This is a genomic window from Azospirillum sp. UENF 112521, assembly GCF_058780665.1.
Genome location: NZ_JBSNCI010000005.1, coordinates 486,241 through 600,335 on the forward strand (window position 1 = coordinate 486,241; position 114,095 = coordinate 600,335).

General features: G+C 69.1%; 98 protein-coding genes and 1 pseudogene (2 of these 99 only partly in view). 42 read left to right on the forward strand and 57 right to left on the reverse strand.

Features of this window, described 5'->3' with window-relative positions; genetic code table 11:
- From dxs to ACWPN8_RS27150, 5 genes are all read right to left on the reverse strand, one after another.
- Positions 1-1,565, reverse strand: the 5' portion of a protein-coding gene (dxs, locus tag ACWPN8_RS27130; protein ID WP_109448695.1) for a 1-deoxy-D-xylulose-5-phosphate synthase. The gene continues 349 nt to the left of window position 1, outside the view; only the first 1,565 of its 1,914 coding nucleotides appear in the window; the start codon lies at positions 1,563-1,565; the stop codon falls past the left edge of the window.
- Positions 1,566-1,590: 25 nt separating this feature from the next.
- The gene (locus ACWPN8_RS27135) at positions 1,591-2,457 is read right to left on the reverse strand and encodes a polyprenyl synthetase family protein (RefSeq protein ID WP_109452966.1); all 867 of its coding nucleotides are present in this window, start codon (positions 2,455-2,457) and stop codon (positions 1,591-1,593) included.
- A 37-nt stretch (positions 2,458-2,494) separates the two neighbouring features.
- Positions 2,495-2,773: an exodeoxyribonuclease VII small subunit gene (locus ACWPN8_RS27140; RefSeq protein ID WP_109448697.1), complete on the reverse strand. Its 279-nt coding sequence runs from the start codon at positions 2,771-2,773 to the stop codon at positions 2,495-2,497.
- A gap of 174 nt (positions 2,774-2,947) precedes the next feature.
- The gene (locus ACWPN8_RS27145; protein ID WP_085086121.1) at positions 2,948-3,877 is read right to left on the reverse strand and encodes a histone deacetylase family protein; all 930 of its coding nucleotides are present in this window, start codon (positions 3,875-3,877) and stop codon (positions 2,948-2,950) included.
- A gap of 205 nt (positions 3,878-4,082) precedes the next feature.
- Positions 4,083-4,310, reverse strand: coding sequence for a sulfurtransferase TusA family protein (locus ACWPN8_RS27150; RefSeq protein ID WP_109448699.1), 228 nt, complete (start codon positions 4,308-4,310; stop codon positions 4,083-4,085).
- Positions 4,311-4,646: 336 nt separating this feature from the next.
- On the opposite strand from ACWPN8_RS27150, the gene ACWPN8_RS27155 reads away from it, so the two are divergent.
- Positions 4,647-5,036 carry an ArsR/SmtB family transcription factor gene (locus tag ACWPN8_RS27155; RefSeq protein ID WP_109448701.1) on the forward strand — a complete coding sequence of 130 codons (390 nt, stop codon included), beginning with the start codon at positions 4,647-4,649 and terminating at the stop codon, positions 5,034-5,036.
- A 70-nt stretch (positions 5,037-5,106) separates the two neighbouring features.
- Here the strand turns inward: ACWPN8_RS27155 and ACWPN8_RS27160 are convergent, their stop codons facing one another.
- A complete protein-coding gene (locus tag ACWPN8_RS27160; RefSeq protein ID WP_109448703.1) occupies positions 5,107-5,514 on the reverse strand; it encodes a DUF423 domain-containing protein in 408 nt (135 codons plus the stop codon).
- 108 nt (positions 5,515-5,622) lie between these two features.
- On the opposite strand from ACWPN8_RS27160, the gene ACWPN8_RS27165 reads away from it, so the two are divergent.
- Positions 5,623-6,390, forward strand: coding sequence for a glycosyltransferase family 2 protein (locus tag ACWPN8_RS27165; protein WP_492243012.1), 768 nt, complete (start codon positions 5,623-5,625; stop codon positions 6,388-6,390).
- Here ACWPN8_RS27165 and ACWPN8_RS27170 read toward each other — a convergent pair.
- A complete protein-coding gene (locus ACWPN8_RS27170; protein WP_109448707.1) occupies positions 6,381-6,608 on the reverse strand; it encodes a hypothetical protein in 228 nt (75 codons plus the stop codon). The genes ACWPN8_RS27165 and ACWPN8_RS27170 overlap by 10 nt on opposite strands.
- Before the next feature lie 186 nt (positions 6,609-6,794).
- Here ACWPN8_RS27170 and ACWPN8_RS27175 point away from each other — a divergent pair, with 186 nt between their 5' ends.
- The 8 genes from ACWPN8_RS27175 to ACWPN8_RS27210 all read left to right on the forward strand — a co-directional run bounded on the left by ACWPN8_RS27175 (position 6,795) and on the right by ACWPN8_RS27210 (position 15,809).
- A complete protein-coding gene (locus ACWPN8_RS27175) occupies positions 6,795-7,160 on the forward strand; it encodes a hypothetical protein (protein ID WP_492243013.1) in 366 nt (121 codons plus the stop codon).
- A gap of 122 nt (positions 7,161-7,282) precedes the next feature.
- Positions 7,283-7,750, forward strand: a complete 468-nt coding sequence (locus ACWPN8_RS27180; protein WP_247872736.1) for a hypothetical protein — start codon at positions 7,283-7,285, stop codon at positions 7,748-7,750.
- A 154-nt stretch (positions 7,751-7,904) separates the two neighbouring features.
- A complete protein-coding gene (locus tag ACWPN8_RS27185; protein ID WP_492243014.1) occupies positions 7,905-9,092 on the forward strand; it encodes a phosphoserine transaminase in 1,188 nt (395 codons plus the stop codon).
- 498 nt (positions 9,093-9,590) lie between these two features.
- Positions 9,591-10,535 (forward strand): SDR family NAD(P)-dependent oxidoreductase, encoded by a 945-nt coding sequence (locus ACWPN8_RS27190; protein WP_492243015.1) that lies wholly within the window; start codon positions 9,591-9,593, stop codon positions 10,533-10,535.
- Positions 10,536-10,623: 88 nt separating this feature from the next.
- A complete protein-coding gene (locus ACWPN8_RS27195) occupies positions 10,624-11,397 on the forward strand; it encodes an HNH endonuclease family protein (RefSeq protein WP_109095630.1) in 774 nt (257 codons plus the stop codon).
- A gap of 94 nt (positions 11,398-11,491) precedes the next feature.
- Positions 11,492-12,889: an amidase gene (locus tag ACWPN8_RS27200; protein WP_109095631.1), complete on the forward strand. Its 1,398-nt coding sequence runs from the start codon at positions 11,492-11,494 to the stop codon at positions 12,887-12,889.
- 73 nt (positions 12,890-12,962) lie between these two features.
- Positions 12,963-13,937 carry an aromatic amino acid exporter YddG gene (gene yddG, locus ACWPN8_RS27205; RefSeq protein ID WP_492243016.1) on the forward strand — a complete coding sequence of 325 codons (975 nt, stop codon included), beginning with the start codon at positions 12,963-12,965 and terminating at the stop codon, positions 13,935-13,937.
- 78 nt (positions 13,938-14,015) lie between these two features.
- The gene (locus tag ACWPN8_RS27210; protein WP_492243017.1) at positions 14,016-15,809 is read left to right on the forward strand and encodes an ABC transporter ATP-binding protein/permease; all 1,794 of its coding nucleotides are present in this window, start codon (positions 14,016-14,018) and stop codon (positions 15,807-15,809) included.
- A 1-nt stretch (position 15,810) separates the two neighbouring features.
- Here the strand turns inward: ACWPN8_RS27210 and gcvA are convergent, their stop codons facing one another.
- On the reverse strand, positions 15,811-16,716 hold the full coding sequence (gcvA, locus tag ACWPN8_RS27215; RefSeq protein ID WP_109095633.1) for a transcriptional regulator GcvA: 906 nt from the start codon (positions 16,714-16,716) through the stop codon (positions 15,811-15,813).
- A gap of 127 nt (positions 16,717-16,843) precedes the next feature.
- Here gcvA and ACWPN8_RS27220 point away from each other — a divergent pair, with 127 nt between their 5' ends.
- Entirely contained in the window at positions 16,844-18,502 is a 1,659-nt protein-coding gene (locus ACWPN8_RS27220) for a thiamine pyrophosphate-binding protein (protein WP_492243018.1), read from the forward strand.
- Between the two features lie 78 nt (positions 18,503-18,580).
- On the forward strand, positions 18,581-20,074 hold the full coding sequence (gene amaB / locus ACWPN8_RS27225) for an L-piperidine-6-carboxylate dehydrogenase (protein WP_492243019.1): 1,494 nt from the start codon (positions 18,581-18,583) through the stop codon (positions 20,072-20,074).
- Between the two features lie 77 nt (positions 20,075-20,151).
- Here the strand turns inward: amaB and ACWPN8_RS27230 are convergent, their stop codons facing one another.
- The 3 genes from ACWPN8_RS27230 to ACWPN8_RS27240 all read right to left on the reverse strand — a co-directional run bounded on the left by ACWPN8_RS27230 (position 20,152) and on the right by ACWPN8_RS27240 (position 22,221).
- Complete coding sequence (locus ACWPN8_RS27230; protein ID WP_492243020.1) at positions 20,152-20,985, reverse strand: anti-sigma factor family protein; 834 nt, start codon at positions 20,983-20,985, stop codon at positions 20,152-20,154.
- Positions 20,982-21,455 carry an RNA polymerase sigma factor gene (locus tag ACWPN8_RS27235; protein WP_492243021.1) on the reverse strand — a complete coding sequence of 158 codons (474 nt, stop codon included), beginning with the start codon at positions 21,453-21,455 and terminating at the stop codon, positions 20,982-20,984. Before ACWPN8_RS27235 ends, ACWPN8_RS27230 begins: the two co-directional genes overlap by 4 nt.
- 208 nt (positions 21,456-21,663) lie before the next feature.
- Entirely contained in the window at positions 21,664-22,221 is a 558-nt protein-coding gene (locus ACWPN8_RS27240; RefSeq protein WP_492243022.1) for a tetratricopeptide repeat protein, read from the reverse strand.
- Between the two features lie 202 nt (positions 22,222-22,423).
- Here ACWPN8_RS27240 and ACWPN8_RS27245 point away from each other — a divergent pair, with 202 nt between their 5' ends.
- From ACWPN8_RS27245 to ACWPN8_RS27295, 11 genes are all read left to right on the forward strand, one after another.
- Complete coding sequence (locus tag ACWPN8_RS27245; protein ID WP_492243023.1) at positions 22,424-23,482, forward strand: type III polyketide synthase; 1,059 nt, start codon at positions 22,424-22,426, stop codon at positions 23,480-23,482.
- Positions 23,479-24,021 carry an isoprenylcysteine carboxyl methyltransferase family protein gene (locus tag ACWPN8_RS27250; protein WP_492243024.1) on the forward strand — a complete coding sequence of 181 codons (543 nt, stop codon included), beginning with the start codon at positions 23,479-23,481 and terminating at the stop codon, positions 24,019-24,021. Before ACWPN8_RS27245 ends, ACWPN8_RS27250 begins: the two co-directional genes overlap by 4 nt.
- 238 nt (positions 24,022-24,259) lie before the next feature.
- Positions 24,260-25,723, forward strand: a complete 1,464-nt coding sequence (gene atpD, locus ACWPN8_RS27255) for a F0F1 ATP synthase subunit beta (protein ID WP_492243025.1) — start codon at positions 24,260-24,262, stop codon at positions 25,721-25,723.
- A complete protein-coding gene (locus ACWPN8_RS27260; protein ID WP_492243026.1) occupies positions 25,720-26,178 on the forward strand; it encodes a F0F1 ATP synthase subunit epsilon in 459 nt (152 codons plus the stop codon). Before atpD ends, ACWPN8_RS27260 begins: the two co-directional genes overlap by 4 nt.
- Positions 26,175-26,453, forward strand: a complete 279-nt coding sequence (locus ACWPN8_RS27265; protein WP_492243027.1) for an AtpZ/AtpI family protein — start codon at positions 26,175-26,177, stop codon at positions 26,451-26,453. Before ACWPN8_RS27260 ends, ACWPN8_RS27265 begins: the two co-directional genes overlap by 4 nt.
- Position 26,454: 1 nt before the next feature.
- A complete protein-coding gene (locus ACWPN8_RS27270) occupies positions 26,455-26,769 on the forward strand; it encodes an N-ATPase subunit AtpR (protein WP_492243028.1) in 315 nt (104 codons plus the stop codon).
- Positions 26,766-27,440: a F0F1 ATP synthase subunit A gene (locus ACWPN8_RS27275; protein WP_492243029.1), complete on the forward strand. Its 675-nt coding sequence runs from the start codon at positions 26,766-26,768 to the stop codon at positions 27,438-27,440. The genes ACWPN8_RS27270 and ACWPN8_RS27275 overlap by 4 nt, the downstream gene beginning before the upstream one ends.
- Positions 27,441-27,445: 5 nt before the next feature.
- Positions 27,446-27,685 carry a F0F1 ATP synthase subunit C gene (locus ACWPN8_RS27280; RefSeq protein ID WP_012977203.1) on the forward strand — a complete coding sequence of 80 codons (240 nt, stop codon included), beginning with the start codon at positions 27,446-27,448 and terminating at the stop codon, positions 27,683-27,685.
- A gap of 23 nt (positions 27,686-27,708) precedes the next feature.
- Positions 27,709-28,497 (forward strand): F0F1 ATP synthase subunit B family protein, encoded by a 789-nt coding sequence (locus ACWPN8_RS27285; protein WP_492243030.1) that lies wholly within the window; start codon positions 27,709-27,711, stop codon positions 28,495-28,497.
- The gene (locus tag ACWPN8_RS27290; protein WP_492243031.1) at positions 28,445-30,001 is read left to right on the forward strand and encodes a F0F1 ATP synthase subunit alpha; all 1,557 of its coding nucleotides are present in this window, start codon (positions 28,445-28,447) and stop codon (positions 29,999-30,001) included. The genes ACWPN8_RS27285 and ACWPN8_RS27290 overlap by 53 nt, the downstream gene beginning before the upstream one ends.
- Entirely contained in the window at positions 29,998-30,840 is an 843-nt protein-coding gene (locus ACWPN8_RS27295; RefSeq protein ID WP_492243032.1) for a F0F1 ATP synthase subunit gamma, read from the forward strand. Before ACWPN8_RS27290 ends, ACWPN8_RS27295 begins: the two co-directional genes overlap by 4 nt.
- On the opposite strand, the gene xdhC is transcribed toward ACWPN8_RS27295, so the two are convergent.
- From xdhC to ACWPN8_RS27370, 15 genes are all read right to left on the reverse strand, one after another.
- Complete coding sequence (gene xdhC / locus ACWPN8_RS27300) at positions 30,791-31,660, reverse strand: xanthine dehydrogenase accessory protein XdhC (protein WP_492243033.1); 870 nt, start codon at positions 31,658-31,660, stop codon at positions 30,791-30,793. The two genes, ACWPN8_RS27295 and xdhC, sit on opposite strands and share 50 nt — an antisense overlap.
- On the reverse strand, positions 31,657-34,041 hold the full coding sequence (gene xdhB, locus ACWPN8_RS27305; protein WP_492243034.1) for a xanthine dehydrogenase molybdopterin binding subunit: 2,385 nt from the start codon (positions 34,039-34,041) through the stop codon (positions 31,657-31,659). The genes xdhC and xdhB overlap by 4 nt, the downstream gene beginning before the upstream one ends.
- A complete protein-coding gene (gene xdhA / locus ACWPN8_RS27310) occupies positions 34,034-35,506 on the reverse strand; it encodes a xanthine dehydrogenase small subunit (RefSeq protein WP_492243035.1) in 1,473 nt (490 codons plus the stop codon). Before xdhA ends, xdhB begins: the two co-directional genes overlap by 8 nt.
- A 231-nt stretch (positions 35,507-35,737) precedes the next feature.
- Entirely contained in the window at positions 35,738-36,424 is a 687-nt protein-coding gene (locus tag ACWPN8_RS27315; RefSeq protein WP_492243036.1) for a hypothetical protein, read from the reverse strand.
- Positions 36,425-36,528: 104 nt separating this feature from the next.
- The gene (locus tag ACWPN8_RS27320) at positions 36,529-37,230 is read right to left on the reverse strand and encodes a hypothetical protein (protein ID WP_492243037.1); all 702 of its coding nucleotides are present in this window, start codon (positions 37,228-37,230) and stop codon (positions 36,529-36,531) included.
- Between the two features lie 57 nt (positions 37,231-37,287).
- A complete protein-coding gene (cydB, locus tag ACWPN8_RS27325; protein ID WP_109095652.1) occupies positions 37,288-38,307 on the reverse strand; it encodes a cytochrome d ubiquinol oxidase subunit II in 1,020 nt (339 codons plus the stop codon).
- Positions 38,308-38,312: 5 nt separating this feature from the next.
- A complete protein-coding gene (locus ACWPN8_RS27330) occupies positions 38,313-39,710 on the reverse strand; it encodes a cytochrome ubiquinol oxidase subunit I (RefSeq protein WP_492243038.1) in 1,398 nt (465 codons plus the stop codon).
- Positions 39,711-39,922: 212 nt separating this feature from the next.
- Complete coding sequence (locus ACWPN8_RS27335; RefSeq protein ID WP_246306991.1) at positions 39,923-40,549, reverse strand: MarC family protein; 627 nt, start codon at positions 40,547-40,549, stop codon at positions 39,923-39,925.
- Between the two features lie 67 nt (positions 40,550-40,616).
- Entirely contained in the window at positions 40,617-41,309 is a 693-nt protein-coding gene (locus tag ACWPN8_RS27340; RefSeq protein ID WP_492243039.1) for a DUF2161 domain-containing phosphodiesterase, read from the reverse strand.
- Entirely contained in the window at positions 41,306-41,626 is a 321-nt protein-coding gene (locus ACWPN8_RS27345; RefSeq protein ID WP_492243040.1) for a CcdB family protein, read from the reverse strand. Before ACWPN8_RS27345 ends, ACWPN8_RS27340 begins: the two co-directional genes overlap by 4 nt.
- Positions 41,623-41,814 carry a type II toxin-antitoxin system CcdA family antitoxin gene (locus ACWPN8_RS27350; RefSeq protein ID WP_492243041.1) on the reverse strand — a complete coding sequence of 64 codons (192 nt, stop codon included), beginning with the start codon at positions 41,812-41,814 and terminating at the stop codon, positions 41,623-41,625. Before ACWPN8_RS27350 ends, ACWPN8_RS27345 begins: the two co-directional genes overlap by 4 nt.
- 119 nt (positions 41,815-41,933) lie before the next feature.
- A complete protein-coding gene (gene scpA, locus ACWPN8_RS27355; RefSeq protein ID WP_492243042.1) occupies positions 41,934-44,087 on the reverse strand; it encodes a methylmalonyl-CoA mutase in 2,154 nt (717 codons plus the stop codon).
- A 251-nt stretch (positions 44,088-44,338) separates the two neighbouring features.
- Positions 44,339-44,938, reverse strand: coding sequence for a biotin transporter BioY (locus ACWPN8_RS27360; protein WP_492243043.1), 600 nt, complete (start codon positions 44,936-44,938; stop codon positions 44,339-44,341).
- 34 nt (positions 44,939-44,972) lie between these two features.
- A complete protein-coding gene (locus ACWPN8_RS27365) occupies positions 44,973-46,973 on the reverse strand; it encodes an acetyl-CoA carboxylase biotin carboxylase subunit (RefSeq protein ID WP_492243044.1) in 2,001 nt (666 codons plus the stop codon).
- An 11-nt stretch (positions 46,974-46,984) separates the two neighbouring features.
- The gene (locus ACWPN8_RS27370; protein WP_109095660.1) at positions 46,985-48,517 is read right to left on the reverse strand and encodes an acyl-CoA carboxylase subunit beta; all 1,533 of its coding nucleotides are present in this window, start codon (positions 48,515-48,517) and stop codon (positions 46,985-46,987) included.
- Positions 48,518-48,747: 230 nt separating this feature from the next.
- Here ACWPN8_RS27370 and ACWPN8_RS27375 point away from each other — a divergent pair, with 230 nt between their 5' ends.
- A complete protein-coding gene (locus tag ACWPN8_RS27375; protein ID WP_109095661.1) occupies positions 48,748-50,196 on the forward strand; it encodes a helix-turn-helix domain-containing protein in 1,449 nt (482 codons plus the stop codon).
- Here the strand turns inward: ACWPN8_RS27375 and ACWPN8_RS27380 are convergent.
- Complete coding sequence (locus ACWPN8_RS27380; protein WP_492243045.1) at positions 50,168-51,616, reverse strand: diguanylate cyclase; 1,449 nt, start codon at positions 51,614-51,616, stop codon at positions 50,168-50,170. The two genes, ACWPN8_RS27375 and ACWPN8_RS27380, sit on opposite strands and share 29 nt — an antisense overlap.
- A 216-nt stretch (positions 51,617-51,832) precedes the next feature.
- On the opposite strand from ACWPN8_RS27380, the gene ACWPN8_RS27385 reads away from it, so the two are divergent.
- On the forward strand, positions 51,833-52,711 hold the full coding sequence (locus tag ACWPN8_RS27385) for a response regulator (RefSeq protein ID WP_109095663.1): 879 nt from the start codon (positions 51,833-51,835) through the stop codon (positions 52,709-52,711).
- 27 nt (positions 52,712-52,738) lie between these two features.
- Here the strand turns inward: ACWPN8_RS27385 and ACWPN8_RS27390 are convergent, their stop codons facing one another.
- The 4 genes from ACWPN8_RS27390 to petA form a co-directional block, all read right to left on the reverse strand.
- A complete protein-coding gene (locus tag ACWPN8_RS27390; protein WP_492243046.1) occupies positions 52,739-53,290 on the reverse strand; it encodes a DUF924 family protein in 552 nt (183 codons plus the stop codon).
- A gap of 112 nt (positions 53,291-53,402) precedes the next feature.
- On the reverse strand, positions 53,403-54,164 hold the full coding sequence (locus ACWPN8_RS27395; protein WP_109095665.1) for a cytochrome c1: 762 nt from the start codon (positions 54,162-54,164) through the stop codon (positions 53,403-53,405).
- The gene (locus tag ACWPN8_RS27400) at positions 54,164-55,432 is read right to left on the reverse strand and encodes a cytochrome b (protein WP_109095666.1); all 1,269 of its coding nucleotides are present in this window, start codon (positions 55,430-55,432) and stop codon (positions 54,164-54,166) included. The genes ACWPN8_RS27395 and ACWPN8_RS27400 overlap by 1 nt, the downstream gene beginning before the upstream one ends.
- 30 nt (positions 55,433-55,462) lie before the next feature.
- Positions 55,463-56,032 carry a ubiquinol-cytochrome c reductase iron-sulfur subunit gene (gene petA / locus ACWPN8_RS27405; RefSeq protein ID WP_098738145.1) on the reverse strand — a complete coding sequence of 190 codons (570 nt, stop codon included), beginning with the start codon at positions 56,030-56,032 and terminating at the stop codon, positions 55,463-55,465.
- Positions 56,033-56,303: 271 nt separating this feature from the next.
- Here petA and ACWPN8_RS27410 point away from each other — a divergent pair, with 271 nt between their 5' ends.
- The gene (locus ACWPN8_RS27410) at positions 56,304-56,789 is read left to right on the forward strand and encodes a tRNA (cytidine(34)-2'-O)-methyltransferase (RefSeq protein WP_492243193.1); all 486 of its coding nucleotides are present in this window, start codon (positions 56,304-56,306) and stop codon (positions 56,787-56,789) included.
- Complete coding sequence (hemF, locus tag ACWPN8_RS27415; protein WP_492243047.1) at positions 56,786-57,661, forward strand: oxygen-dependent coproporphyrinogen oxidase; 876 nt, start codon at positions 56,786-56,788, stop codon at positions 57,659-57,661. The genes ACWPN8_RS27410 and hemF overlap by 4 nt, the downstream gene beginning before the upstream one ends.
- Before the next feature lie 19 nt (positions 57,662-57,680).
- On the opposite strand, the gene ACWPN8_RS27420 is transcribed toward hemF, so the two are convergent.
- A complete protein-coding gene (locus ACWPN8_RS27420) occupies positions 57,681-58,592 on the reverse strand; it encodes an AraC family transcriptional regulator (protein ID WP_492243048.1) in 912 nt (303 codons plus the stop codon).
- Positions 58,593-58,707: 115 nt separating this feature from the next.
- Here ACWPN8_RS27420 and ACWPN8_RS27425 point away from each other — a divergent pair, with 115 nt between their 5' ends.
- On the forward strand, positions 58,708-59,640 hold the full coding sequence (locus ACWPN8_RS27425; RefSeq protein WP_492243049.1) for an NmrA family NAD(P)-binding protein: 933 nt from the start codon (positions 58,708-58,710) through the stop codon (positions 59,638-59,640).
- A 12-nt stretch (positions 59,641-59,652) separates the two neighbouring features.
- Here the strand turns inward: ACWPN8_RS27425 and ACWPN8_RS27430 are convergent, their stop codons facing one another.
- The gene (locus ACWPN8_RS27430; RefSeq protein WP_492243050.1) at positions 59,653-59,862 is read right to left on the reverse strand and encodes a hypothetical protein; all 210 of its coding nucleotides are present in this window, start codon (positions 59,860-59,862) and stop codon (positions 59,653-59,655) included.
- Between the two features lie 312 nt (positions 59,863-60,174).
- Between ACWPN8_RS27430 and ACWPN8_RS27435 the strand changes: the two genes are divergently transcribed.
- On the forward strand, positions 60,175-61,323 hold the full coding sequence (locus ACWPN8_RS27435; protein ID WP_492243051.1) for a DNA topoisomerase IB: 1,149 nt from the start codon (positions 60,175-60,177) through the stop codon (positions 61,321-61,323).
- 53 nt (positions 61,324-61,376) lie between these two features.
- Here the strand turns inward: ACWPN8_RS27435 and ACWPN8_RS27440 are convergent, their stop codons facing one another.
- Complete coding sequence (locus ACWPN8_RS27440; protein ID WP_492243052.1) at positions 61,377-63,365, reverse strand: PP2C family protein-serine/threonine phosphatase; 1,989 nt, start codon at positions 63,363-63,365, stop codon at positions 61,377-61,379.
- 271 nt (positions 63,366-63,636) lie between these two features.
- Here ACWPN8_RS27440 and ACWPN8_RS27445 point away from each other — a divergent pair, with 271 nt between their 5' ends.
- Positions 63,637-64,011 (forward strand): hypothetical protein, encoded by a 375-nt coding sequence (locus ACWPN8_RS27445; protein ID WP_109095674.1) that lies wholly within the window; start codon positions 63,637-63,639, stop codon positions 64,009-64,011.
- A gap of 13 nt (positions 64,012-64,024) precedes the next feature.
- On the opposite strand, the gene ACWPN8_RS27450 is transcribed toward ACWPN8_RS27445, so the two are convergent.
- From ACWPN8_RS27450 to wrbA, 3 genes and pseudogenes are all read right to left on the reverse strand, one after another.
- A complete protein-coding gene (locus ACWPN8_RS27450) occupies positions 64,025-64,393 on the reverse strand; it encodes a hypothetical protein (RefSeq protein ID WP_492243053.1) in 369 nt (122 codons plus the stop codon).
- A gap of 67 nt (positions 64,394-64,460) precedes the next feature.
- Complete coding sequence (locus ACWPN8_RS27455; RefSeq protein WP_492243054.1) at positions 64,461-65,420, reverse strand: glutathione S-transferase family protein; 960 nt, start codon at positions 65,418-65,420, stop codon at positions 64,461-64,463.
- A 33-nt stretch (positions 65,421-65,453) separates the two neighbouring features.
- Positions 65,454-66,057, reverse strand: a pseudogene (gene wrbA / locus ACWPN8_RS27460) (NAD(P)H:quinone oxidoreductase).
- Positions 66,058-66,216: 159 nt separating this feature from the next.
- Here wrbA and ACWPN8_RS27465 point away from each other — a divergent pair.
- The gene (locus ACWPN8_RS27465) at positions 66,217-67,161 is read left to right on the forward strand and encodes a LysR family transcriptional regulator (protein WP_109452254.1); all 945 of its coding nucleotides are present in this window, start codon (positions 66,217-66,219) and stop codon (positions 67,159-67,161) included.
- Between the two features lie 28 nt (positions 67,162-67,189).
- Here ACWPN8_RS27465 and ACWPN8_RS27470 read toward each other — a convergent pair whose 3' ends face one another.
- From ACWPN8_RS27470 to ACWPN8_RS27485, 4 genes are all read right to left on the reverse strand, one after another.
- Entirely contained in the window at positions 67,190-67,582 is a 393-nt protein-coding gene (locus tag ACWPN8_RS27470) for a hypothetical protein (RefSeq protein WP_098738133.1), read from the reverse strand.
- Positions 67,583-67,730: 148 nt separating this feature from the next.
- Positions 67,731-68,576 carry a DUF4384 domain-containing protein gene (locus ACWPN8_RS27475; protein WP_492243055.1) on the reverse strand — a complete coding sequence of 282 codons (846 nt, stop codon included), beginning with the start codon at positions 68,574-68,576 and terminating at the stop codon, positions 67,731-67,733.
- Positions 68,577-68,629: 53 nt separating this feature from the next.
- A complete protein-coding gene (locus tag ACWPN8_RS27480; protein ID WP_492243056.1) occupies positions 68,630-72,031 on the reverse strand; it encodes a caspase family protein in 3,402 nt (1,133 codons plus the stop codon).
- A gap of 104 nt (positions 72,032-72,135) precedes the next feature.
- A complete protein-coding gene (locus ACWPN8_RS27485) occupies positions 72,136-72,951 on the reverse strand; it encodes a YMGG-like glycine zipper-containing protein (protein ID WP_109095680.1) in 816 nt (271 codons plus the stop codon).
- Positions 72,952-73,207: 256 nt separating this feature from the next.
- Here ACWPN8_RS27485 and ACWPN8_RS27490 point away from each other — a divergent pair, with 256 nt between their 5' ends.
- Entirely contained in the window at positions 73,208-74,797 is a 1,590-nt protein-coding gene (locus ACWPN8_RS27490) for a caspase family protein (RefSeq protein ID WP_492243057.1), read from the forward strand.
- Between the two features lie 18 nt (positions 74,798-74,815).
- On the opposite strand, the gene ACWPN8_RS27495 is transcribed toward ACWPN8_RS27490, so the two are convergent.
- The 5 genes from ACWPN8_RS27495 to clpB form a co-directional block, all read right to left on the reverse strand.
- Positions 74,816-75,271 (reverse strand): hypothetical protein, encoded by a 456-nt coding sequence (locus ACWPN8_RS27495; RefSeq protein WP_492243058.1) that lies wholly within the window; start codon positions 75,269-75,271, stop codon positions 74,816-74,818.
- Between the two features lie 25 nt (positions 75,272-75,296).
- Positions 75,297-76,103, reverse strand: coding sequence for an aminotransferase class IV (locus ACWPN8_RS27500; protein WP_492243059.1), 807 nt, complete (start codon positions 76,101-76,103; stop codon positions 75,297-75,299).
- On the reverse strand, positions 76,100-77,467 hold the full coding sequence (pabB, locus tag ACWPN8_RS27505; RefSeq protein WP_492243060.1) for an aminodeoxychorismate synthase component I: 1,368 nt from the start codon (positions 77,465-77,467) through the stop codon (positions 76,100-76,102). Before pabB ends, ACWPN8_RS27500 begins: the two co-directional genes overlap by 4 nt.
- A 23-nt stretch (positions 77,468-77,490) precedes the next feature.
- On the reverse strand, positions 77,491-78,285 hold the full coding sequence (locus tag ACWPN8_RS27510; RefSeq protein ID WP_109095685.1) for an SDR family oxidoreductase: 795 nt from the start codon (positions 78,283-78,285) through the stop codon (positions 77,491-77,493).
- 126 nt (positions 78,286-78,411) lie between these two features.
- Complete coding sequence (gene clpB / locus ACWPN8_RS27515; protein WP_492243061.1) at positions 78,412-81,096, reverse strand: ATP-dependent chaperone ClpB; 2,685 nt, start codon at positions 81,094-81,096, stop codon at positions 78,412-78,414.
- 322 nt (positions 81,097-81,418) lie between these two features.
- Here clpB and ACWPN8_RS27520 point away from each other — a divergent pair, with 322 nt between their 5' ends.
- The 5 genes from ACWPN8_RS27520 to ACWPN8_RS27540 all read left to right on the forward strand — a co-directional run bounded on the left by ACWPN8_RS27520 (position 81,419) and on the right by ACWPN8_RS27540 (position 86,957).
- Positions 81,419-81,688 (forward strand): hypothetical protein, encoded by a 270-nt coding sequence (locus ACWPN8_RS27520; protein ID WP_492243062.1) that lies wholly within the window; start codon positions 81,419-81,421, stop codon positions 81,686-81,688.
- Between the two features lie 9 nt (positions 81,689-81,697).
- Complete coding sequence (locus ACWPN8_RS27525) at positions 81,698-82,321, forward strand: hypothetical protein (RefSeq protein ID WP_109095687.1); 624 nt, start codon at positions 81,698-81,700, stop codon at positions 82,319-82,321.
- Positions 82,322-82,458: 137 nt separating this feature from the next.
- Positions 82,459-83,373 carry a LysR family transcriptional regulator gene (locus tag ACWPN8_RS27530; RefSeq protein WP_492243063.1) on the forward strand — a complete coding sequence of 305 codons (915 nt, stop codon included), beginning with the start codon at positions 82,459-82,461 and terminating at the stop codon, positions 83,371-83,373.
- A gap of 96 nt (positions 83,374-83,469) precedes the next feature.
- A complete protein-coding gene (locus tag ACWPN8_RS27535) occupies positions 83,470-86,049 on the forward strand; it encodes a cation:proton antiporter (protein WP_492243064.1) in 2,580 nt (859 codons plus the stop codon).
- A gap of 26 nt (positions 86,050-86,075) precedes the next feature.
- Complete coding sequence (locus ACWPN8_RS27540; RefSeq protein WP_492243065.1) at positions 86,076-86,957, forward strand: DMT family transporter; 882 nt, start codon at positions 86,076-86,078, stop codon at positions 86,955-86,957.
- A 14-nt stretch (positions 86,958-86,971) separates the two neighbouring features.
- Here the strand turns inward: ACWPN8_RS27540 and ACWPN8_RS27545 are convergent, their stop codons facing one another.
- On the reverse strand, positions 86,972-87,628 hold the full coding sequence (locus tag ACWPN8_RS27545; protein WP_492243066.1) for a DsbA family protein: 657 nt from the start codon (positions 87,626-87,628) through the stop codon (positions 86,972-86,974).
- A 122-nt stretch (positions 87,629-87,750) separates the two neighbouring features.
- Between ACWPN8_RS27545 and ACWPN8_RS27550 the strand changes: the two genes are divergently transcribed.
- The 3 genes from ACWPN8_RS27550 (at position 87,751) to ACWPN8_RS27560 (ending at position 94,108) form a co-directional block, all read left to right on the forward strand.
- Positions 87,751-88,659 carry a LysR family transcriptional regulator gene (locus ACWPN8_RS27550; protein WP_492243067.1) on the forward strand — a complete coding sequence of 303 codons (909 nt, stop codon included), beginning with the start codon at positions 87,751-87,753 and terminating at the stop codon, positions 88,657-88,659.
- Between the two features lie 151 nt (positions 88,660-88,810).
- The gene (locus ACWPN8_RS27555) at positions 88,811-90,448 is read left to right on the forward strand and encodes a GMC family oxidoreductase (protein WP_492243194.1); all 1,638 of its coding nucleotides are present in this window, start codon (positions 88,811-88,813) and stop codon (positions 90,446-90,448) included.
- Positions 90,449-90,610: 162 nt separating this feature from the next.
- Positions 90,611-94,108 carry an indolepyruvate ferredoxin oxidoreductase family protein gene (locus tag ACWPN8_RS27560; RefSeq protein WP_492243068.1) on the forward strand — a complete coding sequence of 1,166 codons (3,498 nt, stop codon included), beginning with the start codon at positions 90,611-90,613 and terminating at the stop codon, positions 94,106-94,108.
- Between the two features lie 7 nt (positions 94,109-94,115).
- On the opposite strand, the gene ACWPN8_RS27565 is transcribed toward ACWPN8_RS27560, so the two are convergent.
- The 6 genes from ACWPN8_RS27565 to ACWPN8_RS27590 form a co-directional block, all read right to left on the reverse strand.
- Positions 94,116-95,789, reverse strand: coding sequence for a tetratricopeptide repeat protein (locus ACWPN8_RS27565; protein ID WP_492243069.1), 1,674 nt, complete (start codon positions 95,787-95,789; stop codon positions 94,116-94,118).
- 13 nt (positions 95,790-95,802) lie between these two features.
- Positions 95,803-96,486, reverse strand: a complete 684-nt coding sequence (gene bcsN, locus ACWPN8_RS27570) for a cellulose biosynthesis protein BcsN (RefSeq protein ID WP_492243070.1) — start codon at positions 96,484-96,486, stop codon at positions 95,803-95,805.
- Positions 96,487-96,511: 25 nt separating this feature from the next.
- Entirely contained in the window at positions 96,512-98,338 is a 1,827-nt protein-coding gene (locus tag ACWPN8_RS27575) for a hypothetical protein (protein WP_492243071.1), read from the reverse strand.
- Positions 98,335-99,408, reverse strand: coding sequence for a family 8 glycosyl hydrolase (locus ACWPN8_RS27580; protein WP_492243072.1), 1,074 nt, complete (start codon positions 99,406-99,408; stop codon positions 98,335-98,337). The genes ACWPN8_RS27575 and ACWPN8_RS27580 overlap by 4 nt, the downstream gene beginning before the upstream one ends.
- Positions 99,405-104,141 (reverse strand): UDP-forming cellulose synthase catalytic subunit, encoded by a 4,737-nt coding sequence (gene bcsA, locus ACWPN8_RS27585; protein WP_492243073.1) that lies wholly within the window; start codon positions 104,139-104,141, stop codon positions 99,405-99,407. The genes ACWPN8_RS27580 and bcsA overlap by 4 nt, the downstream gene beginning before the upstream one ends.
- Before the next feature lie 389 nt (positions 104,142-104,530).
- Positions 104,531-105,079: an AidA/PixA family protein gene (locus tag ACWPN8_RS27590; protein WP_492243074.1), complete on the reverse strand. Its 549-nt coding sequence runs from the start codon at positions 105,077-105,079 to the stop codon at positions 104,531-104,533.
- A gap of 379 nt (positions 105,080-105,458) precedes the next feature.
- Here ACWPN8_RS27590 and ACWPN8_RS27595 point away from each other — a divergent pair, with 379 nt between their 5' ends.
- Complete coding sequence (locus tag ACWPN8_RS27595; RefSeq protein WP_247872743.1) at positions 105,459-106,409, forward strand: AEC family transporter; 951 nt, start codon at positions 105,459-105,461, stop codon at positions 106,407-106,409.
- A gap of 15 nt (positions 106,410-106,424) precedes the next feature.
- Complete coding sequence (locus ACWPN8_RS27600; RefSeq protein WP_492243075.1) at positions 106,425-107,624, forward strand: nitroreductase family protein; 1,200 nt, start codon at positions 106,425-106,427, stop codon at positions 107,622-107,624.
- Positions 107,625-107,796: 172 nt separating this feature from the next.
- On the opposite strand, the gene ACWPN8_RS27605 is transcribed toward ACWPN8_RS27600, so the two are convergent.
- The 4 genes from ACWPN8_RS27605 to ACWPN8_RS27620 form a co-directional block, all read right to left on the reverse strand.
- Positions 107,797-108,195 (reverse strand): response regulator, encoded by a 399-nt coding sequence (locus ACWPN8_RS27605; RefSeq protein WP_109095702.1) that lies wholly within the window; start codon positions 108,193-108,195, stop codon positions 107,797-107,799.
- A 37-nt stretch (positions 108,196-108,232) separates the two neighbouring features.
- Positions 108,233-109,555 carry a sensor histidine kinase gene (locus tag ACWPN8_RS27610; protein ID WP_492243076.1) on the reverse strand — a complete coding sequence of 441 codons (1,323 nt, stop codon included), beginning with the start codon at positions 109,553-109,555 and terminating at the stop codon, positions 108,233-108,235.
- A gap of 148 nt (positions 109,556-109,703) precedes the next feature.
- Complete coding sequence (locus ACWPN8_RS27615; RefSeq protein WP_492243077.1) at positions 109,704-112,343, reverse strand: hybrid sensor histidine kinase/response regulator; 2,640 nt, start codon at positions 112,341-112,343, stop codon at positions 109,704-109,706.
- Positions 112,340-114,095: the 3' portion of a chemotaxis protein CheB gene (locus tag ACWPN8_RS27620; RefSeq protein ID WP_492243078.1), read on the reverse strand. Its footprint extends 1,274 nt past the window's final position; 1,756 of the gene's 3,030 nt are visible here — the last part of the coding sequence; its start codon lies beyond the right edge, outside the window; its stop codon occupies positions 112,340-112,342. Before ACWPN8_RS27620 ends, ACWPN8_RS27615 begins: the two co-directional genes overlap by 4 nt.

Here is a 114,095-nt window from a genome sequence, read left to right on the forward strand (position 1 = left end):
CGCCGGGCTTCGCCCAACCGGGTGCCGTAGCTGAGGATGGCGATCTTGGTGCCTTCCTGAAGAATGCGGCCCTTGCCGATTGGCAGGATGCTGCCGCGGTCAGGCAGTTCCAGCCCCACACCCTCGCCGCGCGGATAGCGCAGGGCCGAGGCGCGGTCGTCGATGGCGGCCTGGGTCGCCACCATGTGCATCAACTCCAGCTCGTCCGCCGCCGCCATCAGGACGATGTCGGGCAGGCAGCCGAGATAGGCGGTGTCGAACGACCCGGCATGGGTCGCCCCGTCGGCGCCCACCAGACCGGCGCGGTCCAGCGCGAAGCGCACCGGGAGATGCTGCAGCACGACGTCATGGATGACCTGATCGTAAGCGCGCTGGAGGAAGGTGGAATAGATGGCGCAGAAGGGCTTGAACCCCTCCGTCGCCATGCCGGCGGCGAAGGTCACTGCATGCTGTTCGGCAATGCCGACGTCGAAGCAGCGGTCGGGGAAGCGCTCCCCGAACAGGTCCAGCCCGGTGCCCGACGGCATGGCGGCGGTGATGCCGACGATGCTCGGATCGACGGCTGCCTCGGCGATCAGGCTCTGGGCGAAGACGCGGGTGTAGGTCGGGGCGTTCGACTTCGGCTTGGACTGGGCGCCGGTCACCACGTCGAACTTGGCGACGGCGTGCAGCTTGTCGGCTGACTCCTCCGCCGGGCCGTATCCCTTGCCCTTCTTGGTGACGACATGGATCAGCACCGGCTTGTCGTCGTCGGCATCGCGGACGTTCTGAAGCACCGGCAGCAGATGGTCCAGATTGTGCCCGTCGATGGGACCGATGTAGTAGAAGCCCAGTTCCTCGAACAGGGTGCCGCCGGTGACCATGCCGCGGGCATATTCCTCCGCCCGGCGGGCGGCGTTGCGCAGCGGGCGCGGCAACTGGTCGGCGATCTCCTTCGCCAGATGGCGCAGGGACAGGTAGGGCTTGGACGAGATCAGCCGCGACAGATAGGCGCTCATCGCACCGACTGGCGGGGCGATGGACATGTCGTTGTCGTTGAGGATGACGATCAGACGCGACTTGGTCGAGGCGGCGTTGTTCATCGCCTCGTACGCCATGCCGGCGCTCATCGAGCCGTCGCCGATGACGGCGATGACGTTGCGTCGCTCGCCCTTGATCTTGCTGGCGACCGCCATGCCGAGGCCGGCGGAGATGGAGGTGGAGCTGTGACCGGCGCCGAACGGATCGTATTCGCTCTCCGACCGCTTGGTGAAGCCGCTGAGGCCCCCGCCCATGCGGAGCGTGCGGATGCGGTCGCGCCGACCGGTCAGGATCTTGTGCGGATAACACTGGTGCCCGACGTCCCAGATGAGCCGGTCGTAGGGCGTGTCGAACACGTAATGCAGCGCCGCCGTCAGCTCGACCACCCCCAGCCCGGCGCCGAGATGCCCGCCGGTCACCGAAACGGCGTCCACCGTCTCGGTGCGCAACTCGTCTGCGAACTGGCGGAGCTGCTCGGGCTTGAGAGCCCGCAGCTTGGCTGGCGTCGGACAAAGGTCGAGCAGCGGGGTCTTGGTGGCGGTCACGTCGTGATGGTCCTCAAAGCTCTGGTCAGGCGCGGCGCGCGACGACGAAGTCGGCGACGGCCTTCAACATATCGGCACGCCCATCGAAAATGTCCAAGTGCTGCGAAGCCTGATTGGCAAGCATTTCCGCCTGGGCACGGGCGCGGTCGCGGCCGAGGATCGACACGAAGGTCGCCTTGCCCGCCTGGGCGTCGCGGCCGACGGTCTTGCCGGTCTCCTCCGCCGTGCCTTCCACATCGAGCAGATCGTCGACGATCTGGAAGGCGAGGCCGAGATCGTGGGCATAGGCACGCAGGGCGGTGCGCTGCGGCGGGTTCGCCTTGCCCAGGATGCCGCCGGCCTCGCAGGAGAAGGCGATCATCTCGCCGGTCTTCATGCGTTGCAGCCGGGTGGTGGTCCCCAGGTCGAACGTCTCATGCTCCGCGATCAGGTCCAGCATCTGGCCGCCGACCATGCCGTGGCCGCCGGCCGCCTTGGCCAGCGCCGTCACCAGCTGGCAGCGGATGTTGGGGTCTTCGTGCGTCGCCGGATCGGCCAACACCTCGAAGGCGAGCGTCAGCAGCCCGTCGCCGGCCAGGATGGCGGTCGCCTCGTCGAACTGGCGGTGGCAGGTCGGCCGGCCGCGCCGCAACTCGCCATCGTCCATCGCCGGCAGGTCGTCGTGGACCAGCGAATAGCTGTGGACCATCTCCACCGCCGCCGCGGCGCGGATGGCGCAGTCCGGGTTCACCCCGAACAGGGCGGAGGACTGCATCACCAGGAAGGGGCGCAGCCGCTTGCCGCCATTCAGGCAGCCATAGCGCATGGCGTCGAACACACGCGCCTCAGCCAGATCGGTGGTCGGCAGCAGGGCGCCGATCTTCATCTCGACGGCCTGGGCGATCTCCGCCATGGCGGACTTCAAATCGGATTGGGGAATGGTCTGCACGTCAGTCGATCCGGGCGGGTTCGGTGCCGATGGAGCCGTCGGCGCTTACGGTGATGCGGTCGATCTTGGCCTGCGCCTCGCGCAGTTTCATCTCGCAATGACGCTTCAGCGCCGTGCCCCGCTCGTAGGAGGAGATGGCATCGTCCAGCTTGCCGCGACCTTCCTCAAGCTGGCGAACGATCCGCTCCAGTTCGGCGAGCGCATCCTCGAAACTGAGGGCGGCGATGTCGGGCGGAATGGGAACAGAAGCGGCGGAAGGGGGCATGTCGGGCAGAACCATCGATGGAACCTCAAGCCCGCGAAGGTATGCCCCGCCCTCGTCGGGCGCAAGGCCCGAGGCACTCCCGTACCCCGGCCCTTGCGGACTATGTTCGGCCGCTGGGCAGCCTATGCGTTCGGGCAGAGCTACCCCTTTCGGGAGACAAAGCCTGCCGTCCCATGGGGAACGCTCCGGTCAGCAGTACATCAGTTCCCGCACATGGGCCGCACTCGCCGAGGCCAGGGCGCGAAGGTTGTAGCCCCCCTCCAGCACCGAGACGATGCGTGCGCCGCAATGGGTGCGGGCCAGTTCGCCCAGCTTGCGCGTGGCCCAGACGAAATCGTCGTCGATCAGGTGCAGGCCGGCCAGCGGATCGCGCGAATGGGCGTCGAACCCGGCCGAAATGATCAGCAGGTCGGGCTTGAAATGGTCGATGGCCGGCAGGATGACGTGCGTCATCGCGTGGCGGAACTCGGGCGATCCCGCCATGGCAGGCAGCGGCGCGTTGACGCAGTTGCCGTACTCGCCCTTCTCGCCGGCATCGCCGGTGCCGGGATAGAGCGGCGACTGGTGGGTCGAGCAATAGAGCATGTCGGGATCGAACTGCAGGATGTCCTGCGTGCCGTTGCCGTGATGGACGTCGAAGTCCATCACCGCCACGCGCTGCAACCCATGGACGGCGCGGGCATGGAAGGCGCCGACGGCGGCGTTGTTGAACAGGCAGAATCCCATCGCCTTCTCCCGCTCCGCATGGTGGCCGGGCGGGCGGACGGCGCAGAAGGCGTTGCGCGACTGGCCGGTCGCCACCGCATCGACCGCGGCGCAGACGGCGCCGGCCGCGCGCAGCGCCGCCTCCCCCGATCCGGGCGAGACGACCGTGTCGGCATCGACGCCCGCATGCTCCACATCGGGGATCAGGGACAGCACGCGGTCGATGTGCGACTGCGGATGCGCCCGCAGAAGCTGTTCAACCGTGGCGCGCGGCGCCTCCTGCCGTTCCAGCATGTGGAACTCCTCCGTCTCCAGTGCGGCGAGCACGGCGCGCAGGCGGTCGGAGCATTCGGGATGACCGAGACCCGTGTCGTGCTCCAGGCACGCCGGGTGGGTGAACAGGGTGGTGAACATCGATTTTTCGGTCGTTATCGTTGGTTTTCGGGCGGTAAAGGCGGCGTTTCCGAAAACCATTCTTCCCGCATCGCTAATGAAAGTACAGGCTGAATCCAGGACGATTCGTCACAGCCCACTTTCGGGAGCGGAGGCAATCCGTGACACGGCAAGATTGGGGTACGAACGGATGCGATGCCAGCGGCGCCGCGGCCGGCCGTTCGGGTCAGGCCGCGCGCTCGATGACGAAACGCAGGATGCCGTCCTCCTCCACGACCGACAGCAGGCGGTTGCCTGTCGCCTCGCAAAAGGCGGGAAAATCCTTGCGGGCACCGGGATCGGTCGCCTCCACCGTCAGGGTGTCGCCGATGGCGATGGCCTTGATCGCCTTGCGGGCACGCAGGACGGGGAGCGGGCATTGCAAGCCCTTGGTATTCAACGGATGGTCGGTCATGGGAAAAATGCTACCCGACCAGCCATCTGCTGTCACGATGCATGGTGGGAGGGCTGCAAAGCCCAATGCGGTTGATTATCGATCACAACCGGTGGCTGATACAGCCCCATCGCCTTTGCTTCGCGATGCGAGAAAAAGCTGGAGCACAGTGAGGATCGCGACGCTCAAGCCTACGGTGGCACCAAGCAGCGGCATGTTCCGCATGCTGGATTCCCACAGGTGGACAAATCCCGTGAGGTACGAATATACTAGGATACGAGCATTTTTCTTTGCCAAGCCGCGCAACGACGGCTCGGGCGCAAAACGAATTGGAACGGACAGGGCGACGGTAAAGCGATGAAGATCGAGGATTTGCAGGCCAACGCCCGCCGGGCGAGTGCGCTGTTGAAGGCGATGTGCAACGAGCGGCGCCTGCTCATCCTGTGCCATTTGAGCCAGGGCGAGCGGTCGGTGGGCGAACTGGAGGATCTGGTCGGCCTCAGCCAGTCGGCGCTGTCCCAGCATCTGGCCCGGCTTCGCAACGACAATCTGGTCCGCACGCGGCGCAGCGCCCAGAACATCTACTACTCGCTGAACGGGCATGAGGCGCAGACCATCATGACCACGCTGCACGGCCTTTACTGCACGCAGGCCGCCGAGGATGTCGCCGAAACGTCGGACGACGAGGAGCGCGACCTCGACCAGACCACCGGCCGTTCCGACCTGCGCGCCGCCGCAGCCGGCTGACCGCCCGAGACCGAACGGGCGCCGCCGATCGAGCGCCCCATCGAGCGCTCTCGACTGTAAGCTGCGGGCCTCAGCCGCGCGACCGCAGCGCCGCGGTCGCCAGCGCCACCCAGCCCAGCATGAGGCACCATCCACCGGCCGGCGCTGTCATCGGCACCGGCAGCGGGCCGACCGTCGCCAGCGCATAGAGCGTGCCGCAGAACAGCAGGATCCCGGCGACGAACAGCCAGCCGGCGATCCGCAGAGCCAGACCTCCCGTCCCGCCGCCCTCCATCCGTCCGCTCCCCATCCGCCCACCGAGCGCCACCAACAGGACGAGCGCCAGCGCATGGGCCAGCTGGTACTGCCCGGCGATGCGGAACCATTCCTGGGCCTGCGATTGGGCGGCCAGCGCGTGGCTGGCATAGGCGCCGGTGCCGACCGCCACGGCGCCATTCAGCGCGGCGAAGACGATCCAGATGCGGTCGATCAGTCCCAAGGGGCGTCCTTCCCGTTCCCATGCCCCCGGCCCATGTGCAGGGCCGGGAGGCGGTGCTATCCTGTCGCCTGTCTACACGCAGGCCCTGCGCCCGAGCAAGGAAGCACAATGTCCTCTCCTGCATCCGCTTCCCTGGTCAGCGCGCCCCTGGTCAGCATCGTCACGCCCACTTGGCAGCGGGAGGAGTTTCTGCCCCGCCTGCACGCCTGCATCCAGGCGCAGACCCATGGCGAGATCGAGTGGCTGGTGTTCGACGACAGCCCGCGTCCCTCGGCCTATCTGAAGCCGCTGGCGAATCCGCGGCTCAAATATTTCTACTCTCCCAGCCGCTACGCCATCGGCGAGAAGCGCAACATCCTGGCCGAGCATGCCAGGGGATCGGTGATCGTCCACATGGACGACGACGATTTCTACGCTCCGGTCTATGTGGAGCGCATGCTGGGCTGGCTGGAACAGGGGTACGATCTCGTCAAGCTGTCGGGCTGGTTCCTCTACAGCGTGCCGCACCGGCGCTTCGGCTATTGGGATACGGCGCGCGGCGGATCGCACCATCGCTGGGGCCGGCAGACTTGCGACCATGTCGAAGCGCCGGATGCACCTGCCTCGCCCGACAACCTCGACGGGTATGGCTTCTCCTACGCCTACCGCCGGCCGGTCTGGGAGACGGCGCGCTTTCCGGCGGTGAACGCCTGCGAGGATGCGCCTTTCGTGAAGGCCGCCCGCCAGCGCTTCCGCGTCGGCGCCTTTCCGGATGCGGAGGGGCTGTGCCTGCACACGCTACATGCCCGCAGCACCAGCCTGTGCCTGCCGCAATACGAGCTGCCGCCGCTGCTGGTCGAGCGGCTGTTCGGCCCGGAGGCGGCCGCCTACACCTGAACGTCGAGGAACATGCCGCGGCGGTAGTTGCGCGGCAGGGTCAGCACGCCGTTGACCACCAGGGCAGCGAGTTCGCGCAAGGTCGGAACCCGCTGACGCCCCTGCTGGACAACGCCCTCCGCACGGGCGCGCGCACCGGATGCGGGAACGCGCCCGCCACCGGAGTCGGGGCGGATCGGCTCGTTCGAACGGTCGCCGGTGCGTCGGGTCTCTACCATGCCCGATCATTTACCATAAATGCCCGGAGCGGAAAAGAGGGGCCACGGTGACATTCGCGCGCCCGCCCCTCATAACCAAAGCGATATGACGAAATCTTTTGCGACCGGGTGGAATGAAAGCGGGAGGGGCGACGTTCATCGGCTCATGAGGGGACAAGATACCCCCGACACCAGGAGGACGCCGGAATGACTGGCCGCATTGGTACTGGATTGAAAGCCGTGGTTCTGGGCGCTCTGGTCGCCGGATCGATGCTGGGTGCTTTCGTCGGCACGGCCGCCGCCCATGATGGCTGGCGTGACGGCTGGCGGGGCGATCGTGGCCGCGAATGGCGCGGCGGACCGCCGGACTGGCGTGGCGGGTGGGACCGCCCGCATCACCGCCACTGGCGGGAGCGCGGCGGTTATTACGCCCCGCCCCCGGTGATCTATGCGCCGCCGCCCGTGGTTTACGCACCGCCCCCGCCGCCGCGGGTGATCTATGCCCCGCCGCCCGTCGTCTATGCGCCGCAGCCGGTGGTTCCGGGCTTCGGTCTCAGCGTCAACATCCGCTAATCCGCCGCTGACCGCACACCGGCACCGAAAAGGACGGCTTCCGGCGGAGCGCCCACCGCATTAAGGTGCGCGCCGTTCGGTAAAGCCGCCCCGCCGGGGCGCAGCAGCCAGGGAGACGGCATTTGCGGGTTCTTAGTGTGTGCGCCGCGGTGGTGGGCAGCCTTTCGATCGCCTGCGGGATCGCGACCTCCGCCAGCGCGGCCGAGCCGCGCCTGATGGCGGCGCTGGGCAACACCGTGCTGACGATGACCGACATCGGGCCGAAGCACACCCAGGTGGCGGTGAACGACAAGCCGGTGTTCGACGACAAGGAAAGCGACCTGCTGTCCTTCGTCGGTGCCTATTCGATGAAGGACCGCTGGATCGCCCTGTTCCAGTCCGACACCGGCGCCAAGGACTGCCCGACCCGCTTCCGCATCCTGGAGGTCGGCGGCCCGCAGCCGACGGTCTCCTATCCCTTCGGCTCCTGCAGCGACGCCGCCCAGGTCACCATCGACAACGACACTCTGACGGTTTCCATGCCCCAGCCGGGTGGTGGAGCTGACGCCGCCTGGACCTACCGCAACGGCAAGATCGGCCGCAGCAAGTAGACGGCGACCGGTGCGGGACCTGCGGCCGAGGCCATGCTGGGTCCCGTATCCTTCGCCACACCCTCGATTGACGACGACAGGCGCAGCTTTTAAGGTCCGGACCTCCGCACATTCCCGTTCCGGGACAGGAAGTTCGCCCCAGAAAGTTCGCCCCATGACTTCCAGCAGCGCCAGCCGGCCGAGCCGCCGGCCCAACACTCCGCTCTTCTCCTCGGGTCCCTGCGCGAAGCGTCCGGGCTGGTCGCTCGACGCGCTCGACGGCGCGCTGCTCGGCCGCTCCCACCGCTCCAAGCCGGGCAAGGCCAAGCTGAAGGAGGTCATCGACCTCACCCGCGCGGTGCTGGGCATTCCCGGCGACTACCGCATCGGCATCGTCCCGGCTTCCGACACCGGAGCGGTGGAGATGGCGCTGTGGTCGATGCTGGGCGCCCGCGGCGTCGACATGCTGGCCTGGGAAAGCTTCGGCAAGGAATGGGTGACCGACGTCGCCAAGCAGCTGAAGCTGCCGGACGTCCGCAACCTGATCGCGCCGTATGGCGAGTTGCCGGATTTGTCGACGGTCGATTTCAGCCGTGACGTCGTCTTCACCTGGAACGGCACCACCGCCGGCGTCCGGGTGGCCGACGGCGACTGGATCGCCGACGACCGTGAGGGGCTGACCATCTGCGACGCCACCTCGGCCGCCTTCGCGATGGCACTGCCCTGGCACAAGATCGACGTCGCCACCTGGTCCTGGCAGAAGGTGCTGGGCGGCGAAGCCGCGCACGGCATGCTGGTGCTGAGCCCGCGCGCGGTGGAACGGCTGGAGAGCTATCAGCCCGACCGGCCGCTGCCGAAGATCTTCCGCATGACCAAGAACGGCAAGCTGATCGAAGGCATCTTTGAAGGCGACACCATCAACACCCCGTCGATGCTCTGCGTCGAGGATGCCATTGACGGCCTGCGCTGGGCCCTGTCGCTGGGCGGCCTGACCCAATTGGTTCTCCGGTCGGAGCAGAATCTGCGGATCGTCTCCGAATGGGAGGAGGCCAGCAGCTGGGCCGGCTTCCTGGCGAAGGATCCGGCCAACCGCTCCTGCACCTCGATCTGCCTGCGCTTCACCGATCCGGAGGTGACCGCCCTGTCGGAGGAGGCCCAGGCCGCTTTCGCCAAGAAGCTGTCCGCCCTGCTGGAGAAGGAGGAGGCCGCCTTCGACGCCGGCTCCTACCGCGATGCGCCCCCCGGCCTGCGGCTGTGGGGCGGCGCCACCGTGGAGAACGAGGATATGGAGGCGGTCCTGCCCTGGCTCGACTGGGCTTTCGCCACCGTGAAGGCCGAGACGATCGGTCCCAAGCAAGGCTGACGCCGGAACGGGCATAGTCGGGCCAAGCGCAAGCCGGACTGTCGTCCACAGCATCTTCCGCAGCCATCGAACGGCCCTGCCGTGGCACAACCGCCACAGCGGGGCTTTTCGTGTGGGCTGGCGTTGTGCTTTGCAGCAAAGGATCCGGCCAAGCAACCGTTCGTACACAGCAGCATTTCTGCACCAGTGTGACCGGCGTGACTCGCGTTCGAACCTCACAAGCTTGACCATGGTTATCCACAGAACCGTGGACAAGGTGGTGGATAACCCTGTTGAACCATCGGTCCCGCCTGTCCGGAAACTGTCATGGAGGAAGCGCTGCCGATTTGCCCTCGCCGTCGCCGGACGGAGCACGCCGCTTCCCCTGTTGGGGGGTCACCCTATCCCGAAGATGGTCTGGCAAGCTGCCGGTTGTCTCCCAACTCTTGAAGGGGATTTCCGGCGACCCTGCTGCAACGCGGCAAAGCCGGTGCAACGAAGGAAGGGCTTGGACCGACCATGGCGCATTACCTCATCACCGGCGGCTGCGGTTTCATCGGCTCGCATCTGGCCGACCGGCTGCTGGCCGACGGGCATCGGGTGACGATCCTCGACAACCTGTCGAGCGGCAGGCTGGAGAACAAGCCAAGCGCCGCGAAGCTGGTGGTGGGCGACGTGGCCGATCCCGACGCGGTGCGCGAGGCAATGGCCGGCGATGCCGGCGAGGGGGTTGACGGCGTCTTCCATCTTGCCGCCGTGGCGTCGGTCCAGAAATCGCGGGAGCTGTGGGCGGAAACCCACCGCACCAACCTGCTGGGCACCGTCACCGTGTTCGAGGCGGCGCGTGACGCCAAGCGCGGCGGTCCGATCCCGGTGGTCTACGCCTCCTCTGCCGCCATTTACGGCGACAACAGCAACACCCCGCTGAATGAAGACGAGCTGCCGCGCCCGCTGTCCGCCTATGGCGTCGACAAGCTGGGATGCGAGATGCACGCCCGTGTCGCCTGGACGATCCAGGGGGTGCCGACGGTCGGCTTCCGCTTCTTCAACGTCTACGGCCCGCGCCAGGATCCGATGTCGCCCTATTCCGGCGTGATCTCCATCTTCGCCCGCCGGGTCGCCCGCGGCGAGGATGTGGAGATCCATGGCGATGGCCAGCAGGTCCGCGACTTCGTGTTCGTCGGCGACGTGGTGCGCATCCTCGCGCTGGCGATGGAGCGGCGCTTTGCCGGCGCGCAGGTCTACAACCTCTGCACCGGACGCGCGACCTCGCTGGTTATGCTGCTGGAAGTGTTGCAGGAACTGTGCGGCAGCAAGGTTCGCCGCAGCCACACCGAACCGCGGGCCGGCGACATCCGCGTGTCGATCGGCGACCCGTCGCTGCTGCGCTCCACCTTCGACACCGTGTGCCAGGTCGGCCTGCTCCAGGGACTGAGCGCCACCCTGACCGGCCGCATGCCTTGAGGTTGGATCCGATACCGGGGTATGAGGGGGCGGATTAAACTCCATCTCCCGCCCCGGGAGAGGACGCCGCCATCAGGATGAGCGCACCATGGCCCGCCGCCGATCCCTTCCCATCCGGGCGCTGCTGATCGTCCTCGCGATCCTCGCCGTCGTCGCGGTGGCCGAGCGGCTCCACATCATCCCGCCCGGCACCCTGGACCGTCTGCTGGGCGAGGAAACCCACCGCCCGCGCCAGCCGCGCAAGCAGGAGCCCGCCGAACCTCCGCCGTCGGTCGTCGCCCGCCCCGCCGACCGGATCGACTATGCCGAGGTCGCCCGCCAGCTCGACGGCATCCGGGTGGAACCCGAAAAGCGCAAGGGCTATCAGCGCGAGGAATGGCCGCACTGGCTGGCGCTCGACGGCGGCTGCCTGAATGCCCGCGAGAAGGTGCTGATCCGCGATTCCCGCCGCCCGGCGACGCTCGACGCCAAGGGCTGCGGCGTGAAGTCCGGCGACTGGCTCGATCCCTACACCGGCGAGCGCTACACCGACCCGCAGATGGTCGACATCGACCACCGCGTGCCGCTGGAGGAGGCCTATGCCAGCGGCGGCTATGACTGGAGCCGGGAGAAGCGCGCCGCTTACGCCAACGACACCAGCGATCCGCTGACCCTGCTGGTTTCCAGCCGCGAGGCCAACCGCGCCAAGGGCTCCAAGGGGCCGGAGGAGTGGCTGCCGCCCAAGCGCGACGGCATCTGCCTCTATGTCGCCGACTGGGTCCTGGTGAAGGCACGCTGGAGCCTGACCATGGATGAGCGGGAACGGGTGACTGTCGGCAACATCCTGAACGACTGCCGCGCCTCGGCCGGGCAGCAGCGCTGACGCAGCCCTGCCCTGTCCGACGCTTCGTTGGGCAAACCACCGGTTTCGCGCTACCGTCGGCCCAAAAGTTGGAAGGCGGGAAACGGGAAGACGCATGACCGGAGAAGACACCCCGCTGTGGCGGGAAGGCGCCGTCGCCCTCGCCGCGCGGCTGGCCCGGCGCGGGCTGTCGGCCCGCGAGGCGGTCGAGGCGCATCTGGACCGCATCGCCGCGGCCGAGCCGGCGCTGTCCGCCTTCCTGACTGTCGCCGCCGACGATGCCCTCGCCCGCGCCGACCTGCTGGACGCCCTGCCGTCGCCCGTCGGACCACTGCATGGTATGCCGGTCGCAGTGAAGGACCTGACCGACACCGCCGGCATCCGCACCACCTACGGCTCCGCGCTTTATGCCGACCATGTGCCAGCCCATAGCGACATCGCGGTCGCCCGGATCGAGGCGGCCGGCGGCATCGTCATCGGCAAGACCAACACGCCGGAGTTCGGTTTCGGCGCCATCTGCGGAAATAGCCTCTACGGTCCGACCCGCAACCCGGCCGACCCGAACCTGACCTCCGGCGGGTCGAGCGGCGGATCGGCGGCGGCGGTCGCGGTCGGCATGGCGCCGTTGGCGCATGGCACCGACTATGGCGGATCGGTGCGGATTCCGGCGAGTTTCTGCGGCATCGCCTCCATCCGGCCGACGCCGGGACTGATCCCGGCACCGGGGCGGGCGTTGGGCTGGGACACGCTGGCGACCCATGGCGTTCTGGCCCGCGACACGGCCGACTGCGCGCTGCTGCTGTCGGCGATGGCCGGCAGCGATCTCCGCGACCCGACCTCCCTGTTCGGCGGCCGCGATAAAGGGTCGGAAACGCGTCTGGGTGCCACCGTCGATTTCGGTGCCGCCACCGTTTCCCAGGCTGTGCGCGAGCGCTTCGCCGAGGCGATCGACCGGCTGGAGCGGGTCGCCGGTCCGGTGACGCACTGCCATCCCGACTGCGGCGACGCCATGGCGACCTTCCGGACGCTGCGTGCCGCCCAGACCCGCCATGCCTTCGGTCCGATGCTGGCCAAGCATGGCGAGGCGCTGACCGACACCATCCGCTGGAACATCGAGGCTGGGGCGGGCATCACCGCCGATGCCTATCTGGAAGCGCAGGCCGCCCGCACGGCACTGTACCGCCGCTTCGTCGCGCTGTTCGAGGAGATCGACGTGCTGGCGGCCCCGGCCTGCGGCGTGCTGCCCTGGCCGAACGAGGAAGGCGAGGTGACCGTCATCGACGGGCAGCCGGTGGGGTCGATCCTGGACTATCTCGGTGTCACGGCCATCGTCACGCTGATCGGTTTTCCCGTGCTGACCCTGCCGGTTGCCGGAGACGGGCTGCCCTTCGGCATCCAGCTGATCGCCCGGCCGGGTGAGGAACGGCGCCTGATCCGCCTGGGCCTGATGCTGGAGCGCGAGGCGGGCTTCGTTCACCGCTGGCACCGCTGGCCCACCGGCTGGGCCGGTTGACGGGAATCGGGTGACAAGACGCCGCTCCCGACAGCCATTGCGGGCGGCTGACCCATAGGCTATGCACCCCCGCATGAGCGCCGACACCCTTCCCAATTTCGCCCTGCCCAGCCCTGTCCTGTCCCGGTCATCCGCCGCCATGCCATCGATGGTGGAGGTGCGGCGTGCCACCGGAATCGGCTCCATCGCCATCCTGCTGTGGGCGACGGCAGCGCTGCTGACCTCTATGTCCAGCGCCATGCCGCCGCTGCAACTGGTGGCGGTCACCTTCGGGCTGGCCTTTCTGACCGGCAGCAGCGTCGCGGTTCTGCGCGGCCGCAGCGTGATCGCGGCCCTGCGCCAGCCGCTGCCCGTCTGGCTGGTCGGCGTCGGCGGATTGTTCGGCTATCACGCCTGCCTGTTCCTTGCCTTCCATCTGGCGCCATCGGCGGCGGTGGAGGTCAATCTCATCAACTATCTCTGGCCGCTCTGCATCGTCCTGTTCTCCGCCCTGCTGCCGGGGGAGCGGCTGAAGGCCGCGCATGTGGCCGGCGCGCTGTGCGGGCTGGCCGGCACCGCGCTGATCGTTTCAGGGAGAAGCGGCGGACTGCACCTGGACGCCGGCACCCTGGGCGGCAACCTGCCCGCCTACGGTGCGGCCTTGGCGGCGGCGCTGCTCTGGGGCGCCTATTCGGTCCTGTCACGCCGTTTCGGCTCCGTCCCGACCGAAGCGGTCAGCGGCTTCTGCCTCGTCACCGCCCTGCTGGGCCTGACCGGGCATCTGCTGTTCGAGGATGCCACCGTCTGGCCGAATGAGGCGCTGGGATGGCTGGTCCTGCTGGCCCTCGGCATCGGTCCGGACGGGCTGGCCTTCTTCGTCTGGGACCATGGAATGAAGCGCGGCGACATCCGGGCGCTGGGCGTGCTGTCCTATGCCGTGCCGCCAGCCTCCACCCTGCTGCTGATCCTGTTCGGGCAGGCCAGCGGCGGCTCGGCCGTCTGGGCCGCCTGTGCGCTGATCGCCGGCGGGGCGCTGATGGCGAGCTGGGACATGATCCGCGGCAAGTGACAGCGATTTCATGCCTCAGCTGCGGCAAAGGGTGGTAATCGGCAAGCATCGTCCCGACCGCTTGCGAGTGCCCAACCAATGCCCGCGCGTGCGTATTCCCCACCGTCCTCTTCCGGACGCCTGTCCGCCGCCCGCCAATTCCTGTCCGATGTCTGGCGGCTGACCAAGCCCTATTGGTCGTCGGACGAAAAATGGGCGGCGCGCGGCCTGCTGGCGGCGATCGTCGTCCTCAATCTGGCGGCGGTGTTCATGGAGGTCTGGTTCACCCAGATCAACGCCGACATCTTCAATGCCTTGCAGGAGAAGGATCAGGCTGGATTCATCCAGGCCCTGCTGGTGTTCGGCGGCCTGGCGCTGTTTTTCATCGCGGTGGCGGTCTATCGCCTTTACCTCAACCAGATGCTGCAAATCCGCTGGCGCCGCTGGCTGACCGAGCGCTATCTCGGTGACTGGCTGGAGAACCAGACCTATTACCGCCTGCAATTCGCCAACACTGGCACCGACAACCCCGACCAGCGCATCGCTGAGGATCTGCGCAGCTTCGTCCAGCTGACGCTGAGCCTGTCACTTGGCTTCATGACCAATCTGGTCTCTCTGGTCTCCTTCCTCGCCATCCTGTGGAGCCTGTCGGGATCGGTCACCATCCCCTGGCTGGGCATCGACCTGCCCGGCTATATGGTGTGGGTGGCGCTGGTCTATGCCGTCGGCGGCACCTGGATCACTCACAAGATCGGCAAGCCGTTGGCCCGGCTCAGCTTCGACCAGCAACGGTACGAGGCCGACTTCCGCTTCTCCCTGGTCCGCCTGCGCGAGAATGCCGAGAGCGTCGCCCTGCAACAGGGCGAGGTGCAGGAGGCGCGCGGTTTCGGCGACCGCTTCGCCCGTGTCGTCGCCAACTGGTGGTCGCTGATGCGCACGCAGAAGCGGCTGGTCTGGTTTACTTCGGCCTATGGGCAGATCGCCATCATCTTTCCGCTGCTGGTCGCCGCTCCACGCTATTTCAGCGGCGCCCTGCCGCTGGGATCGCTGATGCAGACCTCGCAGGCCTTTGGGCAGGTTCAGGGGGCGATGTCCTGGTTCATCGACGCCTATGTAAACCTCGCCGACTGGCACGCCACCACCAGCCGCCTGACCGGCTTCCACCGTGCCGTGGAAGCTGTCCGCGCCGATGCCCGCGACCATGCCGGGGTGGAGCGCATTGCGGCGACCGACGGCGCCCTCACTTTGGACGGGCTGGCGCTGACCCTGCCGGACGGCGGCACGCCGCTGGTCCGCGCCGACCTGACGGTGCAGCCGGGCGAGTCCCTGCTGATCACCGGCCCGTCGGGGTCGGGCAAGAGCACCCTGCTGCGTGCCATCGCCGGCATCTGGCCCTTCGGCCGCGGCCGGATCGCGCTGCCAGGGGGCATTATGGCGGCCGGCGGTACCACCGCGGCCAACGGCAGCATGGTCCTGCCACAGAAGCCCTACCTGCCCATCGGATCCCTGCGCGCCGCCGTCACCTACCCCGCCACTCCCGACGCCTTCCCGGACGAGGCGGTGCGCGAGGTGCTGGACGCCGTCGGCATGGCCGGTTTCGCCGACCGTCTGGCGGAAGAGGACCACTGGTCGCAACGCCTGTCCGGCGGCGAGCAGCAGCGCATCGCCATTGCCCGCGCCCTTCTGCACAAGCCCGACTGGCTCTATCTCGACGAGGTGACCTCGGCCTGCGATCCGGAGACGGAGGAGCGGCTCTATGGCCTGCTGCGCACCCGCCTGCCCGGAACGACGCTGGTCAGCATCGGCCACCGTCCCAGCCTCGCCGCCTTCCACGACCGGCGGATGACGGTCCGGCGCAACGGAGACGGGGTTGGGGAGTTGGCGGCGGTGTGAACTACGCCTGAGGCTGCTCCCCCCGCGCCTCGGCCAGCAACCATTGCCGGAAGGCGGCAAAGGGCGGGTGGTTGGCCTTGCCGCGGGGATGGACGAGGTAATAGGCCCGTGCGCTGCGGTGGGGCCGGTCGATGGCGGGGAGCAGGGTACCGTCGTCCAGCTCGGCACGGACCAGCAGGGTCGGCAGCAGGGCCACGCCCAGCCCGGCCTCGGCCGCCTGGGCAGTGGTGGCGAACTGTTCGAACACCATGCCGGCACCGGGCCGCGGGGGAAGCCCCTGTGCCGACAGCCACTCGTTCCACGCATCGGCGCGCGTGCTCGTGTGCAGCAGCGGCAGGGACAGCAGGTCCCCCGGTTCCGCCACCGGATGCGCCTTGAGGAATGCGGGGGAGCAGACCGGCAGCACCTCCTCGTCCAGCAGATGGTCGCAGACGGCGTCGGGCCAGTCGCCGAAGCCGTAATGGATGGCCGCATCCAGATCGTGCAGACGGAAATCGAAGGGTGCCAGCTTGGTGGTGAAGTGAATCGTCACCTGCGGATGCGCCGTCTGGAAGGCCGGCAGCCGCGGCACCAGCCAGCGCGTGCCGAAAGTCGGCAGGATGGCGAGGTTCAACACGCCGCCCTTGGGGGCTGCGATGGTCCGCACCGTGGCCGCCGCGATCTGGCGCAACGCGTCGCGGATCGGATCGGCATAGAGCGCGCCGGTCGGGGTCAACGTCACCCGCTGGCCCTTGCGAATGAACAGGGCGGTGCCGATCTGCTCCTCGAGCGCCTTGATCTGCCGGCTGACCGCTCCCTGGGTCAGCGACAGTTCGGCCGCCGCGGCGGTGAAACTGCCGGTGCGGGCCGCCGCTTCGAAGGCGGACAGCATGCTCATGGACGGAAGAAGGCGGCGCTGCAGATCCATGGCCGCTTCATTACCAAAGCTCATGACCTGTGGAAAGAAAGTCGTTTGCACCCTGGCGCGCGGCACGGCACGCTCGATATCCTGGAGATCCGGGAATTTCCCATAGGCAGGGCGGGGCGGGTTCGCGATGAAGACCGGTGGTCAATTGATCGTCGAGGCGCTGGAGGCGCAGGGCGTGCGGCGGGTGTTCGGCGTTCCGGGCGAGAGCTATCTCGCCGTGCTTGACGCCCTGCACGACAGTCCGATCGAGATGGTTGTCGCCCGCCACGAGGGCGGCGCGGCCATGATGGCAGAGGCGCAGGCCAAGCTGACCGGGCGTCCCGGCGTCTGCCTCGTCACCCGCGGCCCCGGCGCCACCAACGCCGCGTCGGGCATCCATGTCGCCCAGCAGGACGAGACCCCGCTGGTCGTGCTGGTCGGCCAGATCGAGCGCGGCATGCGCGGCCGCGATGCCTTCCAGGAGGTGGATTACGGCAAGCTGTTCGGCGGCATGTGCAAATGGGTCGCCGAGATCGACAGCGCCGACCGCGTGCCGGAAATGATCTCCCGCGCCTTCCACACCGCGATGGCCGGCCGCCCCGGCCCGGTCGTGCTGGCCCTGCCGGAAGACACGCTGACGGAAACCGCGGACGTCCCCGTCGCCCCGCGGGCGGAGACCGTGGATGGGGCCCCCACGCCGGCGCAGGTGGCGTCGTTCGGCGCCCTGCTGGACAAGGCGGAACGGCCACTGCTGGTCGTCGGCGGCTCCCGCTGGACCGGGGAATCGGTCGCTGAACTCCAGCGTTTCGCGGAACGGCTGGCCCTGCCGGTGGCCGTGACCTTCCGCCGCCAGATGCTGTTCGACCATTGCCACCCGCTTTATGCCGGCGACATCGGGCTGGGCATCAACCCCAAGCTTTCGGCGCTGGTCAAGGACAGCGACCTGCTGATCCTGCTGGGCGACCGTTTCTCCGAAGTGCCGTCGCAGAGCTACGACCTGCTGGGCATTCCCAATCCGGCCAAGGCGGTGGTCCACATCCACCCCGGCGCCGAGGAGGTCGGCCGCGTCTATCGCCCGACGCTGGGCATGGTCGCCACGCCGGCCGCCTTCCTCGAGGCGATGGCCGAGCTGAGCGTGACGGCGAAGCCCGGCTGGGCCGCCCGCGCCGAAACGGCCCATGCCGCTTACGACGCCTGGAGCACCCCGCCCGACGCCATCCCCGGCGACGTGCAGATGGGCCGCATCATGGCGTGGCTGGACGAACGGCTTGAGCATGACGCGATCTTCACCAACGGTGCCGGGAACTACGCCACCTGGATCCACCGTTTCCACCGCTTCCGCCGCTTCGGCACCCAGGCGGCACCGGTCTGCGGCTCGATGGGCTACGGCCTGCCGGCCGCCATCGCAGCCAAGCTTCAGCATCGCACCCGCGATGTCCTGTGCTTTGCCGGCGATGGTTGCTTCCAGATGACGGGGATCGAGTTCGGCACTGCCGTGCAGGAGGGCGCCGCCGTGATCGTGCTGGTCGTCGACAACGGCATGTACGGCACCATCCGCATGCATCAGGAACGCGAATATCCCGGCCGCGTGTCCGGCACCCGCCTGCAGAATCCCGATTTCGCCGCCTTCGCCCGCGCCTATGGCGGTCATGGCGAGACGGTGGAGACCACCGCGCAGTTCGCCCCGGCCTTCGAGCGCGCCCGCGCGTCCGGCCTGCCGGCGATCATCCACATCAAGCTCGACCCCGAGGCCCTGACCCCCAGCCGGACGCTTTCCGAGATCCGTGCCGCCGGGAAGGGAAAGTGATCTGAGAGAATACACCCTCTCCCGGCATGGGACAGGGAACATCAAATGCCTCGCTTTTTGACCCAAGGAGCCACCCCGGTGCAGCACAGCGACATCCTCTCCCGTTTCGGCCTGACCTCCAGCGGAGCCGGGCTCACCGCCCGTTCGCCGGTCGACGGCGCCACCCTCGCCACGGTGGCGGAGACCGCGCCGTCGCAGGTTTCGGACATCGTCGCCAACGCCGCCCGCGCCTTCGAGGCGTGGCGCTCGGTGCCGGCCCCGCGCCGCGGCGAGCTGGTCCGCCTGCTGGGCGAGGAACTCCGCGCCGCCAAGGAGGATCTGGGCCGTCTGGTTTCGCTGGAAGCCGGCAAGATCTACCAGGAAGGCCTGGGCGAAGTGCAGGAAATGATCGACATCTGCGACTTCGCCGTCGGCCTGTCGCGCCAGCTCTACGGCCTGACCATCGCCTCGGAGCGTCCGGGCCATACGATGCGGGAGACCTGGCACCCGGCCGGCCCCTGCCTTGTCATCTCCGCATTCAACTTCCCGGTGGCGGTGTGGTCGTGGAACGCGGCGCTGGCGCTGGTCTGCGGCGACCCGGTCGTCTGGAAGCCGTCGGAAAAGACCCCGCTGACCGCCGCCGCCTGCCAGGTGATCTTCGACCGTGCCGTCGCCCGCTTTGGCGACGCGCCGGCCAACCTGTCCCAGGTCGTCCAGGGCGGCCGTGAGATTGGCGAGGCTCTGGTCGCCCATCCCGGTTTCCCCATCGTCTCGGCCACCGGCTCGACCCGCATGGGCCGCGAGGTCTCCAAAGTGGTGGCGGAGCGCTTCGGCCGCTCGATCCTGGAGCTGGGCGGCAACAACGCTATGATCGTGGCGCCGTCGGCCGATCTCGACATGGCGCTGCGCGCCATCCTGTTCTCCGCCGTCGGCACCTGCGGCCAGCGCTGCACCACGCTGCGCCGCCTGATCGTCCACCGCTCGGTCAAGGACCAGCTGCTGCCGCGCCTGAAGGCGGCCTACGCTTCCGTGTCGATCGGCAGCCCGCTGGAGACCGGCGTGCTGATGGGTCCGCTGGTCGACGCCGACGCCTTCAAGGCGATGCAGCGCGCCCTGGAGTCCGCCAAGGCCGAGGGCGGCACGGTGGCCGGCGGCGAGCGCACATTGACCGACCGCTTCCCCAACGCCTATTACGTCACCCCGGCCATCGTCGAGATGCCGGCCCAGACCGAGGTGGTGCGGCACGAGACCTTCGCGCCCATCCTCTATGTCCTGACCTACGACACGCTGGAGGAGGCCATCGCGCTTCAGAACGCCGTGCCGCAGGGCCTGTCCTCCTGCATCTTCTCCACCGACCTGCGTGAGACGGAGCGCTTCCTGTCGGCCGCCGGGTCCGACTGCGGCATCGCCAACGTCAACATCGGCCCGAGCGGTGCGGAAATCGGCGGCGCCTTCGGCGGCGAGAAGGAGACCGGCGGCGGTCGTGAGTTGGGGTCGGATTCCTGGAAGGCTTATATGCGCCGCCAGACCGCGACGGTGAACTACTCCTCCGCCCTGCCTCTCGCCCAGGGGATCAAGTTCGAGATCGGCTGAGGGTTCATGGGCTGAGGCGTTCCGGCCGGGACGGCGCCGCCATCGGCGAGCCCGTCCCGGCCGGATCGACAAGCGTATCAGATCGCCAGCCTCCCCCGGACCGCTTCGGCTTTGGCCGTCAGATCCTGGGGAGGCAACCGGCCGATCAGAAGGGCGGCATGGTCAGGCCCGCTCCAATAGGCGATGGACAGCCCTCCGCGCATTTCCTGCTCCACCCCGCGCACGCTGCCGGGACGGCGCAGGATGCACAGAGCCAGCGGACCGCTCCGCGGATCGAGATAGGTGATCTGGGCCAGCGGCATGTCGTCATAGGACAGAATTTGCGCCCTGCGGAATTCCGCTCCGGCGACCTCCACCGCCTCCGGGGTCAGGGACAGGTTGAGCGGCCGGTTCAGGGCAGCGAGCTGTGCCGCCTGGATGTCGTGGACGGGCGTGGACCCGCCCAGCGTTTCCCGCGTGTACAACCCCATATATTGCGCGACCACGCCATGCCAGTGGCGCTCCCGGTCCGGTCCGCCGCCATCGTCGGCAAAGTCGTCGCCGTTGGCGGCTCCGAATAGCCGGACCAGCATCCGGTCCCCCAGCACGCCCGCCGCCACCGACGCGGCGATGGCGCCAAACAGACGGCGGCGGGTCAGCGGAACGGCCGCGTTGGCGGCAGCCGGCGGCGCGGACATACCGTCAAGCATGCGTTGCAGGTCCGCCGTCGGAGCGGTATCCAGCAAGGTTTGGAAGGCCTCGCCGTAGGGCAGGCTGGCGCGGGAAAGATGCTCCACCCTCGCGGCGACCGCCGGATCGCGCTCGATCAGGTCGAGCAGGCGGGCGCGATGCTCCTCCTCCAGTTCGCCGTCGATGAAGGCAGTCAGTTCTTCGTCGGAGGGGATCGGGGACTCGTCGCTCTCTCCGGTCATTTTGCCGCTCCGTCGCTCATCCTGTCCGCCAGCTTTGCCCGCGCCGCCGCCAGACGGCTCATCACCGTTCCGACCGGCACGTCTAGAACCGCAGCGACCTCGCGGTAGGTCAGGCCCTCCACATAGGCGAGGAATACCGCTGCCCGCTGCGCTTCCGGCAGGTCGGAGACCAGCCTCATCACCTGCCCCGCCAGAACCTTCGCCTCGGTCTCGCGCGCGCCGTCGACCTCCAGGCTCGTCTCCGCCTCGACGGTTCCCTGGCCGAAACGGACCCGCCGCGCCCGGACCTCGTTCAGCCAGACCGAGTTCAGGATGGCGAACAGCCAATGGTCGATGCGTGACCCGGGCTGGAACTGGCGGTGCCGTTCCAGTGCCCGCAGGCAGGTCTGCTGCACCAGATCGTCCGCCCAGTCGCGCTGCCGCGACAGGACAAAGCCATAGCGCCAAAGGCGCGGCAAGGTGACGGACAAGCCGTGCCTGACTTCCGCTTCGCTTGCGATCTCACCGCTCCCTCGCATGGCATCCGGGACGATCCGGTCCTTTCGGCACTGTACCGGCCGCGACCGACCATATGCCTCACGGCCGCTCTCGACGATAGCCATCATCCGCCTTCCCGATGACCGGACAAAGCGGCGGGAACGCCCCCGCCTGGGGCGGGAAGCGCCTCCGCCGGTGGCGTCAGCCCTTGGCCGGCGTGACGATGGCCTCTTCGAGGTCGCGGTACTCCTCGCATCCGGTGCCGCAGATCGCGCGGATCGCCGCCAGCTGTTCACGCGCCAGATCGGAACGCCCCTTGAGCATGTAGGCTTCCCCCAGATATTCCCGGACCTTGGCGTAGGAGGGGTCGGCCGCCACCGACTTCAGGTAATAGCCGATGCCCTCGTCGATGCGGCCCAGCTTGCGGGTGGCGTAACCGCGGTAATTCAGCACGACCGGGCTGTCCTGGTTGCGCGCCGTCGCGAGAATGCCCAGCGCCTCCTGATAGCGCTCTGCCTTCGCCAGCGAATAGGCGTAGTCGGCGATATTGTCGTCGGTGAGGTTGGCACCGCTCTGCTTCACGCATTGCTTCGCCTTCTTGTCATAGACCTCCCCCGGCTTGCAGGTCGGGGTGGTGTCGTCGCCCATGGCGCGGGCGGCGACGGGAGCCAGCAGGCCGGTGCCGAGAACGGCGGCGCACAGCAGACCGACCAGCACGGTGCTTCCTGCCCTTCCGGGCTTGGAACGAACGCTCATCATGACTTCTCCTGGATTTCGAGGGGCGGCTCGCCGTATCGCGGCGCTGGCGGACAACACGCCACCCCCGGCGGCTATTCGGTCGCAGATAAGTTTTTCGGCCCCTTCGCGGCACCGAATAGGCAGTCCCACCGGCGTGTTCCCCACCCGCCGCGCCGCCAGCATCCCGCATGCGCCCGCGATGTCCCGAATGGAGCCGCCCCCCGTGTTCCCACCCGTGGCTTTGCTTGGCTTGGGCCTTGGCCTGCCGCCCCATCTCCTGTCCCAGGAGGAGGCCGCCCTCCTCACCACCCGCATCTTCGGCGACCGGCTTGCCGGCTTCCCGCAGTTCGAGCGGGTTTTCGCCAACACCGGCATCGCCCGGCGGCACTGCGCCCGTCCGGCCGACTGGTACACCACTTCCCATGGCTGGAGCGACCGCATGGCCGCCTACCGGCAGGCGGCGGAGGCCCTGTTCGTCCAGGCGGCGACCGCCGCCCTGGCGGATGCCGACATCGCTCCCGCCGAGGTCGATTGCGTGGTCGTCTCCTCCTCCTCCGGCTTCGCAGTGCCGAGCCTGGAGGCGCAGCTCGCCGAGGCCATGGGCTTCCGGCCGGACATCGAGCGGCTGCCGTTGTTCGGGCTCGGCTGTGCCGGCGGCGTGGCGGGGCTGGCGACCGCCGCGCGTCTGGCGGCGCCCCCCGGCCGCATTGTGCTGTTCGTGACCATGGAGCTGTGCAGCCTCGCCTTCCGACAGGATGACGGCAGCCGCGCCAATCTGGTGGCGAGCGCCCTGTTCGGCGACGGTGCTGCCGCCTGCGTGCTGCGCGGCGGTGCGGAGGAGCGCGCCTTCGCCGTCATCGAGGGTGCCGGTCAGCATCTGTTCCCGCGGTCGCAGGACATCATGGGCTGGCGCATCGACGATGGCGGCTTCGGCATCGTCCTGTCGGCGGCGCTGCCGCAATTCCTGCAAGCCCATCTCCGCCCCGCCCTTGCCCGGCTGCTCGCCCAATGCGGCGCGGAGGAGGAGCGGATCGGCCGCTTCGTCTGCCATCCCGGCGGCACCCGCGTTCTGTCGGCGCTGGAAGACGTGCTGCGGCTGGAGACCGGCAGCCTCGACCATGAACGGGCGGTGCTGGCCGATCACGGCAACATGTCCGCTCCCACGGTGCTGTTCGTGCTGGACCGGGCGCGCCGGGCGGGATTGCCGGGCCGGGCGGCGCTTCTGGCGCTCGGTCCCGGCTTTGCCGCCAACCTGATCACGCTGCGGCGGGGAATGCGGTGACAGCTCCGATCATCGTCATGCTGCTGGTGACGGCGCAGCGCCTCAGCGAACTGATCATCGACCGGCGCAACCGCGTGGAGCTGTTGGCCCAAGGTGCGCGTGAGCATGGGTGCGGCCATTACCCGTGGATGGTGCTGCTGCATGCCGGGTGGCTGGCCGGCCTCTGGGAGGCAGCACTGGGAGGCCCGTTGTGGACTCACGGTCCGGGCATCGTGCCCGTCGAACCGGCCTGGCTGGCGGTCCTCCTCGCCATGCAGGCGCTCCGCCTCTGGGTGCAGGCGACGCTGGGGTGGCACTGGACCACCAGGATCGTCGTGCTCGACGGAATGCCGCCGGTCCGCACCGGCCCATACCGCTTCACCAACCATCCCAACTATTTGGCGGTCGCGGTGGAGATCGCCGCTCTTCCGCTCGCCTTCGGCATGGCTGGCTATGCCCTTCTCTTCTCCCTCCTCAACGCCGCGATGCTCGCCGTGCGAATCCGGGTCGAGGATCGGGCGCTCGGTCGAAGACAGGACGCCGCTCTCCGCGTCGGTTAAGTCAATTTGTGGGCACAGGGTTTGATTTGACGCAATGCCGCAACGCGGCGAAGGGGTCTATCCTTGGGTCTGGTGGTCGATCTGGTTGACGCGTTGCCCTCCACCCCGACGGCGCCGCTCTCCGGCGCCCCTTCCCCCGGCCAACGGGGGAAGGTTGGGTGGGGCTTCTTCCCGCAGCGCTGCCATCGCCACCGCCATTCTGCACGGTTCCCATCCTGCCCAACCGGCCGGAGTGACCATGTCCGTCCAGTCTTCCGCCGAAGTACCATCCACCGACCGACCTGCCGCCCCGGATCCACAGCGGGAACCAGGACAGGTGGTTGCCGTCCGCGGTTCCGTCATCGACCTGCGCTTTCCCGAAGCCGCCCTGCCGCCGCTGTTCGACGCGGTGGAAATCCTGTGGGATGGACCGGAGCGGCTGGTGGCGGAAATCCAAAGCCATCTGGACGCCCGGACCGCCCGCGCCATCGCCCTCCAGGGCACCTCCGGCCTGCGGCGCGGCACGCCGGCAGGCCCGACCGGCGGCCCGCTGACCGCGCCGGTGGGCAAGGCCGTACTGGGTAGGCTGCTCGACGTGATGGGGCTTGCGCGCGACGACGGGCCGGAACTGCCGCCCGACACCCCGCGCTCACCGATCCACCGCCGGCCGCCGCCGCTGGCCCGCCGCAGTCCGCGCCGAGACTTGATGGAGACCGGCATCAAGGTGATCGACCTGCTGGCCCCGATGGCCCGCGGCGGCAAGGCGGCGATGTTCGGCGGGGCCGGGGTCGGCAAGACCGTGCTGGTGATGGAGCTGATCCGCAAGATGGTGGAGCGCCACACCGGCATCTCCGTCTTCGCCGGCATCGGCGAACGGTCCCGCGAGGGGCAGGAGCTGTGGGAGGAAATGAAGCGGTCCGGGGTGCTGGACCGCACGGCACTCGTCTTCGGCCAGATGAACGAACCGCCGGGCGCGCGCTGGCGCGTCGGCCTGACCGCCTTGACCATCGCCGAGCACTTCCGCGACGAGGAGATGCTGGACGTGCTGCTGCTGATGGACAACGTCTTCCGCTTCGTCCAGGCCGGTGCGGAGGTGTCGGGCCTGCTCGGCCGCCTGCCGTCCCGCGTCGGCTACCAGCCCACGCTGGCCAGCGAGATCGCCGAGCTGGAGGAGCGGGTCGCCTCCACCCCCGGCGCCGTGGTGACGGCGATCCAGGCGGTCTACGTTCCGGCCGACGATTTCAGCGATCCGGCGGTAGCGGAGCTGTTCAGCCATCTCGACAGCTCCATCGTTCTCTCGCGCGCCATGGCGGCGGAAGGGCTCTATCCGGCGGTCGATCCGCTCGGCTCCACCTCCAGCCTGCTCGACCCGCTGGTGGTGGGCGAGGCGCATTACCGGCTGGCCGAGGAGGTGCGCAAGACCATCGCCCATTACCGCGAATTGCAGGACGTCATCGCACTGCTGGGAATGGAGGAGCTGAGCGCCGCCGACCGGCTGGCCGTGCGCCGCGCCCGCCGTTTGCAGCGCTTCCTGACCCAGCCCTTCCTGGTGACGGAGGCCTTCACCGGCCATGGCGGCGTCAGCGTGCCGCTGGAGGAAACGCTGAAGGGCTGCCGCGCCATCCTCGACGGCGACTGCGACGACTGGGCGGAAAGCGCCTTCTTCATGACCGGGACCCTGGACCAGATCCGCGAGCGCGACCGCGCCGGGAGGACGGGATGAACGACCTTTCCCTCATCGTCACGACCCCGACCTCGGTCGCCGTGACGCTCACCGGTCTCCGCCATCTGCGGGCGGAGGACGCCAGCGGCGCCTTCGGCATCTGGCCCGGCCATGCCGATCTGCTGACCGCCCTGGCCATCTCCGTCATCAGCTGGCGCACCACCGACGGCCGGGAAGGCCATTGCGCCGTGCGCGGCGGGGTGCTGACCATCCGCGACGGCGGGCAGGTCGCCGTGGCGACGCGCGAGGCGGTGACGGGCGACGATCTGCGTGCGCTGGAGCGCGACGTGCTCGCCCGCTTCCGCCGCAATCTGGAGGAGGAGGGAGAGGCCCGCTCCGGCGCCCGCCGCATGCATCTGGCGGCGGTCCGCCACATCCTGGCCTATCTGCGGCCCGACCGGCGCCCCACGGGTCCATTCGCACCCACCGCGGACGGCAGGGAGGACAGGCCATGACCGACGACAAGGATCCGCTTCCCGGCAGCGTCCGCCGCCACCGCGAACGGCGGGAGCATTGGCAGCGCGAGGGCGAACGGCCGATGGGCCGTAACCTCGCCCTGATCGGGGCGCTCGGCTGGCTGGTGATCGTTCCGACCCTGGCCGGGCTGTTCGCCGGACGCTGGCTCGACGAGCGGGCCGGCGGCGGGATCTTCTGGACGGCGGCGCTGCTGTTTGCAGGCGTCGTGCTCGGCGGCTGGCTCGCCTGGAACCGCATCGAACAGGAACGCTGACATGACAGTGCCGCCTTATCTGCTCCCCATCATCGCCGGGGCTCTGGCCGGCCTGACGCTCGGCACCCTGTTCTTTCGCGGGCTGGCGGCGACGGCGCGGCTCTATGCGGTGGGCGGGGTGCGGCGGGCGATGCCGCTCTATCTGCTGCGGCTGGCCGGCGCCACCGCCGGCTTCACCATCGCCGCGGTTTGGGGTGGGGCGGAGGCGTTGCTGGCGATGCTGGCCGGATTCCAGCTGGCGCGCAGCGTCGTGGTCCGGCGCGAGCGGCGGATGCAGGAGGGAGCGCTGGAGGGGCCGCAGGAGAGGGTGCCATGACGGAATCCCCGCTGACGACGCCGATCGTCTTCCTGCTGGGCTCGGTCCCGGTGACACTGCCGGTCGTCGTCACCTGGGGACTGATGGCGGCGATGGCGCTGGGCTCCGCACTCGCGACCCGGCGGTTGCGGGTGGAGCGGCCCGGCCCGGCCCAGACCGTGCTGGAGCTGGTGGTGGAGACGCTGCGCCGGCAGATCGCCGAGACGATGCAGACCGATGCCACCCCCTTCCTGCCGCTGCTGGGCACGCTGTTCCTCTATCTGGCGGTCGCCAACCTGTCGGGGCTGGTGCCGGGGCTGAAGGCGCCGACCGCCTTCCTGGAGACGGCGGCGGCGCTGGCGCTGATCGTGCTGCTGGCGTCGCAGGTGCTGGGCATCCGCCGGCGCGGCCTGTGGGCCTATCTGAAGGGCTTCGCCCACCCCAGCCCGCTGCTGCTGCCGCTGAACCTGCTGTCGGAGCTGACGCGCGCCTTCTCCCTGTCGATCCGCCTGTTCGGCAATGTGATGAGCGGGGAGTTCGTCATCGCCATCGTGCTGTCGCTGGCCGGGCTGTTCGTGCCGGTGCCGCTGATGGCGCTGGAGCTGCTGCTGGGCCTCGTCCAGGCGTACATCTTCACCATCCTGGCCGCGATCTTCATCGGCGGCGCCGTCGGAACCATCGAGAAAGGGTAGCAACCATGGACGTCCATGCCATCAGCATCCTGGGGGCGGCACTGGCGGTGTCGGTCGGCGCCATCGGACCGGCGCTGGCCGAGGGCCGCGCCGTCGCCGCGGCGATGGAGGCCATCGCCCGCCAGCCCGAGGCCGCCAACACCCTGTCGCGAACCCTGTTCGTCGGGCTGGCGATGATCGAGACGATGGCGATCTACTGCCTCGTCGTGGCGCTGCTTCTGCTCTTCGCCAACCCGTTCGCCTGAGTGCGGCAACCGCGAGGTCCGTCATGCACATCGACGGTTGGACCCTTCTGCTCCAGGCGGTCAATTTCCTGATCCTGGTCTGGCTGCTGCGCCGCTTCCTCTACCGGCCGGTCCTGGCGGTGATCGCCGAGCGGCAGGCCGCCACCGAGCGCGTCCGCAGCGAGGCCGAGGCCGCGCGGGAAGCCGCCGAAGCCGCACGCCGGAGCCTGGAGGAGCAGCGCACCGCCCTGCCGGCCGAACGCGGCCGCCTGATCGCGGCCGCCCGCGCCGAGGCGGAGGCCGAACGCGCTGTCCTGCTGGAAAAGGCGAGGGGCGAGACCGACCATGCGCTGGAGGAGGCGCGCAGCCGGCTGGCCGAGGAGCGGGCGCAGGCGCTGGAGGCGTTGCAGCGCCATGCCGCCGAACTCGGCACCGAACTGGCGGCCCGGCTCCTGCGCGACGCCCCGGCCGCTGCCTTGACCGTGCCGCTGCTGGACGAGGCCTGCGCGGCGGTGGAGGCGTTGAGCGTCCCCCAGCGCCATGCCCTGGCCGATGGGATCGACCCGGTGCCGGTTCGGCTTGTCATCGCCGCTGCGCTGCCGGAAGCCGACGTCGCCCGGACACGCGACCGGCTGGCCGCGACGCTCGGCCGGCCGGTGGCCTTGGAACCGGTCGAGGACCCGTCGCTGATCGCCGGGGTGGAGCTGCATTTTGCCCACAGCGTCGTCCGCCGCAGCTGGAAACAGGCGCTGGCCGAGGCGAAGGAGGAGATGACGCGTCATGACTCCGCAAGACACACTGCCGAACGACACACTGCCGACACCGTCGCTTGAGGACGCGCTCGACGCCTGGATACCGGGCGCACTGCGGCGGCTCGATGGGCTGGAGACGGCTGCGCGGCTGGAATCGGTCGGGCGGGTGGAATCGGTGGGCGACGGCATCGCCCATGTCTCCGGCCTGCCCGACGTGAGGGTTGACGAGTTGCTGCTGTTCGCCGACGGGGTCGCCGGGCTCGCCATGGATCTGGACGGGCAGATCGGCTGCGTCCTGCTCGGCGACGCGGCGGCGGTCAGCGCCGGCGGCACCGTCCATGGCACCGGCACGGTGCTGCGCGTGCCGGTCGGCGACGGGCTGATGGGCCGGGTGGTCGATCCGCTCGGCAACCCGCTCGATGACGGCCCCCCGGTGGAGGCCGAACGGTGGGAGCCGGTGGAGCGCCCCGCCCCGACCATCGCGGAGCGCGCGGCGGTGTCCGCCCCTTTGCTGACCGGCACAGCGGTCATCGACGCCATGTTCCCGCTCGGCCGTGGTCAGCGCGAGTTGCTGATCGGCGACCGCGCCACCGGCAAGACCGCCATCGCGGTGGATGCCATCCTCAACCAGACGGATGGCGACGTATACTGCGTCTATGTCGCCATCGGCCAGAAGGCGTCGGGCGTCCGCGCGGCCATCGAGGCGGTGCGCCAGGGCGGGGCGGCAAAGCGCACCCTGTTCGTCGTCGCCGCCGCCGATGCCGCCCCCGGCCTGCAATGGCTGGCTCCCTATGCCGGGTTTACGATGGCCGAACATTTCCGCGACAGCGGCCGCCACGCCCTGGTCATCGTCGACGATCTGTCCAAGCATGCGGCGGTCCATCGCCAATTGTCGCTTCTGCTGCGACGCCCGCCGGGGCGGGAGGCCTATCCGGGCGACGTGTTCTACCTGCACAGCCGCCTGCTGGAACGGGCGGCCAAGCTCAGCCCGGCCAGGGGCGGCGGGTCGCTGACGGCGCTTCCCATCGCCGAGACCCAGGGCGGCAACCTGTCGGCCTACATTCCGACCAACCTGATCTCGATCACCGACGGCCAGGTCTGCCTGGATGCCAAGCTGTTCTACGAAGGGCAGAAACCGGCGGTCGACATCGGCCGCAGCGTGTCGCGCGTCGGCGGCAAGGCGCAGCCGCCGGTGCTGCGCACGCTGGCCGAGCCGCTGCGGCTCGACTACGCCCAGTTCCTGGAGCTGGAGGTCTTCACCCGCTTCGGCGGTCTGGTCGACGAGCGGACGCGCAAGGCGGTGGCGCATGGCCGGCGCATGCGCGCCCTGCTGGCCCAGCGCCACCTGTCGTCCCGCCCGCTCGCGGTCCAGGCGGCGCAATTGCTGGCGCTCGTCGACGGCACGCTGGACGGGCTGCCGCTGGAGGCGATCCCCCGCTTCCAGGCGGCGCTGGCCGGGCTGGTCGCCGTCCGCCCGCCCAAGATCGGCGAGGCGCTGGACGACGCCACGAAGACCGCGCTGCGCGACCTGATCGCCCAGGCCGCCGCCGGGCTTGGCGGAGAGGCGGGCGGAGAGACGCCATGAGCGAGCGGCTGGCCGATGTCGAGGCCCGGCGGGCCAGCGTGCAGGAGCTGGAGGCGGTGACCGACGTCATGCGCTCGCTGGCCGCCATGCGGCTGCAGCAGGCGCTCGGCACGCTGGCCGGCACCCGCGCCTATGCCGAGGTGATCGCCGGGGCGCTGGCCCAGGCGGCGGCCCTGCTGGACGACGCGCCGGTCCAGTGGCCGGCGGACGGGCATGACGGCCGGTCGGCGCTGGTGCTGTTCGCGCCGGAGCACGGCTTCGTCGGTGCCTTCGTCGAAAGGCTGGTCGATGCCGCGCTGGCCGCCCCGGATGGGTGTGCGCTGTGGGTGGTGGGTGCGCGCGGCGCCGCCCTGCTGGAGGAGCGCGGACGCCCGCCGGCCTGGAGCACGGCGATGGCGACCAACACCGATGCCGTCACCGCCACCGCCCGGCACATCGCCGACGCGCTCTATCAGGCGGCGGCGGAGGGGCGGCTGGGCCGGGTGGAGCTGCTCTACGGCCGGACCGAGGGCGGCGCGCCGCCGGAACCGGTGCGCCGGCCGCTGCTGCCGCTCGGTCTGCCGCAGGGCGGCGCCCGGCCGGTGCCGCCGCTGATCAACATGCCGCCCCGCGAGCTGATCGCCCGGCTGGTCGACGAGTATGTCTTCGCCCTGCTGGCCGACGCCGCGATGGAGAGCTTCGCCGCCGAGAATGCGGCGCGCCTCTCCACCATGATGACGGCCCGCCACAACATCGAAACCACGCTGGACGGGCTGACCGCCACGGCACGCCACCTGCGCCAGGAACAGGTCACGAATGAGCTGATCGAGCTGGTGTCGGGGGCGGAGGCGATGGGGTGAAAGGGGGGCTGAGAGGGCGCGCGAAGGCCACCAGCAGTTCCGCCGCGACGAGGGCCGCGATCACCTCCGGCCGCTTGTCGCCGGTCAGCGCGGCGCCAATGGGGCAGGTCAGCCCCGCCAGGGCGTCCACCTCCCGCCCGCGCGCCCGGAACCAGCGCTCGAACTTCGCCCGCTTCGTCGCCGAGCCGATCATGCCGACATAGGCCGCATCGCCGCGCCGCAGGGCCACCTCGGCGATCTCGAAGTCCAGCGCATGGCTGTGGGTCAGCACCAGATAGCCGGACCCGGCGGGAGCCGCCGCCAGCGGGTCGAGCGGGCTGTCGGTCAGGATGCGCTCAACCCCGGCCGGGATCGTTTCGGGAAACTCCTGCGCCCGGCCGTCGATCCAGACGAGGCGCAGCGGCAGCGGGGCGAAGGCGGTCGCCATCGCGCGTCCGACATGGCCGGCACCGAACAGCAGCAGGGTCGGCCGCGCCGCCCGCGCCCGACGTTCAAGGTCCTCAAGGGCGGCAACGGTGCCGGCATCGGCGCGCTCCAGCCGCAGCACCACATGCCCGCCGCAGCACTGCCCGGTCGCCGGCCCCAGCGCAAGGTCGAGCGTTTCGGCGGCGCGGCCATCCTCCAGCATCCGCCGCGCCGTGGCGATGGCGGTCCATTCCAGCCGGCCGCCGCCGACGGTGCCGGCACAGGCCTCCCGCCCCACCAGCATGCCGGCCCCCTCCTCCCGCGGGGTGGAGCCGCGCGCCTCGGCGACGGTCACCAGCACGGCGGGTTCATCGCGGGAGAGCCAGTGCGATAGGGTGGCGGACAGCGGCGTCATGGTTGGGAAGACGCCGTCTCCCGCTCCCGCAGGGCGGCGATGCAGGCCAGCACCCGCTCCGGCGTGGCCGGCGCGTCCAGCCGCGGGCAGAGCCGGTGCCCGGCGAGGCTCGCCACCGCGTCGGACAGGGCGTGCAGGACCGACATGCCGAGCATGAAGGGGGGCTCGCCCACCGCCTTGGAACGGAAGATGGTGTCCTCGCGGTTCGGTGCGTTCTCCAGAAGCGCCACGTTGAAGATGCGCGGGCGGTCCGAACAGGCCGGGATCTTGTAGGTGCTGGGGGCGTGGGTGCGCAGGCGGCCCTGCCCGTCCCACCACAGCTCCTCCATGGTCAGCCAGCCCATGCCCTGGACGAAGCCGCCCTCGATCTGGCCCTTGTCGATCACCGGGTTCAGCGAGCGGCCGCAATCGTGCAGGATGTCCACCCGGTCGACGACATATTCGCCGGTCAGCGTGTCCACCGTCACCTCGGCGCAGGCGGCGCCATAGGCGAAGTAGTAGAAGGGCGTGCCGCGCCCGGCCGCCCGGTCCCAATGGATCTTCGGCGTCTTGTAGAAGCCGGTGGCCGACAGCTGCACCCGCGCCATGTAGGCGGCGCGGACCAGATCGGCGAAGCTCATGTCGCGGTCGCCGACCCACACCCGGTTGCGCTCGAACCGCACCGCGTCCGGCGCCACGCCCCAATTCTCCGCCGCGAAGGCGACCAGCCGCTCCCGGATGGTCCGGGCCGCCGCCTGCGCCGCCTTGCCGTTGAGGTCGGAGCCGGAGGAGGCCGCGGTGGCGGACGTGTTGGGCACCTTGCCGGTGTTGGTGGCGGTCGGGCGGATGGTGGCGATGTCGACCTGGAACTCCTCCGCCACCACCTGGGCGACCTTGGTGTAGAGCCCCTGCCCCATCTCGATCCCGCCATGGTTCAGCTGGATGCTGCCGTCGGTGTAGACATGGACCAGGGCGCCGGCCTGGTTGTAATGGCTGGCGGTGAAGGAGATGCCGAACTTCACCGGCGTCAGGGCCAGCCCCTTGCGCAGGATGCGGCTGCCGGCGTTGAAGGCGCGGATCTCCTCCCGCCGCGTCCAGTAACCACTGCTCTCCTCAAGCTGCGCCACCAGTTCGGGCAGGATGTTGTCGGTGACGGTCTGGTGGTAGGGCGTCAGGCTGCGGCCGTCCGTCCCGGGATCGGTGCCGTAGAAGTTCCGCTTGCGGATCTCCAGCGGGTCCTTGCCCAGGGCATAGGCGATCTCGTCGATCACCCGTTCCGCCGCCACCATGCCCTGCGGGCCGCCGAAGCCGCGGAAGGCGGTGTTGGACACCGTGTTGGTCTTCAGCGGCAGAGATTGCAGCCGCACCGCCGGGTAGAAATAGCCGTTGTCGGCATGGAAGAGCGCGCGGTCGGTCACCGGGCCGGACAGGTCGGCGGCATAGCCGGCGCGGGCGGCGAACAGCATGTCGACGCCCTGGATCAGGCCGCTGTCGTCGAAGCCGACCCGATAGTCGACCTCGAAATCATGGCGCTTGCCGGTAATCTGGAAATCGTCGTCGCGGTCGGGGCGCAGCTTGGCGGCGCGGCCGGTGCGCTTGGCGACCAGCGCGGTGCAGGCGGCGAACAGGTTCGACTGGGTTTCCTTGCCGCCGAAGCCGCCGCCCATGCGGCGCACCTCCACCGTCACCGCGGCGCTGGGCAGGTCCAGCACATGGGCGACGATGTGCTGGACCTCCGTCGGGTGCTGGGTCGAGACGTGGATCAGCACCTCGCCATCCTCGCCCGGCACCGCCATGGCGATCTGGCTTTCCAGATAGAAATGCTCCTGCCCGCCGATGGCGAGCCGGCCCTCCACGCGGTTCGGTGCGGCGGCCAGCGCCGCGTCGGCATCGCCGACCCGCAGCGTCATCGGCGGGGTGACGAGCGTGCGCTCGCCGTCGCGGGCGGCGGCGATGGTCAGGATGGCGGGCAGATCCTCATACTCGACCACCGCCAGCCTGGCGGCGCGGCGGGCCTGGTCGCGGGTCTCGGCGGCGACGGCGAAGATCGGCTGGCCGACATGCTCGACCAGGGTGGAGGCGAACAGCGGCTCGTCATGCTTGCCCATGCAGCCGATGTCGTTGACCCCCGGCACGTCGTCGGCGGTGAAGACGGCGACCACGCCGGGCGCCTGCCTAACCGGCGACAGGTCGATGGCGCGGATGCGCGCATGGGCCCGGCTGCTGAGGCCCAGATAGACATGCAGCAGACCGGCCGGTTCGGCGATGTCGTCGACATAGACCGCCTCGCCGCTGACATGCTTATGGGCGCTCTCGTGCCGGCGGGAGTCATGGACGGCGCCCTGGATGCGATCCGGGGTGCGCTCGGGGGCGGGTGCGATGGGCGTCGTCACGTCAGGCATGTGCAAGCCTCCGGTCGCCGACCAGACGGGTCTCCGCCGCCGGGTCGCTGGTCTCGACATACAGCTTCATCAGCAAATTCGCGGCCACCGTGGAGCGGTAGGCGGCGCTGGCCCGCCAGTCGGACAGCGGCGCGTAGTCCCCCGCCAGCGCCTCCATCCCCAGCCGCACGGTTTCCTCGGTCCAGTGGCGGCCCAGCAGCACCGCTTCGGCCCCGGCGGCGCGTTTGGGCGTGCCGGCCATGCCGCCGAAGGCGATGCGGATGTCGGCGACCCGGCCCTCGCCATCCAGCGTCAGGCGGAAGGCGCCGCAGACGGCGGAGATGTCCTGGTCGAAGCGCTTGGCGATCTTGTAGGCACGGAACCGCTCCCCCGCCGCCGGCTTGGGCAGGATCACCGCCTCGACGAACTCGCCCTCGCGGCGGTCCTGCTTGCCGTATTCGACGAAGAAGTCCTCCAGCGGCAGTTCGCGCGTCTCCTCGCCGCGCCGCAGCCGCAGGGTGGCGGCGCAGGCGATCAGTGCCGGCGGGCTGTCGCCGATGGGGGAGCCGTTGGCGATGTTGCCGCCGATGGTGCCCATGTTGCGCACCTGCTCCGCCCCGATGCGGCGGATCAGCTCGCCGAAATCGGGATAGAGTGCGGCGATCCGCTCCACCGCGTCGCTGTAGGTGACGCCGGCCCCGATCGCCAGCGCGTCGCCGCGGTCCTCGATCCGCCGCAGGGCACGGACCCGGCCGGTGTAGACCACCGTCGCCAGCACGCGCTGGAACTTGGTCACCCACAGCCCGACATCGGTCGCCCCGGCCACGATGGTGGCGCCGGGGTTGTCGAGCAGCAGCTGCGCTAGCTGCGGCACGGTGGCGGGGGCCAGGAAGCGGCGCCCGGCGGATCCCACGCTGAGGATCTCCTCGTCGCGCAGGGCCTTGAGCTTTTCCGCCATGGCGGCGCGGTCGGCGAAGCGGTCGCTCCTGCGGTCGCCGATCCCGTACATGGCGTGGGCGGCGCGGACGATGGGCTCGTAGCCGGTGCAGCGGCAGAGGTTTCCGGCCAGCGCGTCGTCGATGCGCTGCCCGTCGGGCCGGTCCTCGTTCAGGTAAAGCACCAGCAGCGACATGACGAAGCCGGGCGTGCAGAAGCCGCATTGCGAGCCGTGGCAATCGACCATCGCCTGCTGCACCGGGTGCAGCGCGCCGTCCGGACCCTTCAGATGCTCCACCGTCAGCAGGCGGCAGCCGTCCAGCGTGGCGAGAAAGCGGATGCAGGCGTTCACCGCCTCGTAGCGCAGGCTGTCGCCGTCCAGCCGGCCGACCACCACGGTGCAGGCGCCGCAATCGCCCTCGGCACAGCCTTCCTTGGTGCCGACCCGCCGTTCCGACAGCCGCAGCCAGTCGAGCACCGTCAAGGTCGGATCGACCGCGTCGATCTCCCGAAGCTCGTCCCCGAGATAGAAGCGGAGGCGCTGGCGCATGGCTGCTCCCGTTGAACTGGTGACGATGTGACGCAGTATTTCACTGACGTTAACTCTGTCACCAGATCGGCAGCACGGGAAAGAGTTTCAAACGATTTGCAAAAGAGCGGCGGGGCGAAGGCCTCCTCAGGGGACGATGCGAAGCGTAGCCGGCGGGGTGGGGGTGGAACAACGTGGAACGGTTTTTGGCGGATGTTCCATCGTCTCCGGCTCGCCTCGCAGACGGGCGCCTTACAAACGATCGAAGGCGGCCTTGCCGCGGCGTTCCAGTGCCGAGCCGAGGGTGGGATAGGGATCGTCGGGGTTGAGGGTATAGGGATAGACGCCTTTCGGCCCCGCCGCCTCCGGACGGGCGAGGATGGCGGCGACAGCGCGCGGATCGGGCGGGGTGCGTTCGCGGAAGGCGCCGGGAATGCTGTCGTCGTCGAGGTCGGCAATCAGGTCGGCAGCAGGGTCGGCAGCAGGCATGGCAGACGGGTCTTCCAACGGCTGAGATATTTGCGGCCGTTGCGCCGGCTGGTCGGCGAGCCCGTCGAGGATGCCGAGCCGGTCGGCCAGCCAGCGCACCGTGGAAGGATCGCCGGAGGAGACCAGCCGTTCGATCTGCTCGACGACCAGACTGCGCAGCGAGGACAGGCGGAGGTCGGCCTCGCGTCTCAGCGCCTGCCGCTCCCACCACACCCTGTGACGGAAATCCTTGGAGCCGTAATAGGCCCGCCACAGCGTTGTCCGGCTGCACCCCATGGCGCGGGCGACATAAAGGAAGCTGCTGCCGCGCGCCAGCATGCCGGCGGCCATGATCCATTGCTCCTCATGGAACTGCGAACCGGGGACCAGCGAGCCGTCCGACGGCACCGGCGGCTCTTCCGCCCAACGGGGGAAATGGTCGTTCTGAAAGGTACGGCTGTCGAGAGGCATGGCGTCGCTCCGCAGGAAAGGGGATCCCACGGAGATTATAGGAATTATTTCTTGTTTCGGTGGACTTTGTGCAAAAGCAGGAGCAGAGGCTGCCCCCGGTGCCTTTACGCATTCCCCTCCGGCGTCATCCCGGCCAATCCCCCGGCCGCACCCCCGGCGGCGCGCACCGACGCCCCAGCGCCGCCTGCGGCGCGCACCGACGCAAGGGTCAGCGCATGCCAGTAAAGGTCCAGCAGGGCCGCCGGCATGCCGCCCTGCTCATGGCCCTCCATCGGCAGGATGGCGGCGGCATGGGCCAGCGCCGCGGTGGCCGCATTCGGGCTGCGCGACACCGCATCGCCCAGCAGCCCCAGCGTCTGGCCCAGTGCGGCGGCGTCGAAGCGCAGCAGGGCGGGTGGCACGGTGATCTGCGCCTCGCCGCCGCGCAGGCGGCCGACGGCGATGTAGACATGCAGCAGGTCGGGCCGCTCCTCCGGCCGCAGCAGGGCGGCGACGATGCGGTTGCCGGTCAGCGGGCCGGTGCCGTCGAACTCGTACATGGTGGCGCGCTCGCCCTGGCGGGTGGCGGCAAGACCGGCGAGGCGGGCGGTCAGCGGCTCGCCCGCGCGGCGGCTGGCCTCGTCGAACAAAGCGGGGTGGCTGCCGCCCTCGCTCAGCACCACCAGCGGCGCGTCGGTCGCAGCAGCGGCGGCCAGCAGGCGGGCCAGCACGGCGAAGGGGTCGCCGCCCGGCGCATCCGCCTCCGCGTCCAGCAGGCCGGCACCACGGCGCAGCATGGCCTCGGCGAAGCTGATGTCGTTGTCCATGGCGGATCCCTTTTCCCGTCCGAAGGCGCCCTTTTTAGGCCGGGGCGCCCCCTCCGCTCAATGGTATCCGAAGGCCCCCGTCACCTTTCCGCGGAAAACCCAGTAGGAATAGGCGGTGTAGCCCAGGATCGACGGGATCAGGAAGGCCATGCCGACCAGCAGGAAGACTTGAGTCTTGGGCGGGGCCGCCGCCTCCCAGACGGTGACGCCGGGCGGGATCAGATGCGGCCACAGGCTGATGGCGAGCCCGAGGTAGGACAGGGCGAACAGCGCCATCGACAGCACGAAGGGTGCCACGTCCCGGCTGTTGTCGAGGGCCCGCCACAGGGCGAAGGCCAGCACCGCGGTGACGATGGGCACCGGCGAGAGGAAGAACAGGTTGGGCAGCGAGAACCAGCGCTCGGCGATCTGCGGCAGCAGGAAGGGCGTCCACAGGCTGACCGCGGCGACGCCGACGAGAACCACCAGCATCAGCCGCCGCGCCATGCGGAAGCACCAGTCCTGCAACGGCCCGATGGTCCGCCAGATCAGCCAGGTCGCCCCCAGCAGCGCATAGCCGACCACCAGAGCCGCGCCGCAGAACAGGGCGAAGGGGGAGAGCCAGTGCAGCATGCCGCCGACGAACTGCCGCTCATAGACCGGGATGCCCTGGATGAAGGATCCCAGCACGACGCCCTGCGCGAAGGTGGCCAGCAGCGACCCGAGGAAGAAGGAGCGGTTCCACCAGTGCCGGCCCGCCCGCGCCTTGAAGCGGAACTCGAAGGCGACGCCGCGGAAGATCAGGGCGATCAGCATGACCAGCAGCGGGAGGTACATCGCCGGCAGGACCACCGCATAGGCGATGGGAAAGGCGGCGAACAGCCCCGCCCCGCCCAGCACCAGCCAGGTCTCGTTGAAGTCCCAGACCGGGGCCACCGTGTTCATCATGGTGTCGCGGTCCTCCTCCGTCGGGGCGAAGGGGTAAAGGATGCCGATGCCGAGGTCGAAGCCGTCCATCAGCACATACATGAACACCGCGAAGCCGACGATCCCGACCCAGATCAGGGTCAGCAGGCTTCCTTCCGCAATTTCCTGCATGGGGCTTACTCCGCGGCTTCGATGGACGGATCGGCGGCCGACAGCGGGCGCTTCGGGCTCTGCGCCTCCGGCGGCTGCCGGGCGTCATGGACATGGGTCGGGCCGGTGCGCAGCAGGCGGATGAGGTAATAGGTCCCGGCGCCGTAGATGATGGTGTAGGCGACGACGAAGGAAACCAGCGAGATCAATGCAGCCTCGACCGTCAGCGACGGGGTCACCGCGTCGGCGGTGCGCAGATGGCCGTAGACGACCCAGGGCTGGCGCCCGATCTCGGTGGTGAACCAGCCGGCCAGGATGGCGACGAAGCCGATCGGCATGCAGCCGACCAGGATGCGGTGGAACCAGCCGCTGCTGTAGAGCCGGCCGCGGAAGCGCAGCACCAGATGAACGACAGCCACCGTCAGCATCAGGAAGCCGATGCCGACCATCAGGCGGAAGGTCCAGAAGACGATGCGCGGGTCGGGGCGCTGGTCGGCCGGGAACTGCTTCAGGCCGGGAACGCTGCCGTTGAAATCGTGGGTCAGGATCAGGCTGGACAGGGCGGGGATGCCGATCTCCAGATGGTTGGTCTCCGCCTCCACGTCGGGGATGGCGAAGAGGACCAGGGGAGCCCTTGGGCCGCCCTCCCAGTTGCCTTCCATCGCCGCGATCTTGGCCGGCTGATGCTCCAGCGTGTTCAGCCCATGCTCGTCGCCGAGGAAGATCTGCAAGGGCGCCAGCACGGTGATGAGGGCGAGCGCCATGCCGAGCCCCAGCTTCGCATGGTCGAGATGCCGGCGCTTCAGCAGGTAGAAGGCGCTGATGCCGGCGACGACGAAGCTGGTGGTCAGGAACATCGCCGTCACCATGTGGGCGAGGCGATAGGGGAAGGACGGGTTGAACACCACCTGCCACCAGTCGGTGACGAAATAGCGGCCGTCCTTGATCTCGAAGCCGGCGGGGGTGTGCATCCAGCTGTTGGCCGACAGGATCCAGAAGGAGGACAGCAGCGTGCCCAGCGCCACCAGACAGGCCGCCATCAGGTGGATGCCGCGCGGCACCCGGTCGCGCCCGAACAGCAGGATGCCGAGGAAGGCGGCCTCCAGGAAGAAGGCGGTCACCACCTCGTACTGGATCAGCGGACCCAGCACGTTGCCCACCGTGTCGGACCAGCGGCTCCAGTTGGTGCCGAACTGGTAGGACATGACGATGCCGGAGACGACGCCGAGGCCGAAGGACAGGGCGAAAATGCGGGTCCAGAACTCCGACAGGCTGCGGTAGATGCCCTTGCCGGTGCCGACCCACAGCGCTTCCAGAAGCGCGATCCAGCAGGCGAGCCCGACCGTGAAGCTGGGAAACAGGATGTGGAAGGAGATCGTGAACGCGAACTGTATCCGCGACAGGATCAGCGGGTCGAGGTCCATGGCCGCCGCCTCTTGTGTGTGGGCGCGTGGATGGGCGAACGCCGGGCGAAGACCCGGCGTCAACCGTGGCAGGACCCGATGTAGGCCGGGCGACCGGGCCGGAAAGGGGGACTGGTCTTTCGGGCTTGGGCGGGACTACGGGAAGCGGTAGCGAGGAAGTGCCGGCGGCGGCGCGCTGCCACTTTGGACGATTTTGCTCGGCAGACCGGATATCAGTGGGGCGGATAGACTGCGGTGATGCCGGAAATCACCGTCTGCGCGGCGAGAGCGGCCAGCACGATGCCGAGCACCCGGCTGACCGTGTGGATCACCGTGCGGCCCAGCAGACGCCCGACCCGGTCGGCGCCCAGCAGGATCAGCGTCACCCCGCCGATCACCGTCGCCGCCGCCCCCAGGACGCTGACCTGTCCGGCCGCGGTGGTGCCGACGCGGTCCATCAGCAGCAGGATCGAGGTGATGGCGCCGGGGCCGGCGATCAGCGGCACCGCCAGCGGGAAGACGGCGATGTCGTGCGCGTCCTCATCGGTCATCGCCTCGCCGGTGTCGCGCTCCTTGCGTTCGGAGCGCTTGGCGAACAGCATCTCGAAAGCGATCCAGAACAAGAGAGCGCCGCCGGCGATGCGGAAGGCCGGCATCTCGATGGACAGGGTCTGGAGCACGACCTTGCCGAAATAGGCGAAGAAGACCAGCACCACGAAGGCAATGGCGGTGCCGCGCAGCGCGATGATCCGCTTGTGCCGGTCGTCGAAGCCGCGGGTCAGCGCGATGAACAGCGGCACCAGCCCCGGCGGATCGACGACGACGAAAAAGACGACGAGATTGCTGATGTAGTCCGACAAAGCGGGCTCCAGCCTGATGGGATCGTGGATTGGGTGGCGACGATCATAGGCTTGGCGGTGCGGAGTGTCACGCCTCCGCCAGGGCATGGGCGAACGCCTCCACCCCCTCGACGCCGGCCGGGGTCAGCGCGTAGGTGCCGCGCCCGACCCGCTCGAACCAGCCATAGACGTTGCGCTGCAACATCGGCCCGACATCCTTCGGCGCCCCGGCCTTGCGCAGCGCCGCGACGGTCAGCGGCCCACCGCGCAGCAGGCGGGCAATGCGCAGCGCGTCCTGGCGGTAGGCGGTGACGATGGCGACGCGGGTGGAGCCGCCGCGGTTGGGATCGCCGACCCGGCGGGCATGCTCGCCGAGCAGGCGGTGGGTGCGCTTTTTGTCCTTGCGCGGGGTGTAGGGGACGGGGTCGAGCAGCACCGTGACCTGCACCCCCTCGGCCAGCCCCAGATCGACCATCAGCAGGCCGAGCCCCAGCCGCCGGCAGAGCTTCTTCACGTCGCCGTCGAGGGGGGATGGCCCGGTCGCCTTGCGCCCCGGCTGCGGCACGGCGAGATAGACGCTGTCGCTGACCGCCAGCCGGTCGACTCCCTGGAGCACGAGGTCGAGGGTGAAGCGCTTCTTCAGCTCGACGATCACCGGCGGCTCGTCCCCGCGCGTGGCGACGAGATCGCAGCCGCGGATCTCCGCCTTCACGTCGTAGCCCTGGGCTTCGAGGAAGGCTTTGACGGGGGCGTAGAGGTCGGTTTCGGCGGTGACGGTCAAAAATCGCCTGTCAGGACATCGATGGCGCGGCGGATGTCGGAATGGGCGGCGGATGCGGATGCGACGACAGCGCCGATTTGCGCAATGGGCAAAGCGACAATCTGCGGCGTCACGACGACGAATTGCTCGTTCCCGACCATGATCGAGGGCATGATCTTCGGAATTGGAGATTCAACTTCGGACAACCGCATCAACGGAACGACCACACGGGTCCTGTCGATGCCGATATAATCACCCTGAACGATCAGGAGATAGGGAATAGGGTGATTCTTCTTTCCCTTCGCTGCCGGATTGAGGCAAACGTCGAGAAATCTCATTCGAAGTTCCGGTGCTCTTCACCGAAAAGGCCAAGCCGGTCCACCAACGCATCGTAGGCGGTAAACGCCGCCCGATTGTCCTCCATCCATTTCTTCTTTTCGGCATCCATGGACGACACAGGGGATGCATTTTCCAGCGTATCGGAAACGGGATTCTCATTCTTCTTGGCTGGATCGATCCTGGACATCGAACGGCTCCCGACCATGCGTCACTGTGCTAAGGATAGTGACACTGCTCTATCCTGTCCAGTTCGGGGCCGCCCGAAACAGGAACGGGAAGAGCCTTCGCCCTTCCCGCCACCATTCATCACGCCGCCGTCTTCTGCTTGCGCAGGATGCCCAGGATGTCCGACGCCGCCTTCGGGATGTTGGTGCCCGGACCGTAGATGGCCGCAGCACCCGCCTTGTAGAGGAAGTCGTAATCCTGCGGCGGGATCACGCCGCCGCAGACGACCAGAATGTCGCCGGCGCCCTGGCGGCGCAGTTCCTCGATCAGCTGCGGCACCAGCGTCTTGTGGCCGGCGGCCTGCGACGACACGCCGATGACGTGCACGTCGTTCTCCACCGCCTGCCGCGCCGCCTCGTCCGGGGTCTGGAACAGCGGGCCGATGTCGACGTCGAAGCCGATGTCGGCGAAGCTGGTGGCGATCACCTTGGCGCCGCGGTCGTGGCCGTCCTGGCCCATCTTCACCACCAGGATGCGCGGCCGGCGGCCTTCCTCGGCGGCGAAGGACGCCACCTCCTCCTGGATTTTCTTGAAGCCCTCGTCGCCCTCATAGGCCGAGCCATAGACGCCCGACACCGAGCGGATGACGGCGACATGGCGGGTGAAGGCCTTCTCCAGCGCGTCGGAGATCTCGCCGACGGTGGCGCGGGCGCGGGTGGCCTCGACCGACAGGGCCAGCAGGTTGCCGGTCTTCGCCGCCGCGGCCTCGGTAAGAGCGGCCAGCGCCGCTTGGCATTTGGCCTCGTCGCGGCTGGCGCGGATCTGCTTCAGGCGGGCGATCTGCGCCTCGCGGACGGCGGTGTTGTCGATGTCCAGCACGTCCACCCCCTCGGGGTTTTCCGGACGGTACTTGTTGACGCCGACGATCACCTCCTCGCCGCGGTCGATGGCGGCCTGGCGGCGGGCGGCGGCCTCCTCGATCAGCAGCTTGGGCATGCCGCTCTCGACCGCCTTGGTCATGCCGCCCATCTCCTCGACCCGGCCGATCAACTCAAGGGCCGCGTTGGCGAGGCTGTGGGTCAGATGCTCGATGTAGAAGGAGCCGCCGAGCGGATCGACCACCTTGGTGACGCCGGCCTCCTCCGCGATGATCAGCTGGGTGTTGCGGGCGATGCGGGCGGAGGTCTTGGTCGGCAGGCCCAGAGCCTCGTCGAAGGCGTTGGTGTGCAGCGACTGGGTGCCGCCCAGCACCGCCGCCATCGCCTCGATGGTGGTGCGGATGACGTTGTTGTAGGGGTCCTGCTCGGTCAGCGAGACGCCCGAGGTTTGGCAATGGGTGCGCAGCGCCAGCGACCGCGTGTCCTTCGGCTGGAACTTCTCCTGCATCAGGGAGGACCACAGCAGGCGCGCGGCGCGCAGCTTGGCGATCTCCATGAAGAAATTCATGCCGATGGAGAAGAAGAAGGACAGGCGCGGCGCGAATTTGTCGACCGGCAGACCCTTCGACATCGCCGCCCGCACATATTCGAGGCCGTCGGCGATGGTGAAGGCCAGCTCCTGCACCGCCGTCGCGCCTGCCTCCTGCATGTGGTAGCCGGAGATCGAGATCGAGTTGAACTTCGGCATGTGCTGGGAGGTGTACTCGATGATGTCGGCGATGATCCGCATCGAGGGTTCGGGCGGGTAGATGTAGGTGTTGCGGACCATGAACTCCTTGAGGATGTCGTTCTGGATGGTGCCGCTCAGCTTGTCCTGGGAAACGCCCTGCTCTTCCGCCGCGACGATGTAGCCGGCCAGGATCGGCAGCACGGCGCCGTTCATGGTCATCGACACCGACATCTTGTCGAGCGGGATGTCGGCGAACAGGACCTTCATGTCCTCGACGCTGTCGATGGCGACGCCGGCCTTGCCGACATCGCCGACCACGCGGGGATGGTCGCTGTCATAGCCGCGGTGGGTGGCAAGGTCGAAGGCCACCGACAGGCCCATCTGGCCGGCCTTCAGGTTGGCCTTGTAGAAGGCGTTCGATTCCTCGGCGGTGGAGAAGCCGGCATATTGGCGGATGGTCCAGGGCTTCACCGCATACATCGTGGCGCGCGGGCCGCGGGTGAAGGGCGGGAAGCCCGGCAGCGTGTCCAGCTCCAGCCCTTCCAGGTCGGCGGCGGTGTAGAGCGCCTTGACGTCCAGACCTTCCGGGGTCTTCCAGACCAGCTTGGACATGTCGCCGTCGGCGCCGAGATCCTTGGCGGCCAGCTTGTCCCAGTCGGCAAGGGTCTTTTGCGGGAACTCGGTCATCGACGCCTCCTGATGGCTTCTTATGGGCGCTGGAAAATTGGCAGTGCGGTCCCCCCGATGCCCCCTTCCACGCTCGGCGGAGCGGTGGAAGGGGGCAGGGGCGACGCTTCCTCTCGATTGCGTTTCTTATTGTTATACGGTTACGCGAATTCCACGATCTTCTGATCGACCGCCAGGCTGCTGCCCGGCGCCGCGTGGATTTTCGCGACCGTTCCGTCCTGCGACGCGCGCAGAATCTCCTTCATCGTCTTTCATCCTTGCCTCGCCGAACAGCGGGCAACGATTTTCCAGGCGGCCTGCATCAGCACCGCACCCAGCGCGGTCTTCAGCAGGGTGGCTGCCCAGAAAGGCCACAGGCCGGCCGCCAGCGCCTTGTCCAAGCCGAACAGCAGCGACAGCCACGCCACGCCCGGCACGAACAGCATCGCGTGGCCGAGCGCCATGGCGGCGACCGCCTTGGCCGGGCTGCGGTCCCAGCCGCGTTCGGCCAGCAGGCCGATCACCCCGGCCGCGAGGACGAAGCCGACCAGATAGCCGGCAGTCGGCCCCATCATGTAGGCCGGGCCGGCACCCGCCCCCGCGAAGACCGGCAGGCCGGCCAGACCCTCGGCAAGATAGAGCAGCACGGTGGCGACCGCGAGCCGGCTGCCGTAAGCCATGCCCAGCAGCATGACGACCATGCTCTGCAGCGTCATCGGCACCGGGTAGAACGGCACCTGCACCTTGGCGGAGACCGCCATCAGCACGCTGCCGAACAGGGCCGCCATCGCCATCTTGGCGAGGCCGCCCTGCGGCACCAGCGTGCCGAGCAGCGGGACCGGACGGACGACGGGCGAAACCTCGTAAGCCATGTCTGAATGCCCTTACGCCGTAAGAGTTTTCCTGTCAGGCAAATTCCACGATCTTCTGATCGACCGCCAGGCTGCTGCCCGGGGCCGCGTGGATTTTCGCGACCGTCCCGTCCTGCGAGGCGCGCAGGATGTTCTCCATCTTCATCGCCTCGACCACGGCCAGCACCTCGCCGGCCTTGACCTCCTGGCCTTCCGACACCGACAGCGACACCAGCAGGCCCGGCATCGGCGACAGCAGGAACTTCGACATGTCCGGCGGCGCCTTGACCGGCATCAGGGCGTCCAGCTTGGCCGCCTTCGGCGTCAGCACCTTGACGATGGCCTGCGACCCGCTGTGGTGAAGGCGATAGCCGATGCCGACGCGGTCGATCTGGACGCAGACAGCCGTGCCGTTGACCGTGCCGCGGAACAGCGGCTCGCCGATCCGCCAGTCGCTCCGCACCGTGTGGTGCGTGCCGCCGACATCGACGGTGTAGCCGATGCGCTGCGCAGTGCTGTCCGCCGGATGCAGGTGCACCGGATGCTGCGTGCCGTCCAGCACCACCACCCAGTCGTCGCGCACCGTCACCTTGTTGCCGGGCATCTTGCCGGAGATCTGGATGTCGCGGTCGTTCAGGCTGCGGTGGATCACCGCGCCAACCGCGACCAGCACCGCCGGGTCTTCCGGCGGCAGGTCCGAGGCGTGGAAGCCGTTCGGATACTCCTCGGCGATGAAGTTGGTGGTCAGCCGCCCGTCGACGAAGCGCTGGTTCGCCATCAGCGAGGCCAGGAACGGGATGTTGTGGCTGACGCCGCGGATGTAATACTGGTCCAGCGCCTCGCGCATTTCGGCGATGGCCTCGTCGCGCGTCTGTCCCCAGCTGCACAGCTTGGCGATCATCGGATCGTAATACATCGAGATCTCGCCGCCCTCGAACACGCCGGTGTCGACGCGGACGTGGGGGCCTGCGGCCGGCGGCCGGTAATGGGTCAGGCGGCCGGTCGAGGGCAGGAAGTTGCGGAAGGGATCCTCGGCATAGACGCGGGCCTCGACGGCCCAGCCGTTCAGCTGCACGTCCTCCTGGCGGAGCGTCAGCTTCTCGCCGGCGGCGACGCGGATCATCAGCTCGACGAGGTCGAGGCCGGTGATCAGCTCGGTGACCGGATGTTCGACCTGAAGTCGGGTGTTCATCTCCAGGAAGTAGAAGTTGCGCTCGGCATCGACGATGAATTCGACCGTGCCGGCCGACTTGTACTGCACCGCGTTGGCCAGAGCCACCGCCTGCTCGCCCATCGCCTTGCGGGTGGCGGCGTCGAGGAACGGGCTCGGCGCCTCCTCGATGACCTTCTGGTGGCGGCGCTGGATCGAGCATTCGCGCTCGTGCAGGTACAGGCAGGTGCCCTGCCCGTCGGCCAGCAACTGGATTTCGATGTGGCGCGGCTGCTGGATGTACTTCTCGACGAAGACGCGGTCGTCGGCGAAGCTGGAGCGCGCCTCGTTGGTGGCCGAGCGGAAGCCCTCGCGCGCCTCCTCGTCGTTCCAGGCCACGCGCATGCCCTTGCCGCCGCCGCCGGCCGACGCCTTGATCATCACCGGATAGCCGATGTCGCGGGCGATGGTCACCGCCTCGCTGTCGTCGGCGATGACGCCGAGATAGCCGGGGACGGTGGAGACGCCGGCGGCCTTGGCCAGCTTCTTGGACTCGATCTTGTCGCCCATCGCCTGGATGGCGTGGGCGTCCGGCCCGATGAAGGCGATGCCGGCGGCCGCCAGCGCCTCCTGGAACTCGCGCTTCTCCGACAGGAAGCCGTAGCCGGGATGGACGGCCTGGGCGCCCGTCTGTTTGCAGGCATCCACGATCCTGTCGATCAGCAGATAGCTCTGGGCGGACGGGGCGGCGCCGATGTGGACGGCCTCGTCGGCCATCTCGACATGGAGCGCGTTCCTGTCGGCGTCGGAATAGACGGCGACGGTCTTGATGCCCATGCGGCGTGCCGTGCGGATGACGCGGCAGGCGATCTCGCCACGGTTGGCGATGAGGATCTTCTCGAACATGCTGCCGGCCCTCACAGCGGAATGTTGTCGTGCTTGCGCCAGGGGGTCTGGAGCTGCTTGTTCTTCAGCATGGACAGCGCCTTGGTGATGCGGCGGCGGGTTCCGTGCGGCATGATCACGTCGTCGATGTAACCGCGCGACGCGGCGACGAAGGGATTGGCGAACTTCTGCTTGTACTCTTCCGTACGCGCCTCGATCTTCTCGGCGTCGCCGATGTCGCTGCGGAAGATGATTTCCACCGCGCCCTTGGCGCCCATCACCGCGATTTCGGCGGACGGCCAGGCATAGTTGAGGTCGCCGCGCAGATGCTTGGACGACATCACGTCGTACGCGCCGCCGTACGCCTTGCGGGTGATGACGGTCACCTTCGGCACGGTCGCCTCGGCGTACGCGTACAGCAGCTTGGCGCCGTGCTTGATGATGCCGCCATATTCCTGGCTGGTGCCGGGCATGAAGCCGGGGACGTCCACCAGGGTCAGGATCGGGATTTCAAACGCATCGCAGAAGCGGACGAAGCGCGCCGCCTTCTTGGAGCTGTCGATGTCGAGGCAGCCGGCCAGCACCATCGGCTGGTTGGCGACGATGCCGACCGTGGAGCCGTTCATCCGGGCAAAGCCGATGAGGATGTTCTTGGCGTATTCCGGCTGGAGTTCGAAGAAGTCGCCCTCGTCGACGATCTTGAGGATCAGCTCCTTCATGTCGTAGGGCTTGTTGGGGTTCTCCGGCACCAGCGTGTCGAGCGAGAAATCCTCGCGGTCGAGCGGGTCGGCGCAGGGACGGACCGGCGCCTTCTCGCGGTTCGACGACGGCAGGAAATCGACGAAGCGGCGCAGCTGGAGCAGCGCCTCGACATCGTTCTCGAAGGCCAGATCGGCCACGCCCGACTTGGTGGAGTGGGTGACGGCGCCGCCCAGCTCCTCGGCGGTCACGACCTCGTGGGTGACGGTCTTCACCACGTCGGGGCCGGTGACGAACATGTAGGAGCTGTCCTTCACCATGAAGATGAAGTCGGTCATGGCCGGCGAGTACACCGCACCGCCGGCGCACGGCCCCATGATCAGCGAGATCTGCGGGATGACGCCCGAGGCGTCGACGTTGCGCTGGAACACCTCGGCATAGCCGCCGAGCGAGGCGACACCCTCCTGGATGCGCGCACCGCCCGAATCGTTCAGCCCGATGACCGGGGCGCCGACCTTCAACGCCTGGTCCATGATCTTGCAGATCTTCTCGGCATGCGCTTCGGACAGCGCGCCGCCGAAGACCGTGAAGTCCTGGCTGAAGACGAAGACGAGGCGGCCGTTGACGGTGCCGTGGCCGGTGACCACGCCATCGCCCGGGACTTTCTGGTTTTCCATGCCGAAGTCGATGCAGCGGTGTTCGACGAACATGTCGAACTCCTCGAACGAGCCTTCGTCGAGGAACAGGTCGATCCGCTCGCGCGCGGTCAGCTTGCCTTTGGCGTGCTGGCCGGCGATGCGCTTCTCACCGCCGCCCAGCCGCGCCGCGGCGCGCTTGGACTCCAACTTGGCCAGAATGTCTTGCATCGGGCGTTCCCATTATGTGGCATCGCAGTGACGGTCCCTGCCCCGGCGCCTAGCGACGCACTCATTCACCGGAACGCCGCGGATTATTCACAAACTTCGCAGCGCTTCAAACAGCCTCTTCGCAAAAAGGTGCGAAGTTGCGAAGCCCTTTGCAAATGCCGCTTTGCGCTTGCTAAGATTGCGAAGAACGGCTGATTTCCAAGGCCTCCGCCGGGCAGGATTTTATACGCATGCAAAAGAAGCTGTTCCTTGGCTACAAGCTGCGCCGCCTGCGCGAGCAGCGCGGCCTGACCCAGGCGTCGCTCGCCAAGACGCTGGAGCTTTCCCCCAGCTATCTCAACCAGTTGGAGAACAACCAGCGCCCGCTGACCCTGCCGGTGCTGATGCGGATCGCCGCCACCTTCGAATTGGAGCTGTCCGCCTTCCTGGAGGACGAGGACAGCCGGCTGGTCTCCGATCTGCGCGAGGCGCTGGCCGACCCGCTGTTCGCCGGCGCACCCTTGACCGCGGCGGAACTGCGCAGCGTGGTGGGATCGAGCCCGGAGCTGGCCCGCCGGGTGCTCAGCCTGCATCAGGCCTATCAGAAGCTGCATGAGCGGGTGCAGTCGCTGACCGACAGCCTGTCCAACAGCGAACAGGGTGACAGTTTCGCCGGACCGCAATTTCCCTATGAGGAGGTGCGGGACTATTTCCACTACTGCAACAACTACATCGGTCCGCTGGACGAGGCGGCGGAGCGGCTGTGGGACACCGAGAAGATCCATTCCGGGTCGCTGCTGAACGAGCTGGCCGCCTATCTGAAGCGCCGCCACGACGTGCGGGTGAAGATCGTCGCCGACGAGGCGGGCGACACCGCCATGCGCAGCTACGATGCCACCACCGGCACGCTGCGGCTGTCGGCCCTGCTGACCAGCTCCAGCCGCGCCTTCCACATGGCGAACCAGATCGCGCTGCTGGAGTTCGGCGACCAGATCGACGATCTGGTGGAGCAGGCGAAATTCTCCAGCGAGGATGCGCGGTCGATCTGCCGGGTCGGGCTCGCCAACTATTTCGCCGGGGCGCTGGTGCTGCCCTACCGCGCCTTCGCCGCCCAGGCCCGCGCGCTGCGCCACGATGTGGAGCAGTTGCAGAGCCGCTTTTCCGCAAGCTTCGAGCAGGTCTGCCACCGGCTGTCCACCCTGCAACGGCCGGGCGCCCGCGGCCTGCCCTTCTATTTCGTCCGGGTCGACATGGCCGGCAACATCACCAAGCGCCATTCGGCGACGCGCTTCCACTTCGCCCGCTTCGGCGGCGCCTGCCCGCTGTGGAACGTGCATGACGCCTTCGCCCAGCCCGGCAAGATCCTGGTGCAGTTCGCCCAGATGCCCGACCGCACCGCCTATATCAGCATCGCCCGCACGGTGACCAAGCGCGGCGGCGCCTATCTGAAGCCGTCACGGCAATTCGCCGTCGGGCTGGGCTGCGAGGCGAGCCACGCGCCGGAACTGGTCTATGCCGCCGGCATCGACATCACCGACCTGAAGGCCGCCGTGCCGATCGGCGTCAATTGCCGCCTGTGCGAGCGCACCGACTGCCAGCAACGCGCCTTCCCGCCGATCGGCAGCGAGCTGCGGGTGAACGAGCATCACCGCAGCTTCGTGCCCTACCTGTTCAACCCGCCGGACATGCCGTCCGGCTGAACGCCCTGCCGGGCTGGCCACCGCCGTCGCCGCCGCTGTCGAGGACGACGCGGTCGCGCCCCTCGTCCTTCGCCCGGTACAGCGCGTTGTCGGCCCGGATCAGCAGGCGGTCGATGCTGTCGCCGTCGCGGACTCCGGCGACGCCGAAGCTGCCGGTCTGCCGGTGGCCGTTGGAGAAGTCATAGCCGCGGATCGTCCGGCGCAGCCGCTCGGCCAGGGCGAAGGCCGCTTCCGGGCTGGCCTCCGGGCACAGGATCAGGAATTCCTCGCCGCCCCAGCGGCCGACCGTGTCGGTGGCGCGCAGCGCCTTGCGGGCCAGTGCGGCGAACTCGATCAGCACCTGGTCGCCGAAGACATGGCCATAGCGGTCGTTGACCTGCTTGAAGTGGTCAAGATCGACGAGGATGATCGACATCTGCCTGCCGTAGCGGGCGGCGCGCTCCATCTCCGCACGGCAGACCTCGTTCAGATGGCTGCGGTTGGCAAGCCCGGTCAGCACGTCGGTGCGCGACTGTACCCGCAGCCGCTCGTTCACCCGCATCAGCGTCACGATCCAGAACAGGCTGGTCAGGATGACCGCCGCCGGGATGGCGAGCAGTTTCGCCAGCGTCCAAAGATCGAGCGGCGACTGCACCTGGATGGCGACATGCCGGTTGGCGATGGTGGTCCGTTCGGCGGCCGAGATCGTCCGGACGCCGCGGTCCAGCGCCGCCAGCAGCTCCGGCTCGTCCCGGCGGACGCCGATGCGCAGCAGGTTTTCATAGCCCGGCAGATGGCCGGCGACCTTCAGGTTGAACCAGCCGGCCGTCTTGATGGTGAAGACGGCGACGGTCAGCGACCGCAGCGTCATGTCGGCCTTGCCGTGGGACACCATGGCAAAGGCTTCCGCCTCGCTGTCCACCATGACGATGCGCAGCTCGGGAAAGTCGCGGCGCACCCGCTCCTCGACCGAGGTTCCCTTGGGAAGCACCATCGTTTCGCCGCCGAGGCCGGCGAGATCGGCGATGAAGTCGTGGCTTTCCCGCGTCACCAGCACATTGGGATCGACGAACATCGGCTCGGTGAAGGCCAGCCATTCCTCCCGCTTCGGCGTCCGGTTCAGGAAGCTGAGGAAGCGGCAGCGCCCGTCCCGCACCGCCGCCATGCTGTCCTCCCAGTCGCGGGTCGGCAGCGGGGTGAGCGCGACCCCGGAACGCTCCGACACCAGGGCCAGCAGGTCGGCGGCGATCCCCTGGTGCCTGCCGTCGGCGGTGATGGTTTCGTAAGGGGGCCAGTCGGGGTCGGCGCAGTAGGTCACGCTTCCGCCGGCGCTCTCGGCGCCATAGGCCGCCGCGGCAATCAGGAGATGAACCGGAACCGTCAGGACCGCCAGACCTTGCAGCAGCCGCCTTGCCGCTCTCCCCGACATCGAATTTGCCATACAGCCACTTCTCCGGCGTCGGTCGACGCAGCCTGGTCGGCTTACCCAAGTATGTCACGACAGAATAACGCTGTTTGCCGCGCGCGGCTTGCGAAATGATGCGCCGCTGGCCCGCAACTTGCTGAGAATTGGTCGCAAGATCGGCCGGAGCACGGACCTCGGTCCTTTTCTGACCCGATCGATGCAAGCTGCTTTGCATTTTGCCAATGGCGGGCCATGAACGGTGACATTCTGCATCACGTCCCCCACCACAGGGGGACGGCATTCGCTCCGGAAGCGATGGCCCGCATGCTGGCGGTTTCCACCACGGCCCTGGCGCAGGGGCGGGGAATCACCCTGGATGTCGGCGTCCTGACCGGCACGCCGCCGCGCCTGATCGGCAATGCGGAGACCGTCAGCAGCCTGTGCAACGCGCTGGCGGCGAGCGCCATCGCCAGCGCAGCACCGGGCCGGCTCGGCCTGCGGCTGTCGGCCCAGCCGGCCGGCGAGGATTCGGTCGTCTTCCGGGCCGAGCTGCATGGCCGCTACGAGGCCAAGTGCGAGGACGGGTTCAACAAGGATTTCATGCGCCGCCTGCTCGCCGCCCTTGGCGCGCAGATGAGCGTGACCGAGGAGGCCGACGGATCGCGGCGCGCCGTGCTCGACATGCCGGCGGCCCTGCCCTCCCGCACCACCGACGGCGAGCTTCTGATGAACTGGGCGCGGTCGCGCGGCGGCCGGCTGCTGGTGGTGGACGACAGCGCCACCAACCGCATGGTGGTGGCCGGGCTGCTCGCCAAGGCCGGCTTCTCGGTCGAGACCGCCAATGGCGGGGCGGAGGCGGTGGAGGCGGTCGCCCAGGCGCCGGTGCCGCCCGAGGCGGTGCTGATGGACGTGGCGATGCCCGACATGGACGGCGCCACCGCCACCGCCACCATCCGCCGGCTGGCCGACGACCGGGCGCGCATCCCGATCATCGCCGTCACCGCCAATGCCCAGCCCGAGGACCGCATCCGCTGCCTGGCGGCCGGGATGAACGACTATCTGACCAAGCCGGTCCGCCGCGCCGACCTGCTGGCCGCGCTGGAACGCTGGCTGGCGCCGCAACCGGCCTGATGTCGCTGCCGGCCTGACCTCACATCGTCAGAACGAAGAGTCGGGCTCCTTGAGGAACGCCTCCTCCTCCGGCGTGCTCGCGCGGCCGAGAAGGGCGTTGCGGTGGGGGAAACGGCCGAAGCGTTCGATGATCTCGCGGTGGCGCTGGGCGTAGCGGATCGTCGTCTCGTCGCCCACCCGTTCGGTGAACAGCGCGACGGAGCGCTCCTGGCTGCCCATGTCCTCGTGATGCTCGAAGGGCAGATAGAGGAAGGTCCGCTCGTCGGCGGTGCATTCCAGGTCGAAGCCGTTGGCGACGGCATGCTCGCTCGCTTCCCGCGCCCTGGCGTCGGTGGCGAAGGCGCGCGGGTCGTCGCGGAACATGTTGCGCGGCACCTGATCGAGCAGCACGCAGAGCGCGATGCAGCCGTCGACATCCTCCATCCAGTGGTCGTAGTCGCCGCGGGCCGCCGCCTCGTAATGCGGGCCCAGCGTGTCGGCCACCGCGCGGTCGAAACTGGCCGACCTGCGGAACCAATAGGGCTTCATCGCCTCGTCGAACCAGAAATCGACGATCTCGTCGATCAGACTGTCCACCATTGTCTTCTCCGCCTTGCCTTGTGTCGCCCGACGACACACTCCCCAAAAAGAACAGGGCGCCCGTCGGGGCGCCCTGTCCATGTCCTAAATCACGTCACCCGAACCGTCAGGCTCAGTGCAGCGTGCTCCACAGCTTGCGCTTGGCGGCGTACATCAGGCCGGCCAGCACCAGCAGGAACAGGATGACCTTGACGCCCATCTGCTTGCGGGCATCGAGGTGCGGTTCCGCGACGAAGGTCAGGAAGGTCGCCACGTCGTGCGCCTGCTGTTCCACCGTCGCCTTGGTGCCGTCGGCGAAGGTGACGCCGTCGGGCTGCAGGATGTTCGGCATGCCGACCTGATGGCCGGGGAACACCTTGTTGTAGTTCATGCCGGGCATCACATGGACGTCGGCCGGCGGCTCCTCGAACCCGGTCAGGAAGGCGTAGAGGTAATCCTCGCCGCCGACGCGGGCCTTCGCCATCAGCGACAGGTCCGGCGGCAGGGCGCCGTTGTTCGACGCGCGGGCCGCCTGGTCGTTGGCGAACGGCGACGGGAAGCGGTCGGCCGGGAGACCCGGACGCATGAACATCTCGCCGGCGTCGTTCGGGCCGGCCTGCACCTCGTAGCCGGAAGCGATGCCCTTCAGCTCGTCTTCCTTGAAGCCGATGCCGGCCAGCGTGCGGATCGGCACCAGACGCATGGAATGGCAGGCCGAGCAGACTTCCTTGTAGATCTGGAAGCCGCGCTGCGCCGCCGCCTTGTCGATGGTGCCGAAGATGCCCGCATGCGCCCAGGTCTGCTTGGGGATGTGCACGCCTTCGGAGGCCTGCGCGGCCCCGGCGATGCCGAGAGCCAGCGCCGCCGAGAGGATTGCAGTCTTCAACGCGCGCATCAGGCCTTCTCCATCGGCTTGGCATGGGCGCCGGCGGCGATGCTGCCCCCGCCCTTCAGAATGGACTCGGAGATGCTGTTGGGAAGCGGACGCGTGCGCTCCAGCTTGCCCAGCACCGGCAGCAGGACCAGGAAGTGGAAGAAGTAGTAGAAGGTGCCGATGCGCGCGATCACCAGCCAGGAGCCCTCGGCCGGCATGGCGCCGGCATAGCCCAGGATCAGGGCGTCGATGGCCAGGATCCAGAAGAACTGGCGGTAGACCGGGCGGAACTTGCAGCTGCGGACCTTGGAGCGGTCGAGCCACGGCAGGAAGGCCAGCAGCGCGATCGAGCCGAACATCGCCAGCACGCCGCCCAGCTTGTCCGGGATCGCGCGCAGCATGGCGTAGAAGGGCAGGAAGTACCATTCCGGCACGATGTGCGCCGGGGTCACCAGCGGGTTGGCCGGGATGTAGTTGTCCGGATGGCCCATGTAGTTCGGCATGAAGAACACGAACACCGCGAAGATGATCATGAAGATCACCACTGCGAAGCCGTCCTTCAGCGTGACGTAGGGGTTGAACGGGACGGTGTCCTGCGGGCCCTTCGGGTCGATGCCGAGCGGGTTGTTCGAGCCGCAGACATGCAGCGCCGCCGTGTGCAGGATCACCAGACCCAGCAGGACGAAGGGCAGCAGGAAGTGCAGCGCGAAGAAGCGGTTCAGCGTCGGGTTGTCGACCGAGAAGCCGCCCCACAACAGCGTGACGATGGGGTCGCCGACGATGGGGAAGGCCGAGAACAGGTTCGTGATGACGGTGGCACCCCAGAAGCTCATCTGGCCCCAGGGCAGCACGTAGCCCATGAAGGCGGTGCCCATCATGACGAGGAAGATGATGACGCCGAGGATCCACAGGATCTCGCGCGGGGCCTTGTAGGAGCCGTAATAGAGCGCACGGAACATGTGGATGTAGACGGCGATGAAGAACATCGACGCGCCGTTGGCGTGCACGTAGCGGATCAGCCAGCCGTAATTCACGTCGCGCATGATGCGCTCGACCGAATCGAAGGCCAGCGAGGTGTGGGACGAGTACTGCATCGCCAGGAACAGGCCCGTGGCGATCATGATCATCAGCATGATGCCGGCAATCGCACCGAACGCCCACAGATAGTTGACGTTCCGCGGCATCGGGTAATGGTTGTACTCGTGATCCAGCATCGTGAAGATCGGCAGGCGGCTGTCGATCCAGTTCACGACCGGATTCTTGAACTTGGTGGCTTGAGCCTGAGCCATCTCGGGGGTCTCCAGAACCGTTGGGCCGCGTTAACCGAGCCGGATCTTGGTATCGCCGGTGAAGGCGTACGTCGGAAGGACAAGGTTGGCGGGGGCCGGGCCCTTGCGGATGCGCCCAGCGGTGTCGTAGTGCGAGCCGTGGCAGGGGCAGAACCACCCGCCGTAGTCGCCGCGCGGATCGGTGACCTTCTGCCCGAGCGGCACACAGCCCAGATGCGTGCAGATGCCGATGACGATCAGCCATTCAGGCTTCTTCACGCGGGCATCGTCGGCAACCGGGTCGCGCAGGTCGCCCAGATTGACCTTCTTGGCGGACTCGATCTCCTCGGCGGTGCGGTGGCGGACAAAGACAGGCTTTCCGCGCCAGGTGACCGTGATCGCCTGACCTTCGGCCACGGGGGCCAGATCGACGTCGATGGAGGCAAGCGCCAGGGTGTCGGCCGCCGGGTTCAGGCTGTCGATGAAGGGCCAGGCCGCCGAGGCGGCCCCGACGACACCGACCGCACCGGTGGCAAGATACAGAAAATCGCGGCGGGAACCCCCCTCGCCGCTGGAGGCCGCGTGGCCACCCGTCCCGGGCGGATGCGTGGTCTGAGCCATAAGCCTGTTTCTCCTCAAGGCATGCCCGACGCCCTTTGCCCGCGCCGGACGACCGATGGACCATTTTTATGCATGACACGGCACGCCCGCCCGCCGAAGGAAAAACCCTCAGGCACGCCGCATCGGTCCGGAGTGGGTATCTCCAGCTTCTGCGCTGCGGTATACCGTCGCGTCGACATCTTGAAAAGTCCTTGGCCGGGAGACAATTTGTCGCGTGTACAGGGGCAAGAACATTTGTATGCAAAACAAACACTTCGAGGCAAGGCCCGCGTTGCGCCTTGTGCTGTTCGAACCCGACATTCCGCAGAACGCCGGGACCCTGATGCGACTCGCAGCCGGGCTGGGGGTGGCTTTGGATCTGATCGAACCCTGCGGTTTCGTGCTGGATGACCGAAGGTTGCGCCGCGCCGGGATGGACTATCTCGACCATCTCGACTGGACCCGGCACAGCTCGTGGACCGCGTACCGCGCGGCACCGCAGGGCGGCCGGCTGGTGCTGCTGACCACGCGGGCGGCGATCCCCTATACCGATTTCCGCTTCGCCCCCGGCGACCGCCTGCTGGTCGGCCGCGAGAGTGCCGGCGTGCCGGACGAGGTGCATGAGGCCGCCGACGCCCGGCTGGTGATCCCGATGGTGCCGCCCGCCCGCTCCTTGAACGTTGCGGTCAGCGCGGCGATGGTGTTGGGTGAGGCCTTGCGGCAGACTGCCGCACTTGTTTCCACCGCTCCCGCACAGCCGGAAATGCCATCGCCATGACAACCGACTCCAGCACCGTCGAAGAGCGCAAGGCCCGTGCCGCCGCCTGGTTCCGGGACCTGCGCGACCGCATCTGCGCGGCGTTCGAGGCGCTGGAGGACGAGCTGACCGGCACCCATGCCGAGCTGCCCGCCGGCCGGTTCGAGCGCAGGAGCTGGACCCGCCCCGACCATGCCGGCGGCGAGGGCGGCGGCGGCACCATGTCGGTGATGAAGGGCCGGGTGTTCGAGAAGGTCGGGGTCAACATCTCGACCGTCCACGGCACATTCAGCCCGGAATTCCGCGCCAACATCCCCGGTGCTGCCGAGACCGGCGAATTCTGGGCGGCGGGCATCAGCCTGGTGGCGCACATGCGCTCGCCGCTGGTCCCGGCGACCCACATGAACACCCGCCACATCGTGACGACCAAGGGCTGGTTCGGCGGCGGCGCCGACCTGACGCCGATGATGGAGGACGAACGGGACACCGCCGACTTCCACGCCGGCCTGCGCGCCGCCTGCGACCGGCACGACCCCGACTATTACCCGCGCTACAAGGAATGGTGCGACCGCTATTTCTACCTGCCCCACCGCGGCGAGGCGCGCGGCGTCGGCGGCATCTTCTTCGACAACCTCGAGTCGGGCGACTGGGAGGCGGATTTCGCCTTCACCCGCGACGTCGGCACCGCCTTCCTCGACAGCTACGCCGCCCTGGTCCGCCGGCACATGAACCGGCCCTGGACCGCCGAGCAGCGCGAACACCAACTGGTCCGCCGCGGCCGGTACGTCGAGTTCAACCTGCTCTATGACCGCGGCACCACCTTCGGCCTGAAGACCGGCGGCAACACCGAGGCGATCCTGATGAGCCTGCCGCCCGAGGTGAAGTGGCCGTAAGGCGACGGCACACCCTGGGTCAGGCGGCCGGGCTTGCCCGGCCCGCAGCCGGAAAGGCCCCGCCGGGAGTGTCGACGCGGCCGGCGCCGGTGCGGAAGTAGCCTGTCGGCGTCGTCCCCATCGCCTTCTTGAACATCACGATGAAGGCGGTGACGGACTCGTAGCCCAGGTCGCCGGCCACCCGCTGGACCGTCGCCCCGCCGGCGAGGTCGCGCAGCGCGACGACCAGATGGAGCTGGCGGCGCCACTGGCCGAAGGTCAGCCCGGTTTCCTGGACCATCAGCCGCTTCAGGGACCGCTCGCTCATGGCGACATGCGCGGCCCAGCCGGCCAGCGTGCGGCGGTCGCCCGGATCCGCCGTCAGCGCCCTGGCGATCATGGCGATCTTGGGGTGGCTGGACACCGGCAGCCGCAACCCCTCCCTCGGCATCAGCGCCAGCTCGTCCAGCAGGACTCGCACGAGGCGGCCGGTGTGGTCCTCCGGGTTGTAGCCGCCCGGCACGTCGGCCAAGCGGAGGATCATCTCGCGGAGCATCGGCGACACCGACAGCGTGCAGCACTCGCGCGGCAACACTGCCGCGTCGGGTTCGACGAACAGGTAGGACAGGCGGGCGTTGGGCGTGACCTGATTGCTGTGCGGGACGCCGCCCGGAATCCACACCCCGCAATCCGGCGGAACGAGCCAGAGGCCGTTCGCCGTCGTGCAGGTGACGGCACCGTGCAAGGCCAGGATGAGCTGGCCCTGCCGGTGGCTGTGCTGCGGCACTTCGGCCTCGTAGTCGCTGAAGTCGAGATGCAGGGCGACCGCCGGACGGTCCGGGCGGTCGGAGTCGCAGTCGAAGTCGTCGATGCAGGGACGCGGCCCCGTCGCCGATGGGGACGCCGAGCGGGATGCCGGCTGGGACGCTGAATGGCCTGTTTTGGAGATCATATGGCATTATCTCCAAATTCATGCGGACGGCAATCCGCTATCACTGGGGCACGACAGCGCGGTCGCCCATCCACAGGGTGCGACCCCGAACAGCTGACCCCCATTGGAGATTGCCATGCGCATTGCCGTCGTCGGCGCGACCGGAAGGATCGGCGCCCCGCTCACCCGCACCCTGCTGGGCGCCGGGCATCAGGTAAAGGCCCTGTCGAGAGGCGGTCCGGCCCTCGACGCCCTGGTCGCGGCCGGAGCGGAGCCGTTTTTGGGAAGTTTCGACACCGGCACCGGAGATCTCGGCGAGTTCTTCCAGGACGCCGATGCCGCCTTCCTGATGGTGAAGACCGACTGGACCAACATTCACGGGCATTATCCGACGGTCGCCCGGCGCTTCGTCGATGCGCTCCGCGGCTCTCCGGTCAGGCTGGCCGTGAGCCTGACCGCCATCGGATCGGAAGTCGGCGGCAGCACGGGCCATTTTGAAAGCTTCCACCATCTGGACCGGACGCTGAACCAGCTCGACGCCATCGACCTCGTGCATCTACGTGCCGGCTGGTTCATGGAGAACATGCTGTTCTTCGCCGATGGGGTCGCACATCATGGCCGGATCGGCTGGTCGCTCCAGCCCGATGTGGCCCTGCCCTGGGTGGCGACGCAGGACATCGCCGGGCTGGCCGCCCGGGAACTGACCAACCCGACGGGCCAGCACCGCGTCGTCCGCGAGGTCGGGTCGGAGGATTTCACCATGCCCGAGGTGGCGGCCCTCATCGCCCGGGAGATCGGCCGGCCGGTGGAGTATCGCTTCGTCGACCGGAACCGGCCGGAGGTCGAGGCCGCGTTTCTGGAGAGGTTCGGCACGCCGGACCGCTGGCTCGACGACAGCCTGACGCTGGACGCGCTGAACAGCCGGCGGGTGCGGTTCCATGACAGCCGCAGCCCGCTGCCCACCAGGATGGAGGGTTTCCTCAAGGAGGTCTGGAAGCCGGCCTATCTGCGGGCGCTTGCCGGGCAGCAGGGGACCGAAACCTTCTTCACATGGTGCTCCCGGCTCTGACGGCCGAGGAGGTCAGCGCCGCGGCGCCGAACCGCCCTGGCCCCAGGGGCCAGCCTGTAGCCAGGGCGCCCAGGCCTGCCGCACCATCTCGCCCCACAGCCGCATCGGCGCCAGCCACAGATCGGCCGCGGCCGACCCCATCGGGTCGGCGCCGCCCTGCCCTGTCCACTGCCCGCTCCGGGCACCGAAGGCGGGGCCGGCCAGCAGCAGCGGGTTCATCATGGCGGGCGCCAGCAGGCCGGCGACGGCGTCGAAGGACGGCGTGGCGCGCAGCTGGATGGCGATGACCTCCGCCCCATCCTCCCCGGCCTCGCGGTGCCGGATTCTGGATTTCCAGGTTCGGCAGATGGGCGGTCAGAATCGTCTCGTCCGGCTTGCGGTCCATGGTCTGGCGCTCCAATCGGAATCGGGTCGGGGATGGGTTGGGATCTTGGGGGCTCTTGCGTCGCAACAGTACGGTTTTTGCAACTGCGAAGAAACCCTCCCCGAAGGGGGTAGCGGAAACCAACTCCCGTTCCGGCCGTTGTTGGCCATATGGACAGCCCCCTCCCCCCGCCCGATGGCGCCACATCCGATGCCGCATCCGATCAGGACGGCCCCTCCCCCGAACAGGAGGCCGCCTGCGCCGGGCTTGCCTACAGCTCCGACGAGACGCCCGGCATCCGGCGGCGGCGCTACGGCAAGGGCTTCCGCTTCCTGTGGCCCGACGGCACCCAGGTGACGGAGGAGGACACGCTGGCGCGCATCCGCAAGCTGGCGATCCCGCCGGCCTACAAGGATGTCTGGATTTGCCCCGATCCGGACGGCCATCTCCAGGCGACCGGCCGCGACGCCAAGGGGCGCAAGCAGTACCGCTACCACCAGCGCTGGACCGAGCTGCGCGAGGGCACCAAGTTCGGCCGCATGGTGGAGTTCTGCCACGCCCTGCCCAAGCTGCGCGAGCGGGTGGATGCCGACCTCGGCCGGCGCGGCCTGCCGCGGGAGAAGGTGCTGGCAGCGGTGGTGCGGCTGCTGGAAACCACGCTGATCCGTGTCGGCAATGAGGCCTATGCCCGCGAGAACCGCAGCTATGGCCTGACCACCCTGCGCGACGACCATGCCGAGATCGAGGGGACGGAGGTCCGCTTCTCCTTCAAGGGCAAGTCGGGCAAGGAGTGGAACGTCGCCTTGAAGGACCGCCGGCTGGCCCGCGTCGTCGCCGCCTGCCGCGATGTGCCGGGGGACGAGCTGTTCCAGTATCTCGACCGCGACGGCCAGCACCACGCCGTGACCTCCGGCGACGTGAACGCCTATCTGCGCGAGGCGACCGGCGCCGACTTCACCGCCAAGGATTTCCGCACCTGGGCCGGCACGGTGCTGGCCGCCATGGCGTTGCGGGAGTTCGAGAGCTTCGACAGCGCCAGCGCTGCCAAGCGCAACGTCACCCGCGCCATCGAACAGGTCGCCACCCGGCTGGGCAACACCCCCAGCGTCTGCCGCAAGAGCTACGTCCACCCCGAGGTGCTGGACGCCTATCTGGAGGGCGGACTGCTGGCGTCGCTGAAGCAGGAGGTGGAGGCGGAGCTGCGCGACGATCTGGCCGGGCTGAGCGGCGAGGAGGCCGCGGTGCTGGCCTTCCTGCGCGAAAGGCTGGAGCGCGAGACCGCGGCGCGGGCGCGGGAGGGCGCGCGGCGGAAGAAGTAGGGGGCAGGCGGGAGCGTCGCCTTCCGACGGTCCCGCTTCAGATAGCCGTGGTCTCAGACCGTCTCGGCCGTCTCCGTCACCGGCAGCAGGCGGCGCATGACCAGACAGACCAGATCCCCGGCAAGGATGCCATCGGCGCCGACATGCGCCTGCACGGTGCGCAAAACCATCTCGGTGCGGTCGCGGGCGGACATGCCGCGGCTGTGGGCGAGGGCCGCGGCAAGGCGGGCCTCGCCGAAGGGCTCGCGATGGCCGTCGACGGAGTGGAGCACGCCGTCGGTGCACAGGAAGAGCGTCTCGTCCTGGGTCAGCAGCGCGGTCGCTTCGCTGTAGGGGGCGCCGCGGCGCACGCCCAGCGGCTGGCCGCCGGCCTCGGACAGGAACTGCACGGCACCGTCCGTCGCGACGCGGGCGGCACCGCGATGGCCGGCGGAGGCGTGCACCAGCGTGCCGGCGGCGCGGTCATAGACGGCGACGAAGGCGGTGGCGAAGCCGTTGAAGGGGCTTTCGCCGCACAGGCGCTCGTTGGCATGGGTCAGGATGGCGGCCGGGCCGACGCCGGGGCGGGCGGCCTCGCGGATGGCGCCGCGCACCATCAGCATCAGGAAGGCGGCGGGCACGCCGCCGCCCGACACGCCGGCGGCGACCAGCAGGCTGTGGCGCTCGTCCAGCTCGACCACATCGTAGAAATCGCCGCTGACGGCATGACCGGGCACCAGGATTCCGTAGAACTGGCTGTCGCGGCTGACCGGCAGCTGGCGCGGCAGCAGGCCGGACTGCACGTCGCGGGCGGCGCGCTGCTCCTCCTCGATCAGCTGTTCGGCGGCGGCCAGCTTCTCGCTCTTGGTCTCAAGCTCCGCCCCGCGCATGACCAGCTGGGCGTCGAGGGTCTCCTCGCGCGCGTTCGCCTCCATCGCCATGCGGCGGAAGACGCGCGACAGCCGGCCGAACTCGTCGTCGCGGTCGGCGGCCTCGTTGAGGGTCAGGGGGTTGAAGCGGCCGGCCTCCACCGCCTTGACCGCCTCGCTCAGCCGCTCCACCGGGGCCATCTGGTCGCGGGCGAAGCGCAGGCAGGCATAGACGCCGAGCGCCAGCACGAAGATGCCGACCAGCCCACCGATCTTCAGCTGGCGGCTCAGCATCGCGCCCGGGTCGGTATAGGCCACCCGCACCGCGGCGACCGTCGGCAGGGCGGCCCCGGAAGCGGCGGCGGGACCGGGACCGGCATATTTGATCGGTGCCAGCGCCAGCAGGCCGTTGCCCGACACGCGGACGGCCACGTCGCCGCCGGGCGGCAGCGCCTTGGCCGCGGCGGTGTCGGCGTCGGACAGCGACGCGCCGTCGGCCAGCACCGCGCCGCGGGCCAGCACCCGGCCGTCGCGGTCGAGCAGCCAAGCCGCCTCCACGGCACGGGTGGCGATCAGCCCGTCGACCAGACCCTCGGCCCCAGACTTGCGCAGCAGGTCGCCCAGCCGCCGCAGGTCGGCGCCGACCTGCACGATGCGCGGCTTGTCGACGCCGGCCACCCCGGCGAACTTCATCAGCTTGCCGTTCTCCATCGCCGGTTCGGACACCACCGACGCCGGGGAACGGTTCAGCAGGCCGGCATAGGCGCCGTGGCGCGGGCCGCCCTTGGCATCCTGGCCGAACAGCGGATCGGATCCGGGCAGATTGTGCAGATAGGCGCGGCCGCGGTTGTCGGTGATCCACATCTCGTCCGGGCCGCCGGCCTCGGCGATCTGCTTCAGCCGGTCGTTGATGGCGCGCGGCGCCATCTTCGCGGTTTCGGCCAGCGCCACCAGATGCGCGGTCAGCGTCGCTTCCGACAGCAGGCGTTCCGACAGCAGGGCGTCGACGTCCTGCGGGATGTCGCGCGACTGGGCGGCACCGCGGGCGAGCAGGCCGGCGGCCAGCCGCGCCTCCGTCTCGATCCGTTCGGTCAGGGCGGCGCGCGTCGTCCAGGCCATCGTCGTGGTGACCGCCGCAACCGCCAGCAGCACCAGACCGGTGACCAGCAGGATCAAACGCTGTTGGAACGTCATGGGATTGCGCCCGCCCCCCGTCGTTGAAGAAATGGCCGATGCCACCGCTTCTACCGGTCCGGGGCGCGCAAGTCCAGGCACCGGGGCGCTGCACCCGTCATGTCACGGCGACGGATGGCCGCAGCGGCCCGGCGGCAGCACGAAAGCCGTCATCGCGCCGGATCGGCAGGCGATCCACGCAAGATTCGACCGCGGGCGCGACATTATCTCTTTCGTAACCAGATGGCCGGTAAGACGAAAAACCCCGCCGCCTTCCCGCTGGTGCACGCCGATGCCGATGAATGTCCTGGAGATCGCCATCTACGCCATGGTTCTCACCGCCAGCCAGCCGAACGCCTACGAATGCGTCGCGGTCAAGCCGGAGGGGGTGAACTGCACCAACGGGCTGTCGGCGAAGCCCGACGGTCCGAACCTGCTGTTCAACACCGGCATCCAGGTGATCAAGGACCGTCAGGGCCGCGTGCAGCTGAGCAACGGGCTGCAGACCCGTTTCGACAGCTCCGCCTGGGTGGAATTCCAGGATGCGGGGAAGAAGCCGGTGGTCAGCGTCCGCAAGACCGGCCCGCTGCGCTTCCGCTTTTCCAACGGCTTCCAGTGCGAGGCGATGGGCAACCCGGAAGACATGGCCCGCTGCTACAAGCCCTGACGGCTGGCCTTCCTCAGCGATTGATGCCGCGGCGCTCCATCTCGTCCTCGATGGCTCGGCGGTTCTGCCGGAGCTGGCGCTGTTCCTCGCCCAGCCGGTCATACTGGCTGCGCAGGTCACGGTCGGAATAGTCGCTGTAGGCATTGCCGCGGCGGTTGCCCGATGCGCCTTCGTAGCGGCGGTTATCGCGGTTCACGTCGCGGCTGGCATCGCGATCATCCGCCGCGCGCCCGTCGCGGTCCTGCGGATAGGCGTTGGGGTTGACGGCCCGGTTCAGCTGGTCGAGCGCGCCGCCCCAACCGTTCTGGGATTGCCCGCTTTGGGCTAGGGCGGGCGACGACAGGGCCAGCACGGCGGCGGCGGCGAGGATGACGCTACGCATTGGACGAACTCCCCTGAGCGATTGTCGTTTCCTTCTGACAACCGCCGGGGAGCCGATCCGTCACGCATCACACCGGATCCGGCCCCAGGCCGCCGCGCCCGTGCGGCGCGTCGAGGTCCAGCTTCGGCCCCTTCGGCACGATGCCGGTCGGGTTGATGGTGGCGTGGCTGCCGTAGTAATGGCGCTTGATGTGGTCGAAATTCACCGTCTCCGCCACACCCGGCGCCTGATAGAGGTCGCGCAGATAGCCCGACAGGTGCGGATAGTCGGCGATCCGCCGTTGGTTGCACTTGAAATGCCCGACATAGACCGCGTCGAAGCGCACCAGCGTGGTGAACAGCCGCCAATCCGCCTCGGTCAGCCGGTTGCCGACCAGCCAGCGCTGCGTCGCCAGCTTGGCATCGAGGCCGTCCAGCGCCGCGAACAGCGCGTCGAAGGCCGCCTCGTACTTGTCCTGGGAGGTGGCGAAGCCGGCCTTGTAGACGCCGTTGTTGACGGCGTCATAGACGTGGGCGTTGACGCGGTCGATCTCCTCCGCCAGGTCCGCCGGGTAGAAATCGGTGCGGACGTCGGTGAAGGCGTCGAACTCGCGGTTGAGCATGCGGATGATCTCCGCCGACTCGTTGTTCACGATGCTGCCGGTCTTCTTGTCCCACAGCACCGGGACGGTCACCCGGCCGCTGTAGCCGGGCTTGGCCTTCAGATAGACCTCGTAGAGCCGCCGGGCGCCGGTGACGGGCTCCGGCTCGGCGAAGGTCCAGCCGTCGGCCAGCATCAGCGGATCGACGATGCTGACGCCGATCACGTCGTCCAGCCGCTTCAGCTTGCGGAGGATCAGCGTGCGGTGCGCCCAGGGGCAGGCCAGCGACACCATCAGGTGATAGCGCCCGGCCTCCGCCGGATAGGGGGTGGAGCCGTCGGCCGACACCCGGTCGCGGAACTGCGCCTCCGTCCGGACGAACGCGCCGCCGCTCTTCTTGGTGTCGTACCACTGGTCTTGCCACTGTCCATCGATCAGCAGGCCCACGGCTCCCTCCCCTTCTTCACTCTCTGACGAAAATCAACCGTGCAGCTTGGTGGTGATCTCGGCAACGTGGCGGCCCTGGTAGCGGGCGCCGTCTAGCTCGACCGCACTCGGGCGGCGCGAGCCGTCGCCGTCGGCGATGGTGCTGGCGCCGTAGGGCGAGTTGCCCATCACTTCCGAAACGCCCATCTGGCCCTGGAAGGAATAGGGCAGCCCGACGATCACCAGACCCAGATGCAGCAGGACGGTGTGGGTGCTGAGGATGGTGCTCTCCTGCCCGCCATGCTGGGTGGCGGTGGAGGTGAAGACGCTGCCGACCTTGCCGACGAGTGCGCCCTTGGCCCACAGCCCGCCGGTTCTGGTCGAGGAAGTTCTTCATCTGCGAGGCCATGTTGCCGTAGCGCGTCGGCGTGCCGATGACGATGGCATCGTACTGGGCCAGCTCGTCGACCGTGGCGACAGGGATGTTGCTCTCGTCCTTGTAGTGGGCGGACTGGCGGACGGCTTCCGGCACCAGTTCGGGCACGCGCTTCACCGCCACCTCGGTCCCGGCGACGGAGCGGGCGCCTTCGGCCACCGCCTGCGCCATCTCCGACACGTGGCCCCAGCTGCTGTAATAGAGGACCAGAACCTTCGCCATCGCCGTCACTCCCTGTTGGTTTGCCTGAATGGGTCGTCGATTTTCCGGCCGCCGCGGACAGGTGCCGGCCGCGGCGGTGACACCAGAAATAGGGCGCGGCGGCGCTTTCGGTAATGGCGGATCTTGGCACCTCATTGTTTCCGGGTGTACAACAATGCCATGGATCGCCTCGACGACATGCTCGCCTTCATCAAGGTGGTGGACACCAAGAGCTTCACCGCCGCCGCCGACCGGCTCAATCTGTCGAAGTCGGTGGTCTCCCGCCGCATCGGCGAGCTGGAGAACAGGCTCGGCGCGCGGCTCTTGAACCGCACCACCCGCAAGCTCAGCCTGACCGAAGTGGGGCAGGCCTATTACGAGCGCTGCACCCGCATCCTCGCCGATCTGGAGGAGGCGGAGCAGGCGGTCGCCGACCTGCATGCCGCCCCGCGCGGCCGGCTGCGGCTGAACGCACCGGTCAGCTTCGGCATCATGCATCTGGCGCCGGCGGTGGCGGAGTTCCTGGAGCGCTACCCGGCCATCGAGATCGACATGGACCTGAACGACCGCACGGTCGATCTGGTCGACGAGGGGTACGATCTGGCGGTGCGCATCGGCCGGCTGCGCGACAGCTCCCTGATCGCCCGGCGGCTGGCCCCGGCGCGGATGGCGCTGTGCGCCAGCCCGGCCTATCTGCAAAAGCACGGCGTGCCGCAGACGCCGGACGAGCTGAGCAACCACGCCTGCCTGATCTACACCAACGTGCCGACCCCCGACCTCTGGCCGTTCATCGTCGATGGGGAAACGCGCAGCGTCCGGGTGACGGGCCCGATCCGCAGCAACAACGGCGACCTGCTGCGCGAGGCGGCGGCGGCCGGCGTCGGCTTCATCATGTCGCCGACCTTCCTGTGCGGACAGGCGCTGTCGCGCGGCGAGCTGGTCAGCATCCTGCACCGCCATGTCCCGGCCGAGGTGAGCGTCAATGCGGTCTATCCGCAGAACCGGCATTTGTCGCCGAAGGTGCGGGTGTTCGTCGATTTCCTGGTGCAGCGCTTCGGCCCGCGCCCCTATTGGGACTGCGCGCTGCTCGACACGCTGCCCGAAGAAGCATGGCCGCATGAGTGAGCGGGCGCGGCAGCCCGGCCGAACGGCCTCAGGACGGCTGGTTCGGCCGGCGGCGGGAGCGCAGGTTCAGCGCGGTGATGAAGTTGGGCTGCTGGCCGACGACCTGACCCTGGGGAACCGGCTTCTTCGGGGCGGTGGACAGGAAGCCGCCGACCCGGCCGCGCAGTTCGACCGAGTGATGCGCCGCCTCGTCCGCGGTTTGCGCCACCTGGCGGCGGACCGACGGCTCCAGCGTGTTGAAGGCACGCGAGGCGAACTCAAAGGCCGGCTGCGATTTGGTGGCGATCACCTGACGCAGCGCCTTGGACACCAGCACCGTGTCGAGACCGCCCGGCCCCTCGACCCCATCCAGCACGTCGGCCAGGATGCCGATGGCCTGGAGCGTGCGGTTGTCGTCCAGCGAAAGGTCGTGAGCGTCCATACGGGTCTTCCGATCGTCTCAAGCGGTACGGGTCTCGCCCCAGAGGACACCCGGCTTCTACCGCTTGAATCATAGTGTTTGCGCCGGCATCTGGCAATGGACGGCAGCGCGGGCCGCCGGTTGAATCGTTAAGACCGTGGCGGCCACGCTACTCGGCGACGGTGGTGAGGACCGCGGAGCGGACGGCCACGGCGCCCCTGGCATCGGCCGGCAGCGCCGCCAGCGCGGCGCGCAGGCCCGCCAGATAGGGACCGGCAGGCTCGACCTCCTCCCGGTCGGCGGGGAACAGCGGCTCGCGGGTCACCAGCGCCAGGATCATCGCCGGGCCGAAGGGCGGTGAGATGGTGTAGATGCGGTCGGCCGACGATTTCGCGACGCCCAGCGTCACCGGCCGCCCGGCCTCCACACGGTCGTCCCGGCGCAGGCGCATCGGCACCATGTGGATGACGCTGCCGTCGCCGTCGATGTAATCGACGGTCAGATGGCCCGGCATGCCGGCGGTGACCGTGATCTCCAGAGTCTCGCCCTTGCGGTAGACCAGCGACGGCCGGTTGAAGGAGAGCGTCGGGGCGTCGGTATCCTGACCCGCCGATTGCGTCGCCAACTGTGTGGGCAGCCCGGCGATGCCCAGCGCCTCGCACAGCGGCCAGGGCCGCACGGCCACCCGCGCTTCGAGATCGATGCCGGGCGGCAGCGCGGTGAGCACCGCCTTCAGGCCAACCGCATCCTCATCGCTGCCGACATAGCCGGAGATGCGCAGCCCCTTGGCGGTCTCGGCCGTCCCGACACCGGCGCAGTTCAGGCGGCCGACCGCGGCGTCCACCTCCTTGCGGGCCTCGGCGACGGACGGGCGCGGGGGGTCCACAGCGGTGGCCGCCGGCGGGGTCTGTGCCTGCGACAGCCCGGCCATCAAAAGGCAGGCGACGCCGGCCGCTGCCGGAAGCCCGGCTCCCCATCGTCGCGGGGATGACGGATCGGACGGGAATCGGATCATGATTGACGGTTCCGAACGGGCGGTTTCCAGACGGGCATTCAAGGTTTTGCCGGCTAGGGCTTCCCCGGCTCCGGCGCCGCCAGCGGGAAGGGGTTCAGCTCGTTGCCGCCGGTCTTGAAGATGGCCGACTGGTTCCACCGCTTCTCCCGCGCCAGACGCGGCACGGCGCGGTTCACATACTGGCCCAGCGTCAGGTTGTAGATCGCCTCGTCGCCCGGCAGCAGGGCCTTGCCCTTCAGCCCTTCCAGCACCGCATGGGCGAAGATGCCGTTGCGGCCGTCATAGCTGTCGAGCGCCTCCTCCTGCTCCGACGAGGCCGCCAGCAGATAGCGCTGGCCCATGTCCTGGTAGAGCTTGTCGACCGTGCCGGCGGACACGGCACCCGAATGGCAGGTGTCGAGCAGAACCAGCACGTTGCGGGCGGCGATGGCGCTGACCAGCCGGTTCAGATCCTTCTCCGACAGGCCCTGCCGGGTGATCGCGTCCGGCGTGGTGGCGGCCACGTCCTGGGTGATGAAATGGTACAGCTTGACCGAGGGGTCCTTCGGCGACGGCACGATCACGCCATGGCCGGCAAGATAGAGCACGACCGTGTCCTGTTCGCGCGCGTTGGCGGCCAGCGCCTCCAGCCCGGACACGACGGCGTCGCGGCTCGCCTCCTCGTCGTAAAGCGTCCGCGACAGCGCCAGCGACTGCTCCCGGTCGTAGGTCGCGGGAATGCGTCCGCGCACCGCCTCGGCGAAGGAGGTGGCGTCGGCACGGGCGAAGCGCAGCTGCGAGCCCGCCGGCCGGTATTTGTCGATGCCGACGACGAAGGTGATCAGCCGCGGCCGGTCCGGCACGTCCCGCGCCTTGGCGTCCTCCGCCTGCGCGACCGGCGCCGGCAGCACGAAATCGACCAGGGCCGAGCGCTCGTAGATGGCGTCGGACCCGCTGTAGGCACGGATCTGCACGCGGTTGCTGCCGGGATCGAGCCGGACGGTGCTGACCCGCTCCTCCGCCACCGGCGGCCCCTGGTCCTTGGCGGCGTCGCCAGCGGGGGGCGGGGATGACGGCGGCGGGGAGGTCTGTTCGGCAGGCTGCGGCGCCGGTTCCTTGGCGCGGGCGAAGGCGCGGGACTTGTCCTGGCCGCTGACGTTGCGGCCATTGCGGAACAGATCGACCGTCCCGATGCCGCCGCCGGTGTCGGCGATGCGGTAGCGCAGGCGCACCGCGCCGATCCCCTCCGGCAGCGCCACGGTCAGGCGGGGCGTGTCGGCCGTACCGTCGGGATCGGCCCCTTGCGCCGTCCCCTGGATCGCCCCTTGCGCCGCCCCTTGCGGCGGCGTCTTGGCGGTGGCTGGCGCCGGTGCGGCGGCCGGAACAGGCTCCTTGGCGCGCGCGAAGGCACGGCTGACCGGCGTCATGTCCAGCGGATGGCAGGTTTCGGCGTCGGCCGTCACCGCCGGGGCCGGGGGCGTAGTCGGGGCCGGGGACGTAGTCGGGGCCGGGGCCGGCGCGGTGGCCTCAACCGCACCGGTGCCGAGCGCCAGACCGCGGGCGGCGGCGGGCACGGTGCAGTAATCCAGCAGGGTCACCTGCGGACGGCGCTGGGTCAGCAGGCGGATGTCGCCGATGGCGGACAGGCGCGCCGCGATCTCCGCCTGCCCGGTCTGGCGCAGCTTGGCGCGGACCAGTTCGGGGGCGTCGAACACGCGGTAGACCTGCTTGAACTCCACCCATTGCAGCCCCTTCTTCTTGGGGTCGTTCAGGTGGAAGCCGACCAGGGTCTCGCCGCCGCTTTCGGAATGGTCGAAGAAGGCCTCAGGCGTCCACAGCACCCAGCGGCGGCCGTCGCGGTGCGGGAACAGCGCCGCCAGCTCCTCCAGCGGGCGGGCGCCGCCGGACAGGGCATACCAGCGCAGCGTGCCGTCGCCCAGCGCCGCCACGGCGACCCGGCCGTCGGCCGATGCGACGACGCCCCACACGGCGGCCGGCACCTCGGCGCGGGCAAGCTCGGCCCCGGCGGAATCGAGAAGGCGCAGGCTGAATTCGCCGCCCAGCAGGACGCGGCGCTGCGCGCCCAGAACGGTGACGCTGCGCGCCCACTCGCCGCTGTCCAGCTTCACCGGCTGGCCGTTGACCTTGGCCGCCCGGCTGTTGCGCCAGTCGGAGACGCCGATGCCCGGCCCCTCGGCGGACGGGCGGTTCAGGCCGGGCAGCGCCTCGGGCGCCGGCGTCAGGCTGCGGGCCAGCACGTCGAAGCGCATCGGCCGCCGGCCGCCCTGCTCCATGCCGAATTCCAGCACCAGCCCGTCGTCCGACAGGCCGAAACGGCCGAGATGGATGTCGCGGTAATCGGCGATGTCGCCGATGCGGGCGAACAGCAGCCGGCCGGCCGGATCGAGCACGCCCCATCCGGGATCGGCGGCGGCGAAGGCCACCCCGCCGCCGGGCAGCGCCAGCAGGTGGGTCACCGAATCGCGCGCCACGGGGGTGTCGGCGAAGGCGCCCTTGCCGCCGTCGGCCCAGCGGCGCACCACGTTGCGGGTGCCGTCCGTCGTCGCGGTGCCGGCGGCGACCAGCGCCGTGCCGTCCCAGGCGACGGCGGCGAAGCTGCCGCCGGAGATGCCGGCGGTCTTGGGCGACAGGCGCGCCTTCAGGTCGCTGCCGGACAGCACGTCGACCCGCGTCTGGTCGGCATAGCCGACGGCCAGCTGCGATCCGTCGGGCGAGAAGGCCACCGAATAGGGCATGCCGCTGCCCGGCTTGCGCTTGGCCTTCTGCTTGAAGCTGGAATCATAGAGGCGGACGTTGCCGTCGAAGGAGGCGGTGGCGAGCCGGCCGTCGGGCGCGAAGGCCAGCGCCGAAACCCGCGCGCCGTAGCCGGTGTCCTCGGCGACCAGCTTGAAGCCGGCGCTGTCCCAGACGCGGATGCCGGCGGTGCCGCCGAAGGCCCCGGCGACGAACCGCCCGTCGGGCGAGAAGGCCAGATCGTTCAGCACCTGCGGTTGGCCGGCAAGCCGGGCCTTCAGCCGCTGCGCCTTCACGTCGAACAGATAGAGCGTGACGCCGTCGCCCCAGCTCGTGCCGGTGTTGCCGGCCGCCACGGCCAGCGACCCGTCGGCGGACAGGGCGACGGCATAGAGCGCCCCCTCGTCCCCCGCCTCCATCGGCACGCGCAGCACGCCCAGCGGCTCGCCGTCGCGGCTCCACAGCCGCAGGGACTTGTCGTTGGAGACGGTGGCGATCAGCCGGCCCTGCGCATCGCTGGCCAGCCGGTTGACGCGGGCGGTGGGGCCGCCGGTCTCGATGCGCAGGAAGGCGCCGGTCGATGCGTCGCCCGCCAGCGCGCTTCCCACCGCGAGCCCGCCCAGCAGAAGGCCGAGGAGGACGGCAAGGAAAGCGCCGAAGCGGGCGCCGAGACGGGTGCTGCACCGCAGCAGCGCGATTCTGTGAGGGAGACAGCCGGCCATCGTCGGTTCCGCTTGCACTGAATGTCGAAAACCGCCCGGCCGCGGCATCCCTGGAGATGCCGCAGCCGGGACGGACCCTATCGGAGCACGCCTCAGACCGCGCCTCAGACCGCGTCGAGGGTGGCTTCCTTCTGGGCCATCTGCTGGATGGCGTTGGTCGAGGCGTTGATGCGCTCCGACGTTTCAAAGGCGGTGTTGGTGCGCTGGACCACCTGCGACGGCGAGGCGGCGCCGGCGGTCGTGGTCTGCTTGGCCGGCTTCTTCTTGGTCTGCGCCTTGGCCGCGCTCTTGGTGCGGATCTTCTCGGCGGCGCCCGGCTGGATGTTGTCGGCGGCGATCAGATACTCGTCGCGGCGCTTGACGATGTTCTGGTTGATCGCGCTGGCGATGCTGTAGTCCTTGTCCAACTGGCCGCGGATCAGGGCGAGACGCTGCTCGGCCTCCGGCTTGCCGATGCGGTTCGCCTTGTAGTCGGCCTTGACGCGCGCGATCTCGGCGCGGCGGCAGTTCACCAGCTGGTCGAGTGCCACCTGGGTGCGGTCCAGATTCTGGTTCTCGGTGTCGAGATCGTTCGCCACGCCCAGGATCGCCTGGTCGCGGCCCTGCTGCATCCGGGAGTTCCAGTAGCCGCCGAGCGTGCCGACGGCGGCCCCGGCCGCGGCCCCGATCAGGGCGCTCTTGAGGTTGCCGCCGGCCAGCGCACCGGTCAGAGCCCCGGCGCCCGCACCGATGGCCGCACCCTTCAGCATGTCCTCGGCATAGAAGTTGCCGGTCGAATCGAGGGCGACCCGGTACTGGTAGCAGGCATCGGACCCGTCATTGGCGCCGATGCGGTCCTGCTGCGTGGTCACGCAGCCGCTGAGCGCCATGGCGACGATGGTAACGGAGAGGAGGCTTGCCCTGACACGGTTGCTTCGCATGAGCTGAATTCCCGTTTGCTTTTCTGTTTAAGTTGGCACTCGTTTCAGTCCAGAATTCCCGACAGCCCGCACCACCCCCACAGTGGATGCGGCCCCCCGCCGATCAGGACCGGCTGCAAAGCTGCCACAGCAACAACTGTAACGGAAGGGGGCATTACTGTGGATTCGCGCGGTCTTTTATGCACTTTCGTCCATACCTAGCCTTGGTTATACGCTATACTTGGGGACTATGATGTTCGGTAAAACACGTTTCTGGATGATGACGATCCTGGCGGGTTTCGCGGCCGGCATCGGCCTGATGGCGGCACCGGGCCCGGCGCGGGCGGAAATCGCGGCGCTGGTGATCGGAATCGACCGGTACAGCAGGATCAATCCGTTGCAGGGGGCGGTCAACGACGCCCGTGACATCGCGGACGCGCTGAAGGGTCTGGGCGTGCGCAAGCTGCGCCTGTTCGTCGATGGCGAAGCCGAGCGCAGCCGGATCATCGCGACGTGGCGGCAGCTGATCGCCGAAACCTCCCCCGACTCGACGCTGGTGCTGACCTTCGCCGGCCATGGCGCGCAACAACCCGAACGTGTGCCCGGCAGCGAGGCCGATGGGCTGGACGAGTTCCTGGTGCTGGCCGATTTCGCCCCGCGCGGGCCCGGCACGGCGCAGCGCCTGACCGACGACGAAATCGCCATCCTGTTCAAGGAGGCGGCGCCGCGCCGGGTGATCTTCATCTCCGATTCCTGCCATTCCGGAACGATGACCCGCGCCTTCGACGACCGCGCCGGCAAGCTCGGCACGCGGGCGGCCACCATCGACGGCGTGCCTGTCGACCATATCGAGGACGACGCCCTGCCGCCGCCCACCCGCGCCGCCTTGCAGGCGGAGGCGGAGGAGCAGCCGAACGTCACCTTCTTCGCCGCGGTGGCCGACGACGAGCTGGCGCCGGAGGTGATGATCGACCGCAAGCCCCGCGGCGCGCTGAGCTGGGCCTTCGCCAACGCGCTGCGCGGGCAGGCCGACCGCAACGGCGACGGCGTCGTCACCAAGGGGGAGCTGGAGGCGCACATCCGCGACTCCGTCCGCATGGCGCTGGAAGGGCGGCAGCATCCGCAGGTCCAGCCGCGCGGCCGGGGCGAGGTGCCGCTGATCGACCCGGTCGCCGCCCGGCCGAAGCCGCCCTCGCTGCTGCCGGCCGTCGGTGCGATCCCGCTGCGGATCCTGGGCCAGCCGGCGGCGGTGAAAAAGCTGGCCGCCGGTTTCACCGGGGTCGAGATGGTCGGGACGGAGGGCCCCGCCCTGGTCTGGGACACCGGCAGCGGCGAGGTGGTCAGCAATGTCGGCGACGTGCTGGCCAGCATCGCCGGCGACCCGGCAGCCCCGGAAACCCGGCGGCGTGTGCAGGGGGTGGTCGACAAATGGTCGCTCGTGCTGCGGGTGAAGGCGGCGGCGGAGGGCCGGTCGCTGGCGCTGGCCGTCGAGCCGGGCGACCGCGATTACCGCAAGGGCGAGACGGTCTCGCTCGACATCGGCGGCAACAGCGGCACCTATTTCACCCTGATCAACCTCGCCGCCGACGGCACGGTGAACTACCTCTACCCGCTGGCGGAGCGCAAGGATCCGCCGCAGATCCCGCGCGGCGGCCCCTACCGGCTGGCGCTGACGGTGGAGCCGCCCTTCGGCGCCGACCATTTCCTCGCCATCGCCTCGCCCAAGCCGATGGCGGCGCTGCAACGCGACCTGGCCGCGCTGGACGGCAAGCCGGCCGCCGCGGAGGTCGCCGCCCTGCTGAACCGCCATCTGGCCGGGCAGCCGGTGGAGTTCGGCATCCACGGCGTCTACAGCACGGCGCGCTGACGACGCGACTTCGGGATGTCAGGCCAGGGCCGGCAGTTGCGGGGCGAGCGCCAGATGCAGTTCGTGACGCCCGTCCTGCCGGCCGGGGCGGTGGCCGAAATCGAGCGCGATGCCCGACAGCGTCAGCCCGTTCGCCGCGGCATGGGCGTGAAGCCGGTCGAAGCCGTCAGCCATCGACGCGGCCATCGCCGCCTGCGGGCCGTCCTGCACGGTCCGCAGATATCGGCCGGCGTCGAGGTCGAGGCGGACCATGCCGTCGGGGATCTCGCTGGCCTTGGCCGCCATGAAACCGACCAGCCGGCGCTGCAGGCCGTTCTCCTCGGGCAGCGACACCGCGGCGAAGGCTGCCGTTCCGACATCGGCGGCGAACACGCGCTCCCACGCCGCGGCGACCGCGGCGGGCAGTTCGTCGCCGCTCGCCTCGACCATGCAGCCGATGACGGTCAGTTCGGGAAAGGTCACGGTCTCGATCATCACGGTCCCTCTGGATGGCGACGGATTACAGGTCGGGGTCGGCCAGCAGGCGGGCCAGGACCGGTCCCGTCGCCCCGCTGCCGACCGGGCGGCCATCGACCGCCACCAGCGGGCGCAGGCCCAGGCTGTTGGTCAGGATGGCCTCGTCGGCGCGGACGAGGTCTTCCGGGGTGAGCGGCGCCTGCTCCGCGCCATGGCGCTCCAGGACCAGGGCGCGGCGGATGCCGGGAAGGGCGCCGTCGGCCAGCGGCGGGGTCAGCAGGCGGCCGCCGATCGACAGGAAAAGGTTGGCGACGCTCGATTCCGCCAGCCGGCCGGCGGCGTTCAGCAGCAGCGCCTCGTCGGCGCCGCGCTCCGCCGCCTCCTGCCGGGCCAGGATGGAATCGAGGTAATTCAGCGACTTCAGGCGCGACAGCGGCGAATGCTCGTTGCGGCGGGTGCTGCGGGCGACGATGGCGGACACCGGCGCGGTCGTGTGGGCGGCGGGCGCCACGGTCATCAGCAGGGTCGGACGGGCATCGGCCGGCGGCAGCACCCCGCGGGCACCGGTGCCGCGCGACAGGGTCAGGCGCAGCACACCGTCGGCGATGCCGGTCGCCCCGATCAGCGCCGCCATCGCGTCGGTCAGGTCCGCGGCGCTGTGGGGCAGCGGCAGTCGGAGCAGCCCAACCCCGGCCGTCAGCCGGTCGAGATGGCGCGGCAGGTGGCGCGGCAGGCGGTCCTTGATCCGGATCGTCTCGAACAGCCCGTCGCCAAGGGTGAAGCCGCGGTCGGCCGGGTCGATCCGCCCTTCCGCCGCCGGCATCAGCCGCCCGTTCAGCCAGATCGTCATGGCGTTCCCTCCCCCACCGGATCTCCCGCCGCGCGCAGCTGGGCACGGGCCTTGACCAGCATTTCCTCATGCTCGTCCGCCGGATCGGAATCGGCGACGATGCCGCCGCCGGCCTGGGCGATCACCGCGTCCGGCGTCACCGACAGGGTGCGGATGACGATGTTGCTGTCCATGGCACCGTCGAAGCCGATCCAGGCGACCGAGCCGCAATAGGCGCCGCGGCGGGCCACCTCCAGCTCGTCGATGATCTGCATGGCGCGGATCTTCGGCGCACCCGTAATCGACCCGCCGGGACAGGCGGCACGCAGCAGATCCACCGGCCCCAGCCCCGGCAGCAGGCGCGCGGTGACGACGGACACGAGGTGATGGACGGTGGCGAAGCTCTCCAGCCCGAACAGCACCGGCACCCTGACGCTGCCGACCTCCGACACCCGCGCCAGATCGTTGCGCAGCAGGTCGGTGATCATCAGGTTTTCCGCCCGGTCCTTGATGCTGGCCGACAGGTCCGCCGCCGCAGCGGCGTCGGCCGCCGGGTCGGCGTGGCGCGGACGGGTGCCCTTGATCGGCCGCGTTTCGATGTTGCGGTCGGCGCCGAGCCGGATGAAGCGTTCCGGCGACGCCCCGGCGAGCCGCAGCTTCGGCCCGCAATTCAGGAAGGCGGCGAAAGGCGCCGGGCTCAAGGCGCGCAGGCGTTCGTAGAGCGCATAGGCGTCGATGGTCCCGCCGGTATCGGCGAGGAAGCGCTGGGTGAAGTTGGCCTGATAGATGTCGCCGGCGCGAATATAGTCCAGCACCCGGCCGACCCGGTCGAGATAGTCGGGGCGCGCCAGTTCCGACCGCCAGCGCAGCGGCGCCGGGCCGGCAGATTGTTCCGGAGGCGGAACGGACAGCCGGGCCGCCATGCGGCGCGCGCGGTCCTCCGCCTCCGGCCGGGCGGCGATGACCCAGGCGCGGCCCTCCTGCCGGTCGAAAGCGGCGACGACATCGTAGAGCCCGAAGGCGAAGTCCGGCTGGCCGCCCGGATTGCCATGGCGGGAGCGCAGCCCCTCCAAAGCCGTTCCGGCTTCGTAACCGACGAAGCCCACGGCCCCTCCGGTGAAGGGAACCGGACCGTCGGAGGGAAGCGGACATGCCGCCAACGCCCGTTCCAGCGCATCGAAGGGGCTGCCGCCGACCGGCCGGCCGTCGACCAGGGTCTGCCCGCCGGTGGCCTCCACGGTTTGGAACGGGTCCGCAACGATGTATGAATAGCGCCCGTTCTGCGGATGGGGGGCGGCGCTGTCGAGCAGCATCGCCCAGGGCTCGGCGCTCCAGGGACGGAACAGGGCGGCGGGATCGCCGCAGGAGATCGGGATCGTCAGCATGGCGGTGGCAGTCGGCCGGCGGCTTACATCAAGATGGTGGCGCCGCCATCGACGACCAGGACATGGCCGTTGACATAGGACGCCGCCGCCGAGGCCAGGAACACCGCCGCCCCGGCAATCTCCTCCGGCCGGCCCCAGCGCCGCATCGGCGTGCGGTTGGCGAAATAGGCCGAGCGCTCCGGATCGCCGGTGATCGCCGCATTCGTTTCGGTTGCGAAAAAGCCGGGCGCGATGGCGTTGCTGGTCAGCCCCAGCGGGCCGTATTCGGCGGCCAGCGCCCGCACCATGCCGTTCAGCCCGGACTTCGCCGCGGCATAGACGCTGTCGTTGGCCCGCGAGATCTGCCCGGCGACGGAAGTGACGGCGATCAGCCGGCCGCGCCCGCGCGGCAGCATCAGCCGCGCCGCCTCCCGCGCCAGGATCAGGCCGGAAGCCAGATCGACATCGAGCAGGCTGGTGATCTCGTCGTCGGTCAGATCGGCAAGCGGCTTGCGGTTGCGCTGTCCGACATTCTGGACCAGCACGTCGAGCCGGCCATGCTCGCGGTCGATCCGCGCGAAGGCGTCGCGCACCGCCGCCCGGTCCGCCACGTCGAAGGCCAGCGCCGACGCTCTGCCGCCGGCCGCTTCGATCTCGGCGACACGCGGTTCCAGCGTGGCGGCGTCGCGGCCGTTCAGCAGCACATGCGCGCCCGAACCGGCCAGCGCCCGGGCGATCTCCAGACCCAGCCCGCGTCCCGAGCCGGTGACGAGCGCCACCTGACCGGCAAGCGAGAAAGTCGACAGGTATGCCAAGTGGGAAGGAGTCGTCGCGGTCATGTCTGCCCCCTGTCCGGTGCGGCGTTGCAGCGGTCATTTAGCAGACGCAGCGGCGCAAGGGCAGCCCTGGAAATGGAAAAGGGGGCGCAAAACCCGCGCCCCCCTTCCCCTTCACATGTCACCCGGTCAGTGGACCGACGCCTCGCGGCTGGCGGCGGAACTCGCCACCGGCGGCAGGGCGAAGCCGAGCGGCGGGCGTTCCGGCGCCTTGAAGCCGTGCGCCCGGTCCTCCTCGACCACCACGCCGTCCAGCGCCAGTTGGCCGTCGACCACCGACAGGGTCATGGTGGCCTTGCCCTCGACCTCCTCGTCGAGCAGACGCTCGGCGATGGGATCCTCGACAAGGCCCTGGATGGCCCGCTTCAACGGACGGGCGCCGAAGGCCGGATCCCAGCCCAGATCGCCCAGCCGCCGCTTGGCCGCGGCGTCCGCCGCCAGGGTGACGCCGCGCTCGGCCAGCCGCTCGTTGACGCGGGACAGCTGGATGTCGACGATCCGCGACATCTGGTCCCGGCCCAGCCGGCGGAAGATCAGAACATCGTCCAGCCGGTTGAGGAACTCCGGCCGGAAGGCCTTGCGCACCGCGTCCATCACCTCCACCGTCACGCCGGCCATATCCTCGTCGTCGCCCAAGGCGCTCAGCGCCTCGGCCCCCAGATTGGAGGTCATGATGAGGATGGCGTGGCGGAAATCGGCGGTCCGGCCCTGCCCATCGGTCAGCCGCCCGTCGTCGAGCGCCTGCAACAGGACGTTCAGCACGTCGGGATGCGCCTTCTCCACCTCGTCCAGCAGCACGACCTGATAGGGCCGGCGCCGGATGCGTTCGGCCAGCGAGCCGCCGTCGTCATAGCCGACATAGCCCGGCGGCGAGCCGATCATCCGGCTGACCGCGTGCTTCTCCATATATTCCGACATGTCGAGCCGGGTGATCGCCGTCTCGTCGTCGAACAGGAAGGAGGCCAGCGCCTTGGCCAGCTCCGTCTTGCCGACGCCGGTCGGGCCCAGGAACAGGAAGGAGCCGGTCGGGCGGCTGGGGTCCTTCAGCCCGGCGCGGGCACGCCGCACCGCCTTGGACACCGCGCGCACCGCCTCCTTCTGGCCGACGACGCGCTCGGCCAGCTTGTCCTCCATGCCCTTCAGCCGCTGGCGCTCGCCCTCCAGCATCCGTTCGACCGGAATGCCGGTCCAGCGGGTGACGACGGCGCCGATGTCCTTGGCCGTCACCTCGTCGCGCTCGGCGCTGGCCCGCGATTCGGCCTCGGCCAGACGCTTCTCCAGATCGGGCACCACGCCATAGGCCAGCTCGCCGGCCTTGGCCCAGTCGCCGTCGCGCTGGGCGCGCTCCAGCCTGGTGCGGGCCTGGTCCAGCTCCTCCTTCAGGCGGCGGCCCTCGGTGCGGCGGGACTGCGAGGCGCGCCATTCCTCCTCCATCGAGGTCTGGCGGGCTTCCGCTTCGACCAGTTCGCCTTCCAGCACATGCAGGCGCTCCTGCGAGGCGGCGTCCGGCTCGGCCTTCAGTGCCTCGCGCTCGATCTTCAGCTGGGCGACGCGGCGGTCGACGGCGTCGAGCGCCTCCGGCTTGCTGTCGATGGCCATGCGCAGGCGGCTTGCCGCCTCGTCGACGAGGTCGATGGCCTTGTCGGGCAGCCGGCGGTCGCCGATGTAGCGCGCCGACAGGCTGACCGCCGCGACCACCGCCGCGTCGGCGATGCGCACGCCGTGATGCACCTCGTACTTGCCCTTGATGCCGCGCAGGATCGACACCGCGTCGTCGGCCGACGGCTCGTCCACCGTCACCGGCTGGAAGCGGCGGGCGAGTGCCGCGTCCTTCTCGATATACTTGCGGTACTCGTCCGGCGTGGTGGCGCCGACGCAGCGCAGCTCGCCACGCGCCAGGGCGGGCTTCAGCATGTTGGCGGCGTCCATCGCCCCGTCGGTGCGGCCGGCACCGATCAGCGTGTGCAGCTCGTCGATGAACAGGATGATGCGGCCGTTGGCCTCCTGCACCTCGGCCAGGACCGATTTCAGCCGCTCCTCGAACTCGCCGCGGAACTTGGCGCCGGCCAGGAGCGCGGTGAGGTCGAGCGACAGCACGCGGCGGTCCTTCAGCCCTTCCGGCACGTCGCCGGAGGCCAGACGCTGGGCCAGCCCCTCGACCACGGCGGTCTTGCCGACGCCGGGCTCGCCGATCAGGACGGGGTTGTTCTTGGTGCGGCGGGCCAGAACCTGGATGGTGCGGCGGATCTCGTCGTCACGGCCGATGACCGGGTCGAGCCGGCCCTGCCGCGCCTCTTCCGTCAGGTCGCGGGTGTAGCGGGCCAGCGCCTCGCCGGCCGTCGTCTCGGTCTCGGCATCGGCGGGATGGTCCTTGCGCTGGGCATCGGCGGCGGCGGCCAGCGCGTCGGCATCGACGCCGGCGCGGCGGAACAGGGCGCGCAGCGGGCCGCTCTGGCGGGCGAGGCTCTCCAGCAGCCGTTCGGCGGTGACGAAGCGGTCGCCGCCGGTGCGCGCCGAGGCGACGGCACCCTGCAGCACGGCGGCCAGCGCCGGCGACATGTAGAGCGGCTGCGGGCCATCGTTGGCGCCGGCCTGGACCGGCGCGCGGGACAACTGCTCCTCGGTCGCGGACTTCAGCAGATCGGGGTCGCCGCCGGTGTCGCGCACCAGACGCGCCGCCACGCCGCTGCCCTCGTCGATCAGGGCCTTCAGCAGATGTTCGGGGAGAAGCTGTTGATGCCGCTCGGCAAGGGCGGCGATCTGCGCGGCCTGAATGACGCTGCGCGCACGATCGGTGAATTGACCGAAGTCCATCCGGCACTCCGTTTCCAAGGTCTTCCGCCCAGTCATCCGGCGCGGAACGGCGCCTCCGCGGTCCGCGAATGCGCGACCGTCCGGTGCCTGATGGGTAAATGGTTAACGGATTTACGGCGATCAAGAGGGGGGCGGACTCAAGGCGCCGCCCAGAACGCCCGCCATCGCCTGACGTGATTTCCTTGCCCGCCGCACAGCCGTGCGTTGAGCTTGCAAATGTCCCTCCCCTGACCGATTCTGGGTCGCGCGGGACGGCTTCGGCACGCTTGAAGAGTACGAAGATTATCGTATATTATTGGGGGCGCCGGTGGGGTGGTCGACGGTGAAGCCCAAGGTCATCAGGGCTTTGAAGGATGGGACGTTTCAGCACGAAGCCCGAACTGCGATCGACACGAAGAACCTGCTCCAGATGGGTGCGGTTACCGCCGATCAAGTCATTCAGGTTCTGAAAAGCGCCAGCGGCAACGATCATAGCATCAGCCCCCACCACCGGGACCCGAACATCGAGGTCAACATCGTCAGAAATCGGGGCTGGTACATCAAGTTCTACTTTGTGGATCCCGACACGATCTTTATCAGCGTCCATCAATGAGGTGCCGTCGTGAAGATCTACCGTGAAGGCGACAAGAGCAAAGCCGTTTGCGGGACGGACGGGCTGACGACAACCACCTTCGCCTTGCGCGATGTTCCGTTCGACGACGGCAAGGGTGTGGCACAGAACATCCTTGTCGCCGTCTGCGACAGGTGCGGTGCGGTCGTCGCCACTCCGCCGCAATCGACCCCGGCGATCAAGGCCGCCTATGACAGGGCGACGATTTCCATAGAGGCCAACCTGCCGTCGGTTTATACCGACGCTCTCGATCTCGCCGCCTATCGCATCGATCCGGGCCTGACGACCGAGTTCCGCAAGCCGCTTTTGATGTACTACATCAACCGGTTCGCCGCCGACCGGGCCCTGTCGCGCCAGCTTGCCGACAGCCTCGACGAGACCAGAGCCTTCTTCGAAGGTTCACCGAAGACAGGACGCGGTTCGGCAAGGCGGCGGCTGTCGATGAAGATCACCCCGACCATGTCGCGTGAGCTGGAGACGGTCGTGGAAGTCACGGCGCTCAACAAGACCGACGTCATCAAGTCCGTGATCGGCTGCATCCACAAGGACATCGTCGCCCCCGACAAGCCGAAGGGGCTGAAGACTCTCCGAATGCTGGCCGCCGTCGCCTCGTGAGCGCCAAAGCCGCGCGACCGCGGGCCGTGGCATCGCGCAGAGCGCGACTTCATCGGCACAGAGTGTCCCATATTGACACGCGATCTCCTCCGCCGCTTTCATAGCGTCACGGTATGGGCGGCAAGGGGTCCGGCGTTATGGACGTACGGCAGCTTCGCTATTTCCTCGGCATCGTCGAGCATGGCTCGATCTCGCGGGCGGCGGATGTGCTGCGGGTGGCGCAGCCGGCGCTCAGCCTGCATCTGAAGCGGCTGGAGGAGGATTTCGGCTGCCAGCTGGTGCTGCGCACGGCACGCGGCGTGGTGCCGACGGAAAGCGGGCGGCGGCTGGCGCAGCGGGCGGCGGCGCTGATCGGCCAGATGGACGGGCTGCGCGACGAGGTGAGGGCGGTGGAGGCGGTGCCGGCAGGACCGGCGACCGTCGGCATCCCGACCTCGCTGGGGCCGGTGCTGACCGTGCCGCTGGCGCTGGCGGTGCGGCGCACCCATCCGCAGATCAGGCTGCGGGTGGTGGAGGGGCTGTCCGGCCACATGCTGGAATGGGTGCTGTCGGGGCAGCTCGACCTCGCGCTGGTGTTCGGCACCAAGGAGATGGGCGGGCTGGAGACCCAGCTGGTGGCGCGCGAGAAGCTGCATCTGGTCGGGCCGGCCGACGACCCGCTGCTGCGCGGCCGCAGCGCCATCCCCTTCGCCGAGGCGCTGTCCCTGCCGCTGATCCTGCCCGGCCGCCCGCATGGCGTGCGCGAGGAGGTGGAGCATGCCGCCCTGCTGGCGCGGGCCGGCGTCACCGTGGCGCTGGAGATCGACGCGCTGGAGCAGATCAAGGCGCTGGTGGCGGAAGGCTGCGGCTACACCGTGCTGTCGGACCGGGTGGCGCGCCACGGCGGGACGGCGGAGCGGCTGACCGGCCTGCCCATCGCCGATCCGCAGATCGACCGCAGCATCCTGCTGGCCCATGCCGCCGGCCGGCCGATGTCGGCCGCGGCCCGCGCCACCCACACCATCCTGACGGACATCCTGTCCGGCCTGACCGAGAATGGCGGCTGGCGGTGAGGCCGGGTTGAGGCCCGGATACGGGGGAGCGGCATAGCCCCTGCTCGCGGCCGGCGCATCGCTGCGGACCATTTTTGCCGCAGGAATCTGCGGCCCATGGCCTTGCCCCCGCCACAGTGCGGCGATACCGTGCAGCCCACGCCGCAGCCGTTCCGTGGAACCATGCACGACATCGTCATTCAAGTCCTCGGCGTTGCCGGGCTTCTCGCCCTCGTCAGTTTCCTGCCGCCCCTCGCCGCCCGCTTCCAGATGCCCTACACGGTGCTGCTGGCCGGCGTCGGCGTGGCGCTGGGGGCCGTGATCCAGACCTTCGCCGGGCCGGGCAAGGATCCGCTGCATGACTTCCTGAATTCGCTGGCCGAGCTGGACGTCTCGTCCGACGTGCTTTTGCACGTCTTCCTGCCGATCCTGCTGTTCGAGACGGCGCTGGCGGTCGATGTGCGGCGGCTGTTCGAGGATCTGGGGCCGATCCTGCTGATGGCGGTGGTGGCGGTCTTCGTCTGCACCTTCGCCGTCGGCTATGCCGTCAACCTGTTCACCCCGCTGCCGCTGGTCGCCTGCCTGCTGCTGGGCGCCATCGTCGCCTCCACCGACCCGGCGGCGGTGATCGGCATCTTCCGCGACCTGGGCGCGCCAAGACGGCTGACCACGCTGGTCGAGGGCGAGAGCCTGCTGAACGACGCCGCGGCCATCGCGCTCTTCACCCTTCTCCTGGAAATGCTGACGCGCACCTCCCACGGCGGGGCGGCGGCGGCGGCGGTGGATTTCCTGCGCGACTTCTCCGGCGGAGTCGTCACCGGCTATGTCTGCGGCCGCATCGTCTGCATGCTGGTGGAGCCGGTGCGCAACCAGCCGATGGCGGAGATCACGCTGACGGTGGCTTTGGCCTACCTCTCCTATGTGCTGGCCGACCATTATGTCGGCGCGTCGGGCGTGGTGGCGACGGTGACCTCGGCGCTGGTCATCGGATCGGTCGGGCGCACCCGCATCTCCCCCGCCACCTGGGGCGCCATGGAGCATGTCTGGCAGCAGCTGGGCTTCTGGGCCAACTCCATGATCTTCCTGCTGACCGCCATCCTGGTGCCGCGCCTGCTGGCCGACGCCGGCTGGGCGGAGGTCGGGCTGGTGGTGGTCGTGGTGCTGGCGGCCTTCGCCGCGCGGGCGGTGGTGCTGTTCGGGCTGCTGCCGGTGCTGTCCTGGGCCGGGCTGGCGCAGAAGGTCAGCAACTCCTACAAGTCGGTGATGCTGTGGGGCGGCATGCGCGGGGCGGTGTCGCTGACGCTGGCCCTGGCGGTGACCGAGAATTTCCGGGTGCCCGACAAGCTCCAGAGCTTCATCGCGGTGATGGTCACCGGCTTCGTCTTCGTCACGCTGTTCGTCAACGGCACCACGTTGCGCTGGCTGATCCGCCTCCTGAAGCTGGACGAGCTGACGCCGGTGGAGCGCGCCATGCGCAACCGGGCGCTGGCGCTGTCCACCGACAGCATCCGCGACCGCGTTTCCGCCGTCGCCCAGACCTATGAGGTGGATGGCGCGGTCAAGGACGTGATGATCGCCCGCTACGAGGAGCGGCTGAAACGGATCGACCGCGACAGCCAGGAAGAGGCCAAGCTGACCGACGAGGACCGCGTCACCATCGGCCTCGTCATCCTGGTGAACCGCGAGGAAGAACTCTATTACGCCCACTTCTCCGAAGGGGTGGTGTCGCGCGCGGTGATGGAAATGCTGGCCGGCCGCAGCGGGCGCCTGCTCGACGCGGTCAAGAGCCAGGGCCGCAACGGCTATCGCGCCTTCGAGGAGCCGTTCATCGCCTTCTCGCCCTGGATGCGGACCGCAAGCTGGCTGCAACGCCGCTTCGGCATCCACAGCCCGCTGGCCCGGCGCCTGTCGATGCGGTTCGAGGTGCTGGTCGCCGTGCGCACCGTGCTGCGCGAGCTGCTGGCCTTCACCCGCGACCGGCTGGCGCGCGTGCTGGGCCAAGAGGTTGCGTTCGAGCTGGAAGGCATGCTGGTCGGCCGGCTGGGCATCGTCGAGCAGGCGCTGTCGGCCCTGAAGCTGCAATATCCCGATTACGCGGTGGTGCTGCAAAGCCGCTATGTCGGCCGGGCGGCGCTGCGGCTGGAGCATGCCGAATACCGCGCCATGCACGCCGAATCGATCATCAGCCAGGAGGTTCTGACCGACCTGGAGCGTGATTTGGAACAGCGGCGCCGGGTGCTGGAGCGGCTGCCGAAGCTGGATGTCCGCTTCGACGTGGCGGAGCTGGTGCGTCGGGTGCCGCTGTTCGCCGAGCTGCCGGCGGAGCGGGTGGCGACCATCGCCACGCTGCTGCGCGCCCAGCTGGCGCTGCCGGGCGAGACCATCGTGCGCAAGGGCGACCGCGGCGACGCCATGTTCTTCATCGCGTCGGGTGCCGTCGAGGTGCTGGTGCCGATGCTGGCGGAGCCGGTGAAGCTCGGCACCGGCGACTTCTTCGGCGAGATGGCGCTCCTGTCCCGCCAGCGGCGCAATGCAGACGTGCGGGCGCTGGGCTATTGCCAATTGCTGGTGTTGGATGAGAAGGATTTCCGCCGGCTGGTGCAGAAGGACGCGGATTTGCAGTCCCACATCCAGGCGGTCGCCGAAGCGCGCCGCCAGCCGACCCAGTCGTCTCCGGCCGTTCCGGCGGTGAGCTGACCGCGGACGGGGAAGGGACTTAAAAAATGGGCGGGACCGCGACGGGCGGCCAGAGCTGGCTGCGCCTGATGCCGGGCCTTTTCGTGCTGCTGTGGAGCACCGGCTTCATCGGCGCGAAATACGGCCTGCCTTATGTGGAGCCGCTGACCTTCCTGCTGATCCGGCTGGGGCTGGTCGCCGTGGTGCTGGCGCTGGTGGCGCTGGCGAGCCGGGCGCCCTGGCCCAAGGACTGGGCGACCGCCGGACGGATCGCGCTGGCCGGGCTGCTGGTGCACGGCGTCTATCTCAGCGGCGTCTTCCTCGCCATCGCCCATGGGCTGCCGGCCGGCGTCACCGCGCTGATCGTCGGCATCCAGCCGCTGCTGACCGCCGCCCTGTCCGGCCCGCTGCTGGGCGAACGGGTCAGCGGCCGGCAATGGGTCGGGCTGCTGCTCGGCCTTGCCGGCGTCGGGCTGGTGGTGCGCGAGAAGCTGTCGGTCGACGCCGAGCATCTGATCGGCATCGGCTATGCCATGGCGGCGCTGGTCGGGATCACGCTCGGCACGCTGTACCAGAAGCGCCACGGCGGCGGCATGGATCTGCGCAGCGGCACCGCCATCCAATATACCGCCACCGCGGTCGTGCTGGCGGTGGTCGCTCCGCTGACCGAGACGATGCAGGTCCAGTGGACGGGCGAGTTCGTCTTCGCCCTGCTGTGGCTGTGCTTCGTGCTGTCGGTCGGCGCCATCTTCCTACTGTTCGCCCTGATCCGCCGCGGTGCGGCGGCCAAGGTCGCCAGCCTGTTCTATTTGACCCCGCCGGTGACGGCGCTCGTCGCCTGGGTGCTGTTCGGCGAGAAGCTGGGCGTCGCGGCGCTGGCCGGCATGGCGGTGGCGGTCTGCGGCGTGGCGCTGGTGAACCGGAAGTAAGACAGGTGCGGCGGTCAGCCGGCGCTGAGAATGGCAGCCAGCCGGCCGGGCTTGGAGAAGAGGATTTCGGAATCGAGCTTGCGCCGGTGCGATCCGTCGTCGAACAGCAGGGTCGGCACGCCATTGGCGCGATAGGAGGCCATCAGTTGCCGGCCGCGCTCGACCCGCGCGGCGTCGGCGACCGTCAGTTCGCCCACCCCCTCGGCCGCCCCCTCGGCGAAAAGGGACGCAGCGGCATCGAGGCCCAGGCCGGTCAGGATGTCGGCCAGCGTCGCCGCCGCGGTGATGTCGCGCCCGTCGGCATAGCGCGCCGACTGGATGGCGGCCAGTGCTGCGAACTCGCGGTCGGGTGCCGTCAGTGCGACCGCCGTCAGGGCCAGCGTCGCCGGGCCGCTGTCGATCCTCTGGCTCCGGTCGCCCAGGACGCCGGTGCGGTAGCGCTCGCTGAAGATTTGCCCGGTCAAAGCATGGATGCGCTGGTCGTAGGCCCAGGCATGGGCGGCGAAGCCGTCGTCCAGCGGCCGGGCGCCCGCGCCGGAAAACAGCCCGGTCGGCAACAACTCCAGCGCAAGATCACCGACCTCCGACAGCGACGCGATGGCCGGCGAGGCGCCGTAGCACCAGCCGCAGAGCGGGTCGAACAGATAGGTGACGGTCCTGGTCCGGCTCATGAAAAGCATCCGTGGCTGGCGATGGGCAATGGGATTCAACTTTAACCGCGGCCGATTGTGCTGGGTAGTTGGCACAAAACCGACATATCGTATGCCATTGGCAAACAATCGACCGGCGTCCGATGAGCGATCCCCGGCATCTGAACCGCATCGCCTATTTCGCCGCGGTGGTGGAGACCGGCTCCTTCACCGCGGCGGCGGCACGGCTGGGCATCACCAAGGCGGTGGTCAGCCAGCAGGTGGCGAAGCTGGAGGAGGAGGTCGGGGCCAGCCTGCTGGTCCGCACCACCCGCAAGGTGCGGCCGACCGAGGCCGGCATGGCTTTCCACCGCCGCTGCGTCGTCATCCTGCGGGAGGCCGAGGATGCCTTCGGCGAGCTGGCGGAGACCGCGGCGGCGCCCTCCGGGCTGCTGCGGCTGACCGCCCCCTTCGATTACGGGGTGGCGGTCGTCGTTCCGGCCATCGCCGCCTTCGTCGCCGCCCACCCCGCCTGCAAGGCCGACATGGCCCTGTCCGACCAGTCACTCGACCTCGTCGGCGGCACCTTCGACCTCGCCATCCGCGTCGGCTGGCTGGCCGACACCAGCCTTCAGGCCCGCCAGTTCGGCAGTTTCCAGCAGCTTCTGGTCGGCACCCCGGCGCTGGCTGCCCGGATCGGCGAGAATGCCGGGCCGGACGACATCGCCGCCCTGCCCTTCGTCGCCAACACGGTGCTGCGCAACCCGTTGAGCTGGCAGTTCACCGCCGCGACAGGAGAAATGCGCACGGTGTCGATGCGGGCATCCATCGCACTGGACGCCACCTTCGCCGTGCGGGAGGCGGTGCGCGAGGGGGCCGGGCTGTCGGTCCTGCCGGATTACTGCGTGGCCGACGATCTGGCGTCCGGCCGGCTCGTCCGCCTCTTGCCGGGCTGGACCCTGCCGCCGGGCGGCATCCATGCCGTCTTCCCGGCCGCGCGCTTCCGCCCGACCAAGGTGCGGGCCTTCGTCGATCTGCTGACGGAGCGCGAGCGGCAGCGGATGGCGGGGTGAGAGGCGGGAGTGGGCGGGCGGGAGACCGGGGGAGTTCGCCGCGACGGATCCCGCTGCGGCGAAATTTCTCTGGATCGTCCGCCCGGTCAGCAATCTAATATGCCTGACAAATCAACAGATCCCCTCGGGAGGGACGCGGATGGCGGACGGGATGGCGGGCGTGCTCGACTTCGGCAGCTTCGATTACATCATCGCAGGCGGCGGCACGGCCGGCTGCGTGCTGGCCAACCGGCTGTCGGCCGATCCCGACGTTTCGGTGCTGCTGCTGGAGGCCGGCGGCAAGGACAGCTGGGTGTGGCTGCACATCCCCGCCGGCTATCTGTTCTGCATCGGCAACCCGCGCACCGACTGGTGTTTCAAGACGGAAGCCGAGCCGGGGCTGAACGGCCGCAGCATCCATTACGCCCGCGGCAAGGTGCTGGGCGGCTGCTCGTCGATCAACGGCATGATCGCCATGCGCGGGCAGGCGCGCGACTATGACGAGTGGGCGGCGATCACCGGCGACAGCCGCTGGAGCTGGAAAGAGGTGCTGCCGGTCTTCAAGGGCAGCGAGGATTACTGGCGCGGTGCCGACGAGATGCATGGCAGCGGCGGCGAGTGGCGGGTGGAGCGGCAGCGGCTGCGCTGGGATTTGCTCGACCGCTTCGCCGAGGCGGCGCAACAGGTCGGCATTCCCCGCAACGACGATTTCAACCGCGGCGACAATCTGGGCGTCGGCAGCTTCGAGGTGAACCAGAAGGGCGGCATCCGCTGGAGCGCGGCCAAGGCCTTCCTGCGTCCCGCCCTCGACCGCCCGAACCTGAAGCTCGCCATCGACGCGGCCATCGACCGGGTGGAGATCGCCGACGGCCGCGCCACCGGCATCCGCTTCACCGTGAATGGCGAGCCGGCGCGGGCGACCTCCAGGGTCGAGACGGTGCTGGCCGCCGGGTCCATCGGCAGCCCGGCGATCCTCCAGCGCTCCGGCATCGGCCCGGCGGCGCATCTGAAGTCCCTCGGCATTCCGGTGGTGCTGGATGCGCCGGACGTCGGCGCCAATCTGCAGGACCATCTGCAACTGCGCATGATCTACAAGGTCGACGGCATCGTCACGCTGAACAAGCGGGCCGGCAACCTGTTCGGCAAGGCGATGATGGGGCTGGAATATGCGCTGTTCCGCAAGGGGCCGCTGACCATGGCGCCCAGCCAGCTCGGCGTCTTCGCCAAATCGTCGCCGGAGGTCGGGAGCGCCGACCTCGAATATCACGTGCAGCCGCTGTCGCTGGAGAAGTTCGGCGACCCGCTGCACGGCTTCCCCGCCTTCACCGCCAGCGTCTGCGACCTGCGCCCGGCGTCGCGCGGCTGGACCCGCATCACCAGCGCCGATCATCGCGCCAACCCGGCCATCGCCCCCTGCTACCTGTCCGATCCGGCCGACCGGGCGAAGGCGGCGAAGGCGCTGGCGCTGACCCGGCGCATCGTCTCGCAGCCGGCGCTGGCCCCCTACCACCCGCAGGAATACAAGCCCGGCCCCAGCTTCCAGACCGAGGAGGAGCTGGCGAATGCTGCCGGCGACATCGGCACCACCATCTTTCACCCGGTCGGCACCTGCCGGATGGGCGGCGCGGACGATGCCACCGCCGTCACCGATGCCGAGATGCGGGTGAGGGGGGTGCGCGGCCTGCGGGTGATCGACGCCTCGGTGATGCCGACGCTGACGTCGGGCAACACCAACACGCCGACGGTGATGATCGCCGAACGCGGCGCCGCCCTGATGCGGGCCGACCGCCGCGCCGCCCTGCGGGGGTGACCCCGTCCGGACGGGCCGGTGCCGCGCAAAAATTTCGCTGACTCAGTCAACAATCCGCAACAGGATTTTCCGAACACCCCCGATCCCCGGCCAACCCGCAAAATCATTTGCCTGCGAAAGGCGCAGACTTGTCCCCAGAAAAGAAATCCGAGGGGACGAGAGATGGACGGCATGCAGCCGGGATTGCGGGGAGGCCTGCGGCCGGAACAGGCGGAGATCGACCGGAGCTATCGCCTCGACGACCGCTACTGCCGCACCGAGGGGCAGGTCTATCTGTCCGGCACCCAGGCGCTGGTCCGGCTGCTGCTGCTCCAGGCGGAGAGCGACCGGCGGGCGGGGCTGAACACCGCCGGCTTCGTCAGCGGCTATCGCGGCTCGCCGCTGGGCGGGCTGGATCAGGCGCTGTGGCAGGCTAGCCGGCATCTGGACGCCCACGCCATCACCTTCGTCCCCGGCGTGAACGAGGATCTGGGCGCCACCGCCGTCATGGGCACCCAGCAGGTCGAATCCTCCGGCGAGGCCACCGTCGATGGCGTGTTCGGCATGTGGTACGGCAAGGGGCCGGGGGTGGACCGCTCCGGCGACGTGCTGAAGCATGCCAACGCCTATGGCAGCTCGCCGCGCGGCGGCGTGCTGGCGGTGGCCGGCGACGACCATGGCTGCGTGTCCTCCAGCATGCCGCACCAGAGCGACCTTGCGATGATCGCTTGGTCAATGCCGGTGCTGAACCCGTCGGGCGTGCGCGAGTATCTCGATTTCGGGCTTTATGGTTACGCCCTGTCGCGGTTTTCCGGGGCGTGGGTCGGCTTCAAGGCGATCTCGGAATCGGTGGAAAGCTCGGCCACCGTCCGGCTGCCGTCGCTGGAGCGCGGCTTCCTGCCGGTGCCGTTCGATCCGCCGCCGGGGGGCCTGCATTACCGCTGGCCCGACCTGCCCAGCCTCGCCATCGAAGAGCGGCTGGCCGCCAAGGTCGCGGCGGTGAAGGCCTTCGCCCGCGTCAACCGCATCGACCGCACTGTCCTTGGGAGTGGCGGCTGGCTGCGCATCGTCACCACCGGCAAGGCGCATCTCGACCTGATGGAGGCGCTGCGCCTGCTGGGCATCGGCCCGGCGGAAGCGGCGGAGATCGGGCTGTCGGTCCACAAGATCGGCCTGTCCTGGCCGCTGGAGCCCGACTTCGCCCTGACCGCCGCGCGCGGCGCGGAAGAAATCCTCGTGGTCGAGGAGAAGGCGCCGGTCATCGAGAGCCAGCTGAAGGATCTGCTGTTCCATTTGCCGGCCGGCGAACGGCCACGTGCCGTCGTCGGCAAGACCGACGAGTTCGGCGCGCCCCTGCTGCCCGCCACCGGGGAGTTGCGGCCCTGGATTGTCGCCAAGGCGCTGGTGGAGCGCATCCGCCACCGCTTCCCCCAGCGTGATTTCTCCGCAAGGCTGGCGGAGCTGCTGCCGGGCGAGGCGCCCGCCGCCCCTGCCCTGCCCCGCACGCCCTATTTCTGCTCCGGCTGTCCGCACAACAGCTCGACCAAGGTGCCCGACGGCAGCAAGGCGATGGCCGGCATCGGCTGCCATTTCATGGCGTCGTGGATGGACCGCGACACGGTCGGCCTCAGCCAGATGGGCGGCGAGGGCGTCAGCTGGATCGGGCAGGCGCCCTTCAGCAAGCGCCCGCACATCTTCCAGAATCTGGGCGAGGGCACCTATTTCCATTCCGGCCTGCTGGCGATCCGGCAGGCGGTGGCCGCCAGAATCAACATCACCTACAAGATCCTGTTCAACGACGCCGTCGCCATGACCGGCGGCCAGCCGGTGGACGGCCCGATCTCCGTCGACGCCATCACCCGCCAGCTGGCGGCGGAGGGCATCACCCGCATTGCCGTGGTCAGCGACGCGCCGGAGAAATACGACAGCCGGTCCGGCCTCGCCCCCTTCACCACCGTGCATCACCGCGAAGAACTGGATGCCGTCCAGCGCGAGATGCGCGAGATTCCCGGCGTTACGGCAATCGTCTATGAGCAGACCTGTGCGGCGGAGAAGCGCCGCCGGCGCAAGCGCGGCACCATGGCCGACCCGGCGCGCCGGATGGTGATCAACGATCTGGTCTGCGAAGGCTGCGGCGATTGCGGGAAGAAGTCGAACTGCCTGTCGGTGCAGCCCAAGCAAACCGAATTCGGCGTGAAGCGGCAGATCGACCAGTCCAGCTGCAACAAGGACTATTCCTGCGCCGACGGCTTCTGCCCCAGCTTCGTCTCGGTGGTCGGCGGGTCATTGCGCAAGCCGAACCCCGACAGGGTCGCCGCCCGCTTCGCCGACGATCTGGCGGCGCTGCCGCTGCCGCAGCTTGCCGCCAGTGCCGACCCGGCCGAGATCCTCATCGTCGGCGTCGGCGGCACCGGAATCGTCACCATCGGGGCGGTGCTGGCGATGGCGGCGCATCTGGAGGGCAAGGCGTCCTCGGTGCTCGACTTCATGGGCTTCGCGCAGAAGGGCGGTGCGGTCTACAGCTATCTGCGGGTGGCGGAGGATGCGGGGCGGCTCAATCAGGCGCGGATCGATCCGAAACAGGCGCAGCTGGTGCTGGCCTGCGACACGGTGGTCGCGGCCTCGCCGGACGCGCTGAAGACGGTGCGGCTGGGCCGCACGCGGGTGGTGGCGAACGCCCATGTCGCTCCGACCGGCGCCTTCACCCGCGATGGTAGCAAACTGCCCGATGCCGGATCGCTGCTGCGGTCCTTGCGCCGCGCCGCGGGACCCGAGCGGGTGGAGGTGGTGGACGCCAACTGGGTGGTCACCGCGCTGTTCGGCGACAGCATCCTCGCCAACGTCTTCCTGATGGGCGTCGCCTTCCAGAAGGGGCTGCTGCCGGTCGGTCTGGAGGCGCTGACCCGTGCCATCGAGCTGAACGGCACCGGCGTGCCCGCCAATCTGCGCGCCTTCGCCTTCGGCCGCCTCGCGGCGCACCGGCCGGAGCTGCTGGCGACACTGGGGGCGGAAGAGGACGCGCCGGCCACCGATCTGGCGAGCATCGTCGAGCGGAGGGCGGCGTTCCTGGCCGATTATCAGGACAGCGCCTATGCCGACCGTTACCGCGCGCTGGTAGAGCGGGCAAGGCAGGCGGAGGCCCGCGTCGCCCCCGGATCGACGGCGCTGGCCGAAGCGGTGGCGCGCAGCGCCTTCAAGCTGATGGCCTACAAGGACGAGTATGAGGTCGCCCGCCTGCACAGCGACCCCAGCTTCCGCAAGAGCCTGGAGGAGCGTTTCGACGGCGACTGGAAGCCGGTCTTCCACCTCGCCCCGCCCCTGCTGTCGCGCGACACCAACGGCTATGGCGAGCCGCGCAAGATGGCGCTGGGCGGCTGGATCCTGCCGGTGTTTCGCGGGCTGGCGGCGATGAAAAAGCTGCGCGGCACGGCGCTCGACCCGTTCGGCTACACGGCGGAGCGGAAGATGGAGCGCGCCCTGGTCGCCCGCTACGAGGCGACGGTGGCGGAGATCGCCGAGCGTCTGTCGGCCGACCGGCTCGCCACCTCGGTGGAGCTGGCGGCCTTGCCGCAGGAGATCCGCGGCTTCGGCCCGGTCAAGCAGCGCGCGGTGGAGGCGGTCGAGCCGCGCTGGCGGGCGCTGGAACAGCGGCTGCGCGAGCGGGCTGCACAGGCGGCGTGAGACCGCCTTACTTTTCGAGGAAATGCAGGAAGGGGAAGGCTTCAAAGTCGAAGCGGATCAGGGCCGGCGCCTCGCCGTTGCGGACCAGATGGTCGTGGGTGCAGTAGGGGGCCGCCTGATCCAGCCCCCAGAAGGCCCGGCCCTCGTCGAAATGCCGGCCGATATAGCCGGCGACGAGGTCGAGATAACGCTGTGCCGCCGGTGTGCGGTTGAAGGCGAGGAAGCCGGCGAGGAAATCGCGGGTGGGCCCGCGGCCCCGGCGGTCCTGCATCACCGCCACGTCCCAGGACGGCCACGCCGCCATGGCGAGGCCGGGATCGGCGAGCAGCAGCGCATCGACATCGATCTGGATCACCGGCCCGGCCCCCGCCCGCAAAAGCTGCTGCGTCACCGCGAAACGGGCGGAGGCGTAATAGGTGAGCCGCACCGGCTCCGGCAGGGCGCTCAGATCGACGGTCTCGCAGGAGAGCGACAGCGGCAGGCCGTCGCCGGCCAGCCGCATCAACTCGGCCTCGACATCGGCCGGCGGGTTGACGACATGGACATGCAGGGCGCAGGAAGCGGCCTTGTTTTGCCAGCTTTCGAGAAAGCCGGCGCCGAAGCGGCGCCAGTAACCGCCGTCGCAGCCGACCAGCAGGATCGGCCGGCCATCGGACTTGGGGGCCACCGGCATGCGGCGGGCGGCACGGGCGAAGCAGTGCGGCGGCTCGGCGGCCAGCCGCGCGAAGAAGGCCGGCCCGCCATGCACCATCGACCACAGCAGCATCTCGAAATCGGCGGCGATGTCTTCCGCCGTCCAATGGCGGGCGAACTTGCGGAAATAGCGCTCGGCAAGGGCGAGCCGCTGCCGCCGGTAGAGGGCGTAGCAGACCACCGACAGGGCGACGCTGTCGCGCGGCTCCGCCATCAGCCGGCGGCGGGCGGCGGCGGCGACCCGCTCCAGCGTCGCGTCGTCCATCACGCCGGTCTGGATCGCGACGACCGCCGTCCCGAACAGGTTCCGGCAGGCATCGCCATGGCCGCCGTCGGCGGCACGGCCGAAGGCGGCGATGGCCTCGGCCAGGGCCGCCCGGTCGACCAGCCGGCCGGCAGCGGCGAGCGCGACGCCCATCACCCGGCTCGCCGCCAGCCGGCACAGGCCGAGACGGTACAGGCAGTCGGGCCGGCCGGGCTGGAGCTCGTCCAGCCGGCGGTAGTGTGCCTCGGCCTCCGCCGTCCGGTCCTGGGCGTACAGGCAATCGCCGAGCCGCAGCAGGTAGCCGTCGGTGTCCGGCGCCAGCCGCAAGGCCCGGCGCAGCGCCTCAGCCGCTGCAGTTGCGTCGCCAAGGTCGGTCAGGGCGCCGGCGAGGTTGCCGAACGGCTTGACCCAGGCGGGGTCAAGCGCCAGCGCCGCCCGATGCTGGCCGGCCGCCTGGGCGGCCTGCGTCGCCGCCCGCAGCGCCGATCCCAGATTGTCGCGGTAGGCGGCACACAGGGGATCCCGGCCGATCGCCTCGCCGATCAGCCGCACCGCTTCGGCATGCTCGCCCGACTGGTGGTGCAGAACGCCCAGCAGGTGCCACGCGTCGGCGACCTCGGGGGCGGCCTGGAGGATCTTCCGGTAGATGTCCGCCGCCTCGGCCAGCCGGTTGCCCTGGTGCAGGCCGACGGCGATGCGCAAGGCTTCGGATATCGTGGTCATCGCCGGCGCGCTCCTAAAGTCCCCCCAGATCCTGTGCTTCCAGGATCGTCTCCGGCAGGGTCAGGGTCAGGCCGTCGAAGGGGGCCAGCAATGCCCGGATGTTGGAGCCGACGCCGCAGACCCGGTATTCCAGCCGGACGGCCTCGATCCGTTCCGGCAGCATCCGCTTGTGGTCGGTGATCAGCTGCCAGGCGAGGACACAGCTGTTCTCCGCGTCCTGGGCGGTCGCATAGTCGTAGTCGCCGTAGCGGTTGCGGCGGGCGATGTCGGCGACCTTCACCTTCATGTCGGGAAACTCGCGCCGGGTCGTCGCCGTCAGCGTTTCCATGGTGTAGAGCGGCACCGGGAACACGCGCGGCGGCTGGACCAGCGCGCCGAACAGGCTGTCCGGCAGCGTCTGCACGTCGACGGTCAGGCGGTTCTCCCCGGCCAGCGAGGTCGGGTTGCCCAGCGCCACATTGTAGGTCTTGTAGACCGTACCGGTGTCGCGCATGCGGGCGGCGACGATGGGGAAGTCGCGGCTGTCCGGCAGCGTGACCGGCAGCGCCGCCGGCTGGATGCGGCGCCAGGGGGTGGCCGACTGGGTCAGGTTGTCGCGGACCCAGCCGGCGCAACCGGAGGTCAGCAGCATGGCCGCCGCCAACGCCGCCCACAGCGCGGCGCGCCCCGCGGTTCGGGGAACAGGAGTCACGGCCATCTCCATTACGGCCCTCGGGGCTTCCTTACCAGTCATGGTAGATCGTCTTCCAGGCAGTGGAGAGGCCTTCGCGCGATTCCTCGGTGCTCAGCCGGTCGTCGATGGACTTGAACTGGACGTAGGCCTCGTCGAAGCGCATCAGGTTGTAGAGCGCCCAGCCGCGCACGATGCCGAGGTTGCGCGGCTCCGGCTCCAGCTCCTTGCGGGCATCGAGCAGGCGCAGCACGTCGTTGTAGCGCTTGTCCTCCAGCGCCCGGCCGGCCTCCGTCGCCATCAGCGAGGCGCGGATTTCCGCCCGCTGCGTCGCGGTCAGATTGGCACGCGGCAGGTCGCGGGTCAGGCCGGTCACGTCGCCGGTCGCCAGCCGCGCGATGGCCTGCCCATAGGCGTTCTCCTGGGCCGGCGTCGCCGTCTGCGGCAGGCCCGACGCGGCGGGGCTGCGGCTGCCCGCCTTTCCGGGCGCGGTTCCCGTCGCCGAAGCCCCGCCTTTTGCCGGCTCGCGGGCGGCCAGGGTCTGCGCCTCGGCGAAGGCGGCCTCGGCCTCCGACGGGCGCTTCAGCTCCAAGAGGCACCAGCCGCGCTGCTGCAACAGGGCGGCGGTCGGGCCGCTTTTCGCAATGGTGCCGCGGATGATGCTGATGCACGCGGCGAAGTCATGGCGGGCCAGCGCGCGGTCAAGCTCGCTCGGGCCCTGCGGTGCGCTGCGTCCGCCGCCGGGGCCGGCGGGGCCGCGCGGCGGGTCAACCGCCTTCAGCGCCTGGTCGATGCGGCTCGACTTGCCCTTCCACGGAGCGGCGGCGGCACGGGCCTGCGCCTTGTCGCCCAAGCCGTTGTAGGCCAGCACCAGCCCCTCTGCCGCCTTGTCCGACGGCGTCCACTCGTTGGCCTGGGTGAACCAGCCCTGCGCCTCGGCGAAATTCTTCTGCTTCTGGAAATACCAGCCGAGCGCGATGGCGCCGTCGGCGTCCTGCTTGTCGCGGACGATGCCCTGGACGCGCGACAGGTCGGCCGCCGACAGGGCGCCGGGCTTCGCGTTCCCGAGCCGCTCCAGCAGGCGGCCGGTCTCCAGCTCCGCCTCGGCGCTGCGGACGGCGGAGTAGTCCTCCCCCGTCGCCGGGTTGGCGGTGGCGCCGAGCGCCGACAGCTCGCGCAGCCGTTCCGGGCTGAGATGGCGCGACGCCTTGAAGATGGTGTCGCGCCGCTCCTTCGCCTTGGGGCAGGTGGTGACGATGGTCTTGTAGGTGTCGAAGGCGCGGTCGGTCTGCTTCAGCTCGGCATAAGCCTCCGCCAGACGCCATGCATTGTCGAGCCGGTTGCAGGCCACCGCCTCCGGCTGGGCGGCGGCGGCATCGACCACCTCCTGCCAGCGCTTGGTGTCGCTGGCCGAGCGGATGCGCCCGGCGCTCTCGGCGAGGTCGAGTTCCTGGAGAAGCTTGTCGGACGGCTGCCAGGACGGCGACTTGCGCCGCTGCTCGGCGATGGCGGCGCGCGCCTCCGCCACCTTGCCGGCGGACAGCAGCGACCAGAACGGGCTTTCGTCGACGCCGGTGGCGGCCGGCTGCGGCGCGAACAGATCCTTGGGCGGTTCCCAGCCGGGATCGAGGGCGCGCAGGCGGGCGATCTCCGCCTCCATCCGCTCGCCGTCGCCGATGCGGGCATAATAGCGCAGCGCCGTCTCGTCCACCTTGCCGGCGGCGGGGGCGGAGCCGCTGCCGGGAGCCGGCGCCACCTCCACCTTCACGCCGGGAGCCAGCGCGCGGGCGCCGCCGTTCGACTGCGCCCAGGCATCCGACCCGCCGCCGGTGGCGGTGGCGGCGAGGATGAGGGCGGACAGGAGGAGAGGACGGGTCACGGATCGATCCCCAGGCTTTGCGCCGCCAGCGCGGACAGATGGGCCAAGGTGGTGGAGTAGTAATCCTCGTCGGGCGCCAGCGGCGGCACCGTCACGGCGTCGCCGGCCCCGGCAAGCTTGCAGGCCAGCCGGTAGACCGCCAGCATGCCGACCGACGCCGCCACCTGCGTGGTGGTGCCGCCCGGCAGCGACACGGTGGCGGGGACCGCCGAGCCGCCATATTTGGTGGCCCCAAATTTCGTTGCCAGCGTCGCGAAGGGGCGGAAGTAATAGGGATCGCGGTAGCCATCCATCGCCAGATAGAGCGGCACCCGCACGGCGTCGTAGCCATACTGTTTCTTGAAGCCATCGGCGATGCCCACCGTTCCGGCGGCGTCGAGCGTCATCCAGTCCGGCGGCAGCTGGAAGCCGCCGAAGCGCGCCTTCGACAGCAACACCAGCCCGGAATCCGACAGCTTGCCCCAGCGCTCGCCCCCCGGCAGTGCAGCGAAGGCGCGGATGGCGGGAAAAATCCAGTAGCTGGGGTTGAGGACCAGCGTCTCGCCCTTGCGGAAGCCGTCGCGACCCGGCAGCAGCACGGTCAGCCCGGCCTGCTCCACCAGAAGCCCGGCGGCCAGCGCTTTGACGATGGCGGCGGCGGCGGTGCGGTAGGCCTCCGCCTGCCAGGTCTCGGCGGCGCGCAGCAGCGCCCAGGCGATCAGCATGTCGCCGTCGGATGCGTTGTTGCGGTCGGCGACCCCGCCGTCGGGCGTCCAGCGCCACGCCACCAGCCCGTCGCCGCGCACCATCAACACACGCTGGGTCCAGCCCCACATCCGGTCGAAGGCGGCACGGTCGCCCCCGGCCACCGCCAGCAGCATGCCGTAGCCCTGCCCTTCGGAATGGCTGATGCCCTTGTTGCCGGTGTCGACGATGCGGCCTTCCGGCAGCAGGAAGCGTTCGGCATAGCGGCGCCACGCCGCCCCGTCATAGGGGGCGGCGCGCGATGCCGCCGGCAGTGCCGCAGCCAGCCCGAGGGCGGCCGTCCCGGCCAGCATGCCGCGCCGCGATGTTCCGACAGGGGACGTCATGACCCGCTCCGTTCCCGATGCCCGCTCTTCAGCAGAAGGCGCATGCTGACCGTCAGCACCACCGCCGTCCCCAGCAGCAGGGCGAACAGAAGCTCGATCCGCTGCGACAGGTTGCGGGCCAGAATCAGGATCAGGTTGCCGATGTCAAAGGGATTGAGAATGATCTGGTAGGGACGCGACACCTCCAGCGTGGTGATGGCCGGCGCAGCACTGCTCCACAGCGCCCCGCCGCCGCGCAGCTTGTCCCACAGCCCGGCCTCGCCCAGGCTGCGCATGGCACGGTCGACGGCGCGCGGATCCGCGGCGGTCAGCAGCGTCCAGGTCAGCGGCTCGGCCCCCGGCGCGCGGTATTGCAGCAGCGCTGCCTCCGGCAGGGTTTCGGCATTCTCGGTCAGCGCCACCACGTCGACCGGCGCCTCCTCCACCGTCCAGCTGTTGATGTAGCGCGCCGCCGCCGCCATCACCCGCCGCGCCCAGTCGGGCACCCAGCCGCGCCCGGTGGCGGCCGGGTCCTTGGCGTCGCCCGCCATCCGCTGCCAACGGTTGGCCGCACCGCCGTCGGCGGCCAGCGCCGAGCCCGCGATGCCCATCTGCTGCCCCAGCCCCTGCGGCACGCCCCCCGGCCGCGCCGGTCCCGGACGGGCGGCAGCGCCGGACCAGCCCAGCCGCAGCCGGTCGGCCAGGGCGCGGCGGTCGGATGCCGCCATCGGCTCGCCCCGCGCCTTGGCCTGGGCGATCAGGGCGCCGGCCTCCAAGAGACCGGCCAGCCGGTCGGCCGGCAGCGGGGCCGAGGTGAAGACGGCCTGCGGCAGCGCCGCGACCGGGCCGACGATCAGCGCGTTGTCGTTCGGCAGCCCGTCCCAGCCGGTGTAGGGCACCACCGCCATCAGGTCGCCGGCCCGCTGCGCCAGCTTGGCGGTCAGGCTCCAGGCGGCGCCGAACCAGGCGGGGTCGCGCCCGACGACGACCAGATCGAAGGGCGGCGCCTGCTCTCCCCCGGCGGTGCCGCCATAGGGAAAGGCGGTGTTGGCGAAGCCGCCCAGGCTCGGCAGCGTGACCAGACGGGCGAAGCCGGGGATTTCGATGCTGGAGCTGTCCAGCAGGGTGAAGGTCGGGCGCCGCACCGCGAAGACGCAGTCGGTGCCGCCGGCCGGCGGCAGTTCGGCCTCCAGCTCGATCAGGTTGGGGCCGGGACGGAACAGCGCCATCGGCAGCGGCATCTCGCCATTGTCGATGATGCCGCTGGAGCGCTTGTCGATCTCCATGGCGCCGGCCGACTTGCCGTTGACCCGGACGTTCAGCACCGCGCCGGGGCCGAGGTTGCCCTCGAACGCGGCGTTGACGTGGAACAGGATGGACCGGTCGCTGACCGGGGCGAAGCCGGCCGGCAGGGTCAGGCCGAAGCGGCCGGTGTAGCGGTAGCCGCTGTGCTGCACCGTCTGGAAGCCGAGGTCCGACAGGCGGTAGCGCCCCTCCGCCTGCACCGGCGGGGCCGGCGGCGCGGCCGGGACCGCCGCGTCGGTGACGATCATCGCCGTTTGGGTCGGCAGCGGCCGGGTCACGTCGGCCAGCCGCATCACCGCCTGATCGACCTCCTGCTGGGTCCGCCCCGAAGCGACGGCGACGAATCCGCCGCCGCCGGCGCCGCTGCCTTCAGGTCCGCCCTTGTTGACGGCATAGGGATAGACGCCGAGGAAGGGTCCGCCGATGGCGGCGGCCCGCGCCTCGCCCAGCAGGGGGGCGAGGCGGTCGCGGGTGCCGATCAGGATGTTCTTGCCGCCCGGCAGCGGCAGGCTTTCCAGCGTCGGGGCGGGAGCACCGGGAGGAGTGCCGGCGGGCTTGACCGGCACCGCCACCACCCGCGGGGTCTGGTCGCCCAGCAGCAGGCCGTAGGACTGCGCCACCATGGAGCCCCAGCCGAGATGGTCGGCGTCGATCTCGCTGCCGGGCTGGACGATGGCCAGCGGCTCCCGCGCCCGGTCGGCGGAGGCCAGAAGCTGGCGCACCATGGCGAGGTCCGGCTCCGGCACGCCGCCGTCGGACATCAGCGTCAGCGACGAGGCGGCGAGGTTGACCCGCGCCCACAGATCGTAGGTGCCGCGGACCGTGCAGATGGCGCGGTGCTGGGCGCTGGTCTGGAAGACGATCTGGTTCTCGCCGGGGCGGATCAGGCTGCCGGGGAGCGTGATGGAGGCGTTGACCGGCCCGCGGAAGGCGGCGAGCGGCAGGTCCGCCACCGGAGAGCCGTTGATGAAGACCGACATCGATCCCTTTTCGGGCAGGATGTCGATGCCGTTCTCGTAGGTCAGCGTCAGCACGGCGCTGGTCAGCCCGATCACCGGCGGCAGGACGGCGCGCAGCGCCACCGTCTCCGTCTCACCATGCAGCGTGACCTCGGGCTGGCCGTCGCGCAGGTTCGACAGCGGGATCACCCGGCGGTCGGCGGCCAGCGCCGGCCCGGCCCAAACGCCGATCCACAGCGACAGCAGCGCGCTCAGGGCCGCCAACACCGTCCGTGGCGACGCCCGCAGCATCCGGCCCCCGCCGGTCTGTTTGCCCATACCCGCCATCGCCGTTACGGAGCCTGGAAGGTCAGGATGCGGCGCAGCGCGCCCGGCAGGGCCAGCAGGACATGGCCCAGCCGCGGAACCACGCGGGTGGCGAAGAACAGCAGGCCGCCGAAGAAGGTCGGGGCGGCCACCCGCTTGCGGTCGAGGAAGATGTCCCAGCCGACGCTGTTGCCGAAGACGAAGCGCGCCATCTCCACGATGTCCTGGCGGTCGCGCGGGGCGAAGCCGGCGCCGACCGCCAGTTCGCCGTTGCGCATCTCGATGCGGAAGAAGCGGACGCCGGTGGTGGTCGCCGCCTCCGTCTCCGTCGCGGCGATGGTCAGCACCGGCGTTCTGGTCGGGCCGGCTCAGCAGCTCGCGCCATTTCGGATCGACGATCAGCCCGACGCCGCCGGCCGACACGTCGGCGACCGTCAGGTCGATGACAGTGCCGTCCTCGAACTTCAGCACCGCGGAGCGGTCGACGGTGAAGCGTTCCTGCCGGCGGACGCGCTTGCGCTCATAGACGACGGCGAGGCCGCCCAGCGCCAGCAGCAGGCTCAGCGAGCACCACACCGCCACCGGAACGATGGCCGCCCGGTGTTCGGGGAAGATGGAATAGCGCCATGCGCAGGCCGCCAGCCCGGCCGCCAGCAGCAGCGTGGTGACGATGAAGGGGGTGGCGAGCGGCGAGAAGCCGTCCTCCTCCACCGACTGGCCCTTGGCGGTCACCTTGAACACCGGGTCGCGCGGCCGGATCAGCGTCGCCAGCGCCGCGCGGGAGACGTGGAAGGATTGCAGATACTCGTACAGCTCCGAGAACAGCGGCCAGCGCATCCGCCCGTGCAGGAACTGCGACAGGAAGGCGGCGGCGAAGACGTGCGGGATGACGAAGCAGCCGAAGTCGGGCAGGTTGATGCGGTAGATCTCCAGCCCGAACAGGGCATAGCACAGCGGCGACAGCAGGAAGATCGGCCGCCAGAACCAGAAGAACCAGTAGAGCATGGTGCTGAGGTAGCACAGCCGCTGCGAGACGGTCAGGCCGCGCTTGAACAGCGGGTTCTTCAGCAGGAACAGCTGGATCATGCCCTGGGTCCAGCGCGACCGCTGGGCGATGAAGCTGTCGAAGGTCTCCGGCTGCAACCCGGCGATCAGCGGGCGCGGCAGATAGACGCTGCGCCAGCCGCGCGAATGCAGCTCCAGCGCGGTCTCGCAATCCTCCGTCACCGTGTCGCCGCTGAAGCCGCCGACCTCCTCCAGCGCGGCACGGCGCAGGATGGCCGCGGATCCGCAGAAGAAGGAGCCGTTCCAGCGGTCCAGCCCGGGCTGGATCGAGTAATAGAACATCTCGTTCTCGCTCGGCATCCGCTCGAAGGTGCCGAGGTTGTATTCGACCGGGTCGGGATTGACGAAGAAATGCGGGGTCTGGACTAGGAACAGGCCGGGGTCCTGCTGGAAGAAGCCGACCGTCGCCTTCAGGATGCCCACGGTGGGCACATGGTCGGCATCCAGGATCAGCAGCAGATCGCCGGACGTCTTGTGAAAGGCGTGGTTGATGTTGCCGGCCTTGGCATGCTCGTTGCGCGGCCGGGTCATGTAGGTGACCTGCAACCGTTCGCACAGCGCGGTCAGCGTCTCCCGCCGGGCCGAGGCCGCCGCGGCCTGCTCCGGATCGCTGTGGGCCAGCTTCTGGTCGGTGCCGCCGTCGTCCAGCAGATAGACGTGCAGCTTGTCGCGCGGATAGTCGATGCAGACCGCGGCGGCCAGCGTCGTCTCCAGCAGCTCCGGCTCCTCGTTGTAGGAGGGGATGTAGACGTCGACGCTGGGCCAGAAGGCGGGATCGCCCGTCGGTTCCGACGGCTCGCGGGCGAGCGGGTCGATGATGACGAACAGCGAGGTCAGGAACAGGACGAAGGACAGCGCCTCGGCAGCGAACAGGGTCACGCCGGGAATGAAATTCACCAGATCGTCCACCGGCGGCAGCGTGCCGGTCAGCCGCCAGAAGAAATAGCGGAAGGTGACGAAGGCCAGCAGCAGAACGGTCAGCGTACGGGCATGCCAGAAGCGCTGGGCGAAGCGCCCGAGCACGAAGGCGGCGGCCACCACGCCGGCCGAGATGGCGGCGCTTGCAAATCTTCCAACGGGCAAGGCGGCCAGCGCAAGAAACAAACCCGCCGACAGCAACAATAGAATCCAGAGCAGAACCGAACGCAGGGAGAATCGGCGGCTGTTCAGGTTCGGCTGTCGCTTGGATTGCTGCGCCTTATTGTTCAGGGGCCGAACAACGGTCTTGGCGCCGGGCGAGGTTGTCATGCGGATCCGCAGAATGGGGCCATTGCACCCTAGTGGGTGCCCCCTTATGGCTCAAGCTTCGTTACAAATCGTTACTGACTTGTGATGAAGCTTTCTAAAAAGCCGTATTTCTCCGGACCTGTGTCATCGAAATCGCAACGCTGGCCGTCCTCCGAACCGGCGGCGCTTCACCGGGAGTGCTGCGACTCGGGAGGGCCGGGCCGCAGCATCCCGCCGCGCGGCCCGGCCCCCCCCGATCAGTGGGGATCGATCAGGACCGATTACGCCGGCGGATTGACGGTGATGGTCGGATCCCAGGAGAAATAGCCGACCGTGGTCAGGCCGCCCGAGGAACTCGCCTGCACCAGCATGAAGTAGACCTTGTACTGCTCCGCGGTGCCGGCGTCGTTGTTGGTGATGGTTGCCTGCATGACATAGTCGTACTGCGTGGCCCCCGTATAGGCGGGGCCGGTCGCCGGGACCGGCAGCGTCATGATCGGTTCGTCCGGCTGGAGCATGATCGGCAGCGGCGTCGACATGACGTTGGTTCCGGCGAAGGTCGAGATCTGGTAGGGCAGCGCGTACATCGCGACCTCCTGCGACAGCGTCGAGAAGGTCCAGCGAACGTTGTCGCCGACGTTGCAGGTGATGTTCAGATCCGCCGTCGCCTGGGTCGTCGGCGTGGTCGACGTCACGAACACGGGCTGCGTCACCATATAAATGTATTCGTGCGCGATTGGCGTCGGGCTCGCGAAAGAACCCAGATTGCTTTGATAGGTGTTGTAAATCGTCTGAGCATCAACGACGACCTCGATATTCACAGTTGACATTTTCCATCATCCTTTTACGTGAAATTATGTTTAGGCAAATCTGCCTCTTGTTAAGTTGATTTAATGAGACGAAAAAAGCAACCGGCGATTCAAAATGAATCTGAAAATTCATAATGAGATTGTTAGTAACAAAACAATAATAAATAATAATTTTCCTTCGTATTCATTGGGGCTCATTGCAAATTTAAAAAATTACTATTGTGTTCATTGACGATTACATTTGAATGCGAGCCGAAATTTGCATACCATTGCGCCAACTGGGATGCTTTCCAGGGCTGGCGCCGCTGCCGCCCTACCCGGCGGCATCCGATCCCTGCCGCGCGGCTGCCCTGCGTCCCGGCTTGGGCTTGGGGGGATGACGGCGGGCGGGAATGCCGCCATGGTGGCTGACAGTCCGCCCACCCACCTGTTGCAGCGCAGGGTTCCGTCCGTCTCCATGCCCATCTCAGCCCTTCTGTCCGACGCCTTCGCCGTGCTGGCCCCGGTTTTCGTGGTGGCGGCACTCGGTTACGGCTGGACCCGCGGGAAGCTGCCCTACGACAGCGCCTTCATCACCACCTTCGCGATCAACGTGTCGTCGCCCTGCCTGGTCTTCTCCGCCCTGACCCGGCTGCACCTGTCCGCCGACGTGATGGGGGAGATGGCGCTGGCGGCGACGCTGTGCATGGCGCTGACGGCGCTGGCGTCGGTCCCGGTGCTGCTGGCGTCGGGGCTGTCGCTGCGGGTCTATGTGCCGGCGATGGCCTTCCCCAACGCCGGCAACCTGGGGCTGCCGGTCTGCCTGTTCGCCTTCGGGGAGAACGGCCTCAGCCTCGCCGTGCTGTTCTATGCGGTGATGTCGGTGGGGCAGTTCACGCTGGGGCCGGCGCTGGCCGCCGGGCGCTTCGACCTGGGACAGATGGCGCGCACCCCGACGATCTACGCAGTGGCGGCGGCGGTGGCGATCCAGCTCGCCGAACTGCCGCTGCCGGTGTGGATCGGCAACACCACCACGCTGCTGGGCAACTGCGCCGTGCCGCTGATGCTGTTCTCGCTGGGGGTGGCGCTGTCGAAGCTTCGCCTCTCCGGCGCGGTGCGCGCTTTGTCGATGTCGGCCTTCCGGCTGGCCGCCGGTTTCGCCATGGGGCTGCTGGTGGCCTGGGCGATGGGGCTGACCGGGGCGGCGCGCGGCGTGGTGCTGGTGCAAAGCTCGATGCCGGTGGCCGTCTTCAACTATCTCTGGGCGCTGCGCTACGGCAACGCGCCGGAGGATGTCGCCGGCATGGTGCTGGGGTCCACCGCCATGGCCTTCGTCGGCCTGCCGGCGCTATTGATGTTCGTGATGCAGTAGATTGGGAGGAGATTCATGGCGCACAGGGAACACCGCTATGCCGTCCGGCTCGACTGGACCGGCAATCTCGGCACCGGCACCTCGTCCTACCGGGCCTACAGCCGCGACCACACGCTGAGCGCCGGGACCAAGCCGGCGATCCCCGCCACTTCCGACGCGGCCTTCCGCGGCGATCCGGCACGCTGGAACCCGGAGGAGATGCTGGTCGGCGCCCTGTCCTCCTGCCACCAGCTCTGGTACCTGCATCTCTGCTCGGCCGCCGGGATCGTCGTCACCGGCTACAGCGACGACGCAGACGGCGAGATGGAGGAGGAGGCCGACGGCGGCGGCCAGTTCACCGCCGTCGTCCTGCGCCCGCGGGTGACGCTGGCGCCGGGATCCGACGCCGCCAAGGCGCTGGCCCTGCACCACGAGGCGGCGGAGAAATGCTTCATCGCCCGGTCCGTCAATTTCCCGGTTCGGCACGAACCGGCGGTGGAGGTCGAGGGAGAAATGGGGGAGAGGCGGCCGGCGATGAGCGCTGACTCCCTGCCCTCGCAAAACGCCCTGCCGGTCCTCGACGCCGTCGCCGGCCGGCGCAGCATCCGCGCCTTTTTGGCCACGCCGGTGGAGCGGGAGACGGTGCGGCACATCCTCGACCTCGCCGCCCGCGCGCCGAGCGGCTCCAACATCCAGCCCTGGAAGGTCCACGCCATTGCCGGTGAGGCGCGCGCCGCCCTGTCGGCGGAGCTGCTGGCCGCCCATGAGGCCGGGGAGCCGGAGGTGCCGGAATATCCCTATTACCCCGAAACCTGGCGGGAGCCCTATCTGGGCCGCCGGCGGGCGGTGGGCTGGGCGCTCTACGGCTCCATCGGCATCGGCAAGGGCGACCGCGATCGGATGGCGCGCCAGCATGGCCGGAACTGGCTGTTCTTCGGCGCGCCGGTCGGGCTGTTCTTCAGCATCGACCGCGACATGGGCAAGGGGGCGTGGCTCGACCTCGGCATGTTCATGCAGAACGTGATGATCGTCGCCCGCGGCTTCGGGCTGGAGACCTGCCCCCAGGCCGCCTTCTGCTACCGCCACGCCATCACTGCGCGGCACCTGGGCCTGCCCGACACGGAGATCATCGCCAGCGGCATGGCGCTGGGCTTCGCAGACTGGTCGGCACCGGAAAACAATTTCCCGACGGAGCGCGAACCGGCCGAGGGCTTCACCCGCTTCACCGGATTCTGAGCGCGGCGTCCTTAGCAGGGTGCGGGAAAACCATTTTGCTGCTGCGGTCGGGTTCTTTCCGGCAATCTCGCGTCAAGACCTTGCAAGATACCACCAGTATCTTGCTTCGGCCTTTCCTAATCTTGCCGAAAAGCCCCTCCCTCGCGACGCAAAAGCCTTTTTCCGCACCCTGTTAGAGCGTCACGAACCCGTGGGGCGCCGCCGCGGACGGCGCGCAGGGCGACAGCATGCCGGCGACGAAGGCGGCGGTCTGAACCAGCACGCGCGGCGAGAAGGGCTTGACGATGTAGCCCAGCCCGACGCCGCCGGCCTGCGCCTTGTTGGGCGGGTTGCCGGTGGCGAAGACGCAAGCGATCCCCATCGCCTTCAAGGCGCGGGCGACGTCGAGCCCGTTCGAGCCGTTGGCCAGCTTGATGTCGACGAAGGCCATGTCCGGCCTCTCCTGCCCGGCAAGGGCGAGAGCGGTCGGCAGATCATCGGCGATTCCCGTCACCGCATGGCCGGCCGACTGCAAAGTCAGCGACACGCCCTCGGCGATCAGGAATTCATCCTCTATGATCAGTATCTTCATTGTTCTTCTTATAAATTCTGCGCGTCGGCCGGGAGGATCACGCCTGGGTTGGAGTGTGCGGCTTCATCGGGAAAGTTAAAAGGAAACGCGTCCCCGGTGTCAAACGTTCGATCTCCAGATGCCCCCTCAATTGCCGCGTAAGATTGCGGACCGTGTTCAGGCCGAAGCCGCCGCCACCGCCGCTCGCGACCCCCTCCGGCAGGCCGATGCCGTCGTCGGCAACGTCGATGCGGACCTCGTTCCCCGCCACCGCCATATCCACCGTGACCCTGCCGCGCCGCCCGTCGGGAAAGGCGTGCTTGTAGCTGTTGGTCAGCAGCTCGTTGACGATCAGCGCCACCGGCACCGCGGTGTCGACCGGCGCCGACAGCGGCGTGCCCGCCGCCATGGTCATCGCCGGTTCGGCACTGCCGGTGAGCGGGACGGCGTTTTCGGCGATGCTGCGGATCAGGTCGGTCAGTTCGACGGTGTCGTACACCGCCCCCTCGCCATAGAGGCGGCGATGGACCTCGGCGATCGCCAGCACGCGGCTGCTGCTGTCCAGCAATTCCTGCCGCACCTCGTCGCTGCGATGCCGCATCGCCTGGGTCCGCAACAGGTTGGCGACGATCTGCAAGGAGTTCTTGACCCGGTGGTTGACCTCGTCCAGCAGGATCCTGTTCTCCTGCAACGTCGCGGCCAGCGCCTCCCCTTCCGCCCGCTCGGCCTGGTAATCCCGCTCCATCCGCCGGACGGTGGAGAAGCAGAGCCAGCCGGTGACGGTGACGAAGACGGCCCCATAGGCAATCGTCAGCAACTCCAGGATGGTGGCATGCCGGCTGCGCCGGGCGAGCAGCAGGTCCTCCTCCGCCCGCATGGTGGCGGTCAGGCGCCGGATCGCGGCCATCGTGGAGGCGCCTTTTCCCTCGCGGATGGTCGCCAGCGCCTGCTCCAGCCCTTCGTCGGTGACCTGCCGCAGAACCCCGGCTATCTGGTCCAGCCTGTCGGCGGTCAGGGCGCGCAGGGCCTTCACCTTGTCCTGCTGCACCGGGTTGTCGGCGGTCAGCGTCCCGATGCTATCCAGCAACCGGTGGCTGCGCTCCCTCCCCTCCTCGTAGGCAGCGAGATGAATGGGGTCCGGCAACAGCAGGTATCCGCGCTGGCCGGATTCGGTGTCGGACAGGGTGGATTGCAACTCCTCGACGGCGGAGATGACCTCGTGCGTGTGGTCGACCCAGTCGATGGCACGGCGATATTCGATGAAGACGGCGACGAGCAGCAGGAAGCCGACGAACAGGCCGCCAAGCAGCAGCGCCGATAGTCTGGCGGCACGGGCGCGCACCATCCGGCGCGCAAGGCTGGCATCCGTCCTGTTGGGCATGGGTTGTCCCCGCTTTACGCCGTCACTCACCTCTCCGAACAGTTCGGACAGTCTGGATCTTCATCTGTCCGGAGCATTGACGTGAATCAAGAAAAACTGCGCCGGCGAAGGATTGCGGGGGGATTGTGGGGTGCGCCCCATGCCACGGTCAGCCACTCAACGCCGCCGCCAGCGTATCGTGCAGGCGGCCGGGCTGGATCGGCTTGTGCAGCAACGCGCATTGGGCGCCGGCCGCCTCCCGCAGCCGGTCCGCCGAGGTGTCGCCGGTCAGCAGCACGCCGGGAATGTCGCGCGACAGGCGGCGGCGGACCATGTCCATCACCATCAGCCCCGTCGTCCCTTCCGGCAGGCGGTAATCGGCCAGGATCAGGTCGGGCTCCTCCCCCGACTCGATCAGGTCGCCCAGCAGCTGCTCCGCCTCCGCCCCGCTGCCGGCCTCCGCAACGCGATAGTTCCAATCCTCCAGCATCAGGACCAGCGCCATGCGGATGACGGCGTCGTCCTCCACCAGCATGACCAGCCGCCCGGCCTTGTCGTCGGTCCCGCTGCGGCCGGCGCTGCCGGACCGGTCGGTCATGTCCGGCCTGGTTTCGGTCAGGGGCAGGCTGACGGTGAAACGGCTGCCGCGGCCCAGCGAGGAGGTCACGTCGATGGTGCCGCCCAGCATGGTGACCAGCCGCTTGGCGATGCTGAGCCCCAGCCCCAGCCCTTCACGCCGGTCGCGGGCGGCGTTGCCGACCTGGTAGAAGTCCTGGAAGATGCGGTCGATGTGCTGGTCGGCGATGCCGATGCCGGTGTCCCACACCTCGATCTGCACATGGTCGCCGCGCTGCCGCGCCCCGATCAGCACCCGCCCGCCGGGTGCGAAATGCAGCGCATTGGTCAGCAGGGCGCGCAGCACCCGCTCCAGCAGCCGCGGATCGGTGCGCGTGGTCAGAGGCGGCGCCACCAGACGCAGGGCCTGCCCCGCCTTCTCGGCCGCGGATACGAATTCCCCATGCAGCCGGGCCAGCAGGGCGGCGATGTCGACCGTTTCCGGATTGGGGGCGACCAGCCCGGCTTCCAGCTTGGAGATGTCGAGCATCCCGTCCAGCATGCCGCCCAGCCCGCCGAGCGAGGACTGGATCTGCTCCGCCATCCGCCGGGCGCCGGGGGCAAGCAATTCCTTCATCAGCAGGTCGGAGAGCAGCATCAGGGCCTGCACCGGCTGGCGCAGATCGTGGCTCGCCGCCGCCAGGAAGCGCTCGCGCGCATCCAGCGCCACGTTCAGCTCGCGCTCCAGCGCCTTCACCGCGGTGATGTCGGCGACGCTGGACACCACAGCCTCGACATGGCCGGCCGGATCGGCGACCGGGCGGCTCGACACCCGCAGCCAGCGGGTGGGGGAAGTCGCCTCCTCCCCCTCGACCACGCCGATGATGCGCTCGACCACCGGCTTGCCGCTGCGCGCCGCTTCCGCCGCGGGGGGCAGCCCATGCAGCCGGTTGCCGTTGGCGTCGATGAAGCGGCGGCCGGCGGTGGTCGGGACAATGGTGGCCGGGGCGGTGGCCGGCGCCAGCAGCCCGTCCGCCCGGCTCTCTGCCTTGCCCTCCGCATCGAAGGCCGCCGCCATCGGGTCGAGCAGGGCGCCGGCGGGGCCGTCCAGCAGCCGCTCGGCCATGGCATTGGCCAGCAGGCTGCGGCCATCGACCGCGGTCATCGCCAGCGCATCGTGCAGCGACTGCACCAGCACCCGGTGCCGCCGCTCGCTGAGGTTCAGCGCCGCTTCGGCGGTGCGCCGCGCGGTGACGTCGCGGAAGGCGACGACGGCTCCCTGAATGCGCTCCTGCATCGGGGCGAGGCGCATGCCGGACGCCAGCATGGGGGAGATGGTGACCTCCACCAGCAGCGTCCCGCCATTCTCCCGGCGGAGCTTCTCGCAGGTGACGCTGCGCGGCCGGCCGTCGGTCAGCGACAGGGCCAGCGCACGGGCCGCCCCGCCCGCCGGGGATGCCGCCGGGTCCGTTTCGCCGACCGGCAGCCCGGTTACGGCCTCCGCCGGTCCGGCAAACAGGTCGGAGGGAGGGCGGCCGATCAGGTCGAGGTCGAGATGGCCGGTCATGGCCGTCGCCGCGGCGTTGACGAAGCGGATGCGGCCGTCGGCGTCCACTCCCAGGATGCCGTCGCCGACCGACTGGAGGATGTGGTGATAGTCGGCGCGCGCCCGCTCGGCATCGTCGCGGGCCTGCTGCACCTCGCGAAGCCAGGCGTTGCGTTCGGTCAGGTCGGTGATGGTCAGCAGCACGTCGCCGCGGTCGCTGTCGTCCAGCGTCACCCGGCGGGCGTCGGTCAACCCGTCGATGATCGTGCCCTGCGGCCCGAGATAGCGGAACTCCTGCCGGACCCACTCGCCATGGTCGCGCAGCCGGGCGAGCGCGGTGAACAGCCGGCCATGGTCGACGCTGTCGAGCAGCAGGGTCAGCGGGCGGCCCTTCAGCCGCAGCATCGGCAGGCCGAACTGCCGTTCGGCGGCGGCGTTGGCCTCGCCGACGATGCCGGCGGCGTTCACCGCCAGGCAGGCCAGCGGCACCGACTGGAAAAGCTGGAGATATTGCAGGCGGGACGCCTCCAGCGCCTGCTGGGCGCCGCGCAGTTCCTCGTTCTGGATCTCAAGCTCGGCCTGATGGACATACAGCTCGTGCAGCAGTTCCTTCATCGAGGTGGCGGTGACGTCCGTCGCCTCGAACGTCCCGCCGTTGAGAATGGTTTCGGCACGGCGGCGCAGTCGGCCGGAGGAATCCTCGCTCATTCGTCGCCCCCGTCGCCCTTACCAGCATTGTCGAACTGCAATTCCATCAGCTTGCGGTTGGTTATGTTGATGTGGCTGACGACGATGCCGCCGTCTTGGTCGTTCAGGCGGGTGGCGTGCATCAGGAACCAGCGTTGTTCATCGGGCGAATGGCAGGGATATTCGACGGAGAAATCATCGGCCTCGCCGTCCAGGATGCGGCGCAGCCCGTCATGCACCGCGCGGGCGATGCTGTCCGTCGACGCCGCCTCCGGGTTGAGGCAGACATCGAGATAGTTGGTGCCGACGCCGCAGCGCTCGGTCGCCGGGGCGCCGTTGCGCTGGGCGAAACCGCGCCAGGCGGCATTCACCATGACGATCCGGCCGTCGTGGTCGGTCACGGCGATGTGTTCCGGCAGGCTGTCCAGCACCTTTTGCAACCGCTCCTGCGCCTGCTTGGTCTCCGTCACGTCGACGAAGGTCACCACCACGCCGCCGATCTGGCTCTTGTCGGTCAGGTAGGGCAGGATGCGGGTCAGCACCCAGCGGCCGTCATAGACCCGGACATGGCGTTCCACCGCCTCCTGCCCGTCGAACACCTTGCGGATGTCGGCGAGGAAGTCGGGATAGTCGATGTTGGTGGACAGATGCGCGATGGACCGGCCGATGTCGCGCGGGATGATGTTGATGAAGCCGGCCGCCGCCGGGGTGAAGCGGCGGATGACGAAGTCGCCGTCCAGAAACACCGTGCCGATCTCGGTCGAGCGCAGCAGGTTGTCCAAGTCGTTGGTGATCTCGGTCAGCTCCTCCACCTTCGCCTGATATTCGGCGTTGACCGAGTAAAGCTCCTCGTTGACCGATTGCAGCTCTTCGTTGGTGCTCTGCAACTCTTCGTTCGAGGCCAGCAGCTCTTCGTTGGTGGCCTGCAATTCCTCGTTGGCGGTTTCCAGCTCCTCGATGGTCGCCTGGAGATTCTCGCCGCGCGACAGCAGCTCCTGCTCCAGGCCGCGGATGCGCTCGGCGGCGTCGGCATTCAGGTCGAAGTCGGAATCGGGAACCGACAGCGGCAGCATGTTGGCCCGGTCCAGCACCACCAGGGCGAAGCGGCGCCCGGTCTTGCGCGCGACATAGGGCTGGACCCGCAGGCTAAGCGCCGCCACCCCCTCGCGGTCCTTGACCGGGATGTTGGACAGCGCGAACTCCTCGCCGGAGCGGAAGGCGCGGTTGAGTGCCGTGCCCGTCACCATGGCGACCGAGGAGGGCAGCAGCTTCAGCACGTTCAGCGTCGCCTCGCCCGCCGGCACCTTCAGCAGGGACGACGCGTCGCCGAAGACATGCATGATGGTCATCTGTTCGTTGACCAGCAGGCAGGGCGGCACATAGGCCTTCATCAACGCGCCGATGGCCTCGTCGATGACCGCCCCTTCCTCCATGCCATGGCTTACGGCGTCCTCGCCATGGCGGGCCAGCGGGGCCGCCACCGTCGGCACCAGCAGGCGCGACAGCCGGAAGGAGCCGGCGCGCAGGCTCTGGAACACCTTGTTGCGGCTGTCGACGGTGTGGAAATCGGACTGGAGGTCGCCCAGCGTCTCGCTGGTGCCGAGGAACAGGAAGCCGCTCTGGCGCAGGGCGTACTGGAACAGGCTGAGGACCTTCCGCTGCAACGGCTGGTCCATATAGATCAGCAGGTTGCGGCAGCTCAGCAGGTCGATCTTGGTGAAGGGCGGGTCGCGCATGATGTTGTGGGCGGCGAACACCACCATGCGGCGGATG

Excerpts from the sequence above, each read along its gene's own strand:
- ACWPN8_RS27135 (WP_109452966.1), bottom strand. The coding sequence starts at position 2,457 with ATGGCGGAGATCGCCCAGGCCGTCGAGATGAAGATCGGCGCCCTGCTG.
- ACWPN8_RS27140 (WP_109448697.1), bottom strand. The coding sequence starts at position 2,773 with ATGGTTCTGCCCGACATGCCCCCTTCCGCCGCTTCTGTTCCCATTCCG.
- ACWPN8_RS27145 (WP_085086121.1), bottom strand. The coding sequence starts at position 3,877 with ATGTTCACCACCCTGTTCACCCACCCGGCGTGCCTGGAGCACGACACG.
- ACWPN8_RS27150 (WP_109448699.1), bottom strand. The coding sequence starts at position 4,310 with ATGACCGACCATCCGTTGAATACCAAGGGCTTGCAATGCCCGCTCCCC.
- ACWPN8_RS27155 (WP_109448701.1), top strand. The coding sequence starts at position 4,647 with ATGAAGATCGAGGATTTGCAGGCCAACGCCCGCCGGGCGAGTGCGCTG.
- ACWPN8_RS27165 (WP_492243012.1), top strand. The coding sequence starts at position 5,623 with ATGTCCTCTCCTGCATCCGCTTCCCTGGTCAGCGCGCCCCTGGTCAGC.
- ACWPN8_RS27170 (WP_109448707.1), bottom strand. The coding sequence starts at position 6,608 with ATGGTAGAGACCCGACGCACCGGCGACCGTTCGAACGAGCCGATCCGC.
- ACWPN8_RS27175 (WP_492243013.1), top strand. The coding sequence starts at position 6,795 with ATGACTGGCCGCATTGGTACTGGATTGAAAGCCGTGGTTCTGGGCGCT.
- ACWPN8_RS27185 (WP_492243014.1), top strand. The coding sequence starts at position 7,905 with ATGACTTCCAGCAGCGCCAGCCGGCCGAGCCGCCGGCCCAACACTCCG.
- ACWPN8_RS27190 (WP_492243015.1), top strand. The coding sequence starts at position 9,591 with ATGGCGCATTACCTCATCACCGGCGGCTGCGGTTTCATCGGCTCGCAT.
- ACWPN8_RS27195 (WP_109095630.1), top strand. The coding sequence starts at position 10,624 with ATGGCCCGCCGCCGATCCCTTCCCATCCGGGCGCTGCTGATCGTCCTC.
- ACWPN8_RS27200 (WP_109095631.1), top strand. The coding sequence starts at position 11,492 with ATGACCGGAGAAGACACCCCGCTGTGGCGGGAAGGCGCCGTCGCCCTC.
- yddG (WP_492243016.1), top strand. The coding sequence starts at position 12,963 with ATGAGCGCCGACACCCTTCCCAATTTCGCCCTGCCCAGCCCTGTCCTG.
- ACWPN8_RS27210 (WP_492243017.1), top strand. The coding sequence starts at position 14,016 with ATGCCCGCGCGTGCGTATTCCCCACCGTCCTCTTCCGGACGCCTGTCC.
- gcvA (WP_109095633.1), bottom strand. The coding sequence starts at position 16,716 with ATGGATCTGCAGCGCCGCCTTCTTCCGTCCATGAGCATGCTGTCCGCC.
- ACWPN8_RS27220 (WP_492243018.1), top strand. The coding sequence starts at position 16,844 with ATGAAGACCGGTGGTCAATTGATCGTCGAGGCGCTGGAGGCGCAGGGC.
- ACWPN8_RS27230 (WP_492243020.1), bottom strand. The coding sequence starts at position 20,985 with ATGACCGGAGAGAGCGACGAGTCCCCGATCCCCTCCGACGAAGAACTG.
- ACWPN8_RS27240 (WP_492243022.1), bottom strand. The coding sequence starts at position 22,221 with ATGATGAGCGTTCGTTCCAAGCCCGGAAGGGCAGGAAGCACCGTGCTG.
- atpD (WP_492243025.1), top strand. The coding sequence starts at position 24,260 with ATGTCCGTCCAGTCTTCCGCCGAAGTACCATCCACCGACCGACCTGCC.
- ACWPN8_RS27260 (WP_492243026.1), top strand. The coding sequence starts at position 25,720 with ATGAACGACCTTTCCCTCATCGTCACGACCCCGACCTCGGTCGCCGTG.
- ACWPN8_RS27265 (WP_492243027.1), top strand. The coding sequence starts at position 26,175 with ATGACCGACGACAAGGATCCGCTTCCCGGCAGCGTCCGCCGCCACCGC.
- ACWPN8_RS27270 (WP_492243028.1), top strand. The coding sequence starts at position 26,455 with ATGACAGTGCCGCCTTATCTGCTCCCCATCATCGCCGGGGCTCTGGCC.
- ACWPN8_RS27275 (WP_492243029.1), top strand. The coding sequence starts at position 26,766 with ATGACGGAATCCCCGCTGACGACGCCGATCGTCTTCCTGCTGGGCTCG.
- ACWPN8_RS27280 (WP_012977203.1), top strand. The coding sequence starts at position 27,446 with ATGGACGTCCATGCCATCAGCATCCTGGGGGCGGCACTGGCGGTGTCG.
- ACWPN8_RS27285 (WP_492243030.1), top strand. The coding sequence starts at position 27,709 with ATGCACATCGACGGTTGGACCCTTCTGCTCCAGGCGGTCAATTTCCTG.
- ACWPN8_RS27290 (WP_492243031.1), top strand. The coding sequence starts at position 28,445 with ATGACTCCGCAAGACACACTGCCGAACGACACACTGCCGACACCGTCG.
- ACWPN8_RS27295 (WP_492243032.1), top strand. The coding sequence starts at position 29,998 with ATGAGCGAGCGGCTGGCCGATGTCGAGGCCCGGCGGGCCAGCGTGCAG.
- xdhC (WP_492243033.1), bottom strand. The coding sequence starts at position 31,660 with ATGACGCCGCTGTCCGCCACCCTATCGCACTGGCTCTCCCGCGATGAA.
- xdhB (WP_492243034.1), bottom strand. The coding sequence starts at position 34,041 with ATGCCTGACGTGACGACGCCCATCGCACCCGCCCCCGAGCGCACCCCG.
- xdhA (WP_492243035.1), bottom strand. The coding sequence starts at position 35,506 with ATGCGCCAGCGCCTCCGCTTCTATCTCGGGGACGAGCTTCGGGAGATC.
- ACWPN8_RS27315 (WP_492243036.1), bottom strand. The coding sequence starts at position 36,424 with ATGCCTCTCGACAGCCGTACCTTTCAGAACGACCATTTCCCCCGTTGG.
- ACWPN8_RS27320 (WP_492243037.1), bottom strand. The coding sequence starts at position 37,230 with ATGGACAACGACATCAGCTTCGCCGAGGCCATGCTGCGCCGTGGTGCC.
- cydB (WP_109095652.1), bottom strand. The coding sequence starts at position 38,307 with ATGCAGGAAATTGCGGAAGGAAGCCTGCTGACCCTGATCTGGGTCGGG.
- ACWPN8_RS27330 (WP_492243038.1), bottom strand. The coding sequence starts at position 39,710 with ATGGACCTCGACCCGCTGATCCTGTCGCGGATACAGTTCGCGTTCACG.
- ACWPN8_RS27345 (WP_492243040.1), bottom strand. The coding sequence starts at position 41,626 with ATGAGATTTCTCGACGTTTGCCTCAATCCGGCAGCGAAGGGAAAGAAG.
- ACWPN8_RS27350 (WP_492243041.1), bottom strand. The coding sequence starts at position 41,814 with ATGTCCAGGATCGATCCAGCCAAGAAGAATGAGAATCCCGTTTCCGAT.
- scpA (WP_492243042.1), bottom strand. The coding sequence starts at position 44,087 with ATGACCGAGTTCCCGCAAAAGACCCTTGCCGACTGGGACAAGCTGGCC.
- ACWPN8_RS27360 (WP_492243043.1), bottom strand. The coding sequence starts at position 44,938 with ATGGCTTACGAGGTTTCGCCCGTCGTCCGTCCGGTCCCGCTGCTCGGC.
- ACWPN8_RS27365 (WP_492243044.1), bottom strand. The coding sequence starts at position 46,973 with ATGTTCGAGAAGATCCTCATCGCCAACCGTGGCGAGATCGCCTGCCGC.
- ACWPN8_RS27370 (WP_109095660.1), bottom strand. The coding sequence starts at position 48,517 with ATGCAAGACATTCTGGCCAAGTTGGAGTCCAAGCGCGCCGCGGCGCGG.
- ACWPN8_RS27375 (WP_109095661.1), top strand. The coding sequence starts at position 48,748 with ATGCAAAAGAAGCTGTTCCTTGGCTACAAGCTGCGCCGCCTGCGCGAG.
- ACWPN8_RS27380 (WP_492243045.1), bottom strand. The coding sequence starts at position 51,616 with ATGGCAAATTCGATGTCGGGGAGAGCGGCAAGGCGGCTGCTGCAAGGT.
- ACWPN8_RS27385 (WP_109095663.1), top strand. The coding sequence starts at position 51,833 with ATGAACGGTGACATTCTGCATCACGTCCCCCACCACAGGGGGACGGCA.
- ACWPN8_RS27390 (WP_492243046.1), bottom strand. The coding sequence starts at position 53,290 with ATGGTGGACAGTCTGATCGACGAGATCGTCGATTTCTGGTTCGACGAG.
- ACWPN8_RS27395 (WP_109095665.1), bottom strand. The coding sequence starts at position 54,164 with ATGCGCGCGTTGAAGACTGCAATCCTCTCGGCGGCGCTGGCTCTCGGC.
- ACWPN8_RS27400 (WP_109095666.1), bottom strand. The coding sequence starts at position 55,432 with ATGGCTCAGGCTCAAGCCACCAAGTTCAAGAATCCGGTCGTGAACTGG.
- petA (WP_098738145.1), bottom strand. The coding sequence starts at position 56,032 with ATGGCTCAGACCACGCATCCGCCCGGGACGGGTGGCCACGCGGCCTCC.
- hemF (WP_492243047.1), top strand. The coding sequence starts at position 56,786 with ATGACAACCGACTCCAGCACCGTCGAAGAGCGCAAGGCCCGTGCCGCC.
- ACWPN8_RS27420 (WP_492243048.1), bottom strand. The coding sequence starts at position 58,592 with ATGATCTCCAAAACAGGCCATTCAGCGTCCCAGCCGGCATCCCGCTCG.
- ACWPN8_RS27425 (WP_492243049.1), top strand. The coding sequence starts at position 58,708 with ATGCGCATTGCCGTCGTCGGCGCGACCGGAAGGATCGGCGCCCCGCTC.
- ACWPN8_RS27430 (WP_492243050.1), bottom strand. The coding sequence starts at position 59,862 with ATGATGAACCCGCTGCTGCTGGCCGGCCCCGCCTTCGGTGCCCGGAGC.
- ACWPN8_RS27435 (WP_492243051.1), top strand. The coding sequence starts at position 60,175 with ATGGACAGCCCCCTCCCCCCGCCCGATGGCGCCACATCCGATGCCGCA.
- ACWPN8_RS27440 (WP_492243052.1), bottom strand. The coding sequence starts at position 63,365 with ATGACGTTCCAACAGCGTTTGATCCTGCTGGTCACCGGTCTGGTGCTG.
- ACWPN8_RS27445 (WP_109095674.1), top strand. The coding sequence starts at position 63,637 with ATGCCGATGAATGTCCTGGAGATCGCCATCTACGCCATGGTTCTCACC.
- ACWPN8_RS27450 (WP_492243053.1), bottom strand. The coding sequence starts at position 64,393 with ATGCGTAGCGTCATCCTCGCCGCCGCCGCCGTGCTGGCCCTGTCGTCG.
- ACWPN8_RS27465 (WP_109452254.1), top strand. The coding sequence starts at position 66,217 with ATGGATCGCCTCGACGACATGCTCGCCTTCATCAAGGTGGTGGACACC.
- ACWPN8_RS27470 (WP_098738133.1), bottom strand. The coding sequence starts at position 67,582 with ATGGACGCTCACGACCTTTCGCTGGACGACAACCGCACGCTCCAGGCC.
- ACWPN8_RS27475 (WP_492243055.1), bottom strand. The coding sequence starts at position 68,576 with ATGATCCGATTCCCGTCCGATCCGTCATCCCCGCGACGATGGGGAGCC.
- ACWPN8_RS27480 (WP_492243056.1), bottom strand. The coding sequence starts at position 72,031 with ATGGCCGGCTGTCTCCCTCACAGAATCGCGCTGCTGCGGTGCAGCACC.
- ACWPN8_RS27485 (WP_109095680.1), bottom strand. The coding sequence starts at position 72,951 with ATGCGAAGCAACCGTGTCAGGGCAAGCCTCCTCTCCGTTACCATCGTC.
- ACWPN8_RS27490 (WP_492243057.1), top strand. The coding sequence starts at position 73,208 with ATGATGACGATCCTGGCGGGTTTCGCGGCCGGCATCGGCCTGATGGCG.
- ACWPN8_RS27495 (WP_492243058.1), bottom strand. The coding sequence starts at position 75,271 with ATGATCGAGACCGTGACCTTTCCCGAACTGACCGTCATCGGCTGCATG.
- ACWPN8_RS27500 (WP_492243059.1), bottom strand. The coding sequence starts at position 76,103 with ATGACGATCTGGCTGAACGGGCGGCTGATGCCGGCGGCGGAAGGGCGG.
- pabB (WP_492243060.1), bottom strand. The coding sequence starts at position 77,467 with ATGCTGACGATCCCGATCTCCTGCGGCGATCCCGCCGCCCTGTTCCGT.
- ACWPN8_RS27510 (WP_109095685.1), bottom strand. The coding sequence starts at position 78,285 with ATGACCGCGACGACTCCTTCCCACTTGGCATACCTGTCGACTTTCTCG.
- clpB (WP_492243061.1), bottom strand. The coding sequence starts at position 81,096 with ATGGACTTCGGTCAATTCACCGATCGTGCGCGCAGCGTCATTCAGGCC.
- ACWPN8_RS27530 (WP_492243063.1), top strand. The coding sequence starts at position 82,459 with ATGGACGTACGGCAGCTTCGCTATTTCCTCGGCATCGTCGAGCATGGC.
- ACWPN8_RS27535 (WP_492243064.1), top strand. The coding sequence starts at position 83,470 with ATGGCCTTGCCCCCGCCACAGTGCGGCGATACCGTGCAGCCCACGCCG.
- ACWPN8_RS27540 (WP_492243065.1), top strand. The coding sequence starts at position 86,076 with ATGGGCGGGACCGCGACGGGCGGCCAGAGCTGGCTGCGCCTGATGCCG.
- ACWPN8_RS27545 (WP_492243066.1), bottom strand. The coding sequence starts at position 87,628 with ATGAGCCGGACCAGGACCGTCACCTATCTGTTCGACCCGCTCTGCGGC.
- ACWPN8_RS27550 (WP_492243067.1), top strand. The coding sequence starts at position 87,751 with ATGAGCGATCCCCGGCATCTGAACCGCATCGCCTATTTCGCCGCGGTG.
- ACWPN8_RS27555 (WP_492243194.1), top strand. The coding sequence starts at position 88,811 with ATGGCGGGCGTGCTCGACTTCGGCAGCTTCGATTACATCATCGCAGGC.
- ACWPN8_RS27560 (WP_492243068.1), top strand. The coding sequence starts at position 90,611 with ATGGACGGCATGCAGCCGGGATTGCGGGGAGGCCTGCGGCCGGAACAG.
- ACWPN8_RS27565 (WP_492243069.1), bottom strand. The coding sequence starts at position 95,789 with ATGACCACGATATCCGAAGCCTTGCGCATCGCCGTCGGCCTGCACCAG.
- bcsN (WP_492243070.1), bottom strand. The coding sequence starts at position 96,486 with ATGGCCGTGACTCCTGTTCCCCGAACCGCGGGGCGCGCCGCGCTGTGG.
- ACWPN8_RS27580 (WP_492243072.1), bottom strand. The coding sequence starts at position 99,408 with ATGACGTCCCCTGTCGGAACATCGCGGCGCGGCATGCTGGCCGGGACG.
- ACWPN8_RS27590 (WP_492243074.1), bottom strand. The coding sequence starts at position 105,079 with ATGTCAACTGTGAATATCGAGGTCGTCGTTGATGCTCAGACGATTTAC.
- ACWPN8_RS27595 (WP_247872743.1), top strand. The coding sequence starts at position 105,459 with ATGGTGGCTGACAGTCCGCCCACCCACCTGTTGCAGCGCAGGGTTCCG.
- ACWPN8_RS27600 (WP_492243075.1), top strand. The coding sequence starts at position 106,425 with ATGGCGCACAGGGAACACCGCTATGCCGTCCGGCTCGACTGGACCGGC.
- ACWPN8_RS27605 (WP_109095702.1), bottom strand. The coding sequence starts at position 108,195 with ATGAAGATACTGATCATAGAGGATGAATTCCTGATCGCCGAGGGCGTG.
- ACWPN8_RS27610 (WP_492243076.1), bottom strand. The coding sequence starts at position 109,555 with ATGCCCAACAGGACGGATGCCAGCCTTGCGCGCCGGATGGTGCGCGCC.
- ACWPN8_RS27615 (WP_492243077.1), bottom strand. The coding sequence starts at position 112,343 with ATGAGCGAGGATTCCTCCGGCCGACTGCGCCGCCGTGCCGAAACCATT.